A 112,739-nucleotide genomic window follows, 5' to 3' on the forward strand; every position below is an offset into this window, starting at 1 on the left:
CAGCAGGGCGACGGTCTTCTCGACCCGCTCGTCCTCGGTGACGACGTGGCGGACCAGGCGGACCGCTTCCTCGTCGTCGCCGAGCCGCTCGAGGGCCGCGTCGAGCTCGCCGTAGGGGATGTCCCGCAGCGCGTCCACGCCCAGCAGCGCCGCACCCCGCTCGCAGCCCGCGCGGCGCTTGCCGTACTCGCCCTCGCTGTGCGAGTGCTTGACGCGGGTGTCGACGACGAGCAGCACCATGCCCTCGGCGGCGAGGTCGAAGGGGATCTGTTTCTGGGAAAGGTCCCGGGTGTCGAGGAACAGGGCGTGGCCGGCCTCGCAGCAGGCGGATGCGGTCTGGTCCATGATCCCGGTGGGGGCGCCGACGTAGACGTTCTCGGCGCGCTGGCACAGACGGGCCAGCTGCCAGCGCTGGAGACCGAGGTCGTACAGGTCGTTCAGCGCGAGCGCGACGACGACCTCCAGGGCCGCCGAGGAGGACAGGCCCGCGCCCGCCGGGACCGTCGAGGTGAGGTGGACGTCCGCGCCGGTGACCGGATGCCCGGCCTCGCGCAGCGCCCAGACGACACCGGCAGGGTACGCGGTCCAGTTCCTGTCGCTGTCCGGCGCGAGGTCGTCGAGACGCAGTTCCACGACCCCGCCCTCGACGTCCGAGGAGTGCAGACGCAGGACGCCGTCCGTGCGCCGGGAGACAGCCGCGACCGCGGTGTGCGGCAGCGCGAAGGGCATCACGAAGCCGTCGTTGTAGTCGGTGTGTTCACCGATGAGGTTGACGCGGCCCGGCGCCGACCAGACACCCTCGGGCTCGGTTCCGTAGAGCTCGACGAAACCGTCCCGGACCTGCTGTGCCGCCACTACTGCTCCCTTGCGATGGTCTGCGCGAACTCCCACGCGTCCGCGACGATCCCCGCGAGATCCGCGCGGGACGGGTTCCAGCCCAGCTTCTCGCGGGCGGTGGCGGCGGAGGCGACCAGGGTGGCCGGGTCGCCGCCCCGGCGCGGGGCCACGACCTCGGGGATCGGGTGGCCGGTGACCTTGCGGACCGTCTCGATGACCTGGCGGACGGAGAAGCCCTCGCCGTTGCCGAGGTTGCAGATGAGGTGCTCGCCCGCGGTGGCGGCCTTGATGGCGAGGAGGTGGGCCTCGGCCAGGTCGGCGACGTGGATGTAGTCGCGGATGCAGGTGCCGTCCGGGGTCGGGTAGTCGTCGCCGAAGACGCTGATCGCCTCGCGCCTGCCCTGCGCGACCTGGAGGACCAGCGGGATGAGGTGCGACTCGGGGTCGTGCCGCTCGCCCTGCTTGCCGTACGCGCCGGCCACGTTGAAGTACCGCAGGGACACGGCACCCAGCCCGTGCGCGTTCGCCTCGCTGGTGATCATGAAGTCGACGGCGAGCTTGGAGGCGCCGTAGGGGTTGGTGGGCCTGGTCGGCGCCGACTCGACGATCGGCACCTCCTCGGGCTCCCCGTACGTGGCGGCCGTGGAGGAGAAGACGAGCTTCTTGACGCCGGCCTCGCGCATCGCGCCCAGCAGCGCCATCGTGCCGCCGACGTTGTTCTCCCAGTACTTCTCGGGCTTCACGACCGACTCGCCGACCTGCGAGAAGGCGGCGAAGTGCAGGACGCCGTCGAAGGAGGAGTCCAGCCATTTGGCGGCGTCGCGGATGTCGCCCTCGACGAACGCGGCTCCGGCCGGGACGCCCTCGCGGAAGCCGGTGGAGAGGTTGTCGAGGACGACGACCTCGTGCCCCGCCTCCAGCAGATGCTGGGCCACGACACTGCCGACATACCCCGCGCCACCTGTCACCAGGTACTTCATGAACTCGCTACCTCTCGCAGTCGCTGTGCCGCGGCCTCCGGTCGGATGTCGTTGATGAAGACGTCCATGCCGGACTCGGAACCCGCGAGGAACTTCAGCTTGCCGGACGTACGGCGAATGGTGAAAAGCTCCAGGTGCAGCGCGAAGTCGTCGCGGTGGACGCCCTCGAACTCCTCCAGCTGCCCGAACGGCGCCTGGTGCCAGGCGGCGATGTACGGCGTCGGGGACTCGCTCTCCCCGAATATCCGGTCGAAGCGTCTCAAGAGTTCCAGATACACCTGGGGAAACTCTGTGCGCGCGTCCTCGTCGAGGCCGAGCAGATCCGGAACCCGGCGCTTCGGGTAGAGGTGCACCTCGTACGGCCAGTGCGCCGCGTAGGGCACGAAGGCGACCCAGTGCTCGGCCTCCAGGACGACCCGCTCGTCGGCGAGCTCGCGCTCCAGGACGGCGTCGAAGAGGTTCTCACCTCCGGTCGCCTCCTTGTGCGTGGCGAGAGAACGCAGCATCAGGGCGGTGCGAGGGGTGGTGAACGGGTAGGCGTAGATCTGGCCATGCGGGTGACCCAGGGTCACACCGATCTCCGCACCCCGGTTCTCGAAGCAGAAGACCTGCTCCACGGAGGGCAGATGCGACAGCTCCGACGTCCTGTCGGTCCATGCGTCCAGGACGAGCCGCGCCTGCTCCTCCGTGAGGTCGGCGAAGGACGCGTTGTGGTCCGAGGTGAAGCAGACGACCTCACAGCGCCCCGAGTCGCCGGCCAGCGAGGGGAAACGGTTCTCGAAGACCACGACGTCGTACCACGAGTCCGGGATCTCACTCAGCCGCTCACCCTGCGAGGGGCACAGCGGGCACTCGTTCGCGGGCGGGTGGTAGATGCGCCCCTGTCGGTGCGAGGCGATGGCCACGGAGTCGCCGAGCAGCGGATCCCGACGAACCTCGGACGTGGTGACAGTCCGCTCCAGCGGACGCCGGTCCACGGCGTCGCGGACGGTGTCGTCGCGCAGGTCGTAGTAGATGAGCTCGCGACCGTCGGCCAGCCGGGTCGAGGTCTTCTTCACCGCTGGACTCCTTCACTCAAACATAACTAAACACAAGTAACCATAACCCCCCACCCACGTCAACATCAGAATCAAACAAAGCGCATCAGTCGAGGTGTTCGCTTGTTGACTATGCAAACCCCCACAAAAGGCGCATACCTGGCAGCTGAGCTCCGGCTCCCCACCAACTGGGTCGACTACACGATCCTCGGCATCTACTTCGTCGTCGTCCTCGGCATCGGTTTCGCGGCCCGGAGATCGGTGAAGACGAGCCTGGACTTCTTCCTCTCCGGCCGCTCACTGCCGGCCTGGATCACGGGTCTCGCCTTCATCTCGGCCAACCTGGCCGCCACGGAGATCCTGGGGATGGCCGCCAACAGCGCGCAGTACGGCGCCTACACGGTCCACTGGTACTGGATCGGCGCCATCCCGGCCATGGTCTTCCTCGGCCTGGTGATGATGCCCTTCTACTACGGCAGCAAGGTGCGCTCGGTCCCCGAGATGCTGCTTCTGCGCTTCGACAAGTGGGCACATCTGCTCAGTTCGGCCCTGTTCGCCTTCGCGGCCATCCTGATCGCGGGCGTGAACCTCTACGCCCTGGCGATCGTGGTCGAGGCCCTGCTGGGCTGGCCGCAGTGGGTGGCGATCGTGGTGGCGGGCGCCTTCGTCCTCGCGTACATCACCCTCGGCGGCCTCTCCTCCGCGATCTACAACGAGGTCCTCCAGTTCTTCGTGATCCTGGCGGCCCTCATTCCGCTCTCCGTGCTGGGCCTGAAGAAGGTGGGCGGCTGGGACGGCCTGACCGACAGGCTGACGGCGGAGCACGGGGCGAACTTCACGACCGCCTGGGGCGGCACGGGCATCGGCAGCGCGAACCCGCTGGGCGCGAACTGGCTGACGATCGTCCTGGGCCTCGGCTTCGTCCTGTCCTTCGGCTACTGGACGACGAACTTCGCGGAGGTCCAGCGAGCGCTGTCGGCGAAGAACCTGAGCGCGGCCCAGCGCACCCCGCTGATCGCGGCCTTCCCGAAGATCTTCATCGTGTTCCTGGTGATGATCCCGGGCCTGACGGCCGCGGCCCTGATCCCCGGCTTCGGCACCTCCGACTCGGGCTACCAGTACAACGACGCCATCCCCTATCTGATGGAACAGCTCCTGCCGAACGGAGTCCTGGGCATCGCGGTCACCGGCCTCCTGGCCGCCTTCATGGCGGGCATGGCGGCGAACGTCTCGTCCTTCAACACGGTGTTCACGAACGACATCTGGGGCCGCTACGTGGAGAAGGGCCGTGACGACGAGTACTACGTCCGCTTCGGCCGCCTGATCACGGTGATCGGCGTCTGCGCGTCCGTCGGCACGGCGTTCCTGGCGTCCTCGTTCTCGAACATCATGAGCTACCTCCAGACGCTGTTCTCCTTCTTCAACGTGCCGATGTTCGTCGTCTTCATCGTCGGCATGTTCTGGAAGCGCGCGTCCGTGAAGTCGGGCTTCTGGGGTCTGCTCGCCGGCACGGTGGCGGCGATGGTGAACTACTTCTGGATCTACCAGCAGGGCATCATCGACATCCCCTCCGACCAGGGCGCCAACTTCGTCTCCGCGATCGTGGGCTTCGTGGCCGGTGCGGTGGTCATGGTCGCCGTGTCACTGTTCACGGCCCCCAAGCCCGCCGAGGAACTCCAGGGCCTCGTCTACGGCACGACGTCCCCCGGCATGTCCGAGCCCCCCGCCGCCGGCGACGACGCCTGGTACCGCAGGCCTGCCCTGCTGGGCTGGGGCGCGATCGTCCTCGCGGCCGCCTGCTACATCCCGTTCTCGTTCTGACCGGGGAGATTGAGGAACCATGTCCGAGCCCCACGGCTACTCCGAACACGACGTCCAGCGGGAAGTCACCGAACTCCAGTCCAAGTCGGCCACGGCGGCCCGCATCTTCGACCTGCGCCGCATCATCGGCGGCCTGTTCGTCCTCTACGGCATCATCGTCACGATCGCCGGCATCAACCCCTCCGACTCCTCCCTCGACAAGTCGGAGGGCATCAACATCAACCTCTGGACCGGCCTCGGGATGCTGCTCCTGGGCATCTTCTTCCTGGTCTGGCTGAAGCTGCGCCCGACTCCGCCGCCGGTCCGGAGGTGACACCGGGGGAGGAGCCGACCGAGTAGCGCCCAGGGGGGTGCCGGGTCAGGTTGTCGGGCGGCTGCGGGTCAGTGGGGGCTGGTCGCGCAGTTCCCCGCGCCCCCAGGGGGTTGCAGTCACCTGCGCCGCGACGGGCCCTTGGCGGCGCGAAGGGGACGGGGTGGGGGGTGTCCGCCCGCAGCGGCCGGCGTCCGTTGCGCGGCTACACACACCCCCACCGAATCCGCTCACAACCCCGTCAAACCGCCGGAGGCTGCCGCTGTCCCACAGGGCCGGCCCGGTCCAGCAATCCCGTCCGAGCAGCCAGCGCCGCCGCCTCCAGCCGGGATCCCACGCCCAGTTTCATCAGTACCCGCTGCACATGGGTACGGGCGGTGGACGGCGCTATCCCCATCCCCGCCGCGATCAGCCGTGTGTCCTCGCCGTCGGCCACCCGCACCAGCACCTCCACCTCCCTGGGTGTCAGCATCTGCAGCAGCCGCTGCCCCTCGTCGTCCGGCTGGGCCGCGGGGTTCAACAGCTCGCTGAACGCCCCCTGCAGCAACTGCGGGGCAACCGCCGCCTCCCCGGCCCGGGCCTTCATGATCGCCCGCTCGACTCCCTCGATGCGCTCGTCGTGCCGCACATAACCGGAGGCCCCCGCGGCGAAAGCGGCGGCGATCCCCCGAGGGCTGGGCACCGGGCCGAGCACCAGCACCGCCACCTGCGGCCGCTCCCGCTTGATCCGCACGACCGGGTCGAACATCCCCGGCTCGGCCGGCGTGGCCGTCCCCAGCAGGCACACCTCGGGCGCCCGGCTGATCACCAGCTCCGCCGCCCCCGCGGCGGGCGCCGCCGCCGCGAGCACTCGGTGCCCGCGCAGTTTCAGCGCCGAGGCCAGTGCCTCGGCGAGCAATCGGTGGTCGTCGACCACCATGAGCCGAACTCCCATCGAGCAACCCCCCAGTCCCCCCATGGATCCGCGTGAAGGCCCCACTATGGATGCCCTCTGATCCGCACGGACAGAGGCACTCTCCCAGCACCCCCGCCCTTCATGCCCCCGGAAGCTACACGCTAGTTCGACGTTGCGCTTCCCCTACCGGTGAGAAGTGTCCCGGAAGAGCTTAATTCCTGGCTTTCCTGTCATTCGAGGATGATGTGCCGCACCTTCACGCGTCCTCGGCCAGCTCCAGCCACCGCATCTCCAGTTCCTCCCGCTCCCCGGCGAGATCCCGCAGCTCGGCATCGAGGGAGGCCACCTTCGCGAAGTCGGTGGCGTTGTCGGCGATCTGCGCGTGCAGCTTGTTCTCCCTCGCGGAGATCTTGTCGAGCTGCCGCTCGATCTTCTGGAGCTCCTTCTTCGCGGTCCGCTGATCCGCGGAGCTCTTCTCGGCCACCGGCTTCACCGCCACCGGCGCCGAAGCCGCGGCCGCCTCCTCCATCCGCTGCCGCCGCTCCAGGTACTCGTCGATACCGCGCGGCAGCATGCGCAGGGTGGCGTCCCCGAGCAGCGCGAAGACCCGGTCGGTCGTGCGCTCGACGAAGAACCGGTCGTGGGAGATGACGACCATCGAGCCGGGCCAGCCGTCGAGGACGTCCTCCAGCTGGGTCAGGGTCTCGATGTCGAGGTCGTTGGTGGGCTCGTCGAGGAAGAGGACGTTGGGCTCGTCCATCAGCAGCCGCAGCAGCTGCAGCCGCCGCCGCTCACCGCCCGAGAGATCCCCGACCGGCGTCCACTGCTTCTCCTTGTTGAAGCCGAAGGTCTCGCACAGCTGCCCCGCGGTCATCTCGCGCCCCTTGCCGAGGTCGACGCGCTCCCGCACCTGCTGGACGGCCTCCAGCACCCGCAGCGTGGGGTTGAGTTCGGCGACCTCCTGCGAGAGATAGGCGAGCTTGACGGTCCGGCCGACCACGACCCGTCCGCCCACGGGCTGGGTCTCGCCTTCGGTCCGCGCGGCCTCGGCCATGGCCCGCAGCAGGGACGTCTTCCCCGCGCCGTTGACCCCGACCAGGCCGATCCGGTCACCCGGACCGAGCTGCCAGGTCACATGCTTCAGCAGCACCTTCGGCCCGGCCTGGACGGTCACGTCCTCCAGCTCGAAGACCGTCTTGCCCAGCCGTGACGACGCGAACTTCATCAGCTCGCTGCTGTCCCGCGGCGGCGGCACGTCCTTGATGAGCTCGTTGGCGGCCTCCACGCGGAAACGCGGCTTGGACGTCCGCGCGGGGGCGCCGCGCCTGAGCCACGCCAGCTCCTTGCGGACGAGGTTCTGCCGCTTGGTCTCCTCGGTGGCGGCGATCCGCTCACGCTCGGCACGCGCGAAGACGTAGTCGGAGTACCCGCCCTCGTACTCGAAGACGTCGCCCTTCTGCACATCCCACATCCGTGTGCAGACCTGGTCGAGGAACCACCGGTCGTGGGTGACGCACACGAGCGCCGAGCGCCGCTCGCGCAGGTGCTTGGCCAGCCAGGAGATGCCCTCGACGTCGAGGTGGTTGGTGGGCTCGTCGAGGACGATCAGGTCCTGTTCCTCGATGAGCAGCTTGGCGAGGGCGATACGGCGGCGCTCGCCACCGGAGAGCGGCGCGATGACGGTGTCGAGGCCCTGCGGGAAGCCGGGCAGGTCGAGCCCGCCGAACAGTCCGGTCAGCACATCGCGGACCTTGGCGTTGCCGGCCCACTCGTGGTCGGCCATGTCCCGGATGACCTCGTGCCGCACGGTGGCCGTCGGGTCGAGGGAGTCGTGCTGGGTGAGCACGCCGAGCCGCAGCCCGCCGGAGTGCGTGACGCGCCCGGTGTCGGCGTCCTCCAGCTTGGCGAGCATGCGGATCAGGGTGGTCTTGCCGTCGCCGTTGCGGCCCACGACGCCGATGCGATCGCCCTCGGAGACGCCGAGCGAGACACCGTCCAGCAGGGCACGGGTGCCGTACACCTTGCTGACGTTCTCGACATTGACCAGATTGACGGCCATTTCTCTCCTGCCCAGGGGGATCGATCGACCCTCCAGGGTAGTCCGGCGCGCGACATCCCCTCGCCCCGCGGCTCTTCAGCCGGATCAGATCACCGTCGCACCCGGAGCCGGCCCCGACGCGACACGCACCGTCCGGCACGTGCCGGAGGCGCGCAGTGCGTCCGCGATCTTCGCCGCCGCCCCGGTGTCACGGGCGAGGAACGCCGTGGTCGGGCCCGAGCCCGAGACGAGCCCGGCGAGGGCGCCCGCCGCGCTGCCGGCCGCGAGGGTGTCGGCGAGCTCCGGGAAGAGCGAGAGGGCGGCGGGCTGGAGATCGTTGGAGACGGCGGCGGCGAGCGCGTCCGGGTCGCCCCCGGCCAGCGCGTCGAGCAGGTCCTCGGAGGCGACCGGCTCGGGGACGTCGAGGCCCTCGGTGAGCCGGTCGAACTCCCGGAAGACGGCCGGGGTCGACAGCCCGCGCTCCGCCATCGCGAACACCCACGAGAACTCGCCGCCGACCTCGAGGGTGCGCAGCTTCTCCCCGCGGCCCGTCCCGAGCGCGGCCCCGCCCACCAGGCTGAACGGCACGTCACTGCCCAACTCGGCGCAGATCTCGAGCAGTTCCTCACGGGAGGCACCCGTCCCCCACAGCGCGTCGCAGGCCAGCAGCGCACCGGCCCCGTCCGCGCTGCCGCCCGCCATGCCGCCGGCCACGGGGATGTCCTTGGCGATGTGCAGGTGCACGGCGGGGTCGAGCCCGCGGCGCTCCGCGAGGGCGATCGCCGCGCGGGCCGCGAGATTCGTACGGTCGAGGGGAACCTCGGCGGCGTCGGGTCCCGCGCAGGTGACGCGGAGCTCCTCGGCGGGCGTCACGGTCACCTCGTCGTAGAGGCCGACCGCGAGGAAGACGTTGGCCAGGTCGTGGAAGCCGTCGGGGCGGGCGGCGCCCACCGCGAGCTGGACGTTGACCTTGGCGGGGACGCGGACGGTGACGCTCACTGCTGACCGGGCTCCTTGTTTTCAGCGATGCGGGCGAACTCCTCGACGGTGAGCGACTCACCGCGGGCCTGGGGCGAGACCCCGGCCGCCACGAGGGCCGTCTCGGCGGCGGCGGCCGACCCCGCCCATCCGGCGAGCGCGGCCCGCAGCGTCTTGCGGCGCTGGGCGAAAGCGGCGTCGACGACCGCGAACACCTCGCGCCTCGACGCGGTGGTCTTGATGGGCTCGGTCCTCCGGGTCAGCGCGACGAGCCCGCTGTCCACGTTCGGTGCGGGCCAGAAGACGGTGCGGCCGATCGACCCGGCCCGCTTGACCTCGGCGTACCAGTTGGCCTTCACGGACGGGACGCCGTACACCTTCGAACCGGGCGGCGCGGCGAGCCGGTCGGCGACCTCCGCCTGGACCATGACGAGGGTGCGTTCGATGGTCGGGAAGGTCTCGAGCATGTGCAGCAGCACGGGTACGGCGACGTTGTACGGCAGGTTCGCGACCAGTGCCGTCGGCGCGGGGCCGGGGAGGTCGGTGATGTGCATCGCGTCCGAGTGCACGACGGCGAAGCGGTCGGCCCGGTCCGGCAGGCGGGCGGCGATCGTCGCGGGCAGTGCGGAGGCGAGGACGTCGTCGATCTCCACGGCGGTGACGCGGTCCGCCGCTTCCAGCAGCGCCAGGGTGAGCGAGCCGAGCCCGGGTCCTACCTCCACCACCACGTCGTCGGGGCGGACGCCCGCGGTCCTGACGATACGGCGGACCGTGTTCGCGTCGATCACGAAGTTCTGGCCGCGCTGTTTGGTGGGGCGGACCCCTAGGACGGCCGCGAGTTCACGGATGTCGGCGGGGCCGAGGAGGGCGTCTGGGGAGGGGCTGCTGCTCACGGCCCCAAGAGTACGGGGCGGGGTGAGTGCTCCACTCACCCGTGCAGGCGGGCTCCGCAGTGCGGCCACGGGCTCGCGCCCCGCCGTACGTACAGCTTCTTCGCGCGGAAGGTCTGTTCCGCCGCAGGCGCGTCCTGCGGTCGCCCCGAGCCGCCCAGCCCCTGCCAGGTCCTCGTGTCGAACTGGTACAGCCCTCCGTACGTCCCGGAGGAATCCACCGCGTTCGGCCGCCCCCCGGACTCGCACACCGCGAGGCCCTGCCAGTTCAGATGGTCCGCTCCCTGCACGGACGTGGGCATCGGCTTCGTGCCCACCCTGACCCTCTGCGCCCGGGGCTCCCGCACCAACTCGACCCTGATCCGCCGCGGCTTCTGCCTGACACCGTTGACGGTCCGCAGGGAGTACGTGACCCGTCGCACCCCCGGTACCCCGGCCCGCTCCACGACCTCCGTGCCCTTGAAGAGTGAGGCGTCCTCGGTCCGCTCCTCGCGGAACGGGATCTGCTCCTCGTGCACTTCCCTCGTCCCGGTGATCCGCAGCACCGTGACGGTCTGCCCGTCGCGCGGAAAACTCCCCGGCGCCACCGAGGTGGTGTCCATGCCGCTCAGCGTGATCCCGGCCGCCTCGACGGCCTCCCCCACGGTCGCCGCGTTGGTCCGGATCGTCCGCGCCCGGCCGTCCGCCATGATCGTCACGGACCGCTCGGTCCGCACATCCAGCGCGAGCCCCTCCCGCCCGATCGGCCGGGAGCGTGAGGTGGACACGTACGCGCCCTCCGCGCGCACCCCCAGCTGTTCGAGCGCCCCGTCCACGGTCCGTGCCGTGGTCCACACCTCACGCCGGTGCCCGTCGAGCGTGAGCCGCACGGGACGCCCGTACCGCACCGCGACCTCGTCCCCGCTGGCGAGCCGTTCACCGGGCCCGGGGGCGATGACGTCGTGCGCGCCCACCGCGACTCCCTCCTCCGCGAGCAGTTCGGTCACATCGTCCGAGAAGGTGTGCAGGGTCCGCGGCTTGCCGTCGACGCTGAGCTCGATCGCCTTGTCCTTGGCGACGAACGCGGTGGTACCGCCCGCCAGGAACGCGACCACCAGCGCCTGTGGAAGCAGTCGGCGCATCGCGTTGTCCGGGCGCTCCGCGTACCGCGCCCTGCGCCGGTGCGCGGCCCGGCCCGTTTCGGCCCGCGGGGACGGCATGGGCGCCGGGTTCGACTCCTCGTACGCGGGCCGGTAGGTGTCCTCGTACGGCAGCGTCCGGCCCGGGTCCGGTGCCCCGTACAGCCCGTACGCGAGCGTCTCCGCGGTGTGCGGATCGGCGGGGGGCGGGCCGTACGGCTCGTAGGGCCCGTACGTCTCGTAGGTCTCGTACTGCGAGTTGCTCACGCCGACACGCTCCAGGGGCCGAGGGGTCCAGCGGGGTCCGGATCGGGCCCACAGAACCTAGCGGAGCGTTCGTCACTCTCCAAAGTGACACGACTACCCGGAGTTACGTTCGATGGGGTCAGTACCCGAAGGCGCGTGCGGTGTTGGCGGCGAGTGCCGTGGCCAACGCGTCCTCGTCGATGCCGCGCACGGCGGCCATGGCACGCACCGTGACCGGAATGAGATAGGGGGCGTTGGGCCGTCCGCGGTACGGCACCGGCGTCAGAAAGGGCGCGTCGGTCTCCACGAGCAGGAGCTCGAGCGGCGCCACGGCCACCGCGTCCCGCAGGTTCTGGGCGTTCTTGAAGGTGACGTTGCCGGCGAAGGACATGAAGTATCCGGCACCTGCGCAGATCTCCGCCATCTCGGCGTCACCGGAGTAGCAGTGGAAGACGGTGCGCTCGGGAGCGCCCTCCTCCTTCAGCACGCGCAGGACGTCCGCGTGGGCGTCGCGGTCGTGGATGACGAGCGCCTTGCCGTGCCGCTTGGCCATCTCGATGTGGGCGCGGAAGGACGCCTCCTGCGCCTCCTTGCCCTCGGGCCCGGTACGGAAGTGGTCGAGGCCCGTCTCGCCGACGCCCTTGACCTGCGGGAGCCCCGCCAGGCGGTCGATCTCCGCGAGCGCCTCGTCGAGCGCCGACGTGCCCCCTGCCTTGCGCTCCCCCTGCCGGGACCACCCGTCGGGGTCGCCGTGGACGATCCGGGGCGCCTCGTTGGGGTGCAGGGCGACAGTGGCGTGGACGGCGTCGTACCGATCCGCCGTCTCGGCCGCCCAGCGGGAGCCCCGTACGTCGCAGCCGACCTGGACGACCGTGGTCACCCCGACCGACGCGGCTTTCGCGAGCCCTTCCTCCACGGTCCCGTCCTGCATGTCCAGGTGGGTGTGGGAGTCGGCGACCGGCACCCGGAGGGGCTCCGGGAGCGGCGGCGCCGCGTTCTTCTCGCGGGGGCTGTTCGAAGGCATGCCCCGATCCTACGAAAGGGGCATGCCCATCCGGATGCCGGAGCGGTCAGCTCGCCTTGCGCTGGAACACGTGCAGCAGGTCGGCGAGGTGCCAGTGGTGCTCTCCCGGCTCCTCGCCCCCGGCCGTCGGCGCCTCCACGGGCCCGGCGGGGGGCGTGCGGTGCTGCTGGTGCGCGGCGTCACGGGCGGACGCGACCCGGCCGGGCCGCATGATCCGTACGACGTGGTGGTCGCAGTTCTCGCACGCGGGCCTGGAGAGCGGAGAGGGCACGACCTGTCCGTCCACCACGTACTGCACGAATTCCCGGCCGTCGCCGTCGATGTGGTGCTCTATCTCGTACGACTGCTCCCACCCGTGCCCGCAGCGCATGCAGGCGAAGGAATAGGACTCGTTGACGACGGCTGTCGCACCGGGGTGCCCTGCGATCTCGCTCATGCCAGCTCCTGTGTGTCCGCTGGTTCGAAGGACGGGTACGTCCCTCACCCCAGTGGACGCCTCCCCGGACCCGAGCGCGACAGCCCTGTCGACTGTTGGAGGCGATTTGGACGTTCCTTGCCGAACCGCCCCGTGAGGCGGCGCGGAGCTTTGCATTCCGAGACACCGCTTTGCCGGCACATGGGGCGCACGCTCAGAAGTCATGCGCCCTGCTCAGAGCGGGTGTGACCCACCTCATGCGGCGCGTCAGGAAGGGGCGTTCTTCGCCGCGACGACCGCATCGAAAACAACCCTCTTGGGTACGCCCGCCTCGACGGCCACCGCGGCGATCGCCTCCTTGCGCCGCTCGCCCGCCTCCTCCCGCACCCGCACCCTGCGCACCAGCTCCGCGTCGTCGATCTCCTCGGCCCCCTTCTCGGGCGCCCCCTCGACCACGACGGTGATCTCCCCCCGGACCCCTTCCGCGGCCCACTCGGCGAGAAAGCCCACCGTCCCCCGCTTGACCTCCTCGTACGTCTTCGTCAACTCCCGGCACACCGCCGCCCGCCGCTCCGTCCCGAACACCTCGGCCATCGCCGCGAGCGTGTCGTCGAGCCGGTGAGGAGCCTCGAAGTACACCAGGGTGCGCCGCTCGCCGGCGACCTCCCGCAGCCGGGAGAGCCGCTCACCGGCCTTGCGCGGCAGGAACCCCTCGAAGCAGAAGCGGTCGACGGGCAGGCCGGACAGCGCGAGCGCGGTGAGGACGGCGGACGGCCCCGGCACGGCCGTGACGCGGATGTCCTTCTCGACCGCCGCGGCGACCAGCCGGTACCCGGGGTCGGACACCGAGGGCATCCCGGCGTCGGTGACAAGCAACACGCGTGCGCCGCCGAGGAGTTCGTCGACGAGTTCGGGCGTACGGGCGGCCTCGTTGCCCTCGAAGTACGACACGATCCGGCCCTTGGGCGTCACACCCAGCCCCTGGGTCAGGCGCCGCAGCCGCCGGGTGTCCTCGGCCGCCACCACGTCGGCGCCCGCAAGTTCCTCCGCGAGCCGGGGAGGAGCGTCCGCGATGTCGCCGATGGGGGTGCCCGCCAAGACAAGGGTTCCAGTCACGCCCCCATCCTCCCAGGGGCGCCCCGAACCGGACGCATCCGCCCATGCACGGGACTCACACAGCGCCGTTCCTTACGATGGCGCGGTGACCAGTACCGCGTCCTCCACGGACACCCGGCAGGACCAGGCCCCCCAGGACCGGCGGCCGTCGTGGCAGCAGAGGCTGCGCCGTTTCGGCTACATGCCCGAGGCCAGAAGCGACGTCCGCGAGCGCCTGGTGCCGCCCTTCGTCGCGCCCAGTCCGCGGATGTGGCAGGTCCTGGGTGTGCCCCGGGTGCTCGCCGAGCGGATCGCGCGCTGGTCGGGCTGGCTCGGGCCGCTGCTGGTGACGCTGGTGGCGGGGCTGATGCGGTTCTGGAACCTGGGCAGCCCGAAGAAGGTGATATTCGACGAGACGTACTACGCCAAGGACGCGTGGGCGCTCGTCCACCGGGGCTTCGAGCTCAGCTGGGACAAGAACGTCGACAGTCTGATCCTCAACAACAACGGGAACGTTCCGCTCCCGACGAACGCCGCCTATGTCGTGCACCCGCCGGTCGGGAAGTACGTCATCGGACTCGGCGAGCTGATGTTCGGGTTCAACCCGTTCGGCTGGCGCTTCATGACGGCGTTGCTGGGGACGCTGTCGGTGCTGATCGTGTGCCGGGTGGGCCGCCGCATCTTCCGCTCCACGTTCCTGGGCTGCCTGGCGGGCGCGCTGATGACCGTGGACGGCCTGGCCTTCGTGATGGCGCGGACCGCGCTGCTCGACGGTGTGCTGATGTTCTTCGTGCTGGCCGCGTTCGCCTGTCTGGTCATCGACCGCGACCGGGCACGGGAGAAACTCGCCGCCGCGCTGCCGGTCGACTCCTACGGCCTCGTGCGCCCCGACGCGCACATCGCGGACACCCTGCGCCTGGGGTGGCGCCCCTACCGCTGGCTGGCGGGCCTGCTCCTCGGCCTGGCCATCGGCACCAAGTGGAACGGCCTCTTCTTCCTCATCGCCTTCGGCATCATGACGGTCCTGTGGGACGTCGGCTCCCGCAAGGTCGCGGGCGCGCGCCGCCCCTACGAGGCGGTCGTCAAGTACGACCTCGGCATCGCGTTCCTGGCCATGGTGCCGGTCGCCGTCGTCACCTACGTCACCTCGTGGATCGGCTGGATCCTCTCCCCCGCCAACGGCACAGGCGGCTACTACCGCAACTGGGCCGCGAACGACGGCAGGGGCGGCAGCTGGACCTTCCTGCCCGACTGGTGGCGCAGCCTGGTCCACTACGAGCACGAGGTCTACAAGTTCAACGTCGGCCTGTCCTCGCCGCACACGTACATGTCCAACCCGTGGAGCTGGATCGTCGACGGCCGCCCGGTCTCGTACTTCTACGAGTCCCCCGCGCCCGGCACCGACGGCTGCCCGGCCGACGCGGGCGAGAAGTGCGCCCGCGAGGTCCTGGCGATCGGCACGCCGCTGCTGTGGTGGGCCGCCTGCTTCGCGATCCTCTACGTCCTGTGGCGCTGGTTCTTCCGCCGCGACTGGCGCGCGGGCGCCATCGCCTGCGGCATCGCGGCCGGTTATCTCCCCTGGTTCCACTACCAGGAACGCACGATCTTCTTCTTCTACACGATCGTCTTCCTCCCCTTCCTCTGCCTGGCCGTCGCCATGCTCATCGGCGCCCTCGTCGGCCCCCCGGGTGCCAAGGACACCCGCCGGGTCGCGGGCGCCACGGCCGCCGGAGTCCTGGTCCTCCTGATCGCCTGGAACTTCATCTACTTCTGGCCCCTGTACACGGGAACGGCGATCCCGATCGACAGCTGGCGGTCGCGGATGTGGCTGGACACCTGGGTCTAGCTGCGCAGACACACCACGAGGGCGCGGCGATCGGCTACGCCCTCGTGGTCGTTGTTGGTCGTTAGCGGCTGTCGTCGGTCCCCTTCGGACGGCCCGAGGACGGCCCAGCTCCGGCACTTCGCAGTATTCGCAGTGGGCTGGCTCAACCCGCTCTGACCAGCCCATATAACCGCAGCAGCTCCCCCTGGGGACACAAGCCCCCTGTAGAGCACCGCCGGGAGCGGCGCTTCGGTACGCGTCGCAGTCTGCACGAGCCACAGGCAGCCCGGTCTGGCTCACTCTCAAGGTGCGGTGCAGCACGCCTGCTAAAGGCAGAGACACCACCCCGGGCATAGACCTCCCCGCCACGCAGTCACGGAAGTAACATCTGCGACTACGGCGCGAAAGCGTTAACCGTGTTGGGGTTGACTCCAGGGGGGACACGATGCCGCTTACCGGTGGGCGACTTGGCCACGCCCGTGTGGCAGTACTGACAGCCGTGCAGGAGGAGAGCGAAGCCTTCAGAGAGGTCGGGGGCCTAACGCAGCGCCTGCGGGGGAAACCTTATTACGTCGCCGAGGGCAGCGATCCCAAGTACCCGAACGTCGTCCACCGAGAGATCGATCGAAACAATATCCAGTCAGGTGAGAAGGTTAGAGATGTAATCGAGCACTGGCAACCGGAACTTCTCGTGCTATGCGGGATCGCCGGCGGAATCAATGGACGTGCAGATGTTTCAGTCGGTGACGTAATCATTCCCCCCTATATCCACTACTGCTCTTTCGCTAAATTGAGTAGCCAAGGTGCACGTCGACGATACATCCCGTTCGATTATCCATCCATTAATCTGCACCAGGATTATGTGGCTCCACTAAGAGATGACCATTCGTGGCTCACAGATGAACTCAAGAGTGAACTCCCCGAAGATTGCCACCCCAAGGTGCACATCGAGAGCCTCGTAGCTGGCGATAAGATCTATGGCGACCCTAATTCGGAAGAGCAACAACGAATCGTGCAGGACTACGATGAAGCTGTAGCCATCGATATGGAGTCGGTAGGTCTATGCCGAGGGGTAGCAGCATCCCGAAATAATCCACAATACAATCCACGCTTGCTCATCGTACGAAGCGTGTCAGACATAATCGATGATCCGCAGAACGATGAGAGTCGTAAGCTGTGGCGACCGTACGCCTGCGCAATCGCGAGCCACTTCACTTGGCGAGTCGTAACAGATATCGTAGAAATGGAACCAGATCCACGGCGCACTCCGGAGGTCGCGGCATGACCGCCACCAGGGAAGAAGAAGCAGTTTGGGCGAACATGAAAGGGGATGCTCTCGATTTCTTCACGAAGATCAGTCGTGGCCGCACCCCCTTCAGCCTAACAATCGCACTTCCTAATTCATATGATCAACTCATCTCTGGGCAATGGGATGAAGTGGCGCCGGAAGAAGATCTTGCTCAGTTGGCAATAGAGTCGGGCCGAGTTCTACTATCAGCAGAGGCTGGCAGCGGCAAGACGCACCTTCTAGCGCGAGCTGGCGCCTCGGCTGCCGCCAACACTGCAAATGTTATTCCGATCTGGATTCCGCTGAGAGATCTCCCCTCGGCGATCAGGAGCACGGAGCCTGAATCAGTCGTTCAGGCTCTAATCGGCTTGAGCCGTCCATCATTGAAGCCGGTACTGACCAGCTCGTCGGAAGTCCCGATGCTATTGCTGCTTGCGGATGGGCTAAACGAGATTCCGAGAGAGCTGTCGCAACCCGCACTTGACGCGCTAGATGAGCTAGCCAGAAGGTTTCCCTTTATCAGCGTCATCGTGAGTGAACGCCTTGTCAGACGGCAAGTACCACTCGACCGCTGGACGCTTGCCACGGTACTCCCCCTTTCGAAAGGTCAAGTAGAAAAGTTCTGGAGTACAACTCAGGAAGTCAACAAGCCTCCAGAAGCAGCTCTTGAACTGTTCAAGAACCCATTCTTTCTCGACAAGGCAACAACTTTCCATCTAACTGATGGAAGTGCCGCCAAAATGATTGAGTCTTACTTTTCAAAGATGGCTCACGTAAACGCAACAGGACTCAACACTCTAAGCGAAGTCTGTTACGCATCTTATTCCCGCGAAAGAGGAATGCTGATCCCGTTGACAGACTTCAAAGATCGTGTGGAAAAACCGCTCTTCAAAACACTCAAAGATAACGATTTAATTCGCACGAGTGCCACCTTTGCCTGGTTCGCCCATCACCTATTTCATGACTTTCTGGCGTCCCGCCATCTAGTCCGAAACAGGAGCACTTGGGGCCCCGGCGCATTTGATGTTGTCACCACGGGTGCCGCTTCCTTTGATTCCCTGCGTCTTGCCGTGGATCAGATTCACAATCCAGCGGTTGCGGACAATTTCGTTCGATTGGTGTACGACTGGAATTACTTTGGCGCGGCATACTCTCTCGTGCCTGGACGCGTTACGCGCGAAATGCAAGTGGAACTCTTGGCCATGCTTGCCGATAAGCGTTGGGATCCTGTCGCAGCCACGGTTCAGGCGGCTACTGACGCTCTCAGACTCAACGGGTCAGACACCGCTAAAGAAATGCTGAACGCGTCAAGCAGAGCGGAACTCTTCAGAGTCGTCGAAGAGGTGACTTCGACCAACCCATCTTTCATTCGCTGGCGAACCATCTTCACCATCAAAGATGGCGAGTATGTCGGCGCCGATATAGTCGAAAGTCTGGCTTCCGACGACCCTGTCGAAGCTTGGACACTTGCCAATGTACTCCGACGATGCAGGCTTACAGCAGACGGCAAGAAGGCACTTCTCGCTATCGCTCGGCATGCTTCGCCCGTGACTCGCTGGCGGGTTGTTCATGTGCTGGGACTCCATCCCGGCCCCGAAACCGCAACAGTGATCAAATCCTTGATCAGAGATCCCGATAAATGGGTTAGGTACGGGGCTGTACGCGCGCTGGTTGAAGTTGCAGCGAACACGGATGAGATCTCCCTGAGGAGCGGAATTGTCGCATGGCTAGGGGAACAACTAGCAGCAGACAATCTCGATGTGAAAATGTTGCAAGAATTGGCCAGAGTCCTTGATGTTCGCCCGCAGCCTCTTAACTGGCCGCAGGTCGTAGCGCCGCTCGTACAACAACTGGCAAGCACGTCCCGCAATTCGTTTCAACAAGATAGGTGGAATACGCTGATGGCGAGCATTTCATCAAGCGGAGGCTCAAGTGATTGAGCTGACGCCGGAGCAACGACTGTCCTTGTCACACGCATCATGGGATGCGCGATCCTACGCCAGGGTTCACGGTCCCACGCCAGTTGGTTGTGCCGCCTTGGCTGCTGATGGGCGCATCTTCCAAGGCTGCAACGTTGAGCACAGGTTCAGGTCTCACGACATCCACGCTGAAACTAATGCCATTTCGTCGCTCGTAGCTGCCGGCGGCGGAAGACTGGTGGCCGTAGTCATCGCTGCCGAACGAGAAAGATTCACCCCCTGCGGGAGTTGCATGGATTGGATTTTCGAGATCGGTGGCGACGATTGTTGGGTGATCAGCGAGAGGCGCCCGGGAGAAGTGAACCACGAGCTTCAGGCAAAAGACCTGATGCCCTTCTATCCACATTGACCGGGTAGATCATGAGGGTGCGCGGTCCACTACAGAGGACGGGCAGTAAGTGACTTACGAAATCATCAAGGTTGAATACGAAAGACTCAAAGAGGAGCAAGTACGCCGCATTGGATTTCGAGATAACCTTATCTACGTGGCTCTGGCCACGGCCGGCGCCATTTTCGCATTCTACTTCGGTGGTGCAGGGCGCGCGTATACACTGCTAATTCCACCTTTCGCCGTTTCTGTCCTAGGATGGACTTATCTAGTCAACGACGAGAAAATCTCTTCCATCGGTCGATACGTCCGCGAGAAGCTACTACCTGAACTGAACCGACAGGGATTTAGCGGTGATGCAATCCTCGGATGGGAGAGTTATCATCGCTCGGATGTCGACCGTGTATGGCGGAAGAAAGTACAAATCGGGGTCGACATCGCCACCTTTTGCCTCCCGTCGGCGGTCGCATTGGCTATCTTCTTCGGCAAAGAATCTCCCGGCATCGCCGGATGGTTTCTGGGAATCCTGGAGAGCGTAGCAGTAATCCTGTTGATCGGCGCCTTTAGTCGATTTGCCGACTATTCGCGTGACGGCTCTATCTGAGTCAGCATTTCGTAGCGGTCGATATCAGCCGCATCTCAGAATCTGCGGATATATAGCCAGTGCCCAGGTGCTTTTGACCGTGCCTTGCCTTGGTGGCGCGGTTGCAACAGGTGCAGATGCCTGCAGCGGTGCTTTTCCGGACGTTGCCTACTTCCCTGCCGGGCAGTCCGACAGTTGGAGATGGCCCGCGAGCACGCCATAATGGGATGCAGGTGGCGATGCGGCTGAGTAGTCGCCATGACCTCATGGTGACCCAACCCGAACTGCCTCTCGCGCAGCGCCTAGGGCACTCATTCACTGTCCAGTGCCGCGATCACAGCCGCGGGATCGCCGTGGTAGGTGAGGTGCGGTTCGCCTGTCTCGGGAGGAATGAAGCGGGTGCGGTAGCGCTGAAGGTCGCTCTCGGAAAAGTAGATCGAGTTCGGATCGTCGGCGTGGAACTCATTGCGCTTGTTGATCCTTGACCAGAGTTCATCATGGCTTGCGTCGAGGTAGACGAGCAGTGAAGTGGCGCCGGCGTCGGTGGCGATGCTGCGCCACCGGGCACGATCCTCGGGGGTCCAGAAGCCGTGATCGACTACGACGTCCCGCCCCGCCTGAAGTAGTTCGCGTAGCTCGACAGCCACGTCCTCAAGGACCGGCCGTTCGAGGGTGGGGAAGGTGCCTCGGGGGAAGTCCACCCCGTACACGCCGTGCCGGCGGTACATCTCCTCATCCGGGCACAGGCGTACGAACCCGCGGTCGGTGAGGACTCGGGAAAGCGTGGTCTTGCCGGAACCAGGAAGCCCGGCCATGAGGACGCAGAACGGCGCACGTGCAGTCATTGGTCTCGTGAGGGTCTGGGAGATCGCAGAGATTTCCACTTCGGTTTCGGGTGCGAGCGTGCCGTTACGGCGAGCAGCAAGTAAACCGCCCATCCGATCTTCAAGCACGCTCAAGAGCGTGTCATCCAAGGTCGTCACGAGGAAACCTCCGATTCTGTCCGCCATGTGCGACCAGGGCCACCGAGGTCAACGCCGTATTCCACGACGTTGTTCTCGCTGTCGATGAACTTCGCGGTCATCACGACAACGGGCTCTGTAGGCGGGTTCTTCGGGTCAAGCTCCAAGAGCTGAGTGTCTTCCGCCGTCAACGTGCGCGCTGAGGCGGTGTCGATCCGGTGACTGATCGGGAGGCCAGTCGCCTCAGCGATGAGCTGAAGTGAAGTTCCCCCGGTCAATCGCTCGCTCTTCGCCAACTGCGGGATCAGCTTCTCGTACCGAGCCGGGATCCAAGACGTGCTGTGCGCCACGATGCCGTGCCGGTCCCGGTACACCCGGCTCCGACGAACCACGTCGGAGCGAGGCTCGATACCCAGCGCCTGAGCCACGTCCACGGGCGCAGGGACCACACCAGCCGTGTGCGAGTCAGACCGTTCGCCCGACCCCCAACTTGATCCTGTACGGCGGCCCCGGTCCTGACGCTGAGATCCGGATGACATCGGTCCAGGCTGGTCCAGAACTTCCGTCCCGATCCCGTGGATGCCCCGGATCAAGCCTTCGTTGCGCAGCTTGCGCAACGCCTTCTCGGCTGTGGCTGTGCTCACGCTCCACTCTTCCGACAGGTTCTTGATGCTCGGCAGGAGCGTTCCCGGCTGTAGCTGGCCGGACGTGATCAGCTCCGCGTAGTGGGCCGCAATCTTCGCGTACGGCGCCCGGTTGTCGGCCTGACCGGCCATTTCGCCTGCTCCCTTGTCTCGGTTCCCTGAGGTTCCCTAGCTTACCGCTTGACACCGCAGGGAACCCTAGGGAACCTTAGGGATGTGCTCACCGGTCGGAACGTCGACCGGAAGCCGCAGCAGCTTGATGCGCCCGTGCTCATGACGGGTGTCGCCCGGAGGAAAGCCCGCAGGGGTCAGTACGAAGGCAGCGGTCGTTCGTTGAGAATTCAATAGAGATTCAACTCTGACGGGCTACGAGGCCCGTCCCCTGAACGGCCGGGGTGATGGCCGTTGGCGGCCACTTCGCGGCGGGTGCACCTATCCCGCCCTGCGTGCCAGCTCTGGGAAAACAGCGTGGGAATCATCCCTTCCTTTCGGGATGTCAGCCCCTCGTCTGCCACCTGTTACGCGCCGCCCTGCTGGCGTCAGAGCAGTGACGATGACGCGCCCGATTCTCTGGCTCGGGACCGGCGTGCTCCGTGGCAACGGAGCATCCGGTGAAGCCGTGTCCCTGCGATTCGCGGGAGGTCGGCATGAGCCGACGACAAACCAAGGCGCCGCCGTGATGGGCCGGCCGTCGGCGCCCTGTCCCTTCCGGTCCGTCCTGGCTTCGCGGCGCCTGACGCTGCGGCCGGCTGCCTCTCCCGCCCGTACCCCGTTCTGCACTTACGACAGGGGGACGGACGGGAGCGCGGGGAGCCGGATCTTCCGACTTCAACGGCGCGCGGCCCCGGAGGTGCAACTCCGGGGCCGCTGTTCGGGCCGTACCACCTGTGAGAGGAACCACGACCCAATGGACCACATCGTCACTGTTCAGGAAGCTGTTACCGCGTTCGCCGACTTCATGGAGCCGACGGATGCGGAGCTGGACGCGATCGAGCAGGAGATGCCGCTGATCCTGGCTCGCGTCGACCTGCTCGACGCGCAGATCATCACCCTTGACCGCACCCCGACCGAGCTGGACACCCGCCGTATCCGCCGCGCCCGGCGTCGGGTGCTGGTCGAGGGTCTGGCCCTGGTCAACCGCACCACCGGCGTCACGCTGTCCGGAGGTGCTGCATGAGCACCCCGACGCAGAGCCTGACGGCCGCGCACGCGGAAGTGAAGGCGGAGATCGCGCGGACCGACAACAAGGTCGCACTGCTGCTGGCCTTCATCGGCGCCGTTCTCGCCGGAGCCTGGACGATCGCCGCCGACCTGCCCCTGAACTGGCCCGTGGGCCTCGCGGGTGGCCTCGGTATGGCGCTGCTGATCACGGCGGCTGGTCTGCTGCTGCGTTCGGTGCGGCCGAACCTGTCCGGCCGGCACGGCTTCCCGCTGTGAGCCACCCTCACCCCCGAGCAGATCACCCATGCTGTTGCCGGCGATCTGGCCGCCGACATTGCGGGCCTGTCCCGTCTCGCGGTGATCAAGTTCACCGGCCTGCGCCGCGCCGTCGACCTCACCCTGACCGGCGGCACCCTGCTCATCCTCGCCGTCGTTCTCGCCCTCGGGGGTGCGGCATGAACACCAAGAACACCAAGACCGTTCTGCCGGCCGTGGCGATGACGGCCGTGTCGATGGTGCTGACCCTCGCGGTGGTCTTGATGTGGCTGGGCACGGCGGTGCCGTGGCTGGTCGCTCTCGTGGTCGGTGTGGGTATCGACGGCGGTTGGCTGGCCACGCTCGCCTACGAGCGCCGCCTGGCCGCTCAGGGCGACCACAGCCGCGTGGTGACCGCCGTGGGTTGGTTGTTCGGTCTGGTCGCTACCGGCTTTCTGGTCGCTCACGCGCTCACCTCCGACGCGTCTGCCGCCTGGTTGGCGGTGGCGTGGTTGCCGATTGCGGCCAAGGCCCTGTGGCTGGTCCATGGTCTGTGGGAGCGCACTGCGCTGACCCCGCTGGCACTGGACGCGATCCGCGGTATCCAGCAGGAGGCCCGCGACGAAGCTGCCGTGGCCCGCGCCCGCCTGCGGGCGGAAGCGACCTCGGAGGAGACCCGGCTGACCGCCGTGACCGGGGCCGGGGCCCGCGTCGCACGCGTCCAGGCCAAGACCGCCAAAACCCTCGCCGGAGCATGGTCCACGCTGGAGGAGGCACGGCGGGGCGAGGACACCGGCAGGGCACTGACCAGCGTGACGAGCCGCGTCACACCCGACGTCACACCCCGCTGGGAACTCCCCGTATGGGGCGCTGTCGAGCCCGTTGCCGCGCTGGAGTCGGTCCCGTCCGCACTCAGTGACAGCGAGTTGGACACGCTCGTCGACACGATCCGCACCAGTCAGACCCCCGCCCTGTCGTACCGGGAGATGGCGTTGCGCTTCCGCGCGGCCGGCCACTCCGCCTCCGAGGTCCGCCTCCGGGCGGCCTGGAAGCGGGTTGCCTGATGTCCGGCGCCTACGGCAAGTGCTACGACCCCTCTGGCGCCCGTCACGGCATACCGACGTACCCGTGGCGCCTGGCCCCGGACGGGTTGGCCACCCGAAGGCAGTTACGGGCCCTGGGGCTGCGTCCGGGCGGTCAGTCGATCGCCGCGCAGGCCATGCGCATCAACCGCCGAGCAGGCAGCCCGCGCGTGGCCTATCTGTACCGCGTCGACTGCGCGCTGCCAGTCCGGCCGATGACCTCGCGCAAGTGGGGCGCCCTCGCCCTGGCGATGCTCGCCCGCCAGACCTGCACGGCCTGCGGAGTGATCTACAGCTACTGCATTTCCCGCCGGCACGGTATGTGCGGGATCTGCGTCGAGGCCAACCAGACCTCCCAGAAGGGGAGTTGACATGGGTAAGCCGGGCACGCGTCGCCTGGACAAGGAGATCAGGCTGACCGAGCGCAAGCTGGAAGCGGTCCGCAACGGTGAGATGTGGCCGCTGACCAGCCAGGAGCGCCGTCAGGTGCTGCGGGGTCTGGTCGGTGGCTCCTACCGGGTGGCGCGGGGCAAGAGCACTGCCCGCGCCGAACGGCAGATGGACAACGTCTCGACATCCGCCGAGACCCGGCTGATCGCCGAACTCACCGCGTTGCAGGGCGAGCGTCAGCGGCTCGTCACCGAGGCCGCCAAGGACAAGGCCGCCAAGAAGTCCTCGGGCTGGTGGTGAGCATGGCCGCCACCGAGACGCCCCCGGGTGAGTGCCCACAGTGCTGGGAGCACGCCCACAACAAGCGCATCCACCGCGCGCTGAAGCCGCGCCAGGACTGCAAGCCGTGCCTGGACCACATGAACAACGGCTGCCCCTACCTGGTGCCCAAGAAGAAGTCGAGCTGGTGGTGAGCATGAGCATGGACCACCCCCGTTGCCCCGCCGCTCACCCGCAAGATCCCACCGCCTGTGTCGGCCCGGTCGCCGTGACCGTGCTGGACGCGACCGGTGCCGGGGCTGACGGGTGCGAGCACCATGGCGCCCGCCTGCTCGCCTCGCTCGACCGGGGCCGCGTGTACCCGCTGCCCGACGCCCGGCCCGGCGCCGCCGTCCGCGTCTTCACGGCCGCTGACACCCTGCGGCCGTTCTGCTGGATCGACGGGCCGCGTACCAAGCCCTCGCAGCTCAGCCACGCGGAGAACCGTGCCCGCGAAGGCCGCTGATCTGCCCCGGGGTGGCCGCCCCTGCCACGGACCCGGCCACCCCGGCAACTCCTCAACCTCCCGCCCCTGCTCGGGGCAGTCAGGAGCACGTTCAGCATGTCCGAGAACGTCATCAGCCTCCACAAGAACCCCGACCCCGAACCGCCCGCCGACGCATCCGTGACCACGCTGACCGTGGTCCCCGACCCCGCTCCGGCCAAGCCCACACCGCTGTGGGTGCGCTCCGGGCGCGCCGTGCGCACCGTCGTCACGCACGAGACCACCAAGACGACCGCCCGCACCGTGGCCCGGCACGGCCTCTACACCGTCAACGGGGGCCGGATCGTGGCCCGCCGCACCTGGGACGGCAAGACCGGCGCACGCTACGAACGCATGCTCCGTGCCGCCGAAGCCGCGGGCAACTACGAGGTCGCCGAGGAGTGGGAGGAGCGGTTGCAGCGCTTCCGCGAGGCCCGCCACCGCCGCCGCATGGACCTGCTCCACTCACCCGTAGACGTGGCCAAGGGCGTCGGGGTCGGCGTCGGCATGAGCATCGGCGTGCTGGTCGCGCTCGGGGTCGTGATGGCCATCAACAACCACGACATCACCGATGTCATCACCCCGCTTGCGGCGACGGTCGAGTTCATCGGCGTGCTGATCAGGATCGTGCAGGTCGTATGGGGTCCCGCCCTCGTGATCGGCCCGTTGCTGGCCCTGCTGGGCATGTGGGCGGTCGGCAGCAAGCAGCAGGCTGCCCCCGCCTGGGTCATGCCGGCCAACGTCCGCAGCGGCGAGGGTGAGCCGATCACCCCGTCCATCGTCGTCAAGGCCCTGCGCGACCTCGGCATCCCGGCGATGCGCAACGCCATCAAGGAGATGGGCGACGCCGGCGCGGCCATGCTGGGCCCGATCCGGATCGCCGGATGCGGCGTCGAAGTCGACGTCACCCTGCCCTCGGGGGTGTCGACGAACGAGGTACAGCAGCGCCGCCGCAAGCTCGCCGAGAACCTGACCCGGCACGAGCACGAGGTGTTCATCACCATCCCCACCGCCGCCCGCACGGTCCGTCTGTGGGTTGCCGACTCCGGCGCCCTGGACGAGCCGATCGGGCCGTCGCCGCTGGTCACGGACGAGTCGATGACCGCCGACTACGCCAAGGGCAAGGCGCCGTGGGGTCAGGACCTGCGCGGCGACATGGCAGCGCTGAGCCTGTATCAGCGCCACCTCCTGATCACCGGGTTGTCGAACCAAGGCAAGACCGTTGCCCTGCGCTCTCTGGCCCTGTGGCTGGCGCTCGACAAGTCGGTGCAGTTCTGGATCGGAGACCTCAAGGGCGTGGGCGACTGGGCCAAGTTCCTGGGCCTGGCCGCCCGGCTGATCCAGGGCCCGACCGATGACCACGTCATCCAGGTGACCGAGATGGTGGAGGACGCGGTGGAGGAGATGAACCGCCGCATCCAGGCCCCGCCCGGAACGGTGTTCCCCGCCCTGATCGTGATCGTCGACGAAGCACAGATGGCGTTCATGTGCCCGGTCCTCGACGACGAGAAGCGCCCCTACGGCGGCTCGAAGGCCACCTCGCGGTACTTCATGGCCGTCCGCAAGATTCACAACCAGGGTCGCGCGGTGAACGTGCTGATGTGGCAGGGCACGCAGGACCCCACCGACCAGAACCTGCCCAAGCTGGTCCGCGAAGGGGCGCACACCCGTGCCTCGCTCGCCCTCGGGACCGAGTCTCAGGCGCGGATGGCGCTGGGGGACAAGGCAGTCGACGGGGGCGCCGCCCCGAACCTGCTGCGTCCGGGGCTGGATCAGGGAACGTTGGTCCTCGCGTCGTCCGGCATCGACATTCCGGCCGGGCAGGCGTCCATCACGGTGCGCACGCACTACATCGACGACGATGCGGCCGAAGCCATCATCGAGCGCGCCAAGGCCCTGCGCGACGGCGTCACCACGCTCACCGTCATCGAGCGGGGCGAGCAGCGCGACGCGCTCGCCGACATCGCCGCCGTACTCGGGGACGCCCCGCGTGTGCTCACTCAGGACGTCCTCAAGCGGCTGGCCGTACTGGACGCGGACACCTACGGCAAGTGGTCGTTCATCGACCTCAAGCGCGTCCTGGACGGCACCGGAGCCGAGCCCTACAAGTCGGACGGCCGCATGGTCGTGGGTGCCGAACGCGTCTCACGCGCCCTCACCAACCGCGACACCGACCATTCCGCTTCCGACGCCGGATAGCAGGGAGCCGACCCCGCCCGGGGCAGGGAGGCAGGGAGAACTCCCTCACCCCCTCCCTGCCCCACCTCCCTGGACCTGACCTGCACAGATGATCAATCAGGGAGGCAGGGAGGCGGCGCAGGTCAACCCCCGAAAACCCCCTCCAGAGCGCACCCCGAAGGGGGTGTCCCTGCCTCCCTGAACACTCGCCGAAAGGGATTCCGCATGTACCCCGAAACCACCCCCGGCAGCGTCCGGCCGGACGCCGGAATGACCGAGGACGATGCCGCCGTTGAAGCTCGCCGGATCATCGCCGACGCCTACCGGCCCACCGCCTACCGCGACGACACCCCGGCCCCCGCCTACGGCACCAACCCGCCCGTCGTGCAGCCGGGACGGCCCCCGATGAGCCAGGGCGCCACCGACGCGAGCGTGCTCATGCTCGCCGGCGGCACCACCACCGCCATGGTCGGCGGCACCGCGGCCGTGCTCATGTACCTCTCGCAGTTCGCCGACCCGCTCGTGTGCGGCCTCGTGTTCGGCGCCCCCACCGCCCTCGTGCTCGCCCTCGCCCGGCTCGCCACCAAGGCCAAGCCCGCCCCGGACGTCCACCACCACTACGAGGGACCCGTCTACCAGGACCGACGCAACGTCCACAGCCGCACGACCGGTGTGTGGGCCAAGACCAACAACCACGAGTAGCGACGCCAAGGGCGGCCCCCGTCTCGCCAAAGTCCGGGGCCGCCCTGGTCTCCAGTCCTCAACAGACCTGTTGGAGGTCTCCAGCATGACCCAACCCACTGACATCCGGCGAGAGCGCACCCCACGGCCGCGCGTGCTGGATCTGTTCTCGTGCGCCGGCGGCGCCGCCGTGGGCTATCACCGGGCCGGGTTCGACCTGGACGGATGCGACATCGCCGACCGACCGAACTACCCCTTCACGCACCACCGGGGCGACGCGCTCGAATACCTCGCCCACCTGATCGCGACCGAGGAGATCCACCGGTACGCGTTCGTGCACGCCTCACCGCCCTGCCAGGACAAGTGCACCCTGACCGTGGGCACCAACGCCTCGCAGGGATGGGGCGGCACCCATGTGGACCTGGTCGCACCGACCCGCGCCCTGCTCGAACTCACCGGTCTGCCCTTCGTCATCGAGCAGCCCAACGGCCGCGCGGAGATCCGCAAAGACCTCACCCTGTGCGGCGAGATGTTCGGTCTCGGAGTCATCCGGCATCGCAACTTCGAGCTGGGCCGCTGGACGACCACGCAGCCGGCGCACGTGCGGCATCGGGGCCGCGTACGCGGCTACCGGCACGGCGCCTACTTCGACGGCCCGTACGTCGCCGCCTACGGCAACGGCGGAGGCAAGCCGTCCATCCCGGAGCTGCAAGAGGCCATGGGCATCACTTGGACCGACGTGCGCGAGGAACTCACCGAAGCCATTCCGCCCGCCTACAGCGAGTTCATCGGCCGCGCATTCCTCGCCGACGCGGGAACGCTGGAGGCAGTCGCATGAGCACCGCGATCACCCACCTGCGGACCGCGCTCGACCTCGCGGCAGCCGGTGTTCCGGCCCTGCCCCTGCGGGCCGGGAAGCTGCCGTTCGGGAACTGCCCGGCCTGCGCCCACAACGCGTGCGGCGGCCGGCCGAACATGAAGACCCCCGGCCCCTGCACCTGCCCGGCGCCGTGCCACGGATGGGCCGCCGCCACCACCGACCCCACCATTCTGAGCACTCAGGAGTGGGCGCGCGCGTGGCGGGAAGCGGCGGCGGTCGCCTACCACCCGGGCGGCGCCGGTCTGACCGTCGTCGACCTCGATAACACGGAAGCCCTCGTGTGGGCCCGCGAGACGCTGCCCGTCACCCGGATCGTGCGTACCACCCGGGGTGAGCACTGGATCTACCAGGGCGTCATGCAGTCCGCCAACGGGGTTCGGTCCGGTGTGGACATCAAGTCCCTTATGCAGTACGCCCGTTGGCTTGGATCCGGCACCGGCACACCTACCGCTCTGCCGGGCTCTGTGCGCGCCCTGGTGGTAAAGGAGCCGACCCCAGCCCGCAAGACGTCACAGACGCTCACAGTGCCCCTCAGGGGCGGGCAGGAGGAGTGCCGCCACCGCACCCCCGCCTATCTGGAGCGTGGCATCGCCATGGGCGTGCAGCGCATCACCGAGGCCCGCAACGCGGTCCACGCCACCGTCTACCGCACCTTCCTGGCCGTGCTGTCCGCCCACGGCGGGTGCGGATGCCTCACCGACACCCACGTTGCGCGGCTGTTCACCGCGGCGCAGGCCAAGGGCGAATCGGCGAGGCACTGCACGGATGCGTGGACCAACGCCCGCACCAGGTTGGGACTGTGACCATGTCCGAGGACGACGAGAAGAACCCCGCCCGCAAGGTCATCACCGACTACGCACAGAGCCACTTCCGGTACTTCCGCACCGCCGACGGCACCGTATACGCGCAGAAGAACGGCCACCCCGTGGCCCGCCCGATGCGCTCCCAGGGCACCACCGGCAGCCACCGCCAGGAACTCATGGTCGGCCTGTTCAAGGACGGGGTCGGCGTGTTCAACGGGACCGCGCTCAAGGAGGCGCTGGACTTGATCGAAGCCCTCGCGCTGTACGAGGACACGCACGCGGTGAACATCCGCGTCGCCCCCGGATTCGACGGGGCAACCTGGCTGGACCTCGGGCGTAACGACGGACAGTCCGTCCGTATCCACCCCACCGGCTGGGACATCCTCACCCCCGACCCGCGCGAAGTGTGCTGGCGGCGCACCCAGCTCACCGGCGAACTCCCCCTGCCCGCCAAGGACACAGGCGGCAAAGGCATCGATGCCCTGATGCGGCTGTGCAACTTCGCCACCGCGGAAACCGAATGCCTGGCCATCGCCTGGCTGATCGGCTGCCTGGGGCCGTCCGTGCCCGTGCCCGCGCCGTTCCTCACCGGACCGCAGGGCGCGGGCAAGTCCACCGGGGGGCGGATGCTCGTGCGGATCATCGAGGGCATGAGCGGGGACCTGCGCCGCGCCCCGAAGGATGAGGAGAACCTGATCGCGGCGGTGGCGGCCGGCTGGGTCACCGCCCTGGACAACCTCTCCCACATGACGCCGGACCTATCGGACGCCATGTGCTGCATCGTTACCGGCGCCGAGAGCGTCAAGCGGGCCCTGTTCACCGACGGCGACGTGTTCCGCGTCGGCTACCGTCGCCCCCTGCTGCTGACCGGTATCGACGTCGGCGTCATCCGGCCCGACCTCGCCGAACGGCTCCTGCCGCTGCGCCTGGAACGCCCGCGGGTGCGGCGCACAGAGGCGGAACTGTGGGCTGAGTACGCGGAAGTGCTGCCTGTGGTGCTGGGCTCGCTCCTGGACCTGGCCGTCAAGGTCCGTGCGGCGGAAGCGGAGACGCCCACGGATCTGCGGATGGCGGACTTTGCACACCTGTGCGCCCAGCTCGATGCCGCAACCGGCCTCGGGGCGCTCGCCGCCTACCGGGCCAGTCTCGACGACCTCAACGACGACGTCATCGAGGGCGACCTGTTGGCACAGACCGTCCTTGCGCACGCCAGCACTCTCGAACCGGGGGTAGAGCAGCGGATGACGTCCACAGAGTGGCTGCACTGCCTCACCCGCCTCTACAGCGGCGAGGACTTCCGTCCGCTGCCCAAGGGGTGGCCGACCACCGGCAAAGTCCTCTCCGACCGCCTCAAACGCCTACAGCCCACCCTCGCCGCCCGCGGCGTGCTCATCGACTCCGGCCGTACCAAAGAGGGCCGCTACATCGAAATGACCCGCTCGCCCGCTCCACCGGAACACGAGCAACAGGCGTTCTGACCGACGGGGCACAGACCGAACAGCAAGAGGAGCACCACCGGACAGGCGTGCTCCTCTTGCTGTTCGGCGGCGGCGCCGCCCTGCGCAGGACGTGCCGCGCAGCGGCTCCTTCTTCACGTCCTGAGCAGCACTGCACCACCACAAACACCCCCCCTTTTTTCCTAAGTAGGGGAACGCTGCGTCACCTGCGTCACCCAAGCCCCCAAAACAGCGGGTGACCTGCACAGACAGGGGTGACGCAGACGGCCGATCTCTGCGTCACCGTGCGTCATCTGCGTCACCGATGACGAACAGCCTGCGTCACCGGTGACGCACCCCCAACGCTCTGCGTCACCCCAAACCCGCAGCTCAGAAGCCTGAATGACGCAGATGACGCGGGTGACGCAGAAATCCCCACCTCGGACACACGCGCAGGCCCCCGCCCTCGCCTGCGCTCAGCCCACGGCACCCGAACCCACCGCAGGACACCTCACCCACCCCGCCACGGACCTGAGGAGTCACCAGCCATGGCCAGCAATGAGCCGCCCGACCCGCGTGCCCTCCTGCGCGGCGGACTCCCAGATAGGTACCTCAACCCCGACGACGTCGCCGAGATCTTCGACGTCCCCAAAGAGACGCTCTACCAGTGGCGCAAGAAGCGCGTCGGTCCGCCCAGTTTCCGCATCGGCAAGCACGTCCGCTACGACCCCGCCGACGTACTGGCCTACGTCACCAGCCGCAAGAACGCCGACCAAGACGCCGCCTGACACAACCACACAGCACCACGCACAACCCCCAGGGAGGGCCACGCCGTGGCCCTCCCTTCCCCATGCTCCGAAAGGACCACGCCCCACATGGCAGGCCACATCCAAGACCGCTGGTTCAAGACCGAAACCGACACCGCAGGCAAGATCGTCAAGGTGCAGACCGACCGCCACGGAACGGGTCTCCGCTACCGCGCCCGGTACGTCGGCCCTGACGGCACCGAGAAGAGCAAGTCATTCCGCGACAAGGAATTGCGGCTCGCCAAGCTGTGGCTCACGCAGATCGAAGCGGACATGTCCCGCGGTCAGTACACCGACCCGCGCGCCGCAAGGACGACGTTCCGCCAGTACTCGGAAAGCTGGGTCAAGACGCACACCGGCGAGATCAACAGCCGAGAGGCAGCGGAGCGTCGCCTCAGGCTGCACGCCTACCCTCACATCGGGTCGCGCCCCCTCGGTTCGTTCAAGCCGGAACACATCCGCACCTGGATCGCAGACCTGGAAGCCACCGTGCCGGCGGAGTCGCACCGCCGCATCATCGTCGGCACCGTCTCCGCAGCGTTGAGCGCGGCCGTCGAGGATGGGCTACTGAGCAAGAACCCCTGTCAGGCCCGCACGGTCACGCTCCCGAAACCGGGCAAGCCGCGCGTCGACCCATGGACGGCAACGCAGGTCTTCGGCGTACGTGCCGCTCTCCCCCGCCGCCACCAAGCCACCGTGGATGTAGGGGCGGGTTGCGGACTGCGACAGGGTGAAATCTTCGGCTTGGCCGTGGATGAACTCGACTACGAGGGCGGTTGGCTGACCGTGGGCCACCAGCTGAAGCGCATCCGGGGCAAGTACGTCTTCGCCCTGCCGAAAGGCGGCAAGGTCCGGAACGTGCCGTTGCCCAAGGCCGTTGCCACCGCGCTCCGGGACCACACGAAGGAGTTCGAGCCGGTCGATATGACGCTTCCCTGGCGCACGCCCGATGGTTCACCCGTGACGAAGCGGCTCATCTTCAGTGGAGTCGAAGGACGGCATGTCCGGGTCAGCAACTTCAACGAGCACCAATGGAAGCCCGCTCTGGCCGCCGCAGGCGTCATTCCGAAGCGGAAGCCGGGCGAGCGGTACGCGTCAGCCCCCGAGGACGGCATGCACGCGCTCAGGCACTTCTACGCATCCGTGCTGCTGGACGCGGGCGAGAGCATCCGAGCCCTGAGTTCGTACCTCGGTCACGCCGATCCTGGATTCACGCTCCGGACCTACACGCACCTGATGCCGAGTAGCGAGGGACGCACCCGGAAAGCCGTCGACAGCCTCTATCTGGCGTCGAATCCTCAAGATCACGGCCCAGAGGCGGCCCAAGCCGCCTGAGACGGCCCCGGCCAGAGCCAAACGCCCTGGTCGGGGCCCCACAGGGCCGGATCATGCGAACTTCATCTACTTCTGGCCCCTGTACACGGGGACCAGCATCCCGATCGACGACTGGCGGTCGCGGATGTGGCTGGATACGTGGGTCTAGCGGGCCAGCATTCACGTATGTGATTGAGCACCTGCTTCGATGAATCAGGAAACTCTTACCCCGCGTGTCACACCTCCCGCTTAGAGTTCCCACAACAACGGGGAAATCGGGGAGGGGGCCAGACCATGGCCAAGGGGGTGAAGGTCGCTGTCGTCAGTACGGTGTTCGCCGTGATGGTCGGCGGGGCCGGTTACGGGGCGTACAACTTCGTGTCGGCGTTGAGCGACGACGGGAGCGGCGGGGTCGGGGACGCCAAGCGGAGCGGGCCGCCCACCGCCGACGAGATCGCGAAGACGTCGAAGGATTTCTTCGCCGCCTGGGAGAAGGGCGACGCGGCGAGCGCGGCCGCGTTCACGAACAACGGCACGGCGGCCGAGGTGCTGCTGGCCGCCTACGGTGCGGACGCGCACATCGGCGATGTGGACATCACGCCCGGCAAGGCGACCGGTGCCACCGTGCCGTACAGCGTGAAGGCGACCGTCTCCTACGACGGGAAGTCGAAGCCGCTGGCGTACAAGAGCAAGCTGACCGTCGTGCGCGGGGTGACCACCGGGAAGGCGCTGGTGGACTGGCAGCCATCCCTGGTCTACCCGAAGCTCCAGCGGGACGACCGGCTGGTCACCGGCGAGTCCGCGAACCCGTCCATCGAGGCGGTGGCCCGTGACGGCAGTGTGCTGACCAAGGAGAAGTACCCGTCGCTGGGCCCGGTCCTGGACGCCCTGCGCGAGAAGTACGGAGCCGAGGCCGGCGGCACCCCGGGCATCGAGCTGGTCATCAAGCACCCGGACCAGACGCCGGACACCTCGCTGCTGACCCTCGCCGAGGGCAAGGCGGGCAAGCTGGAGACCACCATCAGCGCGAACGCGCAGGCGGCCGCCGAGAAGGCCGTGAAGCTGTACCGCCAGTCGTCGGTCGTCGCCGTCAAGCCGAGCACCGGTGAGGTGCTGGCCGTGGCCAACAACCGCACGGACAGCTTCAACGCGGCCTTCGAGGGCACCAAGGCCCCCGGCTCCACCATGAAGATCATCACCGCGGCGATGCTCATCGACAACGGCGTGACCTCGATGAACGGCCCGGCGCCCTGTCCGCCGGACGCCGTGTGGCAGGGGCAGACCTTCAAGAACCTCACGGGCATGGAGCCCAACGAGGGCGCCTCGCTGGCCAACAGCTTCATGCGGTCCTGCAACACCGCCTTCATCAAGCTGATCGACGAGAAGCCGCTCACCGACGAGTCGCTGACGCTGGAAGCCCAGAACCGGTTCGGGATCGGCGAGGACTGGAAGACCGGCATCGTCTCCTTCGACGGGAAGGTGCCCGCCGTCAGCGGTCCGGACCGCGCGGCGAACGCGATAGGCCAGGGCCAGGTCCAGATGAACCCGCTGAACATGGCCTCGGTGACGGCCACCGCGATCACCGGCGCCTTCCGCCAGCCCTACCTGGTCTCGCCGAAGCTCGACGACCGCGAACTGGCCACCGCGAAGGGGCTGCCGTACAACACGGCCTCCCAGCTGAAGCAGATGATGCGGCTCACCGCGACCCAGGGCACGGCGACCAAGGCGATGGCGGGGCTCGGCGGGGACATCGGCGCCAAGACCGGCTCCGCGGAGGTCGACGGGCAGCAGGTGTCCAACAGCTGGTTCACCGGTTTCCGCAACGACATGGCCGCGGCGGCCATGACCGAGGAGGGCGGCCACGGCGGCGACGCGGCGGGTCCGATTGTCGCAGCTGTGCTACGAGCCGCAGGCTGACGTCACCCGTGCGGGACAGGGACTCTAGGCTGTGGCCGTCGTTGGGATGGATGAGGGCAACGGGGACCCTGGGAACTGGCGGAGGAAACGGAAGCCGTGGGTAGCAGAAGGCGCGTCGCCGAGCGACGGAAGACCAAGCCCGCCGTGATCGGCGGGATGATCGCCGTGGTCGTCGCCGGCGCCGGCTTCGGCGTCTACGCGCTGTACGGCGCCGGGGCCGCGGCGAACGACCGGACGCAGAACACGTCCGCGTCCGCCGGGGACCACAAGCCGAAGGTCAAGACCGGCCCGCTGTCGGCGACCGAGGTGACCTCCACCGCGACCGCGTTCCTGGCCTCCTGGCAGCAGGGCAAGGTGAGCACGGCCGCCGCGGCGACCAGCGACACCGAGGCCGCCGCCGCCCTGCTCACCGGCTGGACCAAGGACGCCCACCTCACCGGCGCCACCCTCACCCCGGGCACCCCCACCGGCGACAAGGTGCCCTTCTCCGTCAAGGCGACCGTGTCGTACAAGGGCCTCAGCAAGCCGCTGGCGTACGCCAGTTCGCTGACCGTCGTCCGCGACACCGCCACCGGGAAGCCGCAGGTCGACTGGACCGCCTCGCTGGTCCACCCCGACCTGAAGGACGGCGACACCCTGGTCACCGGCGAGTCGGGGACCCCGCCGATCAAGGCCTTCGACCGGGACGGCGGCGAGATCACCGAGGCGAAGTACCCGTCGCTGGGCACGGTGCTGGACGGCCTGCGCGAGAAGTACGGCAAGAAGGCCGGCGGCAAGGCGGGCATCGAGCTGCGGGTGATCCGCGGGAAGGACTCCAAGTCCTCCGACAAGACGCTGGTCGAGCTCAGCAAGGGCACCCCGGGCACCGTGAAGACGACCCTGAACCCGACGCTCCAGGCGGCGGCCGAGGCGCAGGTCGCCAAGCAGGCCCGGTCCTCCGTCGTCGTGCTGCGTCCGTCGACCGGCGAGATCCTCGCGGTGGCGAACGCGAGCCACGGCTTCAACACCGCCTTCCAGGGTTCCCTCGCCCCGGGCTCCACGATGAAGGTCATCACCTCGTCGCTGCTGATCGACAAGGACCTCGCGTCGGCGGACAAGGCGCACCCGTGCCCGAAGTACTTCACGTACGGCGGCTGGAAGTTCCAGAACGACGACAAGTTCGAGATCAAGGGCGGCACCTTCAAGGCGAGCTTCGCCCGCTCCTGCAACACCGCCTTCATCAGCCAGGCGGGCAAGCTGGACAACGACAGTCTGACCGAGCAGGCCCAGCAGGTCTTCGGCCTGTCCATGAACAACTGGGCGATCGGCGTCCCGTCCTTCGACGGCTCGGTGCCCGTGCAGAGCGCGGCGCAGAAGGCGGCCTCGCTCATCGGTCAGGGCGGGGTCCGGATGAACCCGCTGAACATGGCGTCCGTCTCCGCCACCGTCGAGTCGGGCACCTTCAAGCAGCCGTACCTGGTCTCCCCCTCGGTCGACAACCGCACGCTGGCCACCGCCTCGCGCACCATGTCCTCGGGCACGCTGTCGCAGCTGCGTGAGCTGATGGCGTACACGGCGGGCTACGGCACGGCGGCCGAAGCGATGTCCGGGGTCTACGGCAACGTCGGCGCGAAGACCGGGTCCGCGGAGGTCGACGGCCAGAAGAAGCCGAACGGCTGGTTCACCGCGTACCGGGGCGACCTCGCGGCCGCGGGCGTCGTCCAGGCGGGCGGCCACGGCGGCGACACGGCGGGCCCGATCGTGGCGGCCCTGCTGAAGATGGGCGGCTAATTCCGCACGGGTGCCATGGCCGTGTACGTCCGCCGCAGGAACCTGAGCAGTGCCTTCTGCTCGAACTGCACCACCGACACCCCTTGTGGCGAGTGGAACTCCACCACGGCCTGCACCCGGCCGCACGGCCACACCCGCACCTCACCGCTGCCGACCGGAGCCCTGAGTCCTTGTTCCAGCAGCGCCCGCGAGAAGGTCCACTCGTGCGTGCCCGGCAGGCCGATCCGTACCGAGCGCGGGTCGGTCTCCGGGTCGTAGCGCAGGACCACCGGGATCGCCTCGTCTTCCGCGATGTCCACGTCCGAAACGATATGGGCTCGTGCGTACTGCTCGACTACAGCCATCGTGACGGCCTCTCACGCTGCGTAACCTGTGTGGAAGCTGTGCGTCCACTCCCCTCCCAGCGTCGCACATTTCCCGTGTTCCGCCCCCTGGACCGAAAGCCTGCTGGTTGCTGTTCGCGGCGAGGCCCTCTTGCAAAGAGTTCGCAACAAGCCACTATCATCGAACGGTGCATGTGCCTGACGGATTCATAGACGCCCCCATCTCGGCAGCGACCGGAGTCGTCGCCGCGGCCGCGGTCGCAGTGAGCCTGCGCGGCGCCCGCCGCGAACTGGACGAACGCACCGCGCCTCTGGCCGGCCTCGTCGCGGCGTTCATCTTCGCCGTGCAGATGCTGAACTTCCCCGTCGCCGCGGGGACCAGCGGACATCTGCTCGGCGGGGCACTGGCCGCGATCCTCGTCGGCCCCTACACCGGGGTCCTCTGCGTCTCGGTCGTCCTGCTCATGCAGGGCATCCTCTTCGCGGACGGCGGCCTCACCGCGCTCGGCGTGAACATCACCGACATGGCCGTCGTCACGACGGTCGTGGCGTACGCCGTCTTCCGCGGCCTGGTGAAGGTGCTCCCCAGGAAGCGCGGCTCCATCACCGCCGCCTCCTTCGTGGCCGCCGTGCTCTCCGTTCCCGCCGCGGCCGTCGCCTTCACCCTGATCTACGCCGTCGGCGGCACCACCGACGTCTCCATCGGCAAGGTCGCCACCGCGATGATCGGCGTCCATGTCCTCATCGGCATCGGCGAGGCGGTCATCACCGCACTGACCGTCGGCGCCGTCGTCGCCGTACGCCCCGACCTGGTGTACGGCGCCCGCGGCCTCCAGCAGAAGCTGAAGCTGCGGGTGGGCGGTCAGCTCGTCGACGTGCCCGCCGAACCCGCTCCGGCCGCCGCCCGGTCGCACCGCAAGGTGTGGATCACCGGCCTGGTCACCTCCCTGGTGCTCGCCGGATTCGTCAGCTTCTACGCGTCCGCCGACCCGGACGGGCTGGAGAAGGTCGCCGCCGACAAGGGCATCGACGCCAAGACCGAGAAGCACGCCACGGCGGACTCACCGCTCGCCGACTACGGCGTGAAGGACGTCGAGGACGCCCGCCTGTCCGGGGGGCTGGCGGGCGTCATCGGCGTCGGCGCCACCGTCGTCGCGGGCAGCACGGTGTTCTGGGTGGTCCGCAGGCGCCGTACGGCCGACACCAGCCCTGTCGGGACGGGCGTCTGACGTGGGCGCCGGACACGCGCACCGGCTCTACCGGCACGGACACTCGCCGGTGCACGCCCTGCCGCCGCACACCAAACTCGCGGCGGCCTTCGGCTTCGTGGTGGTCGTCGTCTCGACCCCGCGCGAGGCGATGTGGGCGTTCGGCCTGTACGCCGTCCTCCTGGGCGTCGTCGCCTACGCCGCGCGCGTGCCGGCCGGCTTCCTGCTGAAACGGCTGCTGATCGAGGTGCCGTTCGTGGCGTTCGCGGTGCTGATGCCCTTCGTCGCGGAGGGCGAGCGGGTCGAGGTGCTCGGGGTCTCCCTGAGCGTGAGCGGCCTGTGGGGCGCCTGGAACGTGCTCGCCAAGGGCACGCTGGGGGTCGCCGCGTCGGTGCTGCTGGCGTCCACCACCGAACTGCGCTCGGTGCTGCTCGGACTGCAACGGCTCAGACTGCCGCCGCTGCTGGTCCAGATCGCCTCCTTCATGATCCGCTACGGCGATGTCATCACCGACGAGATGCGGCGGATGCGGATCGCGCGGGAGTCGCGGGGGTTCGAGGCGAGCGGCGTCAAGCACTGGGGCGTCCTCGCGAAGTCGGCCGGCGCGCTGTTCATCCGCTCCTACGAGCGCGGCGAGCGCGTGCACCTGGCCATGGTCAGCCGGGGGTACGCCGGTTCGATGCCGGTCATCGACGAGGTGACCGCGTCCCGGGCGCAGTGGTCGTACGCCCTCGCGCTCCCCGTCGCCGCCCTTGTCGTCTGCGTGTTGGGATGGGCCCTGTGAGCACTCCTTCCCTCGAGGTCTCCGGCCTCGCCTTCGCCTACCCGGACGGGCATCAGGCCCTGTTCGGCGTGGACTTCTCCCTCGCGCGCGGCGAGCGGGTCGCGCTGCTCGGCCCGAACGGCGCCGGCAAGACGACCCTGGTGCTGCACCTCAACGGCATCCTGAGCGGCGGGGTGGGCACGGTGACGGTCGCCGGGCTGCCCGTGGACAAGAAGCACATGGCCGAGATCCGGCGCAAGGTCGGCATCGTCTTCCAGGACCCCGACGACCAGCTCTTCATGCCGACGGTGCGCGAGGACGTGGCGTTCGGACCGGCGGCGGCCGGGCTCAGGGGGCCCGAACTGGAGGAGCGCGTGGACCGGGCGCTGACCAGGGTCGGCATGGCGGAGTTCAAGGACCGGCCCCCGCACCACCTCTCCTTCGGTCAGCGGCGCCGGGTGGCGGTGGCCACCGTGCTGGCGATGGAGCCGGAGATCCTCGTCCTGGACGAGCCCTCCTCCAACCTCGACCCGGCCTCGCGCCGCGAACTCGCCGACATCCTGCGCTCGTTGGACGTGACGGTCCTGATGGTGACGCACGACCTGCCGTACGCGCTGGAGCTGTGCCCGCGCTCGCTGATCCTGAGCGAGGGCACCATCGCCGCGGACGGGAAGACGGCCGAACTCCTCGCCGACGACGAGCTGATGCGGGCCCACCGGCTGGAGTTGCCCTTCGGATTCGATCCGCGGTCCGTGACAATGGGCGCGTGACGAACGAAGAGGACGCCGGATCACTGCTGCTCGACGACCAGTTGTGCTTCGCGCTGTACGCCGCCCAGCGCGCGGTGACGGCCGCGTACCGGCCGCTCCTCGACGAGCTCGGGCTCACCTACCCGCAGTACCTCGTGCTGCTGGTGCTGTGGGAGCGCGGTCAGACGACCGTGAAGGAGCTGGCGGCCGCCCTGCGCCTCGACTACGGCACGGTCTCGCCGTTGCTCAAGCGACTGGAGAGCGCGGGGTTCGTACGCCGGGAGCGCGCGGCGAGCGACGAGCGCTCGGTACTCGTGGCGTGCACGGGGCGCGCGGAGGAACTCAGGGAGCGCGCGGCGGCCGTCCCCGGCGCCCTCCTCTCCGCGACCGGGCTCGACACCACGGAGGCCGCGCGGCTGCGCGAGGACTTGTGGGGGCTCGCGAAAAGAGCGCAGGAAGCTTCCGAGCGCCCCCGCTGACCTTCTGTTACCCGAGGTTGCCACCCCCTGGTCATCCAGGGCCTACCTACCGGCCGGTACCTTGTGCACGATGTACTTGCGCACACTTCTCCGGGGGGAGATCAGCCATGCCTGAGGAAACCGCCGTCGACACCCGGCCGACGAAGATCATGTACGTCGCCGAGGCGACGGCACACGGCGGCCGGGACGGCTATGTCACCAGCCAGGACGGCCAGATCGAGCTGAAGGTCGCGATGCCGCCGGCGCTCGGCGGGGACGGCAACGGCACCAACCCCGAGCAACTGTTCGCCGCCGGGTACAGCGCCTGCTTCCACAACGCGCTGATCCTCGTCGGCAACCGCGAGGGCTACGACCTGACCGGCTCCACGGTCGCCGCGAAGGTCGGCATCGGCCCCAACCAACACCGCGGCTACGGCCTCGCGGTCGCCCTGAGCGTCTCGCTGCCGATCCTCGACGCGGGCCTCGCGGCGAAGCTGGTGGACGCGGCCCATGAGGTCTGCCCGTACTCGAACGCGACCCGCGGGAACATCGACGTGACGATTCTGCTTGGGTGAGGGGGCACCGAGCGGCAGTAAGGGGAGTACGGGCGTGGACGTGAACGGCACAGTCGCCGAGGGCTTCGAGCCGGTCAGGGATGTGTTCGCGCGGAACTTCGAGGCGCTCGGGGACCGGGGCGCGGCGGTCGCCGTGTACCGGGACGGGCGCAAGGTGGTCGACCTGTGGGCCGGCACCAGGGACATCGACGGCACCGAGCCCTGGCGGCACGGCACCGCGCAGGTCGTGCGCTCGGCGACCAAGGGCGTCGCCGCCGCCGTACCCCTGATGCTGCACCAGCGTGGGGAGCTGGACCTGGACGCGCCGGTGGCCGAGTACTGGCCCGGGTTCAAGGCGCGCGGCAAGGAGCGGGTGCTGGTCCGGCACGTGCTGAACCACCGGGCCGGGCTGCCGGTGATCGACCGGCCGCTCACCCCCGAGGAGGCCCTGGACCCGCTGAAGGGCCCCGAGGCGGTCGCCGCGCAGGCACCCGCCTGGGAGCCCGGCACGGACCACGGGTATCACGCGCTGACGTACGGCTGGCTGCTGGACGAAATGGTGCGCAGGGTGACCGGGCTCGGGGCCGGTGAGTGGATCGCGCGGGAGATCGCCGGGCCGCTGGGGGCCGAGTTCTGGCTCGGGCTGCCGCAGGAGGAGGAAGCGGCCGGGCGGACGGGACGGGTCGGACGGGTCGACGGCCCCGAGCCCACCGGCGGCCTGCGCGCCCGTCCCAAGCGGTCCGTCACCGAGGCCTACGACGATCCCGGCTCCCTCACCCGCCGCGCCTTCGCCGCGATCACCCCCTTCCCCGACCAGAACTCCCCGGAGTACCGGGCGAGCGCCCTGCCCGCGACCAACGGGATCGCGACGGCCGACGGGCTGGCGCGCGTCTACGCGGCGCTGGTCGGTGAGATCGACGGAGTGCGGCTCTTCGACCCGGCCACGGTCGAACTCGCCCGCACCGAGGAGTCGGCGGGTCCGGACCGCGTGCTCGTCGTGAACACCCGCTTCGGACTGGGCTACATGCTGCACGGCAGCGCGTCGCCGTTCCTCGGCGCGGGTTCCTTCGGGCACCCCGGCCGCGGTGGCTCCCTCGGGTTCGCCGACCCGGAAACGGGCATCGCCTTCGGCTATGTCACCAACGGGTTCCGCAAGACGGTCACGGCGGATCCGAGGGCCCAGGCACTGGTCAGGGCGGTGCGGGCGGCCCTGTGAGGGCTACACGTTGATCGTGTGGGACGTCCGCCCGGACGCCTCGTCGATCTCGTCGTGCGCCTTGGTCAGCAACTGCATCGCGAGTTCGTTGAGTGCCCGCGCTCCCGCGACCTCCTCGCCGACCCGCGGCTGATTGGTGTCGCTGCGGTGGCGGCTGGCGTGTCCGTGTGCCCGTACCTCGCTCCCGTCGGGCAGGCGCACCAGCGCGACCGCCTCCGTGTGCCGTTCGTCCTCCCGGAACTCCAGCTCGACGTGCCATCCGACTGCGGTGTGCGTCATGGGGATCACCTCCGGAGACCTCTGCTTCCAGAGTGCTCCTCCCTGGGCCCCGACGCACGGGACCCGGTCCCCTGGCCGTGTTCCGGATGCCGGCCGGGGCGGTGCGCCCCGGCCGGACCGGAGTGTCAGCCGTCGGACTCCGCCGACGGCAGGTAGGCGCCGGGTACGTCGTTCGGCGCGTAGACCTTGCCGTCGCCGGGGTACGGCTTGGTCCAGGTGTGCGTCTGGTACCAGGTGTAGCGGTTCATCTGTTCGGCGTTGGCGTAGTCCGGCACGGCGTGCGCGCCGGTCAGCCGCTGGTGCGAGGCCCAGGTCTTCCACTGCGCCGCGAGCTTCTGCTCGGCCTGCGGCACCGCGGCGGACGTCGGGGCGGGGGCCGCGTCCGCGTCCTGCGCGGCCGGGGTGTCCGCGCCGCAGGAGGGCGTGGGACTCACTCCGAGGGTCAGCGAGGTGCGGTTGGGGACCGCCGTGAACGGTGTGGTGTCCGCCTTCCCCGTGAACGCCCCGAACATCGGGGTGGCCGCGCTGTCCTTCTGGTTCATCGGGTGAATCCCGAGGATCTGCTCGACGGTGCGGACCATCGTGATCTGCGAGTAGTAGTGGCTGTCGACGGTGCCGTGCTGGGCGTAGGGGCTGATGATCTGGACCGGCGCCCGGTGGCCGTCGACGTGGTCGAGGCCGTTCTGGGAGTCGTCCTCGACGACGAAGATCGCCGAGTCCTTCCAGTACTTGCTGTGGGAGATCTCGTCGACCATCCGGCCGACCGCGAGGTCGTTGTCGGCGACCTCGGCGGACGCGTTCGCCGGGCCGCCGGTGTGGTCGTTGGAGAACCAGAACATGTTCAGGTTCGCCGGGCCGTTCTTCTCGAAGTCCTGCTGCCAGATCTGTTCCTTGTAGATGTCCGGGACGTCGAGGTCGAACATCGGGAAGCCCTGCACCGACACCTTGTTGAGCGAGGGGATCGCCGAGCCGGTCTGGATGGGGTATTGGGTCTGCGCCCCGGTCGCTGCCATGTTCTTGCTGTCGCAGTACAGGTTCTGCCAGGTCGCGCCGGACGGCTTCGACTCGGTCGACTGGAACTCGCCGAAGTCCTTCACCGACTTCCCGGCCGCCTGCGCGCCGGTCCAGATGAATCCGGACTTCTGGTGGCCGAGGACGTCGTTCTCGGTGTCGTAGCTGCGCGTGTACTCACCGGCGGAGGACTCGGTGTACTCCGGGTTGTCCGACTGCATCAGCCAGTTGTGGCCCTCGGCGGAGTTGGTGCCGATGTCGTAGAAGTTGTCGTAGAGGCCGAACTGCTGGGCCAGGGCGTGCTGGTTGGGCGTCACGTTGGCGCCGAAGGTCGTCAGGGCCGGGTCCCCGTCGCCCTGCGGGAGGTCGCCGTAGACCTGGTCGTAGGTGCGGTTCTCCTTGACGAGCAGGAAGACGTGCTTGATCGTCGAGGGGTCGCCGAGCCGTGCCGGGACCGGGACGGGCTTGGCGTGGCTGTCGCCCTGCGCCGTCGTGACCGAGCCGGGCGTCCAGCCGTTCTGCTGGAAGACCTTGGCCGTCTGGGACCTGATGACGAGGTCGCTCGGCAGCGTGAACCGGGTGACGCTGGACGTGGTGTCGTGGGTCCCGTGTCCGGTGGCGGTGGTGGGGCGGCGGGCGTCTATGCCACGGGTGTTGGAGACGACGACTTCCTTGCCGACCGTGGTGATCTCGGCAGGGAAGTAGTCGGTGGGAAGCAGGCCCACGTAACTGGCGGGCTCCTGCGCGGACTTGTACCGGAAGACGGCGACCGCGTTGGCGCGGCCCAGCGTCACCAGGAGGTGGCCGTCGTCGGTGAGGGTGACCGCGTCGGGCTCGTAGCCGACCTTCGCCTCGGGCCACGGCTGAGTCGCGATGGTCTGGACGACCTTGTCCTTGCGGGTGTCGATGACCGACACGTTGTTGTCGGCGGTGTTGGTGACGAACACCGCGCCCTTGTTCGCGTACACGGCGGTCGGGTGCAGGCCGACGGTGATGCTGCCCACGGCGGCTGACGGGTCCGCGGTGTCGATGACGCTGACCGTGCCGGACGTCGAGGCACCGGTCTCGGGGTTGGCCGGCACCTGGGTGCCGTAGGAGTTCATGGTGGTCTCGCCGGCCTTCGCCGGACGGCCGCCCTCGTTGCTGACGTACAACTTGCCGCCGACCAGGGCGAGTCCGCGGGGAGCGTTGCCGACGGCCCAGCTCTGCTGGATGGTTCCGGTCGCCGCGTCGACGGCGACCACCTTGTTCTGGCCGTTGACGGCGGAGTACACAGTGGAGCCGTCGGCGGAGAACACGGCCGCGCCCACCAGCGCCTGCTGGGAGCCGGCGGCCGGGATGGTGACGGCCACCGGGTTGGCGAGCGTGCCGTCCGCGTTGACCGTGAACTTGGTGTAGCCGTTCGCCTGGCCCAGCCACAGCTGCTTGCCGTCGGGCGAGTAGGTGGGGCCCTCCTGGCCGACCGCGGCGCTGCCGATGCGCAGGTCGTCCGCGGCGTTGGCGCCGATCTTCTGCTTCACCTGCCCGGTCGCCAGGTCCATGATCACCAGTGCCGCGTCGCCGTCGGTGACCGCGGCCGCGAGGTGGGTGCCGTCGGGGCTGACCGTGGACGACATGATCTTGCCGTCGTTGATGACGGTCCGGTTGCCGTACGGCTTGAGGTACTGGTCGCTGGAGATGACCTCGCCCCTGGCGGTGTTCTGTGCGACCTGCTGGGTGCCGAACTGGTAGGTGGAGGCGACCGCGGTGCCGGTGACGCCGAGGGCGACGGCGATACCGGCCGTCACCAGCGTGGTCCGGCGGCTGAGGCGTCTGACCTTCTCGCTGTTCCGGCGCTGGCGTGTTACCTGCATGGGACTATCCCTTCGAGGTGGTGTCCAGCAGCGCGACGTTGCCGTCGAACTGCCACAACGGGTTCGGTGCGTCGCCGGTGGAGGTCCGCACCAGGAAGTAGCCGTTCACTTCCTTCGGTCCGTCGCCGTCGGCGACGAACCGCCCGTCCGATCCGACGTCCAGCTGATAGACAGCCGTCCCCGCCACCGGTACGCCGGGCAGGTGCCAGGTCACGACACACCGCCAGTCATTGCCCGCCCCCTGCTGCGCGGCCTGGCCGTCGCTCTTGGTGCACGCCGCCGAGGCCCTGAGCTGAGCCTCGGTGACGGCGGGGCGGTGGAGTTGTTCGGTCTGCAGGCGGTAGAGGTGGGCGAAGGCCGTGGCGAGGGAGCGCTGGACCTTGGCCTGGGTGATGCCCGTCGAGTCGGTCGCGACGGCGATCAACGCGACGGTGAGGGCGGTCAGCGCGGCCAGGGGCAGCACGCCCACGGTGAAGGCCCGGCGTCCACCACCGTCGTAGGCGAGGTTGGTGAAGTCCCGCCGGAGGAACAGCAGATGGGCCAGTACGGTCGCGAGCACGGCCCACGCCAGGCTGACGGTGACGCCGATCAGGAGCGGGGCGAGCTGGGCCGGGGCGGTGAACAGGCCGTTCCAGGAGAGGAAGGCGTAGCCGGGCAGGGCCAGGCGTACGGCCACGGGCAGCGGCAGCATCTGGGCGACCTGCATGCCGAGCGCGACCAGCGGGGGCAGCAGCAGCCCCGTCGGGGACCGTCCGAGGGCGACCGACCCGAGCAGGCCGATCGCGGCGAGGGCCAGGGTGGGGGCGAGTGCGGCGACCCAGGCGAGCAGGACCCTTCCGCCGGCATCCGAGGGGGTCAGCAGATGGCCGTCGAGGCCGACGAGCGGCTGGTCGCCGACGGACGCCAGCCCGCCGACGGTGCTGGAGCAGGCCAGTCCGGCGACGAGCAGCAGGATGACGGTGAGACTGGCCAGCACCTTCGCCACGAAGATCCGCCGCGGTGAGCGGACCGCCACCAGCAGGTGCCGCCAGGTGCCGAGCCGGTCCTCGGCGGCGAACACGTCACCGGCGACCACCGACGTCAGCAGCGGAAGCGCCCAGGTGCCCGCGAAACCGAGCATCACCAGCGGTCCGGCCCAGCCGGTGGCGTGCATCCAGCGGCCGAACAGGGTGTCGGAGGGCAGCGTGTTCTGGGCGCTCACCCCGGCGACGAAGAGCCCCGGCAGGATCCAGCAGGCGAGGACGAGGAGACGGATCCGCCACTGCGAGACGAGCTTGACGAGTTCGAAACGGTAGGTTCGCGGGACGGAGACGGGCCGCACGGGGGTGGGGGACGCGGTGACTGTCGTACTCATCTGCTGGTCTCCCGGTCCTCGGTCAGGGCCAGGAACGCGGCCTCCAAGGGCGAGACCACAGGCGCGAGTTCACGCACCGCGACGCCCGACGTCACGAGCCGCGCCACCAGTGCGTCGAGGGCGGGCACCGGCGCGCGTACGACGAGCACGTCGGCGTCCCGGGGCTGTCGGCCGGTGTCGTCGGCGATCTTGATGCCGTCGGTGCCGTCGGCCAGCCGCCGCGCGGCCTCCGGGTCGGACGTCCGTACCCGGTAGTCGAGTTCACGGCTCTCGGCGGCCAGCTTGCCGAGCGGGCCCGAGAACACGACCCGCCCGGTGGCGAGGATGGTGACCTCGGAGCACAGCGCCTCCAGGTCGTCCATACGGTGGCTGGAGAGCACGACACTCGTGCCGTCCGCGGCGAGCCGGTTCAGGACGCCGTGCACATGCCGTTTACCGGCCGGGTCCAGGCCGTTGGACGGCTCGTCGAGCACCAGCAGCCGCGGCCGGGTCAGCAGTGCGGCGGCGAGCCCGAGCCGCTGGCGCATGCCGAGGGAGAAGCCGCGGGTCCTGTCGTCGGCGACATCGGTGAGCCCGACCTGGTCGAGCACGTCGTCGATGCCGGCCGTACGCGCTTGTCGGCCGCGGAGTTCGGCGAGTGCGGTGAGGTTCTGCCGGGCGGTGAGCGACGGGTAGAGACCGGGCCCGTCCACGAATCCGGCGACTCCGTCGGGAGCGGCGAAGGCCCGCCCGACCGGCACGCCCAGGATCTCCAACTCCCCGCCGTCGGCGACGGCGAGGCCCAGCAGGAGTCCGAGCAGCGTCGTCTTGCCGGCGCCGTTCGGTCCGACCAGACCGTGGATCTGACCTCGCGTCACGTCCAGGTCGACGCCGTCGAGCGCCACGACGTCACCGAAGCACTTGGTGATCCCTCGGGCCCGGACTGCGTGGAGTGCGTCCATGAGTCCCTTGCGTCCCTTCTTTCGCGGTCCGCTGGGACCTTAGGGACGGCACACGACCCGGCCACGAACCTCCGCCTGAACGCCCAGGGAACGGACCGTCAAGGCATCGGCAAGTAGGCAAACGAATAGCCGACGTTGGGCCGGGCTTGGGCAGCGCTTGGGACAAGCCCCGAGACGAGCGGCTAACCGGCGTGCAGCATCAGCCCGATGCCCGCGACCAGCAGCCCCGCCGCGACGATCCTCGGCGCCCCGAACCGCTCCTTGAAGAACACGGCGCCGATGGCCGCGCCGACGATGATCGAGGATTCGCGCAGTGCGGCGACGGGGGCGAGTTCGGCCTTGGTCTGGGCCCACAGGACGAGCCCGTACGCGGCCACGGAGAGGGCGGCGCCGACGAGCCCGACCCCTGCGAACGGCCTCAGTACGGCGACGGATCGGCCGCGCCACCTGGTGAGGGCGTACGCCGGGATCACGACTCCCTGCACCGCCATCAGCCAGGCGATGTACCCGAGCGAGGAACCGGAGGCGCGCACGCCGAGCCCGTCGACGACGGTGTACGCGGCGATGGTCAGCCCGGTCGCCAGCGCGGCGCCGATCGCCGCCCAGTTGGGCCGGCGGCCGCGCAGCCCCCACAGCGCGACGCCGGTCAGTCCCGCGCAGGAGAGGGCGATTCCGGCGGCGGCCCACCCGTCGGGCACCTCGTGCGCGAAGAGGGCGGCCAGCACGGTCACGACCAGGGGCGCGGTGCCGCGCGCGATCGGATAGGCCTGTCCGAAGTCCCCGAGCTGGAAGGACTTCATCAGCAGCGCGTAGTAGGCGATATGGATGCAGGACGAGGCGAGGAGATACGGCCACGCGCCCGCCGCCGGAACCGCCACGAGCGGGATGATCGCCAGCCCGATGAGCATCCCCCCGCCCGAGATCAGCGTGAACCCGACCAGCTTGTCGGTGATCCGGTGCGCGATGGCGTTCCAGCTGGCGTGCGTGATGGCGGCGAGGAGAACGGCCGCGGTGACCAGCGGCGTCACGCGGTGCTCTCGCGGACGTCCACGAGAGCGGCACCGGCCTGGGCGACCAGGTCCTTGGGCGCGATGGGGAACACGGCGTGCGGGTTGCCGGCGGCGGCCCACACCAGCTCGTGTTCGAGCAGCGAACGGTCGGCCAGCACCCGGGTCCTCGTACGGTGCCCGAAGGGCGGCACGCCCCCGATGGCGTACCCGGTCGTCTCCCGTACGACATCGGCCTTGGCCCGGGTGACCTTGTCGGCGCCGAGCTCCTCCCGGACCCGCTCGAGGTCGACCCGCGAGGCCCCGTCCATCAGCACCAGCACGGGCACCCCGTCCGCCGCGAAGATCAGCGACTTGCAGATCTGACTCAGCTCGCACCCGATGGCCGCGGCGGCCTCGGCTGCGGTACGGGTCGCGTCCGGGAATCGGCGGACCTGCGCGATGAGCTCACCGAGGCCCAACTCGCGGAGGGCCTCGGCGAAACGGGGGTGGGCTCCAGAGTCCGAAGGCGTCATGCCCGGCAGGTTAGCTGCCGGATACAAACGTCACGACCGAATTCACCGTCGGACGGCGTGGAGCGGGCTTGTTGTGGCGTGCTGCCGTGCTGAAGCGGCAGGATGCTGCGATGACCTCGTCTCCCGCCGTACGCCCCTACCGCCCCCAGGACCGCGACGCCCTCGAGGACATCTGCGTCCGTACCGCCCACGCGGGTCGGGACAGCCGCCCGCACTACCAGGACCCCGGCGTCTTCCCGGCGGCCTTCGCGGCGCCGTACGTCCATCTCGAACCGGAGCTGGCCTTCGTGCTCGATGACGGGGAGGGACGAGCCGTCGGGTACATCGTCGGGACCGCCGACACGCCCCGGTTCGTGGCGGACTACCGCGCGACATGGCTGCCCCTGGTGGCCGGCCGCTACCCGGAGCCCCGCCACGAGCCGCGCACCCCGGACGAGGAGATCGTCGCGCTGCTGCACCGCCCCGAGCGGATGCTCGTGCCCGAAGTCGCCGCCTACCCCGCCCACTTGCACATCGACCTGCTCCCCGAGTGGCAGGGGCGTGGGTACGGACGCGCGCTGATGGAGAGCTTCCTGCGCGCGCTGCACGAGCGGGGCGTGGCCGCCGTACACCTGACGATGGTGTCCGCCAACAAGCCCGCCCGTGCCTTCTACGACCGTCTCGGCTTTCACGAGATCGCCGTACCGGATCCCGGGCCCGTCACCTGTCTCGGCCGGCCCACGACAGAAGAAGGCCGGTGAGGGCACCCCTCACCGGCCGACCTCTCTCACCGGGCGTGCGTCAGACGCGTACCAGCTCCCGGTCCTCGTCCGGATCCGTGTCCTTCTCCGCCCGGGTGCGCAGTCCCTCGCCCTCGACGTCGACGTTGGGCAGCGCGCGGTCCAGCCACTTCGGCAGCCACCAGGCGCGGTGGCCGAGCAGGGCGAGGACCGCGGGAACGATCGCCATGCGGACCACGAACGCGTCGAAGAAGACGGCGATCGCGAGGCCGAAGCCGATCATCTTGATCATCGACTCGCCGGAGCTGATGAAGCCTCCGAAGACGGCCATCATGATGACCGCGGCGGCGACCACGACCCGGGCGCTGTGCTTGAAGCCGGTGACCACGGCCTGGCTCGGGGACTCGCCGTGGACGTACGCCTCGCGCATGCGGGTCACCAGGAAGACCTCGTAGTCCATCGCGAGGCCGAAGACCACGCCGACCATGAAGATCGGCATCATCGACATGATCGGGCCGGTCTCCTCGACGCCGAGCAGCCCGCCGAGCCAGCCCCACTGGAAGACCGCGACCACGGCACCGAGCGCGGCGAGGACCGACAGCAGGAAGCCGAGGGCCGCCTTCAGCGGGACGAGGATCGAGCGGAAGACCACGATCAGGAGGAGGAAGGCCAGGCCCACGACCAGGGCCAGGTACGGGATGAGCGCGTCGCTCAGCTTCTGCGAGAAGTCGATGTTCAGCGCCGTGGTGCCGGTGACCAGGACGTCCGCGTCCGCCTTGGACGCGACGTCGTCACGGATGGCGTGCACCAGGTCCTCGGTCTGGGCCGAGGACGGCTTGGAGTCGGGGACGACCGTGATGGTCGCGGTGTCTCCGGCCTTGTTGAAGGTCGCCGGGGTGACCGTGACGACGTCCTTGAGGCCCTTGATGCCGTCGGTCACCGTGGTGGCCGCGGCCTCGGGGTCGTCGCTGTTCTTCGCGTCGACCACGATCATCAGGGGGCCGTTGAAGCCGGGCCCGAAGCCCTCCGAGAGGAGGTCGTAGGCGCGGCGCTGGGTCGTGGAGGTCGGCTGCGAGCCGTCGTCGGGCAGGCCCAGCTCCAGCTGGCTGACCGGCAGCGCTACGGCGCCGAGGCCGACCACACCGAGCAGCAGCACGGCGGCCGGACGGCGGATGACGAAGCTCGCCCAGCGGGTGCCCAGGTTGGGCTGCGCGGGCGCCGTCCCGGTGGTCTTCCTGCGCTTCTCGCCCGCCGGGCGGATCTTGCGGCCCGCGTATCCGAGCAGCGCCGGAATCATCGTCAGCGCGATGAGGACGGCGATCACGACCGTGCCCGCCGCGGCGAGACCCATCTTGGTCAGCATCGGCACGTTGACGACCGAGAGACCGGCCAGCGCGATCACGACCGTGAGGCCCGCGAAGACCACCGCGGAACCGGCGGTGCCGGTGGCCCGGCCCACCGCCTCCTCGCGGTCGCGGCCCTCGGCCAGCTCGGCGCGGTAGCGGGAGACGATGAACAGCGCGTAGTCGATGCCGACCGCCAGGCCGATCATCCCCGCGAGCGTGGAGGTGGTGCTGCCGAGGTCGAGTGCCTTGGCGAGGGCGGCGATGGCGGAGACGCCGATCGCGACACCGATGATCGCGGTCAGCAGCGGCAACCCGGCCGCGATCATCGAGCCCAGGGTGATGACCAGGACGACCGCGGCGATGGCGAGACCGATGGCCTCGCCGACTGCCCCCGCGTCGGGCTGGGCCTGGAGCGCGTCGCCTCCGACGTCGACGGTCAGGCCGGTGGCCCGGGCGTCGTCACCGGCGGTCTCCAGGGCATCCCTGGTCGCGTCCTTGAGCCCGACGGCGGGAGCGTCGTACTTCACCGAGAGGTAGGCGACCGTGCCGTCCTTGCTCACCGCGCCGGTCGTGAACGGGTCGGTGACGGAGACGACCTCGGAGCCGTCGCCCAGCTCCTTGACGGTCTTCGCGACGGTCGCCTTGTGGGCGGCGTCCGTCATCTTCTCGCCCTTGGGCGCCTTGAAGACCATGCGCCCGGTGGCGCCGTCGGCGCTGGCTCCGGGGAAACGCTGTTCCAGCAGGTCGAAGGCCTTTTGCGCCTCGGTGCCGGGGATGGAGAAGGAGGTGGTTCCGGCGGCGGGCGCACTGGCCGCGCCGACGCCCGCGAGGGTCAGCAGGGCCACCCATATCAGGGCGACGAAATGCCGTCGCCGGAAGGCGAGCCGGCCGAGCCGGTAGAGGAAAGTGGCCACGAAGGCGTACTCCCGGTCAGGTCGTGAGGTTTTCAGGGCAGGGATGATCAGCCCGACGACGTGAGCGGTTACGTCAGGTGGAGGGCTTGCTGGGGTGACTGTGGGTCAGTCGTTCGTCACACCGAGGGCGGGGAGGACCACGGCGTCGATGTACGAAAGGAGGAAGGCCTGGGTGGGCGGCAGCTCGTCGATCATCGTGCGGGCCGCGAACCCGCCGATCATCATGTGGATCATGAACTCGATCGCCGGGTTGTCGGGGCGCACCTCGCCCCGGTCGACCGCCCGCTGTACCACTCGGCGGAACTCCGCCATCTCGGGTTCGATGAGATGCGCGCGGAACGCCTTCAGGAGATCCGGGTTGCCGTGGATCGCCATGGCCAGACCGCGCATGAGCGCGGAGTTCTGCTCCATCGTGCAGTCGTCCGAGCGCATGGTGAGCGCGTGCAGGTCGCCCTTGAGCGACCCGGTGTCGATCTCGTCGAAACCGAGACCGCCCGGCTTGGTGTGCCGCACCGCCTTCGCCACCAGCTCGGCCTTGCCGCCCCACTGGCGGTAGAGCGTGGCCTTGCTGGAACGGGTGCGCGCGGCGACGGCGTCCATGGTCAGGGCGTCGTAGCCGACCTCCCTGAGCAGTTCGAGCACGGCCTCGTACAGCTCGGCCTCACGCTCGGGGGTGATGCGGCTGCGTCGCGCGGTCGAGACCTCGGTCATGTCACTCACCCTTTCCGCTCCGGGACTTCGAACGACACTGTTTCGTACGACACGAATGTAGCGCATTCCTCAACGAAACGAAACGGTTTCGTTCGTGTTGTGGGTCACGCCGGGGTCGCCGCAGATCACCGCCGACCGATTTTTCATAAGTTGCTCCGGTCCATCCCCAGGAAAAGCATGGGGAGGTGAGCTATCTGCGCCTTCCGCATCTGAGCGGCGACCTGTTGTGCTTCGTGGCCGAGGACGACCTCTGGCTGACCCCTCTCGACGGTCCGGGCCGCGCCTGGCGTCTGACCGTCGACCGCACCAAGGTCGGCCATCCGCGCTTCTCGCCCGACGGCCGCCACATCGCGTACACGAGCTGGCGCAGTCTCGTGCCCGAGATCCACCTGTCGGACGTGGACGGCGGACCGGGCCGGCGGCTCACCTACTGGGGCAGCGCGGACACCCAGGTCTGTGGATGGACGCCTTGCGAAGGAGAGAAAGGGGCCACCATCCTCGCCGTCGCCTCCCACGGCGAACCCTTCTCCTATTTCACCTGGGCGTACAAGGTCCCCACCGACGGCTCCCCGGGCCGCAAGCTCCCCTGGGGCCCGGTCTCCGACATCCAGGTCGCCGACCGCAAGACCCTGCTGCTCACCGGCACCCCACCGCACGAACCGGCCGCCTGGAAGCGCTACCGGGGCGGCGCCACGGGCCGGCTCTGGCTGCACGGCGAACGCCTGCTGCCCGACCTCGGCGGCCACCTCCACTCCCCCATGTTCGTCGGCGACCGGATCGCCTTCCTCTCCGACCACGAGGGCGTCGGCAACCTCTACTCCTGCGACCACGACGGCTCCGACCTGCGCCGCCACACCGACCACGACGCCTTCTACGCCCGGCACGCCTCCAGCGACGGCACCCGGGTGGTGTACCAGTGCGGGGGCGACCTGTGGATCGTCGAGGACCTCTCGTCCGAGGCCCGCAGGCTCGACGTACGGCTGAGCGGTCCGCGCGCGGGACGCCGTACGTACCAGGTGCCCGCCGCTCAGCACGTGGACGGCATCTCGGTCGACGAGACGGGCCGGGCGAGCGCCGTCGTCGTCCGCGGCAGCCTGTACTGGTTGACCCACCGGGACGGCCCGGCCCGCACGATCACGGACACCCCGGGGGTACGGGTCCGGCTCCCGGAGATGCTCGGTTCCGTCGGCCAGGTCGCGTATGTGACGGACGCGGAGGGCGAGGACGCCGTCGAGATCGCGTATCTGCCCCGCGCGACCGGTGAACGCAAGCCGCGACGGCTGGCGTCCGGTGAGCTGGGCCGGGTTCTGGAGCTGGTCTCGGATCCGCAGGGCGAGCGCCTGGCCATCGCCTCGCACGACGGACGCCTGCTCCTGCTCGACGCAACGGAGGACTCCGACGAGGAGGTCACCGAGCTGATCCAGTCGGTCAACGGCCCGGTGCGGGACCTGGCCTTCTCCCCGGACGGCTCCTGGCTGACGTGGTCGCACCCGGGAATCGGCCGTTCCCTGCGCCAGATCAAGCTGGCCCGCATCAAGGATCGCCTGATTCTCGACGTCACCAACGGCCGCTTCGAGGACGAGAACCCGGTCTTCACCCGGGACGGCCGCTACCTGGCCTTCCTCTCCTGGCGGGGCTTCGACCCGGTGTACGACGTCCACACCGGCGACCTGTCCTTCCCGCTCGGCTGCCGGCCCTACCTGGTCCCGCTGTCCTCGGCGACCCCTTCCCCCTTCGCCCTGAACCCGGAGGGCCGCCCGGCCGCCGGAGGCCTGGACGCGGTCGAGGACGAGAGCGGTGAGGGCGGGGCGGTGACGGTCGAACTCGAAGGGCTGGAGAGCCGGGTGACCCCGTTCCCGGTCCCCGCCTCCAAGTACTCGGCGCTGTACCCGGTCGCGGGCGGTGGCCTGGTCTGGCTGCGCTGGCCGATCTCGGGCGCCCTCGGCGAGACCTTCGTGAACCCGGACGACACCTCCGAGCGCCCGACCCTCGAACACTTCGCCATCGGCAAGGCGAAGAAGACCGAACTGGTCGAGCACCTGGACTGGTTCGCGGTCAGCGGCGACGGCTCCCGGCTGGTCGTGGTGGACGAGGGCGACCTGCGCGCGACCCCCGCCACGGAGTCCGGCGACAGCGACACGATCGTCTGGATCGACCTGCGCCGCATCCTCCACGAGGTCGACCCGGCCGCGGAATGGCGCCAGTCGTACGAGGAGGCCGGCCGCCTGATCCGGTCGTACTTCTGGGAGCCGGGGATGTGCGGGATCGACTGGGACGCGGTACTCGACCAGTACCGCCCGCTGGTCGAACGGGTCGCCTCCCCCGACGAGTTCGCCGACCTCCTGCGCGAGGTCCTCGGCGAACTGGGCACCTCCCACGCCTATGTCACCGCCGCCCGCCGCAACGAGGGCCCCCCGCACTACCAGCGCCGCCAGGGCCTGCTGGGGGCGAACCTCGTGCTCAGGGAGGAGGGTTGGACGGTCAAGCGGATCCTCCCCGGAGACTCCTCGGACTCCAAGGCACGCTCCCCGCTGGCCGGCACGGGCATCCGCGAGGGCGCGGTCCTCACCCACGTGGACGGCCGCGCGGTCGACGAGGTCGCGGGTCCCTATCCCCTGCTCGCGGCGGCGGGCGGTACGACGGTGGAGCTGACCTTCGCCCCACCCGTCGGAGGGGCCCGCCGGGTGGCGGTGGTCCCGCTCCTGGACGAACGCCCCCTGCGCTACCAGGACTGGGTGGCCAAACGCCGTGCCGTCGTACGGGAGTTGAGCGGCGGCCGGTGCGGCTATCTGCACATCCCGGACATGGGCGGCTCGGGCTGGGCCCAGTTCAACAGGGACCTGCGGATGGAGGTCTCCCGCCCCGCCCTCATCGTCGACGTGCGCGGCAACGCGGGCGGCCACATCAGCGAGCTGGTCGTGGAGAAACTGACCCGCACGATCCTCGGCTGGGACCTGACGAGGAACGCCCAGCCGGTGTCGTACGCCTCGAACGCCCCGCGCGGCCCGGTGGTCGCCCTGGCCGACGAGGCGACCTCCTCCGACGGCGACATGATCACGGCGGCGTTCAAGTTGCTGAGGCTCGGCCCCGTGGTGGGCCAGCGCACCTGGGGCGGAGTGGTCGGCATGACCGGCCGCCACCAGCTCGGCGACGGAACGGTGATCACCGTACCGATGAACGCGGCGTGGTTCGACGCGTACGGCTGGTCGATCGAGAACCAGGGTGTCCCCCCGGACCTGGAGATCCTCCGCACCCCGCTGGACTGGGCGGAGGGCCGCCACGCCCAACTGGACGACGCGGTAACGCTGGCGCTGAACCTGCTGGAGACGAACCCTCCGGCTACGCCGCCCACCTACCGGGACGTACCGGACAGATCAAGGCCGAAGCTTCCGCCGAGATCTTGAGACACAAAGCAGCGCAGGGTGCCCTCCCAAGAAAGAGAGGGCACCCCACGCGTCAAGCAGTGACTACATGTCGTAGTCGGGGTCGAGCCGCTCCTGCTCCTCGCGCTGGAGCCGCTCGGTCTCCTCGTCCCGCATGCGGTCGCGGTCCGGGCCCTGGCCCTGACGACCCCGCTGGCCCTGCTGCTTGGCCTGCTCGGCCTTCTGCTTGGCCTGCTGCTGCCACTGCTCGGACTTGTCCTGGAACTGGTCCTTCATACCCATGTGGGTTCACTCCCGTGGGGGTGAGGGGAAAGGCCCCTGGCCGGGGCCTCGACCAGATTCACACGCCCGGACAAAGAACGCATTTCGATCAGTCACGGTGCGTAGCGCGGGCCTCCTCGTCCGCCGCCCCACCTGCACCGACGAGTCCCACACGCATACCCTCCAGGCGCTCCCCGAAGCGCCGCATCTCCCGCTGCCCGACCGTCCCGATGAGCCCCGGCAGATACCCGCGCATCCCCTGCATCCCGCGCAGCCACCCCTGTCCGTACACATGGCTCGACCGCCGCTCGATCCCGGCCACGATCCGCTCCACGGCCGGCCCCAGCGGATACGTCTTGTTGGCCGGCCACGGCAGCCGCTGCCTGAGCTCCCGCATGACGTCGTCCTGGTCGGCCCCGCGCACCATGTCGGTGTCGGTCCACGACAGATACCCGACCCCGACCCGCACGCCCTTGTGGCCGACTTCGGCGCGCAGGCTGTGCGCGAACGCCTCCACACCGGACTTGGACGCGCAGTACGCGGTCATCATCGGCGACGGGGTGATCGCCGCGAGGGAGGCGATCTGCAGCAGATACCCCCGGCTCTCCATCAGCACCGGCAGGAACGCCCGTGCGGTGACGGCCGATCCGATGAGGTTGACCTCGATCACCCGCCGCCACGCCTGCGGATCGGAGTCGACGAAGGGCCCGCCGGTGGCGACCCCGGCGTTGGCGACCACGATGTCGACCTTCCCGAACCGCTCCTTGACCTCCCGGGCGACCCCGGCCATCGCCTCGTGATCGGTGACGTCGGCGTACCAGTGGTCGCTGTCGCCGTGCAGCCGGCCGGAGAGCTGCTTGAGCGCGTCCGGCTCCAGGCCGACCAGCGCGACCTTCGCCCCGCGCGCCGACAGCTTGCGGGCGAGCAGCTCGCCCACGCCCCGCGCGGCCCCCGTGACGACCGCGACCTGTCCTTCGAGCCCGACCCTGCTCATGCGCCCTCCTTGACCTGTACGTAGGTGGTGACGAGTTCCCGGATCCGCGCGGTGACCGGCTCGGGCGCCTCGATGGGCGTCATGTGGCCGACGCCGGGCAGTTCGGTCACTCCGAGACAGTGGGGCAGCGCTGCGGCCAACTGGTGTGCGTGCACCGGCGGGGTGAGCCGGTCGGCCGTACCGGCGACGACGGCCGTCGGCACGCTGAGCTGCCGTACACCGTGGTCCAGATCGAGCAGATCGAGGACCTGCGACCAGGCGTGGCGCACCTTGCGCGGACAGGCGTGCACGATCCGCGCGCACGCCTCCACCATGTGCGGGGCCGAACCGGGGCCCATCGTCCCGTACTTGAGGATCCGCCGGGCGAGCGGCGTGACCGGTCCGAGCGGCGCCCGCGCCCCGAGGACGTGCCGGGTCAGCCAGGTGCGCAGCCGTCCGGCCCGGATCGGTACGACGGTCGACTCGGCGACCAGCCGCGACGAACCGGTGCTGCACAGCAGGACGGCGGCCGCGTGCGCACGGAACGCGGGACGCTCGGCGGCGGCCATGACGGTCATCCCGCCCATGGAGTGACCGACGATCACCGCCTTCGCGCCTGCCCCGAGGGCCGTCTCCAGTACGGCTTCGAGGTCGTCGGCGAGCATGTCGGCGCTGCAGGCGGGGCTCGCCGGGCTGCGTCCGTGGCCGCGCTGGTCGTACGCGATGACCCGGTGGTCGACGCGGAGTTCGCGGATCTGGGCGGCCCAGAAGGCGGTGGAACAGGTCCAGCCGTGGGCGAGCACGACGGGGGGCGCGTCGTCGGGACCGTGCACCTCCACGTGCAGGCGCGCGCCGTCGGCGGAGAGGGCGGTGAGTTCGCGCACCGGGACGGGTGGGGCGTACGGCCCGGAGACCACGTGCGTCGGACGGCTCATACGGCGGTCGCCTCCGCGTGCGCCGGAACCCGCAGCACCTCGTACTCGGCGAGGTCAACCCGCCGGGTCGCCCGCCGGAACTCGGTCGTCGTGCCGGGCCAGATCGTGCTGTTGCGGCCGTTCGCGTCCAGGTACCAGCTGGTGCAGCCTCCGGTGTTCCACACCGTGCGCTTCATGCGCTCCTGTACCCGGTGGTTCCAGTCCCGTACCGCGGAGGGCCGGGCGTCGAGGGCCACCCGGCCGCCGAGGACGTCGAGTTGCCGTACGAAGTCGGCCAGGTAGTTCAGCTGGGACTCGATCACGAGAATCATCGAGGAGTTCCCGAGACCGGTGTTGGGCCCGATGATGGTCATCCAGTTGGGGAAGCCGGCGGCTGAGGCGCCCCGCAGCGACTCCATCCCGCCCTTCCATGCCTCGGCGAGCGTCCGCCCGTCCGCGCCGACGACCCGGTCGGCGATCGGCATGTCGGTGACATGGAAGCCCGTGCCGAAGACGATCGCGTCGACCTGCGCCTCGGTGCCGTCGGCGGCGACGAGTGTCGACCCCTCGACCCGGCTGAGTCCGCTCGCGACCACATCCACGTTGGGCTGGGCGAGCGCCGGGTAATACGTGCTGCTCAGCAGGATCCGCTTGCAGCCGATGCGGTAGTCGGGGGTGAGCTTGGCGCGCAGCGCCGGGTCCTTGATGGCACGGGCCATGTTGCGCTTGGCCAACTGCTCCACCGCGCCGAGCTCGCCCGGCCGCTTGGTGAACGCCTGGACCTGCAACTCCCGGATGCCCCACAGCAGTCCGCGACGGGCCTGGGTGGTGAAGGGCAGCTGCCGGTGCAGCCAGCGCTCGGCGCCGCTGATCGCCCGGTCCATGCGGGGCATCACCCAGGGCGGGGTGCGCTGGAAGAGCGTGACCTTCCGGGCCAGCGGCTGGACGGCCGGGACGATCTGGATGGCCGAGGCGCCGGTCCCCACCATGGCGACCCGCTTGCCGCGCAGGTCGTAGTCGTGGTCCCAGCGGGCGGAGTGGAAGACCTTGCCCGGGAAGGAGTCCAGGCCGGGAATGTCGGGGATCTTGGGATCGGAGAGCGGCCCGGTGGCGGAGACGACGAAGTCGGCCGAGAGGGCGCCACTGGCGGTCTCGATGTCCCAGCGCAGCTTCTGGCCGTCCCAGGTCATCCGCTTCACCTCGGAGTTGAGGCGGATGTGCGGGCGGAGCCGGAAGACGTCGGTCACATGCTCCAGGTAGGCGCGGATGTGGTCCTGCCCGGAGAAGGTGCGCGGCCAGTCCGGGTTGGGCGCGAAGGAGAAGGAGTACAGGTGGGAGGGCACATCGCAGGCACACCCCGGATAACTGTTGTCCCGCCAGGTACCGCCCACACTGGCGGCCCGCTCCAGCACGACGAAGTCGGTGACACCCTCGCGCCGCAGCCGTACGGCGGCCCCCAGCCCACCGAATCCGGACCCGACCACCGCCACCCGCACATGCTCGTGTTCGGCCATGCCGATGCCTTCCCTGCCCGACTCTGCCAGTGAACACTGGCGCAATGGGAGGTTAGAGCAGCTCCGTACCGATGGGTAGGGGTCGGGGGGAAGGAAAGTTACTGGGGGTACGACATAGGCTGCGGCCGTGACGGACAAGCGCGAATACCGCATGGAGGAACTGGCCCGCCTGGCCGGCATCACAGTGCGCACCCTGCGCTTCTACCGCGAACGCAAACTGATCCCGCCGCCCCGCCGCGAGGGCCGTATCGCCTGGTACGACGACCACCACCTGGCCCGGCTGCGCACGATCGCCGCGCTCCTGGAACGCGGCCACACCCTCACCGGCATCGCGGAACTCGCCGACGCCCTCGAACACGGCCGGGACGTGGCCGACCTCGTCGGCCTGGACACCCCCACCGAGGAGGAGCCGGTCCGCCTCACCCCCGAGGAACTCGCCGCCCGCTTCGAGGGCGAGGTCACGCCCGAGAACCTCGCCGCCGCGATGGAGCTCGGCTACCTCGGCACCGACGGCGACGAGATCGTCCACATCAGCCGCCGCCTCCTGGACGTCTCCTCGACCCTGGTCCGCGAGGGCATCCCGCTGGCCGAGGTCCTGACCGCCGGCCAACGCGTCCGCGAACACGCCGACGCCCTGGCGGAGATGTTCGCCGAACTGGTCCTGCGGCACGCGGGGGAGGAAGACCTCCACCGCCTGCGCCCGCTGGCGCGGAGCGTGGTGGAGGCGGAGCTGTCGCTGGCGTTGGACCGGCGGTTGCGGAAGCGGAACTAGGCCCAGTCGTCCGGCAAACCCGCCCCGTGATGACCGAAGAGGAGTTCAAGGCCCTCCAGGATGTTCTCAGCGCCCGCTCGAACGGCATCCACCCCAAGCGCCGGGGGACTTCACTGCTGATCGGCGTGGCGCACTGCGCGGGCTGGCCGCATGTACTTCGCCGCGCGGAAGGCCCACAGCTACGGCGACTACGGCTGCCGCGCCGCTGCCCGCGGCACGATCTGTCTCGCCCCCGCCGCGATCCGCGCTGACTGGCTGGCTGGCTGGATGAGTACACCGTCAACCGCTACCGCGATGCGTTCACCGTGGACGGCGAGGTGACGCGGGAGCAACTCCTCAACGACGGAGTTCGCGTCACAGTCGCCAAGGGGCGGTCGGGCGGCGGACGGGAGCGTCTGGCGGGCCCCGACACCTCCCGCTTGACCTTCACGATCGGGTCACGCCCCTGATCTGGCCTATACGCCACGTGTGGGGGTGTGTCAGACACTGGCGCACCCCCACGGCCCGCGTCACCGGTCGAAGACGACCGTCACGGGAGCGTGGTCCGACCATCGCTCATCATGGCTGGCGGCCCGCTCCACGAACCCCTTGACCGCCCTGCCCGCGAGGCCTGGGGTCGCAACCGCGAGATCAATCCTCCAACCCGCATTCGTGTCGAAGGCCCGCCCCCGGTACGACCACCACGAGTACGGCCCCTCTACGTCCGGGTGCAGTGCGCGCACGACGTCGATGTAACCGCCGTCCGTCTCGTCGAACACCCGGCTCAGCCAGGCCCGCTCCTCCGGCAGGAACCCCGAGCTCTTCTGGTTGGCGCGCCAGTTCTTGAGGTCGGCCTGCTGGTGGGCGATGTTCCAGTCGCCGCAGACCACGACCTCGCGGCCGTCGGCGGCAGCGCGCTCGCGCAGGTTCTTCAGGTACACGAGGAACTCGTCCATGAAGCGGACCTTCTCGTCCTGCCGCGCGGTACCGACCTCGCCGGAGGGGAGATAGAGGGAGGCGACGGTGACGCCGGGCAGGTCGGCCTCGACGTAGCGGCCGCTGGTGTCGAACTCCGCCGATCCGAAGCCGATCCGGACGCGGTCCGGCTCCCGGCGGGTGTAAAGGGAGACACCGGCGCGCCCCTTGGCGGCGGCGGGCGCGTGCACGACATGCCAGCCCTCGGGAGCACGGACGCCCTCGGGCAGCTGCTGCGGCTCGGCGCGCACCTCCTGCAGGCAGAGCACATCGGCGGAGGTGTCCGCGAGCCACTCCACGAAGCCCTTCTTCGCGGCGGCGCGCAGTCCATTCACGTTGGCGGAGGTCACAGTGAGCACCCGCGAACGATACCGGCACACTGGAGCGGACTTTGTTGCCGATCTGATCAATTTATGGTGATGAGCATGCACATACGCCAGGTCCCCTTCGACCACCCGGACGCCGTGAAGCTGAACGACCAGGTACAGGCCGAGTACCACGTCCGCTACGGCGACGGCGGCGACGCCACGACCCTGGCACCGGAGGACTTCGAGCCGCCGAACGGCGTCTTCCTGATCGCGTACGACGAGACGGACGCCCCCGTGGCCACCGGCGGCTGGCGTGCCCGGGACACGAACGGCGAGGGCAACCTGGACGGCGACGCCGAGCTCAAGCGCATGTACGTCGTCGACGTGGCGCGCGGCCGGGGCCTCGCCCGCCGCATCCTCGCCGCCCTGGAGGAGGACGCCCGCATGGCCGGCCGCAGCCGCATGGTCCTGGAAACCGGCACCAAGCAGCCGGAGGCCATCGCCCTGTACACGTCGAGCGGTTACGAGCCGTGCGTGAAGTTCGGCTACTACCGCTTCCACGAGGACAGCAGGTGCTTCGCGAAGCCGCTGTGAGAACGGCGGTGCCCGCGGCTCCCGGCCGAGCATCTCTAGGTGGCGAGCAGAGCGGCGAGAAGCAAAGCCGCCATGGCAGCGAGGACCCGAGGCTTCCTCCAACCGGGCCCTGAAGCCTGGCGGTTGAGCTCCCATGCGCTCACGAGACCGCCACCCAGGCCAAGCACGCTTCTCAGCAGGAAGACGGCAGTCTGCACAGGGAGCCTCCCGGAGCGTTCCAAACGGACCGGAAGGCTATCCCTGGCGACGGTTCCGCGAACAGGCAGGGCGCTGAGCTGCATCACCCGTAGGCCGGGTGGATCGTCAGTGCAGGCAGAACTCATTGCCTTCCGGGTCGCGCATGACGTACGTCACAGGTCCACGGTCGCTGTGCGTCTCGATCAGTTGTGCGCCGAGCCCTTCCAGTCGTTCCACCTCGGCTGCCTTCTGGTCGGTATCGACGTGGATGTCGAGGTGCACCCGGTTCTTTGCGGTCTTGCCCTCGGGCACACGCTGAAAGTAGAAGCGGGGCTCTGTACCTGCCGGGTCGCTGCACGCTGCCACGTCCCGGAACGCGGAGCGGCCGTTGGTCACGATCCTGTCGTTTGCGGACATGCGACCGTCGGCAACCAACTGGTCGACCAGCGCCGAGTGGTCCTCCACTGCAGACCCGATCGCCTGCGCCCAGAAGGCGGCCTGAGCGTGCGGGTCGGCGCTGTCGAACGTCACCTGTGTCCTCATAGGAAGCCATCATGCCCAAACCGCAGCGGAGCCTTCATGACTGCTTCGGCCTCGACGAAGACGAGCGTTGACGCCAGGTCACCAGGGAGTAGTCGCTGTGCTTCGCTGCTGTACGGCATGCCAAAGCCCCTACCGGTGATCACCAGTAGGGGCTTTGAGCTGCGTGGACCTGTGGGGATTTGAACCCCAGACCCCCTCGATGCGAACGAGGTGCGCTACCAGACTGCGCCACAGGCCCTTGCAACGAGTGAAACTCTAGCATCCCCGTCCGGGTGCTTGGAAATCCGTTCCCGGCTGGTCAGGGCGCGGTGATCCCGCCCCGTCCGTCACTCGTTGGCCGCGCGCGGCCGGTCGCCTTCCTCGTACTGGTCGAAGAGCGGCGTACGGCCACGCTCGCGTGCACGGCGGGCAGAGGCGGCGCGGCGGGCGTCACTGCGGTCGCCCGCCGCCGGCTTGTCCTCCGCGTCGTCCGGGAGTTCCTCCGACCCCTCGTCCTCCGCGACGGGCGTCGCCTCCTGGCCCGAGTGCTCCGGAGTGGCGGCGCTGCTGGAGCGCGCCGAACTCCACGCGTCCGGCGCCCCGAGGTCCACGTCCGAGGTGGCCCGCGGAGCGACCGGCGCGGTCACGTACGTCGGCAGCGGCACCGGTACCGGGTCCCAGCTGTCCCCGTGCCCGGGCCTGTGCTGCCGCTCGCGCTGCTGGTCGATCCACTCGGCGTGATCGGTCTGCTCGACGAGGGCACGGCGGTCGGCGGCGAGCGCCGAGAGCCCGGTATCGGTCTCCGTCGCCGGCCCCTCTTCCGGTTCGTCGGCTTCCACGCCGGTGCTCACGGACGAGCGCCGGCGCGGCTGACGCGCGCGCTCCCGCAGTCGCTGTGCGGCGGCCTCGGCGCGGCGCCGGTCCATCTGGTAGGCGAAGCGACGGCGTTCCTGGGAGCGCAGGTGCGCGATGTACGCGCTGAGCATCACCGCCGGCACGCCGGGCGCCCACAGGAAGGCGAGTCCTCCGACGGCGGCGACGATCGTGCCGAGTGTGAAGGCCAGGAAGAGCATCACGGTCGTACGCCGTCGGCGCGCGAGTGCCTTCGTGCGCCGGGCGCGCGCCGCGGCCGCTTCCGCGGCGGCTGTGCGCCGGGGTGCGGGGGCATGCGTCTGAGCCTTGGGTTGCGCCGAGGCGGCGGGTGCGGGTGGTGCCTGCTTGCGCGTCGGCGCGCCACCGTGGTCGGGCGCGGGCTCGCGCGGCGCCTCCCGGCGCTCCGAAGCCGGCGGCTGGACCGTCGCCTGGGCCTGTGGACGGGTCGGAGGCATGGCGAAAGCCCGGACGTCCACCGATTCGGTGACGGCATCCGGTTCGTCGGCGCCGTGCTCCCCCTCGTCGGTGGAGCGCGCGCGCAGGTCCTTGGCGTATCGACGCTCCATGCCCGCCCGTCCGGACAGCAACCGGATGGCCGTGCTGAAGCGTTCCGTCGGACGGGCCTCGTTCAGCTCGTCCTGCCTACGGAGCCACATCGGCACCAAGTAGGCGGCCCAGGCCCCGACAATGACTGCGTAGATGAGGCCGCTGCTGCTCACGCCTCACACGGTAGAGGGGTTTGCGTGAGGCCATCTGCCAATTGCGCCGGTGTGTCGCACGATCTGGCTGATATTTCGAGCTTTTTTTGTGACCGATCCGATCAGCAGGCCGCATGAGTCGTGAATTCAATGGCCCGAGACGGTCATGCACCGATCATTTTCGAACACCTATTCCATTTTCCGACCAAGGCTCCGACACCGACTTCCCGGCTATGCGGGATTGTCGTGCGGCGTACTCCTGGAGCGTGCCCGCTGCCAGCGCCGGAGCAAACCGTCGGGCACCTCTTCCGCGGTGAGCGCGAACACGAGATGGTCGCGCCAGGCGCCGTCGATGTGGAGATAACGCGGCCGCAGCCCCTCCTCGCGGAATCCGAGTTTCTCGACGACCCGACGGCTGGGCCCGTTCTCGGGGCGAATGCAGACCTCGATGCGGTGCAGGCCGACCGTGCGGAAACAGTGGTCCACGACAAGCGCCACGGCCGTCGGCATCACCCCGCGACCGGCCACCGACTGGTCCACCCAGTAGCCGACGTGCCCCGAGCACATCGAGCCCCAGGTGATTCCGGCGACCGTCAACTGCCCGACCAACTGCCCCCGGTACTCGATGACGAAGGGCAGCATCCGCCCCGCGTTCGCCTCGGACCTGAGGTGCCGCACCATCTGACGGTAGGTCGGCCGGTGCGCGATCGGCCCGCTCGGGGTGGGCGGCGGAATGGTCGCCTCCCAGGGGCGCAGCCAGTCCCGGTTGCGCCGGTTGACCTCACGCCAGAGCCGCTGGTCACGCATCTTTATCGGCCTCAGGACGACATCGCCGTCCGCCAGTACGACGGGCCAGGATGGGCTGTTCAGCTCGCACCCCCACTGCCGGGGCCGGGTCTCGGGTGGTCGCCGCCGCGGATCTGGTCGACGGCGTGCATCAACAGGGGCTCCAGAACGGCCAGTCCGTCCTTCACCCCGCCACTGGAACCCGGCAGGTTGACGATCAGTGTGCGTCCCGCCACCCCGGCCAGGCCCCGGGAGAGCGCGGCGGTCGGCACCTTCTCCCCTCCGAACGCCCGGATGGCCTCCGCGATGCCCGGCACCTCGTACGCGATCACCGCGCGGGTCGCCTCGGGGGTGCGGTCGGTGGGCGAGATGCCGGTGCCGCCGGTGGTGACGACGACGTCGTATCCGGCATCGACGGCGGCCTGCAGAGCTGCCTCCACGGGGCGTCCGTCGGCCACGACCTGCGGGCCCTCGACGGCGAAACCGAAGCGCTTCAGACCGTCGGCGATCAGCGGGCCGCCCTTGTCCTCGTAGACTCCGGCGGCGGCCCGGTTGGAGGCGGTGACCACCAGTGCGCGATACGTCATGCCCGGCTCCAGTCGCCCGACTTGCCGCCCGTCTTCTCCTCCACCCGCACGTCCGTGATGACCGCTCCCTTGTCGACCGCCTTGACCATGTCGATCACGGTGAGCGCGGCGACGGACACCGCGGTGAGGGCTTCCATCTCGACGCCCGTGCGGTCCGTCGTCTTCACGGTGGCCCGGATCTCCACGGCGTCGTCCGCGACCGACAGATCCAGTGTCACACCGGACACCGACAACGGGTGGCACAGCGGGATCAGGTCCGGCGTGCGTTTGGCGCCCATGATGCCCGCGATCCGCGCGGTGGCCAGCGCGTCGCCCTTGGGGACGCCCTCGCCGCGCAGCAGCTCGATCACTCGGGGGGAAACGAGAACACGTCCACTGGCACGCGCGGTGCGTGCGGTGACGTCCTTGCCGGAGACATCGACCATGCGGGCGGCTCCCGCTTCGTCGATGTGCGTCAGTCGGTCCTGCGTACTCATGGTTGTGCGGCGCTCCCGGTCCGGCCTGTTGTGCGCGACACGGTACCGCCAACCAGGGGTGCTCAGCCGAGCTGGACCACTTCGACCTCGGTCCCGGGCTCGACGGACTCCACGTCCTCCGGGACGACGATCAGTGCGTTGGCCTGCGCGAGGGCGGCCACCAGATGGGATCCGGCGCCGCCGACCGGGGCGACCGAGCCATCGGCACAGGCACCGCGCAGGAACTGCCGGCGTCCCTTGGGCGAGGTCAGCGCCTTGTCCGTGGTCAGGGTCGCCCTGGTCCGCGGCCGGTGGACGTCGTCGAGGCCCATGAGGGTGCGGATCGCGGGGCGGACGAAGAGTTCGAAGGAGACGTACGACGACACCGGGTTGCCCGGCAGGGCCAGCAGCGGGGTGTGGTCGGGGCCGATGGTCCCGAAGCCCTGGGGCTTGCCGGGCTGCATGGCGAGCTTGCGGAAGTCGACACCGCTGCCGGGCTCGTCCTCGTCGCCCACGGAGGACAGCGCCTCCTTGACGACGTCGTACGCCCCGACGCTCACGCCGCCCGTGGTGACCACGAGGTCGGCGCGGACGAGTTGGTCCTCGATGGTGGAGCGCAGGGTCTCGGCGTCGTCGGCGACGGCGCCCACGCGGTAGGCGATGGCGCCGGCGTCCCGGGCGGCCGCGGTGAGGGCGAAGCTGTTGGAGTCGTAGATCTGGCCGGTGCCGAGGCTCTCGTCGGGCTGGACGAGTTCGCTGCCGGTGGACATGACGACCACGCGTGGGCGCGGGCGCACGCGGACGGTGCCGCGGCCGATCGCGGCGAGCAGGGCGATCTGCGGGGGGCCGAGGACGGTGCCGGCGTCCAGGGCGCGGTCGCCGGCCCGGACGTCGCTGCCCTCGGCGCGCACGTGCGCGCGTGCCTGGGCGGGCCGGTGCACGTGCACCTGCCCCTCGGCGCCCTCGGGGGCGAGACTGCGGGCGCGCATCCCGGTCACCGGGCCCTCGCCGAGGCCTCCGTCGGTCCACTCGACGGGGACGACGGTCTCGGCGCCGGGCGGCAGCGGGGCGCCGGTCATGATGCGGGCGGCCTGCCCGGGGCCGACCTGCAGCGGCTCCGCCTGGCCCGCCGCGACGTCCCCGACGACGTCCAGGACGGCCGGGAACTCCTCGCTCGCGCCCGCCACGTCCGCGACCCGCACCGCGTACCCGTCCATGGAGCTGTTGTCGAACGGCGGCAGGGACACCGGGACCGTGACGTCCTCGACCAGGACGCAGCCCTGGGCGTCGAGCAGCTGCAGCTCGATGGGTTCGAGGGGACGGACGGTCGCGAGGATGTCCTCCAGGTGTTCGTCCACCGACCAGAGGTGGTCCTGGTCGGTGGGGCGGGTCGCGGCGGTGCTCAACTCGCTACATCTCCTCGGCTACGAAACTGCGAAGCCAGGTCCGGAAGTCCGGGCCCAGGTCTTCACGTTCGCACGCGAGTCTGACAATGGCACGCAGATAGTCGCCGCGGTCCCCGGTGTCGTAGCGGCGCCCCTTGAAGACGACGCCGTGCACCGGACCGCCGAGCTTCTCGTCCTGTGCGAGCTGCTGGAGGGCGTCGGTGAGCTGGATCTCGTTGCCCCGGCCCGGCTCGGTCTTGCGGAGTATGTCGAAGATGTGCGGGTCGAGGACGTACCGGCCGATGACCGCGTAGTTGGACGGGGCGTCGGACGCCTCGGGCTTCTCGACGAGACCGCCCACCCTGACGACGTCGCTGTCCTCGGTCTCCTCGACGACGGCACAGCCGTAGAGGTGGATCTGCTCGGGCGCGACCTCCATCAGCGCGATGACGCTGCCGCCGTACTGCTCCTGCACCTCGATCATCCGCTTGAGCAGCGGGTCGCGGGCGTCGATCAGGTCGTCGCCGAGGAGGACGGCGAAGGGCTCGTGCCCCACGTGGGGGGCCGCGCACAGGACGGCGTGGCCGAGGCCGCGGGGGTCGCCCTGGCGCACGTAGTGCATGGTGGCGAGGTCGCTGGACTCCTGGACCTTGGCGAGCCGGCTGGCGTCGCCCTTCTTCTGAAGGGCGGACTCGAGCTCGTAGTTGCGGTCGAAGTGGTCCTCCAGGGGGCGCTTGTTGCGTCCCGTGATCATGAGGACGTCATCGAGGCCCGCCGAGACGGCCTCCTCGACCACGTACTGGATCGCCGGCTTGTCGACCACCGGCAGCATCTCCTTGGGAGTGGCCTTGGTGGCCGGCAGGAAGCGGGTGCCGAGCCCTGCTGCCGGAATGACAGCCTTGCTGATCCGAGGGTGCGACTGAGTCATGTTCGCCACCCTATCCGGTGCCTTTGCCTGGAATCTGGGGCTCCGGTTAATAAGCTCTTATATGAGCGTATTAGAAGGGTATGGGTGCAGACTTTGAGTCACATCGGACGTCCCACCAAGCCTGACAAGCGAACGTTGCGGCAAGAATACCTGGCAGTGAGGAGCAGATTGACGGCCGATGACGTGCGAGAAGCCGCGGCCGCGCTGGCCGACCGGGCCCTCGAGCTGCCCGAACTGGCGCGTGCGCGCACGGTGGCGGCGTACGTCTCGGTGGGGACCGAACCCGGCACGCTCACGCTTCTTGACGCGCTGCGTGAGCGGGGCGTGCGGGTTCTGCTCCCGGCGCTTCTTCCGGACAACGATCTGGACTGGGGCGCCTACACCGGCGAGGGCTCTGTCGCGCGCGTCCAGCACGGCGGGAAAATGGCCCTCTTCGAGCCCTCCGGCGAGCGGCTGGGCCCGGACGCCGTGACCGGCGCCGACGTCGTGCTGCTGCCCGGCCTGGCGGTGGACGGGCGCGGCATGCGCCTGGGGCGCGGCGGGGGGTCGTACGACCGGGTGCTCGCGCGCCTGGAGCGCGCGGGCGCACGACCGGCGCTGGTGGTGCTCCTGTACGACTCCGAGGTCGTCGCCCATGTCCCGGAGGAGGCGCACGACCGGCTGGTGCACGCGGTGGTGACGCCGTCGGGCGTGCGCCGCTTCCGTAGCGGCGCCTGAACATCCAGGCGTACGAAGGGGCCCGCCACACGCGTGTGCGGCGGGCCCCTTGTTCGCTCTATCGCCGGAGGCTCACGGCTTCAGCACCAGTGTGTCGGTCGTGCTCTTGTCGACGGCGTCGTCCGAGAACGACCAGTCCAGCAGCTCGCCCTTGACCCACTTGCCGGTCTGGTCGGTGTAGTGCGCGCTGTAGGCGTGCCCGGAGGCGCCGGTGAGGTTGATCCACTTCGACTTGTCGAGGTCGCCGAGGTTGACCACCATGCGCATCGACGGCACCCAGACGACGCCGTAGCCGCCCGCGGCGTTCCAGCCGGTCGCGTTGACCGTCGCCTCGCCGCCGCTGAGCTTCCAGGGGCCGCGGTTGAGCATGTACTTCACTATGTCGGGACCGTCGGTGCCCAGGGTCTGGTTCTTCAGGAACAGACGGTGCAGCCGACCCCAGCTCCAGGTGTCGATGTCCTTGCCGAGCTTGGCGGTCAGCTCCCAGCGGGCGTCGATCATGGCGCGCTTGAACAGCTCGTCCCTGTTGTTGGCCTCGGGACGGTCACCGGCGCCCTTCGGGGTCTTCCACCAGTCGCTGTTCTCGTCGTCCATGAGGTTGCGCACGACCTCGAACCAGCGGTCGCCGCCGTCGGGCTGCGCCTGGTCGGCATCACGCTGGCCGCACTCGCGGACCTTGTCCGCCTCGTCCGCGGGCCCGGTGGTGGTGATGGGGTCGACCCACAGGCACTGGCCCTTGACCCGCAGCTCCTTGGGCAGCTTGTTGCCGAAGGCGAGCTTGAGGATGTTGCGCCAGACGGCGTTGAAGTAGGCGGCCGCCGCCGAGTCGGCGTCCTGGGTGTAGTCCCAGCCCTCCAGCAGCTCCTGCGCCTGACGTACGTCCTTGTCCTCGACGTCGATCTTCAGCAGCTTGGGCACGAGCAGCTTGGCGATCTCGCTGCTGTTGTCGAGCTGCATCTGGCGCATGTCGTCGGTGGAGACCTTGCCGCCGCCCTTGATCTTCTGCTCGATCAGGTCGGTGATGCGCTGGCTGCGGGTGCCGTAGCCCCAGTCCGTGGTGAGCGTGTAGGGGTACTTGTCCTTGTCGATCACGGCCTGGTTGGCGGTGACGATGTAACCGCGTGACGGGTTGTACTCGTAGGGCAGCTCGTCCTGCTCGATGTACTTGCCGGTCCAGGCGTACTTGGGGTCCCAGCCCGGGGCCGGAATCGCGCCGGTGTCGCCCTTCGCGCGGATCGGGATGCGGCCGGGCAGCGTGTAGCCGATGTTCTCGGAGTCGGCGTAGACGAGGTTCTGCGAGGGCACGTCGAACAGGGCCGCCGCCGCGCGGAACTCGCTCCAGTTCGACGCCTTGTCCATCGCGAACACGGCGTCCATGGAGGTGCCGGGGTCGAGCGCGGTCCAGCGCAGGGCGACGCCGTAGCCGTCGCCTCGGTCGGGGGCCGCGTTGTCGACGGTGGCCTTCTTGCCGACCTTCACGAGTTCGTCGTAGCGGTCGGAGAGCAGGGGGCCGTTGTTCGTCTCACGGACGACGATCTTCTTGGACTCGCCGCCGGCGACCTTGATGGTCTCCTCGCGCGTGGTGAAGGGCTTGGTCCTGCCGTCGTAGAGGTAGCCGTCGCCGGAGAGCTTCTCCAGGTAGAGGTCGGTGACGTCGACGCCGGAGTTCGTCATGCCCCAGGCGATCTTCGCGTTGTGGCCGATGACCACGCCGGGCATGCCCGCGAAGGTGTAGCCGGAGACGTCGTACTGGCACGTGCTGGAGACGGTCCGGCAGTGCAGGCCCATCTGGTACCAGACGGACGGCAGGGAGGCCGACAGGTGCGGGTCGTTGGCCAGCAGCGGCTTGCCGGTGATGGTGTGCTCCCCCGCCACGACCCAGGAGTTGGAGCCGATGCCCTGGCCGTTGACGCCGACGGCCGTGGGGACGTCGTCCAAGACGTTGTAGAGGCCCGAGAGCTGGCTCTGGAGCGCCGAGGCGGTCGAGGAGGAGGTCGACGACGCGGTGGAGGCCGACGTGCCCGTGGTGCCGCTCGTGGACGTTCCGGAGCCGCTCGAGGCGGTGCCGGTGCCGGTCGTCCCGCTGTTCTCCGTGCTGCCGTTCTGCTCGAACGTCTGGGTCAGCTCGTTGTACTGGCCCTCCTGGACGATCGTCTGGTTCCGGCTGTACGGGTACTCGGGGTACAGGTCGGCGATCTGCTTCGGGCCGAGGCGGCTCGTCAGCAGGGCGCGGTCTATCTCGTCCTGCATGTTGCCGCGCAGGTCCCAGGCCATGGCCTTCAGCCACGCGACCGAGTCGACCGGGGTCCACTTCTCGGGCTTGTAGTCGTTCCTGAAGCCGAGCGCCGCGTACTCCAGGGAGATGTCCTCGCCGCTCTTGCCCTGGAGGTAGGCGTTGACTCCCTTGGCGTAGGCCTGGAGGTACTTCTTGGTGGAGGCCGACAGCTTGGTGTCGTACTCCTTCTTCGCGACCCGGTCCCAGCCCAGTGTGCGCAGGAACTCGTCGTCGTCGACCTGGCCCTTGCCGAACATCTCCGACAGGCGCCCGGAGGTCATGTGGCGGCGCACGTCCATCTCGTAGAAGCGGTCCTGCGCCTGGACGTAGCCCTGCGCCATGAACAGGTCCGCGTCCGAGGAGGCGTAGATCTGCGGGATGCCGTAGTTGTCGCGCTTGACGTCCACGGGACCCGACAGGCCTTCGAGCTCGATCGAGCCCTTGGTCTGCGGGAAGGAGGCGCGGACGGTGCTCACCGACCAGTACCCGCCGTAGGCGACGCCGCCGATGACGGCCAGGACGAGGACGAGAACGATCAGACGGGCTCTGCGCCCCTTCTTCCTGCCGGACTTGCCGGGCTGCTGACCCGATGAGGCGGTGGTGGTGGGGGGCATCGCTGTCCTTGCTGTCCTAACGCGAGCGGCAGGGCGGGCTGTGCTTTCGACGGGGAGCCTGCGTCACATCCCCGGCCGCACCAGACGCCGCGCGCCCGGCCGGGGATGTGACGCAGGCTCTGCGCGCTGGAGCAACCATAGGCGCAGGGCCCAGGCGGACTTGACGCGGAGTGGGCAACCAGCGCGGACGAGCGTTCGATCTCGCCACGCGAAGCGTCAAGAAATCGTCAAGAGTTAGGTAAGGTAACGAAGTACTTGGATGCGGAGTCCCACCACTTCGTGTCCTATGTACGTGAGCTCACGCGCGCGTGATGCGGGTGAGCCAGGGAAGGGAACGGCCGCTGACTGTCCACCACCTCAACCAGCTCCTCCTCGTCTGCTCGCTCGTCCTGCTCGTCGCTGTGGCTGCGGTCCGGATCTCCTCGCGCAGCGGGCTCCCCAGCCTGCTCGTGTACCTGGGGATCGGGATCGCCATGGGCCAGGACGGCATCGGCGACATCAAGTTCGACAACGCCGAGCTGACCCAGGTCATCGGGTACGCGGCCCTGGTCGTGATCCTGGCCGAGGGTGGCCTCGGCACGAAGTGGAAGGAGATCAAGCCGGCCCTGCCGGCCGCCACCGCGCTGGCGCTGGGCGGGGTCGCGGTGAGCGTGGGGGTCACGGCGACGGCCGCGCACTACCTGATCGGCCTCGAGTGGCGTCAGGCGCTCATCATCGGGGCGGTCGTCTCCTCGACGGACGCGGCGGCGGTCTTCTCGGTGCTGCGCAAGATCCCGCTCCCCACGCGCGTGACGGGGACGCTGGAGGCCGAGTCCGGCTTCAACGACGCCCCGGTGGTCATCCTGGTGGTCGCCTTCTCCCAGGCGGGCCCAGTCGAGCACTGGTACACGCTGATCGGCGAGATAACCCTGGAGCTGGCCATCGGCGCGGCCATCGGCATCGCGGTGGGCTGGCTGGGCTCCTGGGGCCTCAGGCATGTCGCCCTGCCCGCCTCCGGTCTCTATCCGATCGCGGTCATGGCGATCGCCGTCACCGCGTACGCGGCGGGCGCGCTGGCACACGGCAGCGGCTTCCTCGCCGTCTATCTCGCCTCCATGGCGATGGGCAACGCCAAGCTGCCGCACTGGCCCGCCACCCGCGGCTTCGCCGACGGGCTCGGCTGGATCGCCCAGATCGGCATGTTCGTCCTGCTGGGCCTGCTGGTCACCCCGCACGAGCTGGGCGACGACGTGCTGCCCGGGCTCGTCATCGGGCTGGTGCTGACCATGGTGGCGCGGCCCCTGAGCGTCGTGCTGTGCCTGACGCCGTTCCGGGTGCCCTGGCAGGAGCAGACACTCATGTCCTGGGCCGGACTGCGCGGCGCCGTGCCCATCATCCTGGCGACGATCCCCATGGTGAGCGGTATCGAGGGCAGCCGTCGCATCTTCAACATCGTCTTCGTCCTGGTCGTCGTCTACACCCTCGTGCAGGGTCCGACGCTGCCCTGGCTGGCACGCAAGCTGCGTCTGGGCGGGGACGCCGAGGCCGCCGACCTCGGCATCGAGTCGGCGCCCCTGGAGCGGCTGCGCGGGCACCTGCTGTCCGTCGCCATCCCCGAGGGGTCCCGGATGCACGGCGTCGAGGTCAACGAACTGCGGCTGCCGGCCGGCGCCGCGGTCACCCTCGTCGTCCGCGAGGGAAAATCGTTCGTTCCGCTGCCCACCACGGTGCTGCGGCGCGGGGACGAACTGCTCGTCGTCGCCACCGACCCGGTCCGCGACGCCGCGGAACGGCGGCTGCGCGCGGTGGGCCACGGCGGCAAGCTGGCCGACTGGCTGGGTACGGACGGCGCCGACGGCTCACGTTAAAAGCGTGTTACGCGCCCCCTGTACGATGTGCTCGCACCCCTGATCGAACCAACTCTGCCTGACGCAGAGCTGGCGCGACCGTATGGCGGCCGAGACGTCCCTGAGCAGTCGGATTCGGCATCTACCGCAGTCCGCGCAAGAGGACAGCTCTCGGCGCCGCCCCTTATGAAGGGGAGCCGCGCTACCAGGCGGCAGAAAGGCACGGGCCGTGGCATCCACGGTCACCTCCTCCCGCCCCGGATACGGGCAGCTGCTGCGTACCCGCGGCGCCTGGACGTTCCTGCTCCCCGGCTTCGCGGCGCGCCAGCCGTTCGCGATGCTCACGCTTTCCCTCGTGCTGCTCGTGCAGCACACCACCGGCTCGTACGGCGCGGCGGGCGCCGTCGCGGCCGTCACCGGTGTCGCCATGGCGCTGTTCGCGCCCTACAGCGGCCGTCTCGCGGACCGCTGGGGCCAGCGCGCCGTGCTGATCCCCGGCGTGCTGGTGCACACCCTTTCGGGCCTGTCCCTGACGGCCCTCGCCCTCGCGCACGCGCCTCTGTGGGCGTTGTTCGCGGCGGCCGTGCCCACGGGTGCCTCGGTGCCGCAGATCGGGCCCATGGTGCGCGCCCGCTGGGGCGTGAAGCTGCAGGGCTCGCCCCTGATGACCACGGCGGCGGCCTTCGAGTCCGTCACGGACGAGCTGACCTTCGTCTTCGGCCCGCTGCTCGCCACCGCGCTGTGCACCGCCGTGCACCCGGCCGCGGGCCTGCTGACGGAGGCGTCCCTGACGCTGCTCGGCGGCCTGCTGTTCGCCGCGCAGAAGAGCACCCAGCCGTCGGTCACGGCCGTCGACGGGCACGCACGCGTGGAGCACGCCTCGGCGCTGCGGGTCCCTGGGGTGCGGGTCCTGATCGTGACGTTCCTGGGCATCGGTTCCGTCTTCGGCGGCATGCAGGTCTCGCTGGCCGCGTTCAGCGAGTCGATCGGCGAACCCGGCCTGAACGGTGTCCTGTACGGCGTCTTCGCCGCGGGCAACATGCTCTCCGGCCTGGTCTGCGGCGCCATCGCCTGGAAGGTGGCCCCCCAGCGGCGCTTGATCGTCGGATACGGCGCCCTCGCGCTGACGGCCTCCGGCCTGTGGGCCGCGCACTCGGTGCTCGTCCTGGCGGGCCTCGGCCTCCTGGTCGGCATGTGCATCGCGCCCGCCCTGATCACCGGCTACACCCTGGTCGAGAGTCTGGTCCCGGCCGGCGCCCGCACCGAGGCCTTCACCTGGCTGACCGGCGCGGTGGCGCTCGGCCAGGCGGCCGCCGTCACGATCGCCGGACAGCTGGAGGACCGCTTCTGGGGCGGCGCCGGGTTCCTGGTGCCGATGGGGGGAACTCTGCTCGCCCTGGCGACTCTGCTGGCGCTGCGTTCACACCTCGTGGCGCGGCCCCGCGGCCGGACCGTCGCACGTGGCATCGGTCACCGAGTGCCGGTGGCAGTGGACTGATCCCCGGGAATACGTCACTATGGACCATCGTTAGCACTCATTGAGTGAGAGTGCCAGGAGGAAGACAGTGCCCACCTATCAGTACCAGTGCACCGAGTGCGGCGAGGGCCTCGAGGCGGTGCAGAAGTTCACCGACGACGCTCTGACCGAGTGCCCCAACTGCCAGGGTCGCCTCAAGAAGGTGTTCTCCGCGGTCGGCATCGTCTTCAAGGGCTCCGGCTTCTACCGCAACGACAGCCGCGGCTCCTCGTCGAGCAGCTCCCCGGCGTCGTCGTCCTCGAAGCCGTCGACGTCCACCTCGTCGTCGTCCGAGTCGTCCTCGTCTTCTTCCTCGTCCTCCTCGGACTCGAAGTCGTCGAGCTCGGGCACCTCGTCCAGCAGCAGCTCCGCCGCATAGGTCTCACTTCCGGGGCCCTGCCGTCGTACGACGGCGGGGTCTTCGGCGTTTCCCGGGCCCGGTCGCCGCGGGTTTCCGGGGCCGGATAATGTGCTGGTCATGGCGAACGCAGAGATCGGCGTAATCGGCGGCTCCGGCTTCTACTCGTTCCTCGAGGACGTGACCGAGGTTCAGGTGGACACCCCCTACGGTCCGCCCAGCGACACCCTCTTCCTCGGCGAGATCGCCGGACGGCGGGTCGCCTTCCTGCCCCGGCACGGGCGCGGCCACCATCTGCCGCCGCACCGGATCAACTACCGGGCCAATCTGTGGGCGCTCAGGTCGGTGGGGGCACGGCAGGTCCTCGGGCCGTGCGCCGTGGGCGGGCTGCGCGCCGAGTACGGCCCGGGCACGCTGCTCGTACCGGACCAGCTGGTCGACCGTACGAAGTCCCGGGCGGGAACGTACTTCGACGGGCTGCCGCTGCCGGACGGCGGTGTGCCGAACGTGGTGCACGTGTCGCTGGCCGACCCGTACTGCCCCGTCGGGCGGGCGGCCGCGCTGAAGGCGGCCCGTGGGCGGGACTGGGAGGCCGTGGACGGCGGCGCGCTCGTCGTGATCGAGGGGCCCCGGTTCTCGACCCGCGCCGAATCGGTGTGGCACCAGGCCCAGGGCTGGTCGGTGGTGGGCATGACCGGCCACCCCGAGGCGGCGCTCGCCCGTGAACTGGAGCTCTGCTACACGTCGTTGACCCTGGTCACCGATCTCGACGCGGGCGCCGAGACCGGCGAGGGCGTCTCGCACGACGAGGTGCTGCGGGTGTTCGCGGCGAATGTGGACCGGCTGCGGGGCGTGCTGTTCGACGCGGTGGCGGCGCTGCCTGCGAACGGGGAGCGGGACTGCCTGTGCGTGAACGCGCTGGGCGGGATGAATCCGGGGTTCGAACTTCCCTGATCTCGAACTGCCCCGGCGGGGACGGAAGTTCTCGTTCGGGTGAGGGAGTTTTCCACAACCGGCCGGTAGTCCACCGGCCCCGGCGGGATCCGGCGCGAAGCCTCATCGTGGCAGCGCAAGCCGATGTCTCGTCGCTGGTGGTGGTCCTCATGTCCTTCGCTCCGTCCCCCTCTCCCCTCGTGCCCCTCCCCCTGGGCACCGACGCTCCCCCGACCTGCGAGGTCCCGCATTTCGCGCCGGTGCGGGTGCGGGGCGGGCACCGGCAGCTACGGCGGTTCGTACGGCACCGCGGGCGGGCTCTGGCCCTCGGCTTGGCCGTCACCGCGGCCGCGGTGGTGGCGGCGGGCCCGCGGGGCGACGACGGGGCGCGGGGGCATCCGGCAACCGAGCCGGTACACGAGCGCCGTGCCGTGGAGACGGTGTCGGCGCCGGTGCGGATCGCCGACGGTGCGACGGTCCGGCTGCTGCGCCCCGGGGACCGGGTCGACGTCATCGCCGCCGAGGAGTCGGGGCTGGGCGGGGATGCCCGGGTGGTCGCACGCGGGGCGCGGGTGACGAAGGTGCCGGAGCCGCTGGACGGTGTGACCGAGGGCGGGGCGCTGGTCGTGCTCTCGGTGCCGCGATCGACGGCGGCACGCCTCGCGGGCGCGAGCGCGACGGCACGGCTGGCGGTGACGCTGTGTTGAGCCGTACTGTCCGTCCGTTGCGGGAGTTTCAGTCAAGGGCCCCTTTCGAGCTACCCCGTTGGACAGGGTCACCTCGCGCTGACGTAGGTTGCGGAGCTGTTTGTTCCACAAGCTGTGCGTGCGAGAAGAGGCCTCTAGGTGAGCGAGAAGAAGCCGAGCGTCCTGGAGGGCTTCAAGGCCTTTCTGATGCGCGGGAACGTCGTCGATCTGGCTGTCGCGGTGGTCATCGGCGCCGCCTTCACCAACATCGTCAACTCGGTGGTGAAGGGAATCATCAACCCACTGGTGGGGACGATCGGGACGAAGAACCTCGACAGCTACAACTCGTGCATCAAGGGCCCGTGCACAGGTACCGGCGACAGTGCGGAGGGGGTCCGGATCCTGTGGGGCTCGGTCCTCGGCGCGACGCTCACCTTCCTGATCACCGCGGCCGTCGTCTACTTCCTGATGGTCCTGCCGATGTCGAAGTACCTGGCTCGGATGGAGGCCCGCCGGAAGGCGAAGGAGGGCACGCACGAGGTCATCGAGGTGACCGAGCTGGAGGTCCTCAAGGAGATCCGCGACGCCCTGGTCGCGCAGCGGGGCTCGGGCCACGACGGGCGCTAGCGAGCTGGGTCGTGCGCCTCGCTCAGAGGTGGTGGGGCGGCTTCTCGTCGAGGAAGCGCCTCAGGTCGGCCGCGCTGTCGCCGTCGGTGCGCGGCCGGTCGCCCCAGCCTCGGTCGGTGTCGTCCGGGGACTGCTGGTCCAGCGGATCGTCGAAGACCAGCGCGGGCTTCGGCTCGGAGGGCGCGGGGTCGGGGGCGGTGCTCACAGGTCCAGGGTACGGCAGCGGTCCCGACGGCTCGTATGACGCAGATCCCTCACCCCGGCAGCTCGTGCAAGGCCGCGGGGGAATTTCCGGCCGACATCTGCTGTGCTTGGGCCATGACGTCCAGTCCGACGCGCAGTCCACTGCGCAGACTCACCGCCCGTGGCCGGGACGAGCCCCACAGGGTCGCCTCGCCGTTGGAGCTCTTCTTCGACCTGTGCTTCGTCGTGGCCATCGCCCAGGCGGGCGTGGCCCTCGTGCACTCCATCGCCGAGGGCCACGCCGGCGAGGGGATCCTCAACTACGCGATGGTCTTCTTCGCCATCTGGTGGGCGTGGATGAACTTCACGTGGTTCTCCTCGGCGTACGACAACGACGACGCGCTCTACCGGGTCGTCACCCTGGTACAGATCGCCGGTGTTCTGGTGCTGGCGGCCGGGGTGTCCCGGGCGTTCGACGACCACGAGTTCCTGGCCGTGTTGCTGGGCTATGTGATCATGCGGCTGGCGCTGATCGCGCAGTGGCTGCGGGTGGCGCGTTCGAGCGAGAGCGCGGAGCGGACGATGGCCCTGCGGTACGCGTTCGGCGTGCTGCTGTGCCAGGTCGGCTGGCTGGGGCTGCTGGTGCTGCCCGAGGGCGGACGGGCCTGGGTCTTCCTGGTGATGGCGGTGCTGGAGATGTGTGTGCCGCCCTTCGCCGAGAGGGACCATCCGACGTCGTGGCATCCGCACCACATCGCGGAACGGTACGGGCTGTTCACGATCATCGTGCTCGGCGAGACGATCGCCGCCGCCACGGTCGCCGTGAAGTCCGGCCTCGACGAGAACGACGCGCTGGACGAGCTGCTGCCGATCGCCCTGGGGGGACTGCTGATCATCTTCGCCGCCTGGTGGATCTACTTCGTGGTGCCCATCCACGGCCGTCTGCGCTCCAGCAAGCAGGCGTTCCTGTGGGGATACGGCCACTACCTGGTGTTCGCGTCGGCCGCCGCGATCGGGGCGGGGCTGGAGGTGGTCGTGGAACAGGCCGTCGGCAAGGCACACGTCTCGACACTGGCCGCGTCTGCCGCGGTGACCCTGCCGACCGCGCTCTATCTGCTGACCGTCTGGGGCCTGCACTCGCGGCATTTCAAGGTGGGCATCGCGCAGCAACTGGTTCTGCCGGTCACGGCGTTGCTGGTGATCTGCTGCACCTTCCTGGGCGACTGGGCGGTGCCGGCCGCGGGCATCGTGGCGACGCTGGCGGTGGTGACCGGGACGACATTGACCGCGCGTATGGCGGCCCGGGAGCGCGGGGAGCCGGTTCGGGCGGCGTGACCTCGTCCGGCCGGGGCTGCGTCGGCCGGCTGGGGCCATCTCGTCCGCGACCGCCTCGGCCGGCTGGGCCGCGAGGAGTGCGGCGGGGCTGGACGAGACTGGTTCCATGACAGTTGACGCTCTGACAGATGTCGCCGGGGTGCGCGTGGGACACGCGACGCGCACCGGCGACGGTTGGCTCACCGGCACCACCGTCGTGCTCGCCCCGGAGGGCGGGGCCGTCGCCGCGGTGGACGTACGCGGTGGAGGTCCCGGCACCAAGGAGACCGACGCGCTCGATCCGCGCAACCTGGTGCAGAAGGTCGAGGCGATCGTGCTGACCGGGGGCAGCGCGTACGGGCTCGACGCGGCCGCCGGGGTGATGGCCTGGCTGGAGGAGCAGGGGCGGGGGGTGCGGGTGGGGCCGGATCCCTCGCATGTGGTGCCGGTCGTGCCTGCGGCGTGTGTCTTCGACCTGGGGCGCGGCGGTGACTTCCGGGCCCGGCCGGACGCGGCGACCGGGCGGGCCGCCGTCGAGGCCGCCGCGGCGAGTGCCTTCGGTGCGGAGGTGCCGGAGGGGTGTGTGGGGGCGGGGACGGGGGCCGCGGTCGGAGCGATGAAGGGCGGGGTCGGGACGGCGAGCGTCGTCCTCCCCTCGGGGATCACCGTGGCGGCGTTGGTGGTGGCCAACGCGGTGGGGGCGGTGTCCGATCCGGATACGGGGGTTCTGTATGGGGAGTTGTTCGACGGGCGGGTGCGGTATCCGGAGGAGCGGGTGCATGACGCCGCGCGCCGGCGGCTCGCCGAGACCGCGGCGAAGAATGCGCCGCCGCCTCTGAACACCACGCTCGCGGTGGTGGCCACCGACGCGGAACTGTCGAAGGCGCAGGCCCAGAAGGTGGCCGGGACCGCGCACGACGGCATCGCGCGTGCCGTGCGGCCGGTGCACCTGCTGCACGACGGCGACACGGTGTTCGCCCTGGCCACGGGGGCTCGGCCGCTCGGCGCCGGGGATCCGCTCGCCCTCAACCCCGTGCTCGCCGCGGGTGCGGATGTGGTGACGCGGGCGATCGTGCGGGCCGTGCGGGCGGCGGAGTCGGTGGAGGGGGTGGGTGGAGTGTGGCCGGCATATCGGGAGCTGTACGGGGCGTGATGCCTCCGGCGGTTGGGTGGCTTGTGCGGGTTCGGTGGGGCGGGCGTTGTGCGCAGTTCCCCGCGCCCCTGAATGCCTGCGGCGGCCCGTTTCGGCTTCGGTGTGGGCTGGTGTAGCGCGTCGCGTTCGGTGGGTGGGTCGGGGCCGGGGTGGGGGGTATCGGCCCGTCGTGGCGCGCGGTGCGGCGAACGGTCCGTCGTGGTGCGGGTGACTGCAACTCCTCAGGGGCGCGGGGAACTGCGCGACCAGCCCCCACCGGCCTGCAGACGCGCAAGGACCCGGCGTGGCACCCCCGTAGGCACGCGTTGTCAGGGAACCCGGGCGGGGACCGGGTCCCTCTTTCTTCACGGAGTGGAGCGGACAGCGCACCTCACATGAATCTGGAGCATCTTGTGACAACGCCGGACATAGCAGCGCGGCGCGCACTGGGGGCCTGTGCCGTCCTGATGGTCGGCGCCCTCACCCTCACGGCGTGCGGAGGCGGCTCCGACGCCAAGAGTGAAGGCAAGGGCGGCAAGAACCCCGCGAAGACCTCCGCGGCGGAGATCGCCATCTCCGCCAAGAACGGTTCGACGGGCGCGTCGATCAACTCGACCGGCGTGAAGGTCAGTGACGGCACGCTGACCGGCGTGAAGATGACGGCGGCGGGCACGGGGCAGACCGTGCCGGGGTCCATGGTCGCGGGCGGAAAGAGCTGGAAGCCCACGGAGCAGTTGGAGCGCGGGACCAAGTACCAGATCGCCGCTACGGCGAAGGACTCGGACGGCAGGTCCGTGGCCGCGAAGTCCGTCTTCACGACCGTCTCCAAGGCGAACAGCTTCATCGGGACGTACACGCCGGACAACGGGACGACGGTCGGCGTGGGGATGCCGGTGTCGTTCAGCTTCGACAAGGCGATCAGCGACAAGAAGGCCGTGCAGTCGCACATCACCGTGACGTCCAGCACCGGGCAGCAGGTGGTCGGGCACTGGTTCGGGGCGCAGCGGCTCGACTTCCGGCCCGAGGAGTACTGGAAGGCCGGCTCCAAGGTCACGATGAAGATCGACCTGGACGGGGTCGAGGGCGCGGGGGGCGTCACCGGTGTGCAGGAGAAGACCGTCAGCTTCACCGTCGGGCGCTCCCAGGTGTCCACGGTGGACGCCGACACGCAGACCATGAAGGTCGTACGGGACGGGCAGACCGTCAAGTCGGTGCCGATCTCGACGGGCAGCCCGGAGTTCACCACGTACAACGGGCAGATGGTGATCTCCGAGAAGTACAAGAAGATCCGCATGGACAGCCGGACGGTCGCCCTCGCCAACGCGTACGACATCCCCGACGTCCCGGACGCGATGCGGCTGACGCAGTCCGGCACCTTCATCCACGGCAACTACTGGTACAACAAGGGCAATCCGCCGTTCGGGCGCGAGGGCACCAGCCATGGCCGTGTCGGACTGCAGGACGTGAAGGGCGGCCAGGGGAACACCCCGGCGAAGTGGTTCTACGACAGCTCGCTGATCGGGGACGTGGTGATCGTGAAGAACTCCCCCGACAAGACGGTGGCGCCCGACAACGGGCTGAACGGCTGGAACCTGTCGTGGAACGAGTGGATCGCGGGGAGCGCCGTCAGCACCTCCTGATCACCACAAAGACCTTCTGACCGGGGGTTTTTGACGAATCATCGGGCCGTGTGGGAACTTCCCGCACGGCCCGGGCGTTTTCCGGGCGTACGTTTTCTCGGTTCCCGGACATGATGTCCGACCGAGGGGCTACGGTATGCACCCACAAGGTGACATGCAGCAACGCCGGGAGAAACCTTGAGCGTTCCGTACGAGACGGCAGCGTACGAACAACCCGAGTCGCCCGAGTCTCCGGAGGAGCACCTCGCGCGGCTCCTGGGTCGTGCCCTGAACTCCTTCGAGCTGCCCGACGAGACGATTCGGCGACTGGACTGCGCGCTGGCACACGACAGTTCGCTGCACTCCGCGCACCACAGCGCGGGGCTGCACCGTGAGACGTACCGGCACACGTGGCTGCTCGCCGACGGTTCGGCGCTCACTCTGTGGGAGCTCGTCCACAACACCGCGCGGGACAGCGTTCCGCAGCACGAGGTGTACGTCGACGAGGAGGAGGTGCGTGCGGCGACGGCGCGGCTGCCGTTACCGCCGGACACCCCGGACTTCGAGCTGCCGGTGACGGTGCAGCTCACAGCCGTACAGACACCGCGGCACGCCTACGTCCCGGACGACTCGGCGGACCACGCGCGTCGGCTCCTGCGCCGCGCGGAGAACACGGACCGGCCGGGCCCCGAGACGGCCGCGCTGCTGACCGAGGCGTTCGCCCACCAGATCACACAGGCGTTCGGTCGCCCGAGCCGGTCAGGGCGCGCCGGACTGGGCTTCTCGCTGTACGAGCACGCGTTCCTGCTGCGCGACGGCGCGGAGATCTCCCTGTGGGAGGTCGAGCACACGGCGACGCCCGACGGGCGGCACATGTGCGAGGTGTACGTCACCGAGGACGCGGCCCGCGACGCCATGGAACGGCGCGCGGCCCAGGTCTCCTGAGGGACTCCGCCCCCGTACAACCGCCCCCGCAGGCTCCTGCGCCCGTGTCAGCGGCCGCCGCCGAGCTGTCGTACCAGACCCGCGAACGCGTCCTCCTCCGCCGGGGTCAGCTCCACGGACTCGCGGCCGGGGCCGGTCTGTCGCTGGTGGGGCAGGGCGGGCAGGCCATGGCCGGAGCGCCACAGCGCGGCCTCGCGGCGGCCGCGGCGCAGCATGACGGCCAGCCCGATCGCCCAGGCGGCGGCCACCAGGACGAGAAGGGTCATACCAAGCAACTGGTAGACGGAGACATGCTCAGGCATGCGTTCCAGTAGACACCACGGTCCGGGACTTTGGTCCCGGACCGTGACGTATCTCGCAGGTGCCGTGAACAACTCACAGCCGCCCCAAAGGGGCAGGGTTCACGCGGCGACCGGCTGCTTCTGATCGGCCGTCGGGGCGCCGGCGGCCTCCGTCGCCGCGGTGGCCGCGGTCCCAGCGGCCGGCTTACGCATGCTCTTCAGGACGACCACCAGGCCGGTCGTGACGCACACGCCCGCCGCGATGGCGATCAGGTAGAGGAACGGGCTGCCGATCAGCGGTACTACGAAGATGCCGCCGTGCGGGGCGCGCAGGGTGGCGCCGAAAGCCATCGACAGGGCGCCGGTGACCGCGCCGCCCGCCATGGAGGCGGGGATGACGCGCAGCGGGTCGGCCGCGGCGAACGGGATCGCGCCCTCGGAGATGAAGGAGGCGCCCAGGACCCAGGCCGCCTTGCCGTTCTCGCGCTCGGTCTCGGTGAAGAGCTTCTTGCGGACGGTCGTCGCCAGCGCCATGCCCAGCGGCGGGACCATGCCCGCTGCCATCACGGCGGCCATGACCTTCATCGCGGAGTCGCTCGGGTCCTGGACGGCGATGCCGGCGGTGGCGAAGGCGTACGCGACCTTGTTGACCGGGCCGCCGAGGTCGAAGCACATCATCAGGCCGAGGAGGACGCCGAGCAGGATGGCGTTGCTGCCGGAGAGGCCGTTGAGCCAGTCCGTCATGCCCTTCTGGGCCTCGGCGATGGGCTTGCCGACCACGACGAACATCAGGAAGCCGACGATCAGCGAGGAGATCAGCGGGATCACCACCACCGGCATGATGCCGCGCAGCACCGGCGGGATCTTGATCCGCTGGATCGCGAGGACCACACCACCGGCCAGCAGACCGGCGACCAGGCCGCCCAGGAAGCCGGCGGCGATCTGCGAGGAGATCATTCCGCCGACGAAGCCGGGGACGAGACCGGGGCGGTCCGCCATGCCGTAGGCGATGTATCCGGCGAGGACCGGGATGAGGAAGCCGAAGGCGACCCCGCCGATCTGGAACAGCAGGGCGCCCCAGCTGTCGATCTCGGTCCAGGAGAAGTGCTTCATGACCGAGGGCGCGCTCGCGATCTGCCAGCCGCCGATCGCGAAGCCGAGAGCGATCAGCAGACCGCCCGCGGCGACGAACGGGACCATGTAACTCACGCCGGTCATCAGCCACTTGCGGAGCTTGGTGCCGTAGTTGTCGCCGGACTCGCCGGCCCGCTCGACCGGCGTGGAGCCGGTGCGGCCCGCCGCGCTGACCTCGCCGCGCTCGGCCTTCCCGCGGACCTCGGTGATGAGTTCGGCCGGGCGGTTGATGCCCGCCTTCACGCCGACGTCGACGGTGGGCTTGCCGGCGAAGCGGTCCTTCTCGCGTACGGGGACGTCGTGCGCGAAGATCACGCCGTCCGCGTCCGCGATGACCGCCGGGTCGAGCCGGGTGAAGCCGGCCGAGCCCTGCGTCTCGACGACGAGTTCGACGCCCGCCTCGCGGCCGGCGTTCTCCAGCGACTCGGCCGCCATGTAGGTGTGGGCGATGCCGGTCGGGCAGGACGTGACGGCGACGATCCGGAAGGGGCGGGTGTCCTGCGCCGGCTCCGCTGCCGCTGCCGTACTGGCCGTTGCGGCATCGGCGGAGGCCGCCGCCGATGCCGCAACGGAGTCTTCACCGGCACCCGCGGTGGCCTCGGTGGCCGCCTCCGCCGGTGCCTCGTCCCCACGGATCAGCGCCGCGGCGCTCTCCGCGTCCCCCGCCGACCGCAGCGCGTCCGTGAACTCGGCGTTCATCAGCTGGCGCGCGAGCGAGGACAGGATCGTCAGGTGGGCGTCGTCCGCGCCGGCCGGTGCGGCGATCAGGAAGATCAGGTCGGCAGAGCCGTCCGGCGCGCCGAAGTCGATCCCGGCCGCGCTGCGCCCGAAGGCGAGCGTCGGCTCGGTGACGTGTTCGCTGCGGCAGTGCGGGATGCCGATGCCGCCGTCGAGGCCGGTGGGCATCTGTGCCTCGCGGGCGGCCACGTCGGCGAGGAAGCCCTCCAGGTCGGTCACCCGGCCCAGGGCGACCATGCGCTCGGCGAGGGCACGCGCCGCCGCTTCCTTGGTGTCGGCGGACAGGTCGAGATCGACCAGGTCCGCGGTGATCATGTCGCTCATCGCGGGCTCCTTCGCACGCGTATCGCCCGGGGAGTGGGGTGGGCGGTGGGGAGGGGGACGGGGGTGCAGCGGTGTGGGGTCTCGGGGGTGGTGGGAGACACCACCGTGGTGGAAGGCATCGGGCGGGTCACGACACCGGCTCCGTCAGCACGCGGTCCATGGGCACCTCGGCCGTGACCGTCACCGCGGCCGGGTCCAGGTCGTCCGGCGTCGGCATCTCGCTGCCGGGCAGCTGGACGGCCGCCGCGCCGTGTGCGACCGCGGAGGCGAGGGCCTCGGGGCCGCTGCCGCCGGCGATCAGGAAGCCGGCCAGCGAGGAGTCGCCGGCGCCGACATTGCTGCGTACGACCTCCACGCGCGCGCTGCCGAACCAGGCCCCCGAGCCGTCCACGAGCAGCTGCCCGTCGGCGCCCAGGCTGGCGAGCACGGCGCGCGCGCCCATCTCCCGGAGTTCCTCGGCCGCCTTCACGGCGTCGCCCACCGTGGCGAGAGGGCGCCCGACGGCCTCCGCGAGTTCCTCGGCGTTCGGCTTCACCACGTCGGGCCGTTCGCGCAGCGCCTCCAGGAGCGCGCGTCCCGAGGTGTCCAGCGCGATCCGCGCACCACCGGCGTGCGCCCGCGCGACCACCTCGGCGTACCACGAGGGCGCGAGGCCCCGGGGCAGGCTTCCGCAGCACGCGATCCACGAGGCGTCGCGCGACTGCTCGCGCACGGTGTCCAGCAGGAGCTCCTGCTCGGCGGCGGACAGCTCCGGACCCGGCGCGTTGATCTTCGTGAGGACGCCGTCCGACTCGGCGAGCGCGATGTTCGAGCGGGTGGCCCCGGAGACCGGGACCGGCGCGACCTCGATGCCCTGCGCGTCGAGCAGGTCGGCGACGAGCGCTCCCGGCGCACCGCCCAGGGGCAGGACCGCGACCGTGCGCTGCCCGGCGGCCGTGACGGCGCGCGAGACGTTGACGCCCTTGCCGCCGGGGTCCATGCGTTCACCGGTGGCGCGGATGACCTCGCCGCGCTCCAGGGACGGGACCTCGTACGTACGGTCCAGGGACGGATTCGGGGTGACGGTGAGGATCATGCGCGCACTACTTCCGTGCCGCCGCGCTCGATCACGGCGGCGTCGTCGGGGCTCAGCCCGCTGTCGGTGATCAGCAGGTCCACATCGCTCAGGTCGCCGAAGCGGGCGAAGTGCTCCTGACCGTGCTTGGCCGAATCGGCGAGCAGGACCACCCGGCGGGCGGCCGCGATCGCCGCGCGCTTGACCGCGGCCTCGGCGAGGTCGGGGGTGGTGAGGCCGTGATCGGCGGAGAAGCCGTTGGCCGCCACGAAGAGGACGTCGGCCCGGATCTCGCCGTACGCCCGCAGCGCCCAGGCGTCGACCGCGGCGCGTGTACGGTGCCGGACACGCCCCCCGACCAGGTGGAGCTGGATGCCGGGGTGGTCCGCGAGGCGGGCCGCGATCGGCAGGCTGTGGGTGACGACGGTGAGCGAGGCCTCCAGCGGGACGGCGGCGGCCAGGCGGGCGACGGTCGTACCGGCGTCGAGGATCAGGGTGCCCTCGGTCGGCAGTTCCGCGAGGGCCGCCTTGGCGATGTGGTCCTTCTCGTCGGCCGCGGTCGTCTCGCGCTCGGCGAGGTCCGGCTCGAAGTCGAGGCGTCCGGCCGGGATGGCCCCACCGTGCACCCGCCGCAGCAGCCCCGCACGGTCGAGGGCCTTCAGGTCCCGGCGGATCGTCTCGGCCGTGACCTGGAACTCCTCGGCCAGTGAGACGACGTCGACCCGTCCGCCGTCCCGAGCGAGCCGGAGGATCTCCTGCTGCCGCTCCGGTGCGTACATGTCCGTTCGCCTCCGATCCATGCCCGAACGTGTGGTTTCGCAGGGAGGCTACGCCTACATTTCTGGAAAGTAAACAGGTTCGGGCGCGATCCGGGCATGAACGGACGTCCACCCCTGTTCGCATGGGACAGAAGGGGCACGGCAGAAGGGCCCGGCACCTGACCACAGGTACCGGGCCCCACGCCGAGCCACCCCTACACGAGCTCGGGCGCCTTCGCCTCCGCCACCGGAAGCTCCGCCCCTGCCTCCGCCCCCTCCACGTGCTGCGCGGGCCGCTTCGGCAGCGCGAACATCAACAGGAAGATCACGCCCATCACCGCCGCGACCCACCCGAGCGCGTGCTGGAAGGCGTCCACGAAGGCCGGGCCCACCTGCGCGGGTCGCAGGTCGTCGCCGATGACCCCGAAGAACACCACGGACACCAGCCCGAGTCCAAGCGCGTTGCCCATCTGCTGCACGGTGTTGATGAGCCCCGACGCCGAGCCGGCGTGCTCGCGCGGCACCTCCGAGAGCACCGCGTCCGTCAGCGGCGCGACGATCAGGCCCATGCCGACACCCATCACGACCAGCGGCAACGCCATCTGCCACGAGCTGATCCCCATGCCGTACCGCTCGGCCTCCCAGAGGTAGAGCAGCACACCCACCGCCATCAGCAGCGCACCGGCCTGGAGCACCTTGCGCCCGAAGCGCGGGACGAGCTGCTGCACCGACAGACCCGCCGCCGTGGAGACGGCGATCGAGAACGGCACCCCCGTCAGCCCCGCACGCAGCGGGCTCCAGCCCAGCCCGGTCTGCATGTACAGCGTCCACACCAGGAAGAAGATGCCGAGCCCGACCCCGAACACGGTCTGCACCGCGATGCCGGCCGCGAAGCTCTTCACCTTGAACAGCGACAGCTCGACCAGCGGCGACCCGTCCCGCGCGCCCTTCCGCTTCTCGTACGCCACCAGCGCGGCGAAGACGAGGGGCGCACCGGCCATCGACACATACCCCCACAGCGGCCAGTCCAGCTCCTCACCGCGGGTCAGCGGGTAGAGCAGCAGCAGCAACCCCACCACCACGAGTCCCACGCCCACCAGGTCCAGCTTCAGCGCCCGCGGCGCCTTGGACTCGGTGATGAAGCGGCTGCCGAGCACGAGCCCCGCGATCCCGACCGGCAGGTTGATGAGGAAGATCGGCCGCCACTCGAGTCCGAAGAGGTTCCACTCGGTCAGCAGCGCGCCGAGCAGTGGACCGGAGACGGCCCCGAGACCCACGATCGCGCCGAAGAGTCCGAAGACCTTCCCCCGCTCGTGCGCCGGAAAGGTCGCGTGCACGATCGACAGGACCTGCGGCACCATCATCGCCGCCATGCCGCCCTGGAGGATCCGGGACGCGACCAGCATCTCCGGGTTCGCGGCGAAGCCGCACAGCGCCGACGCGAGCGTGAACCCGCCGATCCCGACGAGGAACAGCCGCTTGCGCCCGTGGATGTCACCGAGCCGCCCGCCGGTGATCAGCCCCGCGGCGAAGGCGAGGGCATAACCGGCGGTGATCCACTGGATCTGGCTGACGGAGGCACCGGCGTCCTGCCGGATGGACGGGATGGCGATGTTGACGATGGTGACGTCGACGAGGTCCATGAAAGCCGCGGTCATCACGATGGCGAGGGCGAACCAGCGACGCCGGTCGCCTGCGGCGGGCAGCGCGTCGGGGGTGCCCGAAAGGGTGGTCTCGGTGGAGGTCATACCCTGAAGCTACGACCCCATTAGGTCAGATCGTGTCCTAGTGCTACGGCATCCTCGAACTCATGACGACGGACACCCCGGCACGGCTCCTATCGCTCCTCTCCCTCCTCCAGACGCCCCGTGAATGGCCCGGCGGTGAGCTCGCCGACCGCCTCGGGGTCTCCCGCCGCACGGTCCGACGGGACATCGACCGCCTCCGCGAGCTGGGCTATCCCGTCCAGGCGACGAAGGGCTCCGACGGCGGCTACCGGCTCGTCGCGGGCAAGGCCATGCCCCCGCTCGTCCTCGACGACGAGGAGGCGGTGGCCATCGCGGTCGGGCTGCGGGCGGGGGCGGGGCACGCGGTCGAGGGGATGGACGAGGCGTCCGTACGGGCACTGGCGAAGCTGGAACAGGTCCTGCCCTCCCGCCTGCGGCACCGCGTGTCCACCTTCCAGGCCGCGACGACTCCGCTGACCAGCGGGGACGGGGCGAGCATCGCGACCGAGACCCTGACGGTGATGGCGTCCACGGTGGCCGGGCACGAGCGGCTGAGGTTCGCCTACCGGGCGAAGGACGGGGCCGAGTCGCGACGCGTCGTGGAGCCGTACCGTCTGGTCTCCACCGGGCGACGGTGGTACCTCGTCGCCTACGACCTCGACCGCGGGGACTGGCGGACCTTCCGGGTCGACCGGGTGAACGATCCCTTCGCGACGGGGGCGCGGTTCGCTCCGCGGGAGTTGCCGACGGGGAGTGCGGCGGAGTATCTGCGGCAGTCGATGTACCGCCGTCAGGAGACGTACGAGATCGCCGTGACGTTCGAGGCGGATGTGGCGGTGGTGAGAGCTCGGGTGCCGGCGTGGATGGGGGTGCCGGAGTCTCTGGGGGAGGGGCGGTGCGTGTTGCGGGCGACCGTGGGGGACGCGGTGGAGTGGATGGCGGTGCGGTTGGCGATGACGGGGGTGGACTTCCGTGTGGAGGAACCTGCGGAACTGGTCTCTGCGGTGCGGGAGTTGGGGGAACGGCTGGTCCGGGCGGGTCGCGTGCGCGGGGCCTGAGCCGGGCGCCCTATGGGAGTGCCTCGCCGGGTCTTTTGTGCGTCTGCAGGCCGGTGGGGGGTGGTCGCGCAGTTCCCCGCGCCCCTGGGGAGCTGCGGTCACGCCTGCCAGGACGGACCGTTCGCCACCGCACCACGCGCACCCCGACGGACCTGCTCACAACCGGCGCTCCAGGCCGATGTGACAGAATCTGCCGTCCGGTGGGTCACCCCGTGGTTCAGGTACGGGGTGACCCACCGTTCCGTTTGCCGGGGTGCGGAAAGAGCCGGACCCCGGCGCCCGGGGGGAGGGGCGCCGAAGTCCGGCTCGGGGAGAGTCCCGGCGCAGGGGGGGGGATTGCGTCGGGACTTGGTTCAGGAGGGTCCGAGGGCTCCGGAGGTATGGCCTCCGGGACCCGAACACCTGGACCCTGAAGTCTTGTTCCCAGGGTCCGCCAGGTTGAAGCGGCCTAGTACAGCCATGTTTACGCGGTCTTTCGCCACCCGGCGTACGCGGGCAGACCCCGTCTACGCCGCAGCGTCGAACCCGGTGGACCGCGCGAGCTTCTTCAGCTCCAGCAGGGCGTGCTTCTCGATCTGCCGGATCCGCTCACGGGTGAGGCCGTGCTCCTTGCCGACCTCGGTCAGGGTGCGCTCGCGCCCGTCGTCGATGCCGTACCGCATCTTGATGATGGAGGCGGTGCGCTGGTCGAGGCGGCCGATGAGGTCGTCCAGTTCCTCACTGCGCAGCAACGTCAGCACCGACTGCTCCGGTGAGACCGCTGAGGTGTCCTCCAGCAGGTCACCGAACTGGGTGTCGCCGTCGTCGTCCACCGACATGTTCAGCGAGACCGGGTCGCGGGCCCAGTCCAGGACGTCGACCACGCGCTCCGCGTTGGAACCGAGCTCCGCGGCGATCTCCGCGGGCTCCGGGTCGCGGCCGTGCTCGCGGTTGAACTCGCGCTGCACTCGGCGGATGCGGCCCAGCTCCTCCACGAGGTGGACGGGCAGCCGGATGGTGCGGGACTGGTCGGCGATGGAGCGGGTGATGGCCTGACGGATCCACCAGGTCGCGTACGTCGAGAACTTGAAGCCCTTGCGGTAGTCGAACTTCTCGACCGCGCGCACCAGGCCGGCGTTGCCCTCCTGGATCAGGTCGAGCAGGGGCAGACCGCTGCGGGGGTAGCGGCGGGCCACGGCCACGACCAGGCGGAGGTTGGAGCGGATGAACACGTCCTTGGCGCGCTCACCCTCCTCCACCAGGGCCTCCAGCTCCTCGCTGGTGGCGTTCGCCTTGGCCTCCTCGTACCCGTCGAGGACCTGTCGGGCGAACACACCCGCCTCGATGATCTGGGACAGCTCGACTTCCTTGGCGGCGTCGAGCAGCGGCGTACGCGCGATCTCGTCGAGGTACATGCCGACCAGGTCGCGGTCGGCGATCTCGCCGCCATGGACGCGAACACTGCGTGCCGCGTCGGTAGACCCGCCGGTGGCGGACTTACGACGGGCGACGGCACGGGTTGCCATGCGTGCTCCCTTGCGATGTTGGGTCAGCGGGTGGTCCTTCGGACGCTGGGTCCCGGCTCCGGTTTACTTCCGGACTCTCCTCGGGTGCCCTGCATCCGATGGAAACAACGACTGGAAACCGGACAGAATTCCCAAGGCGTGCCGCTAATTTTCTGATCTTGCAGTACCCTGTCCGGCCACACGAGGAGACATGATGCCGTCGGAACGTACAGAGGTGCAGGTCAGGCCGGGAGCCGAGAGCGACCTCGGGGCCCTCACCGACCTCTACAACCACTACGTTCGTGAGACGCCCATCACATTCGATACCGCCGTCTTCACTCCGGAAGAGCGCCGCCCTTGGCTGCTCTCCCACCCTGAAGACGGCCCGTACCGCCTGATGGTTGCCACCGACACGGACCCGACAGGAACCTCACAGCGGATCCTCGGGTACGCCACATCCAGCCCCTTCCGCGCCAAGCCCGCGTACGCGACCTCCGTGGAGGTCACCGTCTACCTCGCCCCGGACGCGGGCGGCCGGGGTATCGGCACCCTCCTCTACAAGGCCCTTTTCGAGGCCCTGGCCGACGAGGACCTGCATCGCGCCTACGCGGGCATCGCCCAGCCCAACGAAGCGTCCACGCGGCTGCATGAACGCTTCGGTTTCCGGCACGTCGGCACCTACCGGGAGGTGGGCAGGAAGTTCGGCCGCTACTGGGACGTGGCCTGGTACGAGAAGGCCCTCCAGGCGCCGTGAGAGGACGTCAGCCGAACTGCACCGACCGCTTCGCCATCCCCATCCAGAACCCGTCGATGACGGACTTCTGCGCGTCCAGCTCGCCGCTCACGTCCGCCGCACCCATCGTCACGAACAGCGGCGCGAAGTGCTCGGTGCGCGGATGGGCGTAGCGCCCGGCCGGAGCCTTGTGGAGGAAGTCCAGCAGGGAGTCCACGTCCCGCGCCTCCAGCGCCCGCCGGCCCCAGTCGTCGAACTCCGAGGACCAGGTGGGCACCCCGGAGCCGACGTGGCGCAGGGCGGCGAGGTTGTGGGTGAAGAAGCCGGAGCCGACGATCAGGACGCCCTCGTCGCGCAGCGGGGCGAGCTTGCGGCCGATCTCCATGAGCCTGACCGGGTCGAGGGTCGGCATGGAGATCTGCAGGACGGGGATGTCGGCCTCGGGGAACATCTCGACCAGCGGGACATACGCGCCGTGGTCCAGTCCGCGGTCCGGGATGTCCTGCACGGGGATACCGGGGGCGCGCAGCAACTTGCGTACGGACTCGGCGAGTTCGGGCGCCCCGGGGGCGCCGTACGTCACCTGGTAGTAGTGCTCGGGGAAGCCCCAGAAGTCGTAGACGAGCGGGACGGTCCGTACCGCGCCGAGGGCGAGGGGGGCCTCCTCCCAGTGGGCGGAGACCATGAGGATCGCCTTGGGGCGGGGCAGGTCCGCGGACCAGGCGGCGAGCTCACCGGGCCAGATCGGGTCGTCGGCGAGCGGCGGCGCGCCGTGACTCAGATAGAGGGCGGGCATGCGCTCCAGCGTGTCGGCGGACATGGCGGGGACTCCTCCGGTACTTCCGATGCGGGCAATGCTTCAAATTTAAAGCTTCTTGATATGACTGTACGCCTCATTTGTTTAAGCTTCAAGGAGAGAGCTCGTAGAGTGGGATACATGAACACGGCATCCGTCCCCGACGAGGAGCCCCAGTGGCTCGACGACGAAGAGCAGCGCATCTGGCGTTCCTATGTGCACGCCACGACCCTCCTCGAGGATCACCTCGACCGCCAGCTCCAGCGGGACGCCGGCATGCCGCACATCTACTACGGGCTGCTCGTGGGGCTGGCCGACGCCCCGAACCGGCGGCTGCGGATGACCGAGCTGGCCATGAGGGCGAAGATCACCCGGTCCCGTCTCTCCCACGCGATCGCCCGTCTGGAGCGCAACGGCTGGGTGCGCCGGGAGGACTGCCCGGACGACAAGCGCGGCCAGTTCGCGGTGCTCACCGACCCGGGCCTGGAGATGCTGAAGGGCGCCGCGCCCGGCCATGTGCGGGCCGTGCGCAACGCCGTCTTCGACCGGCTCACCCCGGAACAGCAGAAGTCCCTCGGCGAGATCATGCAGATCGTCGCCGAGGGACTCCAGCCGAACGAGGCGGGCGCGGATCTGCCCTGGCTCCGCTGAGCCGCTCACTCAGCGGGACCAGGGCAGTTCCTGGGGTCGTACGTGCGGGGCGTCCCCTTCCCCGTACGTACGTGGTTCTCGAAGGGGTACGACCGACCGGTCGCCGTCAGTGGGCGACGACCGGGATCGCCAGCTCCTCCTCGGCGCCCTCTCCGGACCCGGCCACGGTGGCCGTGTCCGTCCGGCCGGCGTTGACGAGGGTCACGACGATCACCGCGGCGAGCACCAGCATGCCGACGGCGAACCAGATCGCGTTGGTGTAGCCGTGCACCTGGCCCTCCAGCGTCACCAGCTGCTGCTGCGACCGGGAGGTCGCGGAGCCGATGTGGTCGGCGATGTAGGAGGTCGTGGCCGAGGCGGCGATCGTGTTCAGCAGGGCCGTACCGATCGCGCCGCCGACCTGCTGCGAGGTGTTGACCATCGCGGAGGCGACACCGGCGTCCCGGGGCTCGACGCCCAGGGTGGCCAGGGACATGGCGGGCATGAACGCCGTACCCATGCCGAGGCCGAGCAGCAGCATCGCCGGCAGGATGATCGAGGCGTACGACGAGCCGATCTCCAGCTGGGTCATGAGGAGCATGCCGACCGCGGCGACCAGGAAGCCGGGGCCCATCAGCAGCCGCGCCGGGACGCGGGTCATCAGGCGGGCACCGATCTGGGTCGAGCCGACCATCATGCCGACGATCATCGGCATGAAGGCGAAGCCGGTCTTGATCGGCGTGAAGCCCTTCACGATCTGGAGGTAGTAGGTGAGGAACAGGAAGGTGCCGAACATCGCGATGATCGCGATACCGAGCGAGAGGTAGATCCCGCCGCGGTTGCGGTCGGTGATGACGCGCAGCGGCAGCAGCGGGGCCTTGGTACGGGCCTCGGTGACGACGAACGCGATCAGCAGGACTGCGGAGGCGACGAACATGCCCACGGTCATGGAGTCGCCCCAGCCGTCGGACTCGGCGCGGGTGAAGCCGTAGACCAGCGCGACCAGGCCCAGGGTGGACAGCAGGACGCCGGGGATGTCGAGCGGGTTGCGGTTGCGGCCGCCCTCGGGCTCACGGATGACGAAGTACGCGCCGAGCGCGGCCACGATCGCGAACGGGATGTTCACGAAGAAGGTCCAGCGCCAGTCCATGTACTCGGTCAGCACACCGCCGAGGATGAAGCCCACGGCGCCGCCGCCACCGGCGATCGCGCCGTAGATACCGAAGGCCTTGGCGCGCTCCTTGGCGTCCGTGAACATCACGGCGAGCAGGGAGAGCGCGGCGGGCGCGAGCAGCGCGCCGAAGACGCCCTGGAGGGCACGGGCGCCGAACATCATGGCGCCGCTGGTGGCCGCGCCGCCCAGTGCGGAGGCCAGCGCGAAGCCGATCAGGCCGACCACGAAGGCGTTCTTGCGGCCCCACAGGTCGGCTATGCGGCCGCCGAAGAGCAGGAGGCCGCCGAAGGCGAGGGCGTAGGCCGTGACGACCCACTGACGGTTGCCGTCGGAGATGCCCAGGTCGGCCTGGGCGGACGGCAGGGCGATGTTCACGATGGTGGCGTCGAGGACGACCATCAGCTGGGCGAGCGCGATGAAGACGAGCGCTTTCCAGCGGTTGGCGTCACCGGACGTGGCCGGTGCGCCGGGGGCCTTTGCGGCTGTGTCAGACATGGGGGTACCCACTCCGGTACTTCGGGACGGAAAAAAGATGTCTTGAGGGGACGGTCCGTCTACGGTGACGGCCGGTCGAAAGTCGTTGTTGCTGACTGTTCTCGCGCTCTGAACTAATCGGTGCTCGTCGGATCAGGCCTGGCGGAGGTCCTCCATGGTCAGCGCCGCACCCGGCAGGTGGGACCGGGCCGGGGCCCGCAGTCCGTCCAGGAACAGCTGAAGGGTGCGGTGCACGAACCCGTCGAGGGTGAGGCAGCCGGTGCCGGCCGGGGGCCGGGACAGCTGGGCCACGGCGACCAGCAGGTCACCGACGCTCACGTCGCCGCGCAGCTGACCGGCCACCCTGGCCCGGTCCATGAGCTGCTCGACGAGCTGCTCGATGCGTACGCGTGCGGCCACCAGGTCGGGGTGGTACTGGTCGAAGGCGCCCTGGATCATCGGGCACAGTGCGGTGATCCGCTCGTCGGCGGCGGTGTGCACGAAGCGCTCCAGCGCGCCGAAGGCGTCCCCCGTTGCCGCGAGCGCGAGCTCGGCCGCCTCCGCCGTCCGGTCGAGGACGGAGCAGACGACCTCACGGACGAGCGCGTCGCGGTCGGGGAAGTTGCGGTACACCGTGGCGTTGCCCACGCCGGCCCGGCGGGCGATCTCGTCGAGCGGCACGTCAGGGCCGAACTCGGTGAACATCTCGCTGGCGGCGGTGACGATCCGCTCGCGGTTGCGCAGGGCGTCGGCGCGGGGCCGGGGCGCCTTGCGCTGCGCGGTCGTCGTGGCGGTCACGGTGCGCTCCCCTCGGGGTCTGGTTTCGCGATCCGGGGATTCGGTCCCCGTTTCGCTCGGACACACGTCTAAACGGGGAGACGCTCCCCGGTTATTTCGGGTTGAGAAGAAATTATGTTGTGACCTGAGTCACAGATCTGGTGGTACCCACGTTCGGTCTCCTCCAGCGCGCGTCGGCCCCTCCCCCGGCAGAGGGTGATCGAGAAGGTGCAGCCTTCCGACCAGCGGCTGCCGCGCTCCGAAGGGTGCCCGCATGCCGTGGACCAGTCGTCGCATACGCCCGCGCCGTGTCGCCGCCCTCGTGTTCGTGACCGCGTTGACCCTCGCGGTCAGCACCTCGGCCGGCACCGAGCGCCTCGCTCCGGGTGCCACGACCGCCGGTCCGATCGCCGTGGCCCGCTCCGACGCCCACGGCGCCTGTCTGATCAGCGGCGGTCCGGCGGTCCAGATGTCCGAGGGCCTGCCCACGCCCGGCGGCTACTCCCGCTCCACCGGCACCGTCCGCGCCCTCACCCTGATGATCGACTTCTCCGACGCCCCCGGCTCCGGGCCCGCGCTCGACCGGTTCCGCGAGTTCTTCCCGAAGACCCAGGACTGGTTCCGCACCAGTTCCTACGGCCGTCTCGACTACCGTCCCGAGGCCCCGATCACCGACTGGCTGCGCATGCCGAAGTCCTTCCGGGCCTACGGCATAGAGCGCGGCGCCCCCTTCGACCCGGGCTACCGCCGACTGGTCCAGGACATCGTGACCGCCGCCGATCCCCAGGTGGACTTCCGGTCCTACGACTTCCTGAACGTGCTGGTGACCCCGAACGCCGGTCCCTCCGCCCTCGACACGGTCCTGTCGGTGAGCTTCGCCGGCAACCCCGACGCCCCGGTCGCCGACGGCGTCCCGGTCGCCAACGCCTCCTTCGTCTACTCCCGCCAGGACGACGGCTCGGGCTCCTACGCGCAGACCGGTTACCGGGTCCTGCCCCACGAGAACGGCCATGTCTTCGGCCTGCCCGACCTCTACACCCAGGCGGGCGGAAGCGCGGTCGGCCACTGGGACATCATGAGCGAGGACTGGGGCGCCAACAACGACCTCCTCGGCTGGCACAAGTGGAAGCTGGGCTGGCTGGACGCGGCACAGGTCAACTGCGTGGCGGCGCGCGGGACTTCGGAGTACACCCTGACCCCGCTGGCCCGGGCCGGTGTCGGCACCAAACTCCTCTTCGTCCCCCTCGGCAGCCGCACCGGCTACGCGGTCGAGCTCCGCACCCGCGAGGGCAACGACGAGACGGTGTGCCGGCCGGGGGTCCTCGTCTACAAGGTCGACGCGGACGTGGACACCGGGCGGGGCCCGGTGCGGGTGTACGACTCGCGGCGCAACAGCGGGGGGTGCACGCGGAGCCCCAACGTCCACGCGGAACTCTCGGACGCGTCGTTCACGGTCGGCGAGGAGTTCCGGGATCCGGGCCAGGGGGTCCGGGTGCGGGTGGTGGGGGCGGACGGGGACGGCGCCTACCGGGTACGGGTCACGCGGGAGTAGGCGCGGGGCGCGGGTGCCGAGTCGGGTGGCCGTGCGCGTGCCGTGACCGGCGTTCGGATTACCGTAGGCGTCCCGCGACCGCCGTACCGGAGAACCGATGCCCGCTGACACGCCCACATCCCTGCCGGTGCCGGAGTCCGCCGTGCCGGCCGAGGCGGTCGCGCCGCTGATCCGGGGGGTCGGGGTGCTGCGGGAGCTGACCGAGGCGGGCGGGACGCTGAGCCCGAGCGCTCTGGAGCGGGCGACGGGCCTGGCGCGTTCCACGGTCGACCGCGTCACGTCCACGCTGGCCCGCATGGGATACGTCCGCCTGGACGGCCGGGACGCGGTGATCACCCCCCGGCTCATGGAACTCGGCAACGCCTATCTTGCCGCCCTGCGCCTGCCCGCTCTGCTGTCGGGGCGGGCCGACGCCCTGGCCGACGAGCTGGACGAGTCGGTGTCGCTGGCGGTCGCCGACCGCGACGGCATCCGGTTCATCCACCAGGCCACCCGCCGCCGCGCGATGTCCCTGAGCTTCCGCATCGGGGACCTGCTCCCCGCCGAACGCACCGCGCCGGGGCCCCTGTTCGCGTCCGAGTGGACCGAAGCCGACTGGCGGGCCTGGCGCGAGCGCCGGGCGGCGGACCCGGAGGACCGGGGCTTTCCCGCCGTCCCGCCCCGGGAACTCCCGGCCGGGGAAGGGGAGTTCGAGGCGAAGGCGGCACAGGCGGGAAGGGACGGCTGGGCGCTGGACGACCAGTTGATCGAGCCGGGGCTGGTGGCGGTCTCCGTCCCCGTACGGGACCCGCGCACGGCCCGGATCGCCTGCGTGGCGAACGTCGTGAGCCACACCAGCCGCCACACCGCGGCGGACCTGCGCGAGACCCTGCTGCCGCGGCTGCGGGCGACGGTGGCGGAGATGGAACGCGAACTGGCGGCCGCCCCGGACCCGGACCCGGGCGCGCCGACCTCGGGATCGGCCACGTGGATCGGTGCGGCCAAGAACGAACTGGGCCGGGAGTTCATCGAGTCCCTGGCGCGCGGTCTGACGGTCCTGACGGCGTTCGGCGAGGGCAGGGCCGCGCTGACGCTGACGGACGTGGCACGGGCGACCGGCCTGGCCAGGGCGACGGCCCGCCGGGCCCTGATCACCTACGAACACCTGGGCCTGGTCCGCCAGCAGCCGGAGTCCCGCACCTTCGGCCTCACCCCCCGGGTCCTGTCCCTGGGCTTCCCACCCCTGTCCCGTGCGACCCTCCCGCGCATCGCGGCCCCGCACCTGGCCGACCTCGCGGCACGGGTGAGGGAGTCGACGGCCCTGGCGGTCCTGGTGCAGCCGGGATCGGGCGAGGGGGCGGAGATCCAGTACACGGCGACGGCCGTGTCCCCCCGGATCATGGGCGTGGACATCAGGACCGGCACCCGTCTGCCGGCCTCGGCGACCTCCCTGGGCCGGGTCCTGCTGGCCGACACGGAGGGCTCCGCCGACTTCGACGGCGTCCGCATCCAGGGATACGCCCTGCTGGACGAAGACTGGGAGAACGGGCTTCGCACCCTCGCAGTCCCCGTCCGCGACCGTACGGGCCGGGTGGTCGCCGCCGTGAACGTCGCCCTGCACGCGGCGGGCCGCACGGCCGAGGAATGCGTGGCGGACATCCTCCCGGAGCTGCGTCTCACGGCGAGCCGCCTGGAGACCGAACTCCACGCGGCGAGCCGCTTCACCCGGGTCCCCCTGCTCTGACGCCCCCGAGGTCAGCTGCTCTTGCCCGAGGGCGGTGCGGAGGTGCCCTGCCCGGCGCGGAGCATGGCCTTGTAGAGGGGTTCGTGCCCGGGTGAGGCGGGCAGGGGGCCGCGCGCCGGGGCCTCGAGGGACTGGATGATCAGGGCGACGACGCGTCGCCAGGCGTCCGGGGCGGCGTCGCCGGTGGCGTTGACGACGCCGGCGTTGGCCATGTGGATCAGCACCAGGTCCGAGGGGTCGAAGTCCTCGCGCAGGCGGCCGGTGGCCTTGGCGCGGTCGATGAGGACCAGCATGGCCTCGTACGCACGGTTGCGGCGCTCCTCCAGGACCTTGGCGGTGGGGAAGGTCATGGTCAGGACGTCGGCGAAGCCGTTGTCGGCGGCCTGCATCGCGCAGGCGGTCTCGATGTACCCGACGAAGCCGTTCCAGGGGTCGGGGTCCTCCAGGGCGACGGTGACCACGTCGACGTAGGCACTCATGCGGTCGGAGAAGACGGCGTCGACCAGCTCCTCCTTCGTGGGGAAGCGGCGGAACATGGTCGCGATTCCCACGCCCGCCTCGCGGGCCACCGAAGCCATGGACGCGTTCAGCCCGTCACGCGCGAAGACCGTGCGGGCGGCGGCGATGATCCGCTCCCGGTTGCGCTCGGCGTCACTGCGCAGCGGCTGAGCGGCGGGGCCTTCGGAGTGCTGGGCGCCAGGGGTCATACCGGCCACTTTAGCAATCGGATTAACCTATCCATTTTGGGCGTTACGCCGCTCCCCACTCGCGTCAGTCGAGCGGAACGCCTGTGTGGCTCTCCAGGAACCGGATGAGGCGGGCCTGGAACTCCTCGTCCCGCGCCGCCGGGTGCGGTGTCTGCGTCCGGCGGTGGTGCCAGTAGCCGCCGGTGCGCGGGGTCACGTCGTCGTGCGTGGCGAGCCACACCTGGGTCCGGTGCCCTTCGGTCAGATCGTCCGGTGCGCCGGCGCCGCCCATCCGCGTGGGCACCCACCCGGGGTCGACCGCGTGGCTCGTGGTGCCCTCCCACCGGGACGCGAAAGCGAGCGCGAGGGTGGTGACCCACAGCTTGCTGTCGCTGTAGGACGCGGAACCGGCGGCCAGCCCTCGTAGATCGGTGGAGCCGCTGCGGTGCATGGAGCTGCTGAGGTGGACGAGCCTGGCCGGCTTGGCCATCAGGGCCGTCAGCAGGTAGGGCGCGACCGTGTTGACCGTGCCCGCGTCACGGGTGTTCATGGTGCCGGCGTTGTGGATGACGGTGTCGAAGCGGCCGAACGCGCCGGCCTGCCGGGCGACGTCGCGGATCTCGTCGAGATCGGCGAGGTCACCCGTGACGACGCCCTTCCACCGGCCGGTGTCCTCCCCGTCGGCGAGCCGGGCCGGGTTGCGGACGTGGACGACCACGTCGTGCCCGTCGTCGGCCAACGCGTTCGCCGTGTCGCGCCCCAGCCCGGCGGCTGCGCCCGTCACCAGGATCAGTGCCATGTCAGAGGTACTACCCGTTGCCCGGACAGTCATTGCTCTGCCGTAGGCCGTTCAGTACCAGGGCTTCGCCGCCGGCGGGATGTTCTGCCCACTCGGCTGTACGGCACCCCACCGACCGCACCACCCTCCTCCGCCCCGCCGCAGCACCATCACCCGTCCGAGCGCCGATCCGGTATCGTGTGGATCGAGCGCCCTGGCGGGCGCTGCGGCGTGCGATGCGGGCTCTGTCCGCCTCTTCGCCTCAGCGGTCTGCCCCAGGTCACTCAGGGCTTGACCGAGGGACCTGGCCGCGACCCGTACACCGAGTTCCGCCCAAGGTTTCGCACAAGCCCCGCCTTCGTAGCTCAGGGGATAGAGCACGGCTCTCCTAAAGCCGGTGTCGCAGGTTCGAATCCTGCCGGGGGCACAGAGAAGCACCTGACCAGAGCCCCTTCCGCCCGTCGGACGGGAGGGCCTCGTACGCACTCACACATGCGACTCCGGGCATGAGCTTCTACCTCAGTCCGCCGACCGGTCGACCCCAGGGGCGGGTCGCGGGTCGCCCTTCGAGGCGGCTGGGACGATGCGCGCATGGCACCCAGGGCAGGCACGAGTGAGAGTTCGGCAACGGCGCGCATCGTCCTGTCGGCCCTCGCGGCCGGTCAGTTCCTCATGGCACTCGACAGTTCGGTCATGAACGTCTCGATCGCGACGGTGGCCGAAGACGTGGGCACGACGGTGACGGGTGTGCAAGGCGCCATCACGGCCTACACCCTCGTCATGGCGATGTTCATGATCCCCGGCGGCAAAGCAGGGGCGCTGATCGGGCGCAAACGCGCGTTCATGATCGGCTGCGTCATCTACGGCTGCGGCTCCCTCACCACGGCGCTCGCGCCGAACCTGCCGGTGCTGCTGCTCGGCTGGTCTTTCCTCGAGGGGATCGGTGCGGCACTCATCCTGCCCGCGATCGTGGCGCTCGTGGCGAGCAACTTCGCCACTGAACGCCGTCCTGCCGCCTACGGTCTCGTCGCGGCCGCAGGGGCCGTGGCAATCGCGGTCGGGCCGCTCGTCGGGGGTGTTGCGACGACGTACTTCTCCTGGCGGTGGGTCTTCGCCGGGGAGGTCGTGATGGTGCTCGGCATCCTGGTGCTCGCCGGCCGCATCACTGACGTGCCGATCGGCGAACGCCCTCGCATCGATCTCGTCGGCGCCGTGCTGTCCGCGCTCGGGCTCGGGATCTTCGTCTACGGCGTACTGCGCTCGGACGAATGGGGCTGGTTCCAGCCGAAGCCCGACGCGCCCTCGTGGCTCGGGGTCTCGCTGGTGGTCTGGCTGATGCTGGCCGGTCTGCTCCTGGTCTGGCTCTTCCTCCGCTGGGAGGCCCGCATGGTGAAGCGGCACATGGAGCCACTCGTAGACCCGGCCATGCTGCACAACAAGCAGCTCACCGGCGGACTGACGATGTTCTTCTTCCAGTACCTCGTCCAAATGGGCGTCTTCTTCGTCGTGCCGCTCTATCTGTCCGTCGCCCTGGGCCTGTCCGCGCTCAAGACCGGCGCCCGCATCCTGCCGCTCTCGGTGACGCTGCTGGCGGCCGCCATCCTGATCCCCCGCTACTTCCCGGACGTCTCACCGCGGCGGGTGGTGCGGCTCGGGACTCTCGCGTTGCTCGCGGGCGCGGTGGCCCTGATGGCCGCACTCGACGCGGACGCCGGCGCGGAAATCGTCACCCTTCCCCTCCTGCTGATCGGGCTGGGCATGGGCGCGCTGGCGTCCCAGCTCGGGGCGGTCACCGTGTCCGCGGTGCCGGAAGCACAGAGCGCAGAGGTCGGCGGCGTACAGAACGCCGTCACCAACCTCGGCGCCTCGATCGGTACGGCACTCGCCGGGTCGATCATGATCGCCGCGTTGACGACGTCCTTCCTCGGCAGCGTGGAGCAGAATCCGGCGATCCCGGCCGAGGTCAAGAGCCAGGCGAACGTCGAACTCCAAAGCGGTGCACCGTTCTTGTCGGACGCCCAGCTCGAGTCCGCCCTCGACGAAGCGGGCACGAGCACCGAGGTGACCCAAGCGGCACTCGACGCGAATGCCGACGCCAGGGTCGACGGCCTGCGCGCCGCGCTCGCCATCCTCGCGTTCAGCGCCCTCCTCGCGATGTTCTTCACCTCACGGATCCCGAAGACGCAGCCCCGTTCGACGGGCCCATAGCCGCGGGATGGCCAGGCCCCCCGCACCACCAGGCTCACGTGGAACGGTCCCGGACTCCTCGTCCGGGGCCGTTCCGCGTTTCAGTGGTCGGAGTAGCTGAAGTCGCCCACGGTCCAGGCGCTGACGTCCTCGATCGCGACGCGGTACATCCCGCCCGTCTCCGGGATCCCCACCGTGCCCTGAAGGATCCGGGCGACGTGGAAGTGCAGATGCGTGGGCGGCCCGTCCTTCTTCACCGGGGTGGCGAAGACGGCGGAGAACTCGCCCAGGTCGGAGGAGTCCGTCAGCACCTCCGACACCCGCTGCCTCCACATGGCTTCGGGAGCCAGTCGACCGGTGATGACGGCACCACCGGTGACCACGGTCAGGGACATGTGACTGCTCCGCCCGGACTCCACAAGGGCGGCGATGTCAACGATCAGCTCGTCAGGGTTCGGCATGGGACCGGATTCTATGCACCGTCCCCGCCGACGCGACCGGGAGAGGTCACCCGCCGCGGGTGTCGTAGGCCTGGTGGCTGCGTTCGATGTCGGGGTTGTGCTCGATGGCCCACTCGGCGAGGGTCACGGCCGGTTCGATCAGGGTGCGGCCCACGGAGGTGAGTTCGTACTCGACCCGGGGTGGTACCTCGGCGTAGGCCGTGCGCCCCACCAGGCCGTCGCGTTCCAGATGGCGCAGGGTCAGGGTGAGCATCCGCTGGGAGATGCCGGGGATGCGGTGGAGCAGTTCGGTGAAGCGCATGCGCTCTCCGTGGAGGGTCGCGACCACCAGGAGCGTCCACTTGTCGCCGATGCGGTCGAGGACGCCTCGGATGGCGCGGCCGCCGTCGCCGCGGATCAGGCAGGTCTTCTCGTACTCCGACATCGCGCTCCTGGTGACGGCCGCACACACGCGTGTGCCTTTTGTAAGCCCTTCGACGGTGACCCACCATGGCCCTTCTTACAAGGGGTAACCATTGGAGGGTGACGCCATGACCGTCGCGTACTGGATCATCGCCGGGCTGCTGGGTGTCTTCTACCTCTACGCCGGCGGGAAGAAGATCGTCCAGAGTCAGGAGCGGCTCGCGCCGATGATGGGGTGGGTCGACACCGTGCCGATGCCCGCCGTCCGGGCTGTCGGCGCGGTGGAGGTGCTCGGCGCGGCCGGGCTGATCCTGCCGCCGGCGACCGGGATCGCACCGGTGGTGGCGATCCTGGCCGCGGTCGGCTTCGTGGTGCTTCAGATACTCGCGGCCGGGCTGCACCTGTCGCGCGGGGAGGCGAAGGACACCGGCCTGAACCTCGTGCTGATCCTCCTCGCCGCCGTCGCCGCGTGGCTGGCCACCGCGTTCTGAGGCACGGGCACGGCTGTCGGAGCCGGCCGTCAGGGACTCGTGAGTACGACGAGTTGTTGCGTCGCCCGGGTCATCGCCACATAGCGGTCCACCGCTCCCTCGATGCCCTCGCCGAAGTTCTGCGGGTCGACGAGGACCACCAGGTCGAACTCGAGGCCCTTCGAGAGTTCTGGAGGAAGGGAGCGGACCCGGGGCGTCGCCCGGAAGCCGGGGTCGCCGATGACGCAGGCGATGCCGTCGGGGTGGGCGGCGAGCCAGGTGTCCAGGGTCGGGGTCAGGTCGGCGGTCGAGCCGTGGGTGACGGGGGTGCCGGTGCTGCGGATGGAGGTCGGGACGTTGGCGTCGGGAAGGACGGCGCGGATCACCGGCTCGGCCTCCTTCATGATCTCTTCCGGGGTGCGGTAGTTGATGCTCAGGGACGACAGGGTGACGCGGTCCAGGCCGATCCGTTCGAGCCGTTCCTGCCACGACTCGGTGAAGCCGTGCCTCGCCTGGGCGCGGTCCCCGACGATGGTGAAGCTCCGGGACGGGCAGCGCAGCAGCAGCATCTGCCACTCCGCGTCGGTCAGTTCCTGCGCCTCGTCGACGACGACGTGCGCGAAGGGGCCGGCGAGCAGGTCCGGGTCGGCGGTGTGCAGGGCGTTCTCGTCCACCAGGGCGTGGTGGAAGTCCTCGCCCCGGAGCATCGTCACCAGGCCCATGCCGTACTCGTCGTCGGCGACCGCGCTGAGGTTGTCCACGACCGTGGCCATGTGCTCGCGTTGGGCGGCGAGGGTGGCCTCGTTGCGGCGCTTGCGGAGCGAGGCCTGCGGGTCGCCGAGCCGTTGCCGGGCCGCGTCGAGGAGCGGCAGGTCGGACACCGTCCAGGCCTGGCCGTCCGCGCGCTGGAGCCTGTGCACGTCGTCGCGGTCGAGCCAGGGGGCGCACATCCGCAGATAGGCGGGGACCGTCCACAGGTCCGAGACCAGGTCGGCCGCCTCCAGCAGCGGCCACGCGCGGTGGAAGGCCGTGAGCAGCTCTCTGTTCTGGCGCAGGGACTTGCGGAGCAGGTTCTCCGGGGCGTCGCCCTCGTGCCGGTCCACCAGGATCGTGAGCAGTTCGTTCCAGACCTGGTCGCGGGCGTCGTTGTGCGGGGCGCCTTCCGCCGCGTCGAAGGCCTCGGCCCAGTCGGTGGCGGTCAGCGGGATGTCGGACCAGTGGGTCGTGACGGTCATGCCCTCGGTCGGTGGCTCCTCGTAGAACCTGACGGCCTTCTCGATCGCCTTCACCAGGTCCGCGGAGGACTTCAGGCGGGCCACCTCCGGGTCGGTCTCGACGCCTGCCGTGGCTCCCTCGGCCACGAGATCCCGCAGGACGCAGGTCTGTACGCCCTCCTCGCCGAGGCTGGGCAGGACGTCGGAGACGTAGGCCAGATAGGGCCGGTGCGGGCCGACGAACAGCACGCCGCCGCGGCGGTGGCCGAGGCGCGGGTCGGCGTGCAGGAGGTAGGCGGAGCGGTGCAGGGCGACCACGGTCTTGCCGGTGCCGGGGCCGCCGTCGACGACGAGCGCGCCGCGGGATCCCGCGCGGATGATGGCGTCCTGGTCGGCCTGGATGGTGCCGAGGACGTCCCGCATCCGTTCCGAGCGGTCGCTGCCCAGGCTGGCGATGAAGGCGGACTGGTCGTCGAGGGAGGCGTGGTGCCCGGCGAATCCGTCCGGGGCGAACACCTCGTCCCAGTAGTCGCCGATCCGGCCGCCGGTCCAGCGGTACCTGCGGCGGCTGGCCAGCCCCATCGGGTTGGCGTGGGTGGCCCCGAAGAACGGCTCGGCCGCGGGGGACCGCCAGTCGACGAGCAGCCTGCGGCCGGTGCTGTCGGTGAGGCCGAGCCGTCCGACGTACACCGGCTCGGGGTCGTCGGCGGCGACCATGTGCCCGAGGCACAGGTCCAGGCCGAAGCGGCGCAGGGTGCGCAGCCGGGCGCTGAGCCGGTGGATCTCCGTGTCCCGGTCCATCGCCTCCTGTCCGATGCCGCCGGGTGCCTTGAGGGTGGCGTCGAGGGTGGCGGACAGTTCGGCGATCGTCTGCTCCAGGCACTCCGCGATGGCCGAGAAGTGCCGCTCGTCGGCGGCGGTCAGCGTCGGGTCGGCCTTGGCGGCGAGGCGGTCGGGTAGGGCGAACACGCTGGTGGGCAGGGAATTCAAGTCAGCAGCTCCGGTTTCGGGTACGGCCGGTAAGTGTGCGCCCACCCCGGGGCCTTGCCGCAAGCCCCCCAGTACGCTATACGTTGAACATGGCAAGGAGGTGCTGACCTCCCTGCCTTTTTCTTTTGCCTCAGCCATCCGGAAGGTCTTCGAAACATTCGAAGAAATCCATCGATTCTTTGAGGCTTCACAAAGGAAAGATGATCAGGTATCGCCAGCTCAAGGCTGCCGAATCATTCGAAACATGTGCCGAAACTGTTGACGCTTGACAGGGGCAGACCAAAACTGTGGGGCATGAATTCCACACCCGCACACCCCACGCGCCGCAGCGTCTGCGGCCTCCTGCTGGCCACCGGGGCCACCCTGGCCCTGCCCGGCACCGCCGAGGCGGCCACGGTCATCACCACGAACCAGACCGGAACCAACAACGGCTACTACTACTCGTTCTGGACGGACGCCCAGGGCACGGTTTCCATGACCCTGAACTCCGGCGGGAACTACAGCACTTCCTGGCGCAACACCGGCAACTTCGTGGCCGGCAAGGGCTGGAGCAACGGGTCCCGCAGGACCGTCAGCTACTCGGGCAGCTTCAACCCGTCCGGCAACGCCTACCTGGCCCTCTACGGCTGGACCTCGAACCCGCTCGTCGAGTACTACATCGTCGACAACTGGGGCACCTACCGGCCCACCGGAACGTACAAGGGCACCGTCAGCAGCGACGGCGGCACGTACGACATCTACCAGACCACCCGGTACAACGCCCCGTCCGTGGAAGGCACCAAGACCTTCAACCAGTACTGGAGCGTGAGGCAGTCGAGGCGGACCGGCGGCACCATCACCACCGGCAACCACTTCGACGCGTGGGCCCGGGCCGGCATGCCGATGGGCAGCTTCAAGTACTACATAATCCTCGCGACCGAGGGTTACCAGTCCAGCGGCAGCTCGACCATCACGGTGTCCTGATGAGGGCCGGGTCGCACCTCCCGTTACTGGCCGCCGCCGCTCTGGCCGCCGCCGGCACCGTCTCGGTCCCCGCCGCCGCTGCCCCCGCGCAGGCCGCCGCCTGCACCGGATACGTCGGACTCACCTTCGACGACGGCCCGGGCAGCGGCACCACCACCCTGCTCAACTCACTGAAGCAGTACGGCCTCAGGGCCACCATGTTCAACCAGGGCCAGTACGCCGCCGCCAACCCTGCCCTCGTCAGGGCCCAGGTCAGCGCCGGGATGTGGGTCGGCAACCACAGCTACACGCACCCGCATCTGACCCAGCAGAGCCAGGCCACGATCGACTCCGAGATCTCCCGTACCCAGCAGGCCGTCGCGAACGCGGGCGGCGGCACGCCCAGGCTGTTCAGGCCGCCGTACGGGGAGACCAACGCGACGGTGAAGGCCGTGGAGGCGAAGTACGGGCTGACCGAGGTCCTCTGGCAGGTCGACTCGCAGGACTGGAACAACGCCAGTACCGACGCGATCGTCGCGGCGGTCGGGCGGCTCACCAACGGGCAGGTCATCCTCATGCACGACTGGCCCGCCAACACCCGCGCGGCGATCCCGCGCATCGCGCAGACACTGGCCGCCAAGGGGCTGTGCTCCGGCATGATCTCGCCCCAGACCGGCCGCGCGGTGGCGCCGGGCTGATCCACGGCCACGGCGACCCCGCCTCGGCGCGGCGGTCGTACCCCCTCGGGCCGCCGCGCCGAACGCCGCTCACCGCATCACCGCGCGAGTACGACGCCCACAGCGCTCAGAGCTTGCGCCCCACCCCGCAGTACGCGTCCACCCCGGCCGGACCGGGCTCCTCCGGCCGCCACTCCGTCACCCGCACGACCCCCGGCTCGACCAGCTCGAGGCCGTCGAAGAACGCGGCGATGTCAGCCACGGGGCGTACGTGGTACGGCACCGCCCCGCTGGAGTTGTACGCCTCGGACGCCGCGATCATCCCCTCGCTCGTGGCGGTGCTGTCGCTGATCACCAGGTAACTGCCGGACGCCAGGCCCGACATGAGCCGCCGGACCAGGTCGACGGCCCGGTCGTGGTCGGCGACGTGGCCGAGGGTGTTGAGGATCATCAGGGCGACCGGCCGGGAGAGGTCGAGGGTGTCCGCGGCCGCCTCCAGGACGGACTCGGGGTCGTACAGGTTTGCGTCCAGATAGGCCGTCCTGCCCTCGGGTGCGCTGGTGAGCAGGGCGTTGGCGTGGGCCAGCACGATGGGGTCGTTGTCGACGTAGACGATCCGGGCGTCCGGGGCGACGCGCTGGGCGACCTCGTGGGTGTTGTCGGCGGTGGGCAGTCCGGTGCCGACGTCCAGGAACTGCCGTACGGTCTGCTCCCCGGCGAGATGGCGGACCGCGCGGCCCAGGAACCGGCGGCTGGTGACCGCCACGTCGACGAGGCCGGGGAAGATCTCCTTGATGTGGTCGCCGATCTCCCGGTCGACCTCGTAGTTGTCCTTGCCGCCGACGAAGTAGTTCCAGAAGCGGGCGGAGTGCGGCTTGCTGGTGTCGATCGGGGTGTGCGGCACGGCAACTCCTGCGGGCGAGGGGCGGGGCCCCGTTCGGCTGTGAATGCTGCGATTTCCCCCGCGGGACGCGGTGTTGACGTAATCATGGGCACCAGCGGGGCGATCACGTCCCACTGAATGCCAACGAAACGTCAACGCACAAGATCCGCCAGGTACTTGACGCGTTTTCGACGCACCCCCCCGGAGGGAACCGCAACCATGGCCACACCCCTGTCCGCCGCGAAGATGCTCGCCGCGCTGAAGGCCGAGGGCCTCACGGTGCACGAGCACGCCGGCTGGAAGACCCACAACCGCGACGCGGCGTCCGGGAAGTCCTTCGGTCCCGTCATCGGGGTACTGATCCACCACACCGGCGGACACAACGACAAGGAGCTCTGCTACGAGGGCAGATCCGACCTGCCGGGACCGCTGTGCCACGCCTGGCTCGGCAAGACCGCCGGGCTGTGGATGATCGGCAACGGCCGGACCAACCACGCCGGTTACGCCGACGTCGATGTCCTGAACGCGCTCCGCGACGAGAAGCCGCTCCCCCACGACGACGTGGCCAAGGCCGACGGCAACGACTGTCTGTACGGCCTGGAGATCGAGAACCTCGGCAAGGGCGGGGACCCGTACCCGAACGCGCAGTACCGGCAGGCCGTGCTGTGGGCGGCGGCGATCTGCCGGGCCCACGGCTGGAGCGAGAAGTCCGTCGCCGGGCACAAGGAGTGCCAGCCGGGGAAGATCGACCCGAGCTTCGACATGGACGACTTCCGGGCCGCCGTGAAGAAGCAACTGGCGGCGGGGCCCGGCAAGACGGAGACGACGAAGCCCGCGGGCAAGCCCCGCGTGGACCTGTCCCGGCTGGTCACGGCCGCCAAGACCGATCCCGGGGCCAAGCAGGGCCACGTCAGCTACATGGCCGGCACCAACCTCACCGAGGCCGCTCTCCTCGAACTCGGCTATCTCTCCCGGAGCTACGCGGGCGACGGCTCCTTCGGCACCACCACCGTCGCCGCCTACGCCAAGTGGCAGCGCCACCTGGGCTACAGCGGCGCCGACGCCAACGGCATCCCGGGCAAGAGCTCGCTGACGAAGCTCGGCGAGAAGACGGGCCTGTTCACGGTCGTGGCCTGACCACCGGGGCGCCGCCGACCCGCCACCGGGCTCCGAGTTGCGGGTCGGCGCCGTCCCTGCGGTACTGGCTGTATCTACCGAGCAGTCGCGGGGTCCTCTCTACAGGGAGAGGAGGCACATGATGGCCAAGCGTCTGGTGATCTGCTGCGACGGGACCTGGAATCTCGCCGACCAGCCGAGCAAGACCAATGTCGCCAAGGTGGCCCTGGCCGTACGGCGACGCTCCGCTGTCGGAATGGAACAGCGGGTGTACTACCACAGCGGGGTCGGCACGAACCGGCGGGAACGGTTGCGAGGCGGGGCGTTCGGGGTGGGGCTCTCGCGCAACGTGCTCGACGCCTACCGCTTCCTGATCCACACCTACGAACCCGGGGACACGCTGTACCTGTTCGGGTTCAGCCGGGGCGCGTTCACCGCGCGCAGTCTGGCGGGGCTGGTGCACAACTGCGGCATCCTGCGCCCGGAACAGGCCTACCGGATCGACGAGGCCTGGGCGCTGTACCGCAGCCGCGCCGACAAACCGACCAGCGTGGCCGCCACGCTGTTCCGCAGGGCGTACTCGTACGAGACGGAGATCCGTTTCGTCGGCGTCTGGGACACGGTCGGATCCCTGGGCATCCCGGTTCCGGCGCCCGGGTTCCTCCAGCCGCTCGTCGACCGCTTCAACCACCGCTGGGCCTTCCACGACACCACCCTCAGCAAGTCGGTGAACGGCGCCTTCCAGGCCCTGGCCGTGGACGAGGAGCGTTCGGCGTTCCCGCCGACGCTGTGGCGGCAGGACGAAGACGCCGCCGAGGGCCAGGAGTTGAGACAGGTCTGGTTCTCCGGGGTGCACACCGCCGTCGGGGGCGGCGAGAAGGACTCGGGCCTGTCCGACATCACCCTCCTGTGGATGGTCCGGCAGGCCGCCCGGTACGACCTGGAGTTCGACTCCCGGGTGCTCAGCGAGCAGGGGCCGGACACCATGGACCCGGACGAGTGCGTCGACTTCGCCGTCCAGCCGAACCCGTTGGGCCCGTGGGATCCCTCCCGGAAAGGCTTCTACCGGATCTTCAAGCCGCTGCACCGCCCCATCGGACAGGAGAAGGACGAGCAGGGCCGCCTCGTCGGCCACGAGTACCTGGCCGACACGGTCCTGCTGCGCCGCAAGGACGACGCCGACTACCGCCCGCCCGCGCTCGAGAGCTACCTGAAGGAGGCCGGGGAGCAGTACGTCGAGACGGTCCCCCTCACCGCCGGCGAAGACCCGGTCGCCACTCCGTAGGGTCCGACGACCATGCCCCGGGGTGCCTCGCGCTCCCCATCGCCCTTCACCCGGTGCCGGTCGCCTCCGCGGCGGTCGGCACACCGGCACCCGGCTGTCGTTCCTCGCGCCTCTCCAGCGCGAAGAGCGTCAGGGTCACCGCGACCGACGCGGTCGCCATCAGTGTCATCGCCGTGGCCGGGGAGGTCAGTTGGGCCAGGGTGCCGGCGAGAACGGCGCTGATGCCCTGGAGGGCGACCATGCCGGTGGTGTGCAGGCCGAGGGCCTGGCCCGCGAGGTGGTCGGGGGTGAGGGACATCAGGCGTTCCTGGAGGACCAGGCTCGCGGCGAACCCGACGGAGGCGACGGCGGCGGCCACGACCGACAGCGCCACGGACGGCCGTAGGACGAAGAACAGGTAGGGCGCCGCCAGCAGCAGGCGCAGCGGGGTCGCCAGACGGGGGCGCCGCGCGGGCGGCACCAGGCGGCCGACCGCCATGTCGCCCACGAACATGCCCAGCGCCCCGCACGCGTACATCGTGCCGGCGGCCGCGGGGGCGTAGGAGACGTAGAGCGAATCGCTGCCGACCACCAGCCCGTTGGGGACCCACAGGCCCAAGTAGGCCAGGCGGCGGGGGCGGGAGGACCAAAGGAGGGCGTTGGTGCGCCAGGTCGCGGAGAAGGACGGGCGGCCGGCGGAGCGCGGCGGGCGGGGCGTGAGACCCACGTGATTG

Annotated in this window: 107 protein-coding genes, 2 tRNA genes and 1 pseudogene (2 of these 110 cut by a window edge); 57 read left to right on the plus strand and 53 right to left on the minus strand. The window is 69.7% G+C overall.

The genetic code is table 11. The annotated features are described in order from the left end of the window. The 3 genes in view from galK to galT are tightly spaced (each overlapping or abutting the next) and all read right to left on the minus strand, a layout consistent with a single transcriptional unit that may run on beyond the window. Positions 1 to 855, minus strand: the 5' portion of a protein-coding gene (galK, locus tag AQJ46_RS17550) for a galactokinase (RefSeq protein ID WP_059206486.1). It extends 300 nt beyond the left edge of the window; the window shows 855 of its 1,155 coding nt (coding positions 1-855); the start codon lies at positions 853 to 855; the stop codon falls past the left edge of the window. Then, on the minus strand, positions 855 to 1,817 hold the full coding sequence (gene galE, locus AQJ46_RS17555) for a UDP-glucose 4-epimerase GalE (RefSeq protein ID WP_059206487.1): 963 nt from the start codon (positions 1,815 to 1,817) through the stop codon (positions 855 to 857). The genes galK and galE overlap by 1 nt, the downstream gene beginning before the upstream one ends. Beyond that, positions 1,814 to 2,875, minus strand: coding sequence for a galactose-1-phosphate uridylyltransferase (gene galT, locus AQJ46_RS17560; protein WP_059206488.1), 1,062 nt, complete (start codon positions 2,873 to 2,875; stop codon positions 1,814 to 1,816). The genes galE and galT overlap by 4 nt, the downstream gene beginning before the upstream one ends. A 111-nt stretch (positions 2,876 to 2,986) precedes the next feature. Here galT and AQJ46_RS17565 point away from each other — a divergent pair, with 111 nt between their 5' ends. Both AQJ46_RS17565 and AQJ46_RS17570 read left to right on the plus strand, forming a co-directional pair. Then, a complete protein-coding gene (locus AQJ46_RS17565; protein ID WP_059206489.1) occupies positions 2,987 to 4,675 on the plus strand; it encodes a sodium:solute symporter family protein in 1,689 nt (562 codons plus the stop codon). A gap of 19 nt (positions 4,676 to 4,694) precedes the next feature. After that, the gene (locus AQJ46_RS17570; protein WP_059206490.1) at positions 4,695 to 4,988 is read left to right on the plus strand and encodes a hypothetical protein; all 294 of its coding nucleotides are present in this window, start codon (positions 4,695 to 4,697) and stop codon (positions 4,986 to 4,988) included. A gap of 238 nt (positions 4,989 to 5,226) precedes the next feature. Here AQJ46_RS17570 and AQJ46_RS17575 read toward each other — a convergent pair whose 3' ends face one another. The 8 genes from AQJ46_RS17575 to rsmI all read right to left on the minus strand — a co-directional run bounded on the left by AQJ46_RS17575 (position 5,227) and on the right by rsmI (position 13,705). Next, the gene (locus AQJ46_RS17575) at positions 5,227 to 5,904 is read right to left on the minus strand and encodes a helix-turn-helix transcriptional regulator (RefSeq protein WP_059206491.1); all 678 of its coding nucleotides are present in this window, start codon (positions 5,902 to 5,904) and stop codon (positions 5,227 to 5,229) included. Positions 5,905 to 6,136: 232 nt separating this feature from the next. Next, on the minus strand, positions 6,137 to 7,939 hold the full coding sequence (locus tag AQJ46_RS17580) for an ABC-F family ATP-binding cassette domain-containing protein (protein ID WP_059206492.1): 1,803 nt from the start codon (positions 7,937 to 7,939) through the stop codon (positions 6,137 to 6,139). 84 nt (positions 7,940 to 8,023) lie between these two features. After that, entirely contained in the window at positions 8,024 to 8,917 is an 894-nt protein-coding gene (locus tag AQJ46_RS17585) for a 4-(cytidine 5'-diphospho)-2-C-methyl-D-erythritol kinase (RefSeq protein WP_059206493.1), read from the minus strand. Next, entirely contained in the window at positions 8,914 to 9,789 is an 876-nt protein-coding gene (gene rsmA, locus AQJ46_RS17590; protein WP_059206494.1) for a 16S rRNA (adenine(1518)-N(6)/adenine(1519)-N(6))-dimethyltransferase RsmA, read from the minus strand. Before rsmA ends, AQJ46_RS17585 begins: the two co-directional genes overlap by 4 nt. Before the next feature lie 35 nt (positions 9,790 to 9,824). Further along, positions 9,825 to 11,171, minus strand: a complete 1,347-nt coding sequence (locus AQJ46_RS17595; protein WP_059206495.1) for a resuscitation-promoting factor — start codon at positions 11,169 to 11,171, stop codon at positions 9,825 to 9,827. Positions 11,172 to 11,289: 118 nt separating this feature from the next. Then, entirely contained in the window at positions 11,290 to 12,174 is an 885-nt protein-coding gene (locus AQJ46_RS17600; RefSeq protein ID WP_059206496.1) for a TatD family hydrolase, read from the minus strand. Between the two features lie 46 nt (positions 12,175 to 12,220). Next, positions 12,221 to 12,610, minus strand: coding sequence for a hypothetical protein (locus AQJ46_RS17605; RefSeq protein WP_059206497.1), 390 nt, complete (start codon positions 12,608 to 12,610; stop codon positions 12,221 to 12,223). Positions 12,611 to 12,856: 246 nt separating this feature from the next. Further along, the gene (gene rsmI, locus AQJ46_RS17610) at positions 12,857 to 13,705 is read right to left on the minus strand and encodes a 16S rRNA (cytidine(1402)-2'-O)-methyltransferase (protein ID WP_057610426.1); all 849 of its coding nucleotides are present in this window, start codon (positions 13,703 to 13,705) and stop codon (positions 12,857 to 12,859) included. An 85-nt stretch (positions 13,706 to 13,790) separates the two neighbouring features. Here rsmI and AQJ46_RS17615 point away from each other — a divergent pair, with 85 nt between their 5' ends. From AQJ46_RS17615 to AQJ46_RS55465, 5 genes are all read left to right on the plus strand, one after another. Further along, complete coding sequence (locus AQJ46_RS17615; RefSeq protein WP_059206498.1) at positions 13,791 to 15,530, plus strand: dolichyl-phosphate-mannose--protein mannosyltransferase; 1,740 nt, start codon at positions 13,791 to 13,793, stop codon at positions 15,528 to 15,530. A 478-nt stretch (positions 15,531 to 16,008) separates the two neighbouring features. Next, positions 16,009 to 16,794 carry a 5'-methylthioadenosine/S-adenosylhomocysteine nucleosidase family protein gene (locus AQJ46_RS52240; RefSeq protein WP_159064031.1) on the plus strand — a complete coding sequence of 262 codons (786 nt, stop codon included), beginning with the start codon at positions 16,009 to 16,011 and terminating at the stop codon, positions 16,792 to 16,794. Beyond that, the gene (locus tag AQJ46_RS52245; protein WP_079072325.1) at positions 16,791 to 18,737 is read left to right on the plus strand and encodes an NACHT domain-containing protein; all 1,947 of its coding nucleotides are present in this window, start codon (positions 16,791 to 16,793) and stop codon (positions 18,735 to 18,737) included. Before AQJ46_RS52240 ends, AQJ46_RS52245 begins: the two co-directional genes overlap by 4 nt. Further along, positions 18,730 to 19,125 carry a cytidine deaminase family protein gene (locus AQJ46_RS59040; protein ID WP_079072326.1) on the plus strand — a complete coding sequence of 132 codons (396 nt, stop codon included), beginning with the start codon at positions 18,730 to 18,732 and terminating at the stop codon, positions 19,123 to 19,125. Before AQJ46_RS52245 ends, AQJ46_RS59040 begins: the two co-directional genes overlap by 8 nt. A 49-nt stretch (positions 19,126 to 19,174) precedes the next feature. Continuing rightward, complete coding sequence (locus AQJ46_RS55465; protein WP_159064032.1) at positions 19,175 to 19,708, plus strand: hypothetical protein; 534 nt, start codon at positions 19,175 to 19,177, stop codon at positions 19,706 to 19,708. A gap of 290 nt (positions 19,709 to 19,998) precedes the next feature. Here the strand turns inward: AQJ46_RS55465 and AQJ46_RS17620 are convergent, their stop codons facing one another. Both AQJ46_RS17620 and AQJ46_RS17625 read right to left on the minus strand, forming a co-directional pair. After that, entirely contained in the window at positions 19,999 to 20,670 is a 672-nt protein-coding gene (locus AQJ46_RS17620) for an AAA family ATPase (RefSeq protein ID WP_225887345.1), read from the minus strand. Beyond that, positions 20,667 to 21,425, minus strand: a complete 759-nt coding sequence (locus tag AQJ46_RS17625; RefSeq protein ID WP_059206500.1) for a GntR family transcriptional regulator — start codon at positions 21,423 to 21,425, stop codon at positions 20,667 to 20,669. The genes AQJ46_RS17620 and AQJ46_RS17625 overlap by 4 nt, the downstream gene beginning before the upstream one ends. 775 nt (positions 21,426 to 22,200) lie before the next feature. On the opposite strand from AQJ46_RS17625, the gene AQJ46_RS17630 reads away from it, so the two are divergent. From AQJ46_RS17630 to AQJ46_RS17705, 16 genes and pseudogenes are all read left to right on the plus strand, one after another. Continuing rightward, positions 22,201 to 22,470 (plus strand): DUF6284 family protein, encoded by a 270-nt coding sequence (locus AQJ46_RS17630; protein ID WP_059206501.1) that lies wholly within the window; start codon positions 22,201 to 22,203, stop codon positions 22,468 to 22,470. Further along, positions 22,467 to 22,913: pseudogene (locus AQJ46_RS17635) on the plus strand (Pycsar system effector family protein). Before AQJ46_RS17630 ends, AQJ46_RS17635 begins: the two are co-directional and overlap by 4 nt. After that, positions 22,910 to 23,773 (plus strand): hypothetical protein, encoded by an 864-nt coding sequence (locus AQJ46_RS17640; RefSeq protein WP_059206502.1) that lies wholly within the window; start codon positions 22,910 to 22,912, stop codon positions 23,771 to 23,773. The pseudogene AQJ46_RS17635 and the gene AQJ46_RS17640 overlap by 4 nt, the downstream one beginning before the upstream one ends. Beyond that, positions 23,773 to 24,162: an RRQRL motif-containing zinc-binding protein gene (locus tag AQJ46_RS17645; protein ID WP_059206503.1), complete on the plus strand. Its 390-nt coding sequence runs from the start codon at positions 23,773 to 23,775 to the stop codon at positions 24,160 to 24,162. The genes AQJ46_RS17640 and AQJ46_RS17645 overlap by 1 nt, the downstream gene beginning before the upstream one ends. A 1-nt stretch (position 24,163) precedes the next feature. Then, entirely contained in the window at positions 24,164 to 24,481 is a 318-nt protein-coding gene (locus AQJ46_RS17650; RefSeq protein ID WP_059206504.1) for a hypothetical protein, read from the plus strand. Positions 24,482 to 24,483: 2 nt separating this feature from the next. After that, entirely contained in the window at positions 24,484 to 24,654 is a 171-nt protein-coding gene (locus AQJ46_RS17655; RefSeq protein WP_208616943.1) for a pRL2-8, read from the plus strand. A gap of 2 nt (positions 24,655 to 24,656) precedes the next feature. Beyond that, positions 24,657 to 24,965: a hypothetical protein gene (locus tag AQJ46_RS17660; protein ID WP_225887346.1), complete on the plus strand. Its 309-nt coding sequence runs from the start codon at positions 24,657 to 24,659 to the stop codon at positions 24,963 to 24,965. 96 nt (positions 24,966 to 25,061) lie between these two features. Further along, complete coding sequence (locus AQJ46_RS17665; RefSeq protein ID WP_059206505.1) at positions 25,062 to 27,182, plus strand: ATP-binding protein; 2,121 nt, start codon at positions 25,062 to 25,064, stop codon at positions 27,180 to 27,182. Between the two features lie 204 nt (positions 27,183 to 27,386). Continuing rightward, positions 27,387 to 27,863, plus strand: a complete 477-nt coding sequence (locus tag AQJ46_RS17670) for a hypothetical protein (protein ID WP_059206506.1) — start codon at positions 27,387 to 27,389, stop codon at positions 27,861 to 27,863. Between the two features lie 85 nt (positions 27,864 to 27,948). Further along, positions 27,949 to 28,680 (plus strand): DNA cytosine methyltransferase, encoded by a 732-nt coding sequence (locus AQJ46_RS17675; RefSeq protein ID WP_059206507.1) that lies wholly within the window; start codon positions 27,949 to 27,951, stop codon positions 28,678 to 28,680. Further along, complete coding sequence (locus AQJ46_RS17680; RefSeq protein ID WP_059206508.1) at positions 28,677 to 29,525, plus strand: bifunctional DNA primase/polymerase; 849 nt, start codon at positions 28,677 to 28,679, stop codon at positions 29,523 to 29,525. Before AQJ46_RS17675 ends, AQJ46_RS17680 begins: the two co-directional genes overlap by 4 nt. A gap of 2 nt (positions 29,526 to 29,527) precedes the next feature. Further along, complete coding sequence (locus AQJ46_RS17685; RefSeq protein ID WP_059206509.1) at positions 29,528 to 31,003, plus strand: hypothetical protein; 1,476 nt, start codon at positions 29,528 to 29,530, stop codon at positions 31,001 to 31,003. 506 nt (positions 31,004 to 31,509) lie between these two features. Continuing rightward, positions 31,510 to 31,749 (plus strand): helix-turn-helix domain-containing protein, encoded by a 240-nt coding sequence (locus AQJ46_RS17690; RefSeq protein WP_059206510.1) that lies wholly within the window; start codon positions 31,510 to 31,512, stop codon positions 31,747 to 31,749. An 87-nt stretch (positions 31,750 to 31,836) separates the two neighbouring features. Next, the gene (locus AQJ46_RS17695; protein WP_059206511.1) at positions 31,837 to 33,102 is read left to right on the plus strand and encodes a tyrosine-type recombinase/integrase; all 1,266 of its coding nucleotides are present in this window, start codon (positions 31,837 to 31,839) and stop codon (positions 33,100 to 33,102) included. 273 nt (positions 33,103 to 33,375) lie between these two features. Beyond that, complete coding sequence (locus AQJ46_RS17700; RefSeq protein WP_059206512.1) at positions 33,376 to 34,998, plus strand: penicillin-binding transpeptidase domain-containing protein; 1,623 nt, start codon at positions 33,376 to 33,378, stop codon at positions 34,996 to 34,998. Positions 34,999 to 35,094: 96 nt separating this feature from the next. Continuing rightward, positions 35,095 to 36,768, plus strand: a complete 1,674-nt coding sequence (locus AQJ46_RS17705) for a penicillin-binding transpeptidase domain-containing protein (RefSeq protein WP_059206513.1) — start codon at positions 35,095 to 35,097, stop codon at positions 36,766 to 36,768. Here AQJ46_RS17705 and AQJ46_RS17710 read toward each other — a convergent pair. Then, complete coding sequence (locus tag AQJ46_RS17710; protein WP_059206514.1) at positions 36,765 to 37,112, minus strand: SsgA family sporulation/cell division regulator; 348 nt, start codon at positions 37,110 to 37,112, stop codon at positions 36,765 to 36,767. The genes AQJ46_RS17705 and AQJ46_RS17710 overlap by 4 nt on opposite strands. A gap of 167 nt (positions 37,113 to 37,279) precedes the next feature. Here AQJ46_RS17710 and AQJ46_RS17715 point away from each other — a divergent pair, with 167 nt between their 5' ends. From AQJ46_RS17715 to AQJ46_RS17740, 6 genes are all read left to right on the plus strand, one after another. Further along, positions 37,280 to 38,320, plus strand: coding sequence for an energy-coupling factor ABC transporter permease (locus tag AQJ46_RS17715; RefSeq protein WP_057610431.1), 1,041 nt, complete (start codon positions 37,280 to 37,282; stop codon positions 38,318 to 38,320). A 1-nt stretch (position 38,321) separates the two neighbouring features. Further along, entirely contained in the window at positions 38,322 to 39,083 is a 762-nt protein-coding gene (cbiQ, locus tag AQJ46_RS17720) for a cobalt ECF transporter T component CbiQ (protein ID WP_057610432.1), read from the plus strand. Continuing rightward, positions 39,071 to 39,832, plus strand: a complete 762-nt coding sequence (locus AQJ46_RS17725; RefSeq protein ID WP_057610433.1) for an energy-coupling factor ABC transporter ATP-binding protein — start codon at positions 39,071 to 39,073, stop codon at positions 39,830 to 39,832. Before cbiQ ends, AQJ46_RS17725 begins: the two co-directional genes overlap by 13 nt. After that, positions 39,829 to 40,290 carry a MarR family winged helix-turn-helix transcriptional regulator gene (locus tag AQJ46_RS17730; RefSeq protein ID WP_059206515.1) on the plus strand — a complete coding sequence of 154 codons (462 nt, stop codon included), beginning with the start codon at positions 39,829 to 39,831 and terminating at the stop codon, positions 40,288 to 40,290. Before AQJ46_RS17725 ends, AQJ46_RS17730 begins: the two co-directional genes overlap by 4 nt. Positions 40,291 to 40,397: 107 nt before the next feature. Next, a complete protein-coding gene (locus AQJ46_RS17735; protein ID WP_059206516.1) occupies positions 40,398 to 40,844 on the plus strand; it encodes an organic hydroperoxide resistance protein in 447 nt (148 codons plus the stop codon). A 34-nt stretch (positions 40,845 to 40,878) separates the two neighbouring features. Continuing rightward, entirely contained in the window at positions 40,879 to 42,039 is a 1,161-nt protein-coding gene (locus AQJ46_RS17740) for a serine hydrolase domain-containing protein (RefSeq protein WP_059206517.1), read from the plus strand. 3 nt (positions 42,040 to 42,042) lie between these two features. Here the strand turns inward: AQJ46_RS17740 and AQJ46_RS17745 are convergent, their stop codons facing one another. The 6 genes from AQJ46_RS17745 to AQJ46_RS17770 all read right to left on the minus strand — a co-directional run bounded on the left by AQJ46_RS17745 (position 42,043) and on the right by AQJ46_RS17770 (position 48,999). Further along, positions 42,043 to 42,318 carry a DUF1876 domain-containing protein gene (locus AQJ46_RS17745; RefSeq protein ID WP_059206518.1) on the minus strand — a complete coding sequence of 92 codons (276 nt, stop codon included), beginning with the start codon at positions 42,316 to 42,318 and terminating at the stop codon, positions 42,043 to 42,045. A gap of 125 nt (positions 42,319 to 42,443) precedes the next feature. After that, a complete protein-coding gene (locus AQJ46_RS17750) occupies positions 42,444 to 45,182 on the minus strand; it encodes a bifunctional YncE family protein/alkaline phosphatase family protein (protein ID WP_059206519.1) in 2,739 nt (912 codons plus the stop codon). Positions 45,183 to 45,186: 4 nt separating this feature from the next. Beyond that, positions 45,187 to 46,536 carry an ABC transporter permease gene (locus tag AQJ46_RS17755; RefSeq protein ID WP_059206520.1) on the minus strand — a complete coding sequence of 450 codons (1,350 nt, stop codon included), beginning with the start codon at positions 46,534 to 46,536 and terminating at the stop codon, positions 45,187 to 45,189. Next, complete coding sequence (locus AQJ46_RS17760; protein ID WP_059206521.1) at positions 46,533 to 47,477, minus strand: ABC transporter ATP-binding protein; 945 nt, start codon at positions 47,475 to 47,477, stop codon at positions 46,533 to 46,535. The genes AQJ46_RS17755 and AQJ46_RS17760 overlap by 4 nt, the downstream gene beginning before the upstream one ends. Positions 47,478 to 47,659: 182 nt before the next feature. After that, complete coding sequence (locus AQJ46_RS17765) at positions 47,660 to 48,505, minus strand: DMT family transporter (RefSeq protein WP_059206522.1); 846 nt, start codon at positions 48,503 to 48,505, stop codon at positions 47,660 to 47,662. Continuing rightward, positions 48,502 to 48,999 carry a YbaK/EbsC family protein gene (locus AQJ46_RS17770; RefSeq protein ID WP_059206523.1) on the minus strand — a complete coding sequence of 166 codons (498 nt, stop codon included), beginning with the start codon at positions 48,997 to 48,999 and terminating at the stop codon, positions 48,502 to 48,504. Before AQJ46_RS17770 ends, AQJ46_RS17765 begins: the two co-directional genes overlap by 4 nt. A gap of 110 nt (positions 49,000 to 49,109) precedes the next feature. Between AQJ46_RS17770 and AQJ46_RS17775 the strand changes: the two genes are divergently transcribed. Next, on the plus strand, positions 49,110 to 49,739 hold the full coding sequence (locus tag AQJ46_RS17775; protein ID WP_059206524.1) for a GNAT family N-acetyltransferase: 630 nt from the start codon (positions 49,110 to 49,112) through the stop codon (positions 49,737 to 49,739). A 40-nt stretch (positions 49,740 to 49,779) separates the two neighbouring features. On the opposite strand, the gene AQJ46_RS17780 is transcribed toward AQJ46_RS17775, so the two are convergent. Beyond that, entirely contained in the window at positions 49,780 to 51,978 is a 2,199-nt protein-coding gene (locus AQJ46_RS17780; protein ID WP_059206525.1) for an MMPL family transporter, read from the minus strand. Positions 51,979 to 52,083: 105 nt separating this feature from the next. Beyond that, positions 52,084 to 52,689, minus strand: coding sequence for a TetR/AcrR family transcriptional regulator (locus AQJ46_RS17785; RefSeq protein ID WP_057610445.1), 606 nt, complete (start codon positions 52,687 to 52,689; stop codon positions 52,084 to 52,086). Between the two features lie 185 nt (positions 52,690 to 52,874). Here AQJ46_RS17785 and AQJ46_RS17790 point away from each other — a divergent pair, with 185 nt between their 5' ends. Further along, positions 52,875 to 56,093, plus strand: coding sequence for a S41 family peptidase (locus tag AQJ46_RS17790; RefSeq protein ID WP_059206526.1), 3,219 nt, complete (start codon positions 52,875 to 52,877; stop codon positions 56,091 to 56,093). Positions 56,094 to 56,156: 63 nt separating this feature from the next. Here AQJ46_RS17790 and AQJ46_RS17795 read toward each other — a convergent pair whose 3' ends face one another. The 4 genes from AQJ46_RS17795 to AQJ46_RS17810 all read right to left on the minus strand — a co-directional run bounded on the left by AQJ46_RS17795 (position 56,157) and on the right by AQJ46_RS17810 (position 59,734). Beyond that, on the minus strand, positions 56,157 to 56,354 hold the full coding sequence (locus AQJ46_RS17795) for a hypothetical protein (RefSeq protein ID WP_059206527.1): 198 nt from the start codon (positions 56,352 to 56,354) through the stop codon (positions 56,157 to 56,159). A gap of 88 nt (positions 56,355 to 56,442) precedes the next feature. Further along, entirely contained in the window at positions 56,443 to 57,327 is an 885-nt protein-coding gene (locus tag AQJ46_RS17800; RefSeq protein WP_059206528.1) for an SDR family oxidoreductase, read from the minus strand. Continuing rightward, positions 57,324 to 58,241, minus strand: coding sequence for an alpha/beta fold hydrolase (locus tag AQJ46_RS17805; RefSeq protein WP_059206529.1), 918 nt, complete (start codon positions 58,239 to 58,241; stop codon positions 57,324 to 57,326). The genes AQJ46_RS17800 and AQJ46_RS17805 overlap by 4 nt, the downstream gene beginning before the upstream one ends. Beyond that, complete coding sequence (locus AQJ46_RS17810) at positions 58,238 to 59,734, minus strand: flavin-containing monooxygenase (protein WP_059206530.1); 1,497 nt, start codon at positions 59,732 to 59,734, stop codon at positions 58,238 to 58,240. Before AQJ46_RS17810 ends, AQJ46_RS17805 begins: the two co-directional genes overlap by 4 nt. A 151-nt stretch (positions 59,735 to 59,885) precedes the next feature. Here AQJ46_RS17810 and AQJ46_RS17815 point away from each other — a divergent pair, with 151 nt between their 5' ends. Then, the gene (locus AQJ46_RS17815; RefSeq protein WP_059206849.1) at positions 59,886 to 60,506 is read left to right on the plus strand and encodes a MerR family transcriptional regulator; all 621 of its coding nucleotides are present in this window, start codon (positions 59,886 to 59,888) and stop codon (positions 60,504 to 60,506) included. A gap of 29 nt (positions 60,507 to 60,535) precedes the next feature. After that, positions 60,536 to 60,757 (plus strand): hypothetical protein, encoded by a 222-nt coding sequence (locus AQJ46_RS56545; RefSeq protein ID WP_208616944.1) that lies wholly within the window; start codon positions 60,536 to 60,538, stop codon positions 60,755 to 60,757. A gap of 258 nt (positions 60,758 to 61,015) precedes the next feature. On the opposite strand, the gene AQJ46_RS17820 is transcribed toward AQJ46_RS56545, so the two are convergent. Then, complete coding sequence (locus AQJ46_RS17820; RefSeq protein ID WP_059206531.1) at positions 61,016 to 61,819, minus strand: exodeoxyribonuclease III; 804 nt, start codon at positions 61,817 to 61,819, stop codon at positions 61,016 to 61,018. Positions 61,820 to 61,885: 66 nt separating this feature from the next. Between AQJ46_RS17820 and AQJ46_RS17825 the strand changes: the two genes are divergently transcribed. Next, positions 61,886 to 62,362, plus strand: coding sequence for a GNAT family N-acetyltransferase (locus AQJ46_RS17825; RefSeq protein WP_059206850.1), 477 nt, complete (start codon positions 61,886 to 61,888; stop codon positions 62,360 to 62,362). 303 nt (positions 62,363 to 62,665) lie between these two features. Here AQJ46_RS17825 and AQJ46_RS17830 read toward each other — a convergent pair whose 3' ends face one another. The 8 genes from AQJ46_RS17830 to galU form a co-directional block, all read right to left on the minus strand. Next, positions 62,666 to 63,070, minus strand: coding sequence for a VOC family protein (locus AQJ46_RS17830; protein WP_059206532.1), 405 nt, complete (start codon positions 63,068 to 63,070; stop codon positions 62,666 to 62,668). Positions 63,071 to 63,246: 176 nt separating this feature from the next. After that, positions 63,247 to 63,320, minus strand: a tRNA-Ala gene (locus AQJ46_RS17835). A gap of 88 nt (positions 63,321 to 63,408) precedes the next feature. Beyond that, positions 63,409 to 64,653 (minus strand): divisome protein SepX/GlpR, encoded by a 1,245-nt coding sequence (sepX, locus tag AQJ46_RS17840; RefSeq protein WP_059206533.1) that lies wholly within the window; start codon positions 64,651 to 64,653, stop codon positions 63,409 to 63,411. A 210-nt stretch (positions 64,654 to 64,863) separates the two neighbouring features. Then, entirely contained in the window at positions 64,864 to 65,502 is a 639-nt protein-coding gene (locus AQJ46_RS17845) for a GNAT family N-acetyltransferase (RefSeq protein ID WP_079072327.1), read from the minus strand. Continuing rightward, positions 65,499 to 66,005 carry a MogA/MoaB family molybdenum cofactor biosynthesis protein gene (locus tag AQJ46_RS17850; protein WP_059206534.1) on the minus strand — a complete coding sequence of 169 codons (507 nt, stop codon included), beginning with the start codon at positions 66,003 to 66,005 and terminating at the stop codon, positions 65,499 to 65,501. Before AQJ46_RS17850 ends, AQJ46_RS17845 begins: the two co-directional genes overlap by 4 nt. Continuing rightward, a complete protein-coding gene (moaC, locus tag AQJ46_RS17855) occupies positions 66,002 to 66,481 on the minus strand; it encodes a cyclic pyranopterin monophosphate synthase MoaC (protein WP_057610455.1) in 480 nt (159 codons plus the stop codon). Before moaC ends, AQJ46_RS17850 begins: the two co-directional genes overlap by 4 nt. Before the next feature lie 62 nt (positions 66,482 to 66,543). After that, positions 66,544 to 67,866, minus strand: a complete 1,323-nt coding sequence (gene glp / locus AQJ46_RS17860) for a molybdotransferase-like divisome protein Glp (protein ID WP_059206535.1) — start codon at positions 67,864 to 67,866, stop codon at positions 66,544 to 66,546. Positions 67,867 to 67,870: 4 nt separating this feature from the next. Next, positions 67,871 to 68,773 (minus strand): UTP--glucose-1-phosphate uridylyltransferase GalU, encoded by a 903-nt coding sequence (galU, locus tag AQJ46_RS17865; protein WP_057610493.1) that lies wholly within the window; start codon positions 68,771 to 68,773, stop codon positions 67,871 to 67,873. Between the two features lie 168 nt (positions 68,774 to 68,941). Between galU and AQJ46_RS17870 the strand changes: the two genes are divergently transcribed. Beyond that, the gene (locus AQJ46_RS17870) at positions 68,942 to 69,490 is read left to right on the plus strand and encodes a 5-formyltetrahydrofolate cyclo-ligase (protein ID WP_057610457.1); all 549 of its coding nucleotides are present in this window, start codon (positions 68,942 to 68,944) and stop codon (positions 69,488 to 69,490) included. 72 nt (positions 69,491 to 69,562) lie between these two features. Here the strand turns inward: AQJ46_RS17870 and AQJ46_RS17875 are convergent, their stop codons facing one another. Next, positions 69,563 to 72,379, minus strand: coding sequence for a penicillin acylase family protein (locus AQJ46_RS17875; protein ID WP_059206536.1), 2,817 nt, complete (start codon positions 72,377 to 72,379; stop codon positions 69,563 to 69,565). A gap of 311 nt (positions 72,380 to 72,690) precedes the next feature. Between AQJ46_RS17875 and AQJ46_RS17880 the strand changes: the two genes are divergently transcribed. The 6 genes from AQJ46_RS17880 to mscL all read left to right on the plus strand — a co-directional run bounded on the left by AQJ46_RS17880 (position 72,691) and on the right by mscL (position 78,325). Continuing rightward, positions 72,691 to 74,226 (plus strand): potassium/proton antiporter, encoded by a 1,536-nt coding sequence (locus tag AQJ46_RS17880; protein WP_059206537.1) that lies wholly within the window; start codon positions 72,691 to 72,693, stop codon positions 74,224 to 74,226. 208 nt (positions 74,227 to 74,434) lie between these two features. Next, on the plus strand, positions 74,435 to 75,703 hold the full coding sequence (locus tag AQJ46_RS17885) for an MFS transporter (protein ID WP_059206538.1): 1,269 nt from the start codon (positions 74,435 to 74,437) through the stop codon (positions 75,701 to 75,703). 67 nt (positions 75,704 to 75,770) lie between these two features. Then, the gene (locus AQJ46_RS52260; protein ID WP_079072329.1) at positions 75,771 to 76,100 is read left to right on the plus strand and encodes an FmdB family zinc ribbon protein; all 330 of its coding nucleotides are present in this window, start codon (positions 75,771 to 75,773) and stop codon (positions 76,098 to 76,100) included. Between the two features lie 99 nt (positions 76,101 to 76,199). Further along, positions 76,200 to 77,033: an S-methyl-5'-thioadenosine phosphorylase gene (locus tag AQJ46_RS17895; RefSeq protein WP_059206540.1), complete on the plus strand. Its 834-nt coding sequence runs from the start codon at positions 76,200 to 76,202 to the stop codon at positions 77,031 to 77,033. Between the two features lie 149 nt (positions 77,034 to 77,182). Next, on the plus strand, positions 77,183 to 77,719 hold the full coding sequence (locus AQJ46_RS17900) for a CpaB family protein (RefSeq protein ID WP_059206541.1): 537 nt from the start codon (positions 77,183 to 77,185) through the stop codon (positions 77,717 to 77,719). 138 nt (positions 77,720 to 77,857) lie between these two features. Continuing rightward, a complete protein-coding gene (mscL, locus tag AQJ46_RS17905) occupies positions 77,858 to 78,325 on the plus strand; it encodes a large conductance mechanosensitive channel protein MscL (protein ID WP_057610463.1) in 468 nt (155 codons plus the stop codon). Positions 78,326 to 78,347: 22 nt separating this feature from the next. On the opposite strand, the gene AQJ46_RS17910 is transcribed toward mscL, so the two are convergent. Beyond that, the gene (locus AQJ46_RS17910) at positions 78,348 to 78,530 is read right to left on the minus strand and encodes a hypothetical protein (RefSeq protein ID WP_059206542.1); all 183 of its coding nucleotides are present in this window, start codon (positions 78,528 to 78,530) and stop codon (positions 78,348 to 78,350) included. A gap of 113 nt (positions 78,531 to 78,643) precedes the next feature. Here AQJ46_RS17910 and AQJ46_RS17915 point away from each other — a divergent pair, with 113 nt between their 5' ends. From AQJ46_RS17915 to AQJ46_RS17930, 4 genes are all read left to right on the plus strand, one after another. After that, positions 78,644 to 79,843: a low temperature requirement protein A gene (locus AQJ46_RS17915; protein ID WP_059206543.1), complete on the plus strand. Its 1,200-nt coding sequence runs from the start codon at positions 78,644 to 78,646 to the stop codon at positions 79,841 to 79,843. Positions 79,844 to 79,949: 106 nt separating this feature from the next. Continuing rightward, a complete protein-coding gene (locus AQJ46_RS17920) occupies positions 79,950 to 80,975 on the plus strand; it encodes a P1 family peptidase (protein ID WP_059206544.1) in 1,026 nt (341 codons plus the stop codon). 392 nt (positions 80,976 to 81,367) lie between these two features. Beyond that, on the plus strand, positions 81,368 to 82,594 hold the full coding sequence (locus AQJ46_RS17925; RefSeq protein WP_225887347.1) for a L,D-transpeptidase: 1,227 nt from the start codon (positions 81,368 to 81,370) through the stop codon (positions 82,592 to 82,594). Positions 82,595 to 82,771: 177 nt separating this feature from the next. Beyond that, positions 82,772 to 83,518, plus strand: coding sequence for a DUF6227 family protein (locus AQJ46_RS17930; RefSeq protein ID WP_059206546.1), 747 nt, complete (start codon positions 82,772 to 82,774; stop codon positions 83,516 to 83,518). A gap of 47 nt (positions 83,519 to 83,565) precedes the next feature. Here AQJ46_RS17930 and AQJ46_RS17935 read toward each other — a convergent pair whose 3' ends face one another. The 5 genes from AQJ46_RS17935 to AQJ46_RS17955 form a co-directional block, all read right to left on the minus strand. Next, on the minus strand, positions 83,566 to 83,820 hold the full coding sequence (locus AQJ46_RS17935; RefSeq protein ID WP_059206547.1) for a hypothetical protein: 255 nt from the start codon (positions 83,818 to 83,820) through the stop codon (positions 83,566 to 83,568). 99 nt (positions 83,821 to 83,919) lie between these two features. Then, a complete protein-coding gene (locus AQJ46_RS17940; RefSeq protein WP_059206548.1) occupies positions 83,920 to 85,995 on the minus strand; it encodes a PTS fructose transporter subunit IIABC in 2,076 nt (691 codons plus the stop codon). Positions 85,996 to 86,122: 127 nt separating this feature from the next. Beyond that, positions 86,123 to 87,070, minus strand: a complete 948-nt coding sequence (pfkB, locus tag AQJ46_RS17945; protein WP_059206549.1) for a 1-phosphofructokinase — start codon at positions 87,068 to 87,070, stop codon at positions 86,123 to 86,125. After that, positions 87,067 to 87,828, minus strand: a complete 762-nt coding sequence (locus tag AQJ46_RS17950) for a DeoR/GlpR family DNA-binding transcription regulator (RefSeq protein ID WP_059206550.1) — start codon at positions 87,826 to 87,828, stop codon at positions 87,067 to 87,069. Before AQJ46_RS17950 ends, pfkB begins: the two co-directional genes overlap by 4 nt. A 194-nt stretch (positions 87,829 to 88,022) precedes the next feature. Beyond that, positions 88,023 to 89,555: an MFS transporter gene (locus AQJ46_RS17955; protein WP_059206551.1), complete on the minus strand. Its 1,533-nt coding sequence runs from the start codon at positions 89,553 to 89,555 to the stop codon at positions 88,023 to 88,025. A 62-nt stretch (positions 89,556 to 89,617) separates the two neighbouring features. Here AQJ46_RS17955 and AQJ46_RS17960 point away from each other — a divergent pair, with 62 nt between their 5' ends. Next, positions 89,618 to 90,592, plus strand: a complete 975-nt coding sequence (locus AQJ46_RS17960) for a helix-turn-helix transcriptional regulator (protein WP_059206552.1) — start codon at positions 89,618 to 89,620, stop codon at positions 90,590 to 90,592. Between the two features lie 506 nt (positions 90,593 to 91,098). On the opposite strand, the gene AQJ46_RS17965 is transcribed toward AQJ46_RS17960, so the two are convergent. Then, complete coding sequence (locus tag AQJ46_RS17965; protein WP_059206553.1) at positions 91,099 to 92,097, minus strand: sigma-70 family RNA polymerase sigma factor; 999 nt, start codon at positions 92,095 to 92,097, stop codon at positions 91,099 to 91,101. A gap of 193 nt (positions 92,098 to 92,290) precedes the next feature. On the opposite strand from AQJ46_RS17965, the gene AQJ46_RS17970 reads away from it, so the two are divergent. Further along, complete coding sequence (locus tag AQJ46_RS17970; protein ID WP_059206851.1) at positions 92,291 to 92,830, plus strand: GNAT family N-acetyltransferase; 540 nt, start codon at positions 92,291 to 92,293, stop codon at positions 92,828 to 92,830. Positions 92,831 to 92,837: 7 nt separating this feature from the next. Here the strand turns inward: AQJ46_RS17970 and AQJ46_RS17975 are convergent, their stop codons facing one another. After that, positions 92,838 to 93,629, minus strand: coding sequence for a dioxygenase family protein (locus tag AQJ46_RS17975; RefSeq protein ID WP_059206554.1), 792 nt, complete (start codon positions 93,627 to 93,629; stop codon positions 92,838 to 92,840). Between the two features lie 117 nt (positions 93,630 to 93,746). On the opposite strand from AQJ46_RS17975, the gene AQJ46_RS17980 reads away from it, so the two are divergent. Next, positions 93,747 to 94,256, plus strand: coding sequence for a MarR family winged helix-turn-helix transcriptional regulator (locus AQJ46_RS17980; RefSeq protein WP_059206555.1), 510 nt, complete (start codon positions 93,747 to 93,749; stop codon positions 94,254 to 94,256). Between the two features lie 106 nt (positions 94,257 to 94,362). Here the strand turns inward: AQJ46_RS17980 and AQJ46_RS17985 are convergent, their stop codons facing one another. Together AQJ46_RS17985 and AQJ46_RS17990 are read right to left on the minus strand one after the other, a co-directional pair. Continuing rightward, positions 94,363 to 95,904, minus strand: coding sequence for an MFS transporter (locus AQJ46_RS17985; RefSeq protein WP_059206556.1), 1,542 nt, complete (start codon positions 95,902 to 95,904; stop codon positions 94,363 to 94,365). A gap of 132 nt (positions 95,905 to 96,036) precedes the next feature. After that, positions 96,037 to 96,681, minus strand: a complete 645-nt coding sequence (locus AQJ46_RS17990; protein ID WP_059206557.1) for a TetR/AcrR family transcriptional regulator — start codon at positions 96,679 to 96,681, stop codon at positions 96,037 to 96,039. A gap of 253 nt (positions 96,682 to 96,934) precedes the next feature. Between AQJ46_RS17990 and AQJ46_RS17995 the strand changes: the two genes are divergently transcribed. Both AQJ46_RS17995 and AQJ46_RS18000 read left to right on the plus strand, forming a co-directional pair. Further along, complete coding sequence (locus AQJ46_RS17995; protein WP_059206558.1) at positions 96,935 to 98,212, plus strand: M6 family metalloprotease domain-containing protein; 1,278 nt, start codon at positions 96,935 to 96,937, stop codon at positions 98,210 to 98,212. Between the two features lie 97 nt (positions 98,213 to 98,309). Then, entirely contained in the window at positions 98,310 to 99,935 is a 1,626-nt protein-coding gene (locus tag AQJ46_RS18000) for an IclR family transcriptional regulator domain-containing protein (RefSeq protein ID WP_059206559.1), read from the plus strand. Positions 99,936 to 99,946: 11 nt separating this feature from the next. Here AQJ46_RS18000 and AQJ46_RS18005 read toward each other — a convergent pair whose 3' ends face one another. Both AQJ46_RS18005 and AQJ46_RS18010 read right to left on the minus strand, forming a co-directional pair. Next, entirely contained in the window at positions 99,947 to 100,642 is a 696-nt protein-coding gene (locus AQJ46_RS18005) for a TetR/AcrR family transcriptional regulator (protein WP_059206560.1), read from the minus strand. Between the two features lie 64 nt (positions 100,643 to 100,706). Continuing rightward, positions 100,707 to 101,420: an SDR family NAD(P)-dependent oxidoreductase gene (locus tag AQJ46_RS18010; protein ID WP_059206561.1), complete on the minus strand. Its 714-nt coding sequence runs from the start codon at positions 101,418 to 101,420 to the stop codon at positions 100,707 to 100,709. Between the two features lie 333 nt (positions 101,421 to 101,753). Between AQJ46_RS18010 and AQJ46_RS18015 the strand changes: the two genes are divergently transcribed. Together AQJ46_RS18015 and AQJ46_RS18020 are read left to right on the plus strand one after the other, a co-directional pair. Beyond that, positions 101,754 to 101,826: transfer RNA gene (locus AQJ46_RS18015), tRNA-Arg, on the plus strand. 164 nt (positions 101,827 to 101,990) lie between these two features. Next, a complete protein-coding gene (locus AQJ46_RS18020; protein ID WP_059206562.1) occupies positions 101,991 to 103,607 on the plus strand; it encodes an MFS transporter in 1,617 nt (538 codons plus the stop codon). An 80-nt stretch (positions 103,608 to 103,687) separates the two neighbouring features. On the opposite strand, the gene AQJ46_RS18025 is transcribed toward AQJ46_RS18020, so the two are convergent. Together AQJ46_RS18025 and AQJ46_RS18030 are read right to left on the minus strand one after the other, a co-directional pair. Beyond that, the gene (locus AQJ46_RS18025) at positions 103,688 to 104,047 is read right to left on the minus strand and encodes a hypothetical protein (protein ID WP_059206563.1); all 360 of its coding nucleotides are present in this window, start codon (positions 104,045 to 104,047) and stop codon (positions 103,688 to 103,690) included. A gap of 46 nt (positions 104,048 to 104,093) precedes the next feature. Next, on the minus strand, positions 104,094 to 104,471 hold the full coding sequence (locus AQJ46_RS18030) for a winged helix-turn-helix transcriptional regulator (protein ID WP_057608448.1): 378 nt from the start codon (positions 104,469 to 104,471) through the stop codon (positions 104,094 to 104,096). Positions 104,472 to 104,577: 106 nt separating this feature from the next. Here AQJ46_RS18030 and AQJ46_RS18035 point away from each other — a divergent pair, with 106 nt between their 5' ends. Continuing rightward, positions 104,578 to 104,940, plus strand: a complete 363-nt coding sequence (locus AQJ46_RS18035; protein WP_059206564.1) for a DoxX family protein — start codon at positions 104,578 to 104,580, stop codon at positions 104,938 to 104,940. 29 nt (positions 104,941 to 104,969) lie between these two features. Here the strand turns inward: AQJ46_RS18035 and helR are convergent, their stop codons facing one another. Continuing rightward, on the minus strand, positions 104,970 to 107,123 hold the full coding sequence (gene helR / locus AQJ46_RS18040; protein ID WP_059206565.1) for an RNA polymerase recycling motor ATPase HelR: 2,154 nt from the start codon (positions 107,121 to 107,123) through the stop codon (positions 104,970 to 104,972). A gap of 294 nt (positions 107,124 to 107,417) precedes the next feature. On the opposite strand from helR, the gene AQJ46_RS18045 reads away from it, so the two are divergent. Next, positions 107,418 to 108,086: a glycoside hydrolase family 11 protein gene (locus tag AQJ46_RS18045; RefSeq protein WP_059206566.1), complete on the plus strand. Its 669-nt coding sequence runs from the start codon at positions 107,418 to 107,420 to the stop codon at positions 108,084 to 108,086. Beyond that, a complete protein-coding gene (locus tag AQJ46_RS18050; protein WP_059206567.1) occupies positions 108,086 to 108,763 on the plus strand; it encodes a polysaccharide deacetylase family protein in 678 nt (225 codons plus the stop codon). Before AQJ46_RS18045 ends, AQJ46_RS18050 begins: the two co-directional genes overlap by 1 nt. 106 nt (positions 108,764 to 108,869) lie before the next feature. On the opposite strand, the gene AQJ46_RS18055 is transcribed toward AQJ46_RS18050, so the two are convergent. Then, positions 108,870 to 109,646 carry an SAM-dependent methyltransferase gene (locus AQJ46_RS18055; protein ID WP_059206568.1) on the minus strand — a complete coding sequence of 259 codons (777 nt, stop codon included), beginning with the start codon at positions 109,644 to 109,646 and terminating at the stop codon, positions 108,870 to 108,872. A gap of 198 nt (positions 109,647 to 109,844) precedes the next feature. Between AQJ46_RS18055 and AQJ46_RS18060 the strand changes: the two genes are divergently transcribed. Continuing rightward, entirely contained in the window at positions 109,845 to 110,762 is a 918-nt protein-coding gene (locus tag AQJ46_RS18060) for a peptidoglycan recognition protein family protein (protein ID WP_059206569.1), read from the plus strand. Between the two features lie 121 nt (positions 110,763 to 110,883). After that, positions 110,884 to 112,026: a DUF2235 domain-containing protein gene (locus AQJ46_RS18065; protein WP_059206852.1), complete on the plus strand. Its 1,143-nt coding sequence runs from the start codon at positions 110,884 to 110,886 to the stop codon at positions 112,024 to 112,026. A gap of 46 nt (positions 112,027 to 112,072) precedes the next feature. Here the strand turns inward: AQJ46_RS18065 and AQJ46_RS18070 are convergent, their stop codons facing one another. Next, on the minus strand, positions 112,073 to 112,739 hold the 3' portion of the coding sequence (locus tag AQJ46_RS18070) for an MFS transporter (protein WP_059206570.1). Its footprint extends 545 nt past the window's final position; the window shows 667 of its 1,212 coding nt (coding positions 546-1,212); the start codon falls outside the window, past its right edge — the gene reads right to left on this strand; the stop codon is at positions 112,073 to 112,075.

The organism is Streptomyces canus (genome assembly GCF_001514145.1).
GTDB classification, from domain to species: domain Bacteria; phylum Actinomycetota; class Actinomycetes; order Streptomycetales; family Streptomycetaceae; genus Streptomyces; species Streptomyces canus.

Excerpts from the sequence above, each read along its gene's own strand:
- galE (WP_059206487.1), bottom strand. The coding sequence starts at position 1,817 with ATGAAGTACCTGGTGACAGGTGGCGCGGGGTATGTCGGCAGTGTCGTG.
- AQJ46_RS17565 (WP_059206489.1), top strand. The coding sequence starts at position 2,987 with ATGCAAACCCCCACAAAAGGCGCATACCTGGCAGCTGAGCTCCGGCTC.
- AQJ46_RS17570 (WP_059206490.1), top strand. The coding sequence starts at position 4,695 with ATGTCCGAGCCCCACGGCTACTCCGAACACGACGTCCAGCGGGAAGTC.
- AQJ46_RS17575 (WP_059206491.1), bottom strand. The coding sequence starts at position 5,904 with ATGGTGGTCGACGACCACCGATTGCTCGCCGAGGCACTGGCCTCGGCG.
- AQJ46_RS17580 (WP_059206492.1), bottom strand. The coding sequence starts at position 7,939 with ATGGCCGTCAATCTGGTCAATGTCGAGAACGTCAGCAAGGTGTACGGC.
- AQJ46_RS17600 (WP_059206496.1), bottom strand. The coding sequence starts at position 12,174 with ATGCCTTCGAACAGCCCCCGCGAGAAGAACGCGGCGCCGCCGCTCCCG.
- AQJ46_RS17605 (WP_059206497.1), bottom strand. The coding sequence starts at position 12,610 with ATGAGCGAGATCGCAGGGCACCCCGGTGCGACAGCCGTCGTCAACGAG.
- AQJ46_RS52245 (WP_079072325.1), top strand. The coding sequence starts at position 16,791 with ATGACCGCCACCAGGGAAGAAGAAGCAGTTTGGGCGAACATGAAAGGG.
- AQJ46_RS17625 (WP_059206500.1), bottom strand. The coding sequence starts at position 21,425 with ATGGCCGGTCAGGCCGACAACCGGGCGCCGTACGCGAAGATTGCGGCC.
- AQJ46_RS17630 (WP_059206501.1), top strand. The coding sequence starts at position 22,201 with ATGGACCACATCGTCACTGTTCAGGAAGCTGTTACCGCGTTCGCCGAC.
- AQJ46_RS17640 (WP_059206502.1), top strand. The coding sequence starts at position 22,910 with ATGAACACCAAGAACACCAAGACCGTTCTGCCGGCCGTGGCGATGACG.
- AQJ46_RS17645 (WP_059206503.1), top strand. The coding sequence starts at position 23,773 with ATGTCCGGCGCCTACGGCAAGTGCTACGACCCCTCTGGCGCCCGTCAC.
- AQJ46_RS17650 (WP_059206504.1), top strand. The coding sequence starts at position 24,164 with ATGGGTAAGCCGGGCACGCGTCGCCTGGACAAGGAGATCAGGCTGACC.
- AQJ46_RS17655 (WP_208616943.1), top strand. The coding sequence starts at position 24,484 with ATGGCCGCCACCGAGACGCCCCCGGGTGAGTGCCCACAGTGCTGGGAG.
- AQJ46_RS17660 (WP_225887346.1), top strand. The coding sequence starts at position 24,657 with ATGAGCATGGACCACCCCCGTTGCCCCGCCGCTCACCCGCAAGATCCC.
- AQJ46_RS17665 (WP_059206505.1), top strand. The coding sequence starts at position 25,062 with ATGTCCGAGAACGTCATCAGCCTCCACAAGAACCCCGACCCCGAACCG.
- AQJ46_RS17670 (WP_059206506.1), top strand. The coding sequence starts at position 27,387 with ATGTACCCCGAAACCACCCCCGGCAGCGTCCGGCCGGACGCCGGAATG.
- AQJ46_RS17675 (WP_059206507.1), top strand. The coding sequence starts at position 27,949 with ATGACCCAACCCACTGACATCCGGCGAGAGCGCACCCCACGGCCGCGC.
- AQJ46_RS17680 (WP_059206508.1), top strand. The coding sequence starts at position 28,677 with ATGAGCACCGCGATCACCCACCTGCGGACCGCGCTCGACCTCGCGGCA.
- AQJ46_RS17685 (WP_059206509.1), top strand. The coding sequence starts at position 29,528 with ATGTCCGAGGACGACGAGAAGAACCCCGCCCGCAAGGTCATCACCGAC.
- AQJ46_RS17690 (WP_059206510.1), top strand. The coding sequence starts at position 31,510 with ATGGCCAGCAATGAGCCGCCCGACCCGCGTGCCCTCCTGCGCGGCGGA.
- AQJ46_RS17695 (WP_059206511.1), top strand. The coding sequence starts at position 31,837 with ATGGCAGGCCACATCCAAGACCGCTGGTTCAAGACCGAAACCGACACC.
- AQJ46_RS17700 (WP_059206512.1), top strand. The coding sequence starts at position 33,376 with ATGGCCAAGGGGGTGAAGGTCGCTGTCGTCAGTACGGTGTTCGCCGTG.
- AQJ46_RS17710 (WP_059206514.1), bottom strand. The coding sequence starts at position 37,112 with ATGGCTGTAGTCGAGCAGTACGCACGAGCCCATATCGTTTCGGACGTG.
- AQJ46_RS17725 (WP_057610433.1), top strand. The coding sequence starts at position 39,071 with ATGGGCCCTGTGAGCACTCCTTCCCTCGAGGTCTCCGGCCTCGCCTTC.
- AQJ46_RS17735 (WP_059206516.1), top strand. The coding sequence starts at position 40,398 with ATGCCTGAGGAAACCGCCGTCGACACCCGGCCGACGAAGATCATGTAC.
- AQJ46_RS17745 (WP_059206518.1), bottom strand. The coding sequence starts at position 42,318 with ATGACGCACACCGCAGTCGGATGGCACGTCGAGCTGGAGTTCCGGGAG.
- AQJ46_RS17750 (WP_059206519.1), bottom strand. The coding sequence starts at position 45,182 with ATGCAGGTAACACGCCAGCGCCGGAACAGCGAGAAGGTCAGACGCCTC.
- AQJ46_RS17755 (WP_059206520.1), bottom strand. The coding sequence starts at position 46,536 with ATGAGTACGACAGTCACCGCGTCCCCCACCCCCGTGCGGCCCGTCTCC.
- AQJ46_RS17760 (WP_059206521.1), bottom strand. The coding sequence starts at position 47,477 with ATGGACGCACTCCACGCAGTCCGGGCCCGAGGGATCACCAAGTGCTTC.
- AQJ46_RS17770 (WP_059206523.1), bottom strand. The coding sequence starts at position 48,999 with ATGACGCCTTCGGACTCTGGAGCCCACCCCCGTTTCGCCGAGGCCCTC.
- AQJ46_RS17775 (WP_059206524.1), top strand. The coding sequence starts at position 49,110 with ATGACCTCGTCTCCCGCCGTACGCCCCTACCGCCCCCAGGACCGCGAC.
- AQJ46_RS17785 (WP_057610445.1), bottom strand. The coding sequence starts at position 52,689 with ATGACCGAGGTCTCGACCGCGCGACGCAGCCGCATCACCCCCGAGCGT.
- AQJ46_RS17795 (WP_059206527.1), bottom strand. The coding sequence starts at position 56,354 with ATGGGTATGAAGGACCAGTTCCAGGACAAGTCCGAGCAGTGGCAGCAG.
- AQJ46_RS17800 (WP_059206528.1), bottom strand. The coding sequence starts at position 57,327 with ATGAGCAGGGTCGGGCTCGAAGGACAGGTCGCGGTCGTCACGGGGGCC.
- AQJ46_RS17805 (WP_059206529.1), bottom strand. The coding sequence starts at position 58,241 with ATGAGCCGTCCGACGCACGTGGTCTCCGGGCCGTACGCCCCACCCGTC.
- AQJ46_RS17810 (WP_059206530.1), bottom strand. The coding sequence starts at position 59,734 with ATGGCCGAACACGAGCATGTGCGGGTGGCGGTGGTCGGGTCCGGATTC.
- AQJ46_RS17815 (WP_059206849.1), top strand. The coding sequence starts at position 59,886 with ATGGAGGAACTGGCCCGCCTGGCCGGCATCACAGTGCGCACCCTGCGC.
- AQJ46_RS56545 (WP_208616944.1), top strand. The coding sequence starts at position 60,536 with ATGACCGAAGAGGAGTTCAAGGCCCTCCAGGATGTTCTCAGCGCCCGC.
- AQJ46_RS17825 (WP_059206850.1), top strand. The coding sequence starts at position 61,886 with ATGCACATACGCCAGGTCCCCTTCGACCACCCGGACGCCGTGAAGCTG.
- AQJ46_RS17850 (WP_059206534.1), bottom strand. The coding sequence starts at position 66,005 with ATGACGTATCGCGCACTGGTGGTCACCGCCTCCAACCGGGCCGCCGCC.
- moaC (WP_057610455.1), bottom strand. The coding sequence starts at position 66,481 with ATGAGTACGCAGGACCGACTGACGCACATCGACGAAGCGGGAGCCGCC.
- galU (WP_057610493.1), bottom strand. The coding sequence starts at position 68,773 with ATGACTCAGTCGCACCCTCGGATCAGCAAGGCTGTCATTCCGGCAGCA.
- AQJ46_RS17875 (WP_059206536.1), bottom strand. The coding sequence starts at position 72,379 with ATGCCCCCCACCACCACCGCCTCATCGGGTCAGCAGCCCGGCAAGTCC.
- AQJ46_RS17880 (WP_059206537.1), top strand. The coding sequence starts at position 72,691 with ATGCGGGTGAGCCAGGGAAGGGAACGGCCGCTGACTGTCCACCACCTC.
- AQJ46_RS17895 (WP_059206540.1), top strand. The coding sequence starts at position 76,200 with ATGGCGAACGCAGAGATCGGCGTAATCGGCGGCTCCGGCTTCTACTCG.
- AQJ46_RS17900 (WP_059206541.1), top strand. The coding sequence starts at position 77,183 with ATGTCCTTCGCTCCGTCCCCCTCTCCCCTCGTGCCCCTCCCCCTGGGC.
- AQJ46_RS17915 (WP_059206543.1), top strand. The coding sequence starts at position 78,644 with ATGACGTCCAGTCCGACGCGCAGTCCACTGCGCAGACTCACCGCCCGT.
- AQJ46_RS17920 (WP_059206544.1), top strand. The coding sequence starts at position 79,950 with ATGACAGTTGACGCTCTGACAGATGTCGCCGGGGTGCGCGTGGGACAC.
- AQJ46_RS17935 (WP_059206547.1), bottom strand. The coding sequence starts at position 83,820 with ATGCCTGAGCATGTCTCCGTCTACCAGTTGCTTGGTATGACCCTTCTC.
- AQJ46_RS17940 (WP_059206548.1), bottom strand. The coding sequence starts at position 85,995 with ATGAGCGACATGATCACCGCGGACCTGGTCGATCTCGACCTGTCCGCC.
- pfkB (WP_059206549.1), bottom strand. The coding sequence starts at position 87,070 with ATGATCCTCACCGTCACCCCGAATCCGTCCCTGGACCGTACGTACGAG.
- AQJ46_RS17950 (WP_059206550.1), bottom strand. The coding sequence starts at position 87,828 with ATGTACGCACCGGAGCGGCAGCAGGAGATCCTCCGGCTCGCTCGGGAC.
- AQJ46_RS17955 (WP_059206551.1), bottom strand. The coding sequence starts at position 89,555 with ATGACCTCCACCGAGACCACCCTTTCGGGCACCCCCGACGCGCTGCCC.
- AQJ46_RS17960 (WP_059206552.1), top strand. The coding sequence starts at position 89,618 with ATGACGACGGACACCCCGGCACGGCTCCTATCGCTCCTCTCCCTCCTC.
- AQJ46_RS17965 (WP_059206553.1), bottom strand. The coding sequence starts at position 92,097 with ATGGCAACCCGTGCCGTCGCCCGTCGTAAGTCCGCCACCGGCGGGTCT.
- AQJ46_RS17970 (WP_059206851.1), top strand. The coding sequence starts at position 92,291 with ATGCCGTCGGAACGTACAGAGGTGCAGGTCAGGCCGGGAGCCGAGAGC.
- AQJ46_RS17975 (WP_059206554.1), bottom strand. The coding sequence starts at position 93,629 with ATGTCCGCCGACACGCTGGAGCGCATGCCCGCCCTCTATCTGAGTCAC.
- AQJ46_RS17980 (WP_059206555.1), top strand. The coding sequence starts at position 93,747 with ATGAACACGGCATCCGTCCCCGACGAGGAGCCCCAGTGGCTCGACGAC.
- AQJ46_RS17985 (WP_059206556.1), bottom strand. The coding sequence starts at position 95,904 with ATGTCTGACACAGCCGCAAAGGCCCCCGGCGCACCGGCCACGTCCGGT.
- AQJ46_RS17995 (WP_059206558.1), top strand. The coding sequence starts at position 96,935 with ATGCCGTGGACCAGTCGTCGCATACGCCCGCGCCGTGTCGCCGCCCTC.
- AQJ46_RS18000 (WP_059206559.1), top strand. The coding sequence starts at position 98,310 with ATGCCCGCTGACACGCCCACATCCCTGCCGGTGCCGGAGTCCGCCGTG.
- AQJ46_RS18005 (WP_059206560.1), bottom strand. The coding sequence starts at position 100,642 with ATGACCCCTGGCGCCCAGCACTCCGAAGGCCCCGCCGCTCAGCCGCTG.
- AQJ46_RS18010 (WP_059206561.1), bottom strand. The coding sequence starts at position 101,420 with ATGGCACTGATCCTGGTGACGGGCGCAGCCGCCGGGCTGGGGCGCGAC.
- AQJ46_RS18020 (WP_059206562.1), top strand. The coding sequence starts at position 101,991 with ATGGCACCCAGGGCAGGCACGAGTGAGAGTTCGGCAACGGCGCGCATC.
- AQJ46_RS18025 (WP_059206563.1), bottom strand. The coding sequence starts at position 104,047 with ATGCCGAACCCTGACGAGCTGATCGTTGACATCGCCGCCCTTGTGGAG.
- AQJ46_RS18030 (WP_057608448.1), bottom strand. The coding sequence starts at position 104,471 with ATGTCGGAGTACGAGAAGACCTGCCTGATCCGCGGCGACGGCGGCCGC.
- AQJ46_RS18035 (WP_059206564.1), top strand. The coding sequence starts at position 104,578 with ATGACCGTCGCGTACTGGATCATCGCCGGGCTGCTGGGTGTCTTCTAC.
- AQJ46_RS18045 (WP_059206566.1), top strand. The coding sequence starts at position 107,418 with ATGAATTCCACACCCGCACACCCCACGCGCCGCAGCGTCTGCGGCCTC.
- AQJ46_RS18050 (WP_059206567.1), top strand. The coding sequence starts at position 108,086 with ATGAGGGCCGGGTCGCACCTCCCGTTACTGGCCGCCGCCGCTCTGGCC.
- AQJ46_RS18060 (WP_059206569.1), top strand. The coding sequence starts at position 109,845 with ATGGCCACACCCCTGTCCGCCGCGAAGATGCTCGCCGCGCTGAAGGCC.
- AQJ46_RS18065 (WP_059206852.1), top strand. The coding sequence starts at position 110,884 with ATGGCCAAGCGTCTGGTGATCTGCTGCGACGGGACCTGGAATCTCGCC.